The 115343-nt window shown below is 51.1% G+C and carries 107 protein-coding genes, 3 tRNA genes and 2 rRNA genes (1 of these 112 running past the window's edge); 64 read left to right on the forward strand and 48 right to left on the reverse strand.

Annotated features, from left to right (window positions below; translation table 11 throughout):
* The first annotated feature begins 85 nt into the window (after positions 1-85).
* The 3 genes from rrf (D9742_RS11465) (at position 86) to rrf (D9742_RS11475) (ending at position 584) form a co-directional block, all read left to right on the forward strand.
* Positions 86-201: ribosomal RNA gene (gene rrf / locus D9742_RS11465) — 5S ribosomal RNA — on the forward strand.
* Between the two features lie 152 nt (positions 202-353).
* Positions 354-429 (forward strand) — tRNA-Thr (locus D9742_RS11470).
* A 39-nt stretch (positions 430-468) separates the two neighbouring features.
* Positions 469-584, forward strand: a 5S ribosomal RNA gene (gene rrf, locus D9742_RS11475).
* A 233-nt stretch (positions 585-817) separates the two neighbouring features.
* Here rrf (D9742_RS11475) and D9742_RS11480 read toward each other — a convergent pair.
* From D9742_RS11480 to acrE, 7 genes are all read right to left on the reverse strand, one after another.
* Positions 818-1576: an amino acid ABC transporter ATP-binding protein gene (locus D9742_RS11480; protein ID WP_130219134.1), complete on the reverse strand. Its 759-nt coding sequence runs from the start codon at positions 1574-1576 to the stop codon at positions 818-820.
* A 7-nt stretch (positions 1577-1583) separates the two neighbouring features.
* Positions 1584-2687: an amino acid ABC transporter permease gene (locus D9742_RS11485; RefSeq protein ID WP_130237091.1), complete on the reverse strand. Its 1104-nt coding sequence runs from the start codon at positions 2685-2687 to the stop codon at positions 1584-1586.
* A 9-nt stretch (positions 2688-2696) separates the two neighbouring features.
* Positions 2697-3878, reverse strand: a complete 1182-nt coding sequence (locus D9742_RS11490; RefSeq protein WP_130236994.1) for an amino acid ABC transporter permease — start codon at positions 3876-3878, stop codon at positions 2697-2699.
* Positions 3879-3945: 67 nt separating this feature from the next.
* Positions 3946-4971, reverse strand: a complete 1026-nt coding sequence (locus tag D9742_RS11495) for an amino acid ABC transporter substrate-binding protein (protein ID WP_130236995.1) — start codon at positions 4969-4971, stop codon at positions 3946-3948.
* Between the two features lie 417 nt (positions 4972-5388).
* A complete protein-coding gene (locus tag D9742_RS11500; protein WP_000825639.1) occupies positions 5389-5610 on the reverse strand; it encodes a membrane protein in 222 nt (73 codons plus the stop codon).
* A gap of 251 nt (positions 5611-5861) precedes the next feature.
* On the reverse strand, positions 5862-8966 hold the full coding sequence (acrF, locus tag D9742_RS11505) for a multidrug efflux RND transporter permease subunit AcrF (protein ID WP_130236996.1): 3105 nt from the start codon (positions 8964-8966) through the stop codon (positions 5862-5864).
* Between the two features lie 11 nt (positions 8967-8977).
* The gene (acrE, locus tag D9742_RS11510) at positions 8978-10135 is read right to left on the reverse strand and encodes a multidrug efflux RND transporter periplasmic adaptor subunit AcrE (RefSeq protein WP_130236997.1); all 1158 of its coding nucleotides are present in this window, start codon (positions 10133-10135) and stop codon (positions 8978-8980) included.
* Between the two features lie 395 nt (positions 10136-10530).
* On the opposite strand from acrE, the gene envR reads away from it, so the two are divergent.
* A complete protein-coding gene (gene envR, locus D9742_RS11515) occupies positions 10531-11193 on the forward strand; it encodes an acrEF/envCD operon transcriptional regulator (RefSeq protein ID WP_130236998.1) in 663 nt (220 codons plus the stop codon).
* A 2-nt stretch (positions 11194-11195) separates the two neighbouring features.
* Here envR and D9742_RS11520 read toward each other — a convergent pair whose 3' ends face one another.
* From D9742_RS11520 to D9742_RS11575, 12 genes are all read right to left on the reverse strand, one after another.
* Complete coding sequence (locus tag D9742_RS11520) at positions 11196-11375, reverse strand: DUF2556 family protein (protein WP_130236999.1); 180 nt, start codon at positions 11373-11375, stop codon at positions 11196-11198.
* 83 nt (positions 11376-11458) lie between these two features.
* A complete protein-coding gene (yhdJ, locus tag D9742_RS11525; RefSeq protein WP_001258928.1) occupies positions 11459-12343 on the reverse strand; it encodes an adenine-specific DNA-methyltransferase in 885 nt (294 codons plus the stop codon).
* A gap of 85 nt (positions 12344-12428) precedes the next feature.
* Positions 12429-12725, reverse strand: a complete 297-nt coding sequence (gene fis / locus D9742_RS11530) for a DNA-binding transcriptional regulator Fis (RefSeq protein WP_000462905.1) — start codon at positions 12723-12725, stop codon at positions 12429-12431.
* Positions 12726-12750: 25 nt separating this feature from the next.
* Positions 12751-13716, reverse strand: a complete 966-nt coding sequence (gene dusB / locus D9742_RS11535) for a tRNA dihydrouridine synthase DusB (RefSeq protein WP_001219652.1) — start codon at positions 13714-13716, stop codon at positions 12751-12753.
* A 328-nt stretch (positions 13717-14044) separates the two neighbouring features.
* Positions 14045-14926 (reverse strand): 50S ribosomal protein L11 methyltransferase, encoded by an 882-nt coding sequence (prmA, locus tag D9742_RS11540; protein WP_001145827.1) that lies wholly within the window; start codon positions 14924-14926, stop codon positions 14045-14047.
* An 11-nt stretch (positions 14927-14937) separates the two neighbouring features.
* Entirely contained in the window at positions 14938-16389 is a 1452-nt protein-coding gene (gene panF, locus D9742_RS11545; RefSeq protein ID WP_001175714.1) for a sodium/pantothenate symporter, read from the reverse strand.
* Entirely contained in the window at positions 16379-16621 is a 243-nt protein-coding gene (locus D9742_RS11550) for a YhdT family protein (protein WP_000381170.1), read from the reverse strand. The genes panF and D9742_RS11550 overlap by 11 nt, the downstream gene beginning before the upstream one ends.
* Positions 16622-16729: 108 nt before the next feature.
* Positions 16730-18079 carry an acetyl-CoA carboxylase biotin carboxylase subunit gene (gene accC / locus D9742_RS11555; protein WP_000884639.1) on the reverse strand — a complete coding sequence of 450 codons (1350 nt, stop codon included), beginning with the start codon at positions 18077-18079 and terminating at the stop codon, positions 16730-16732.
* A 10-nt stretch (positions 18080-18089) separates the two neighbouring features.
* The gene (accB, locus tag D9742_RS11560; RefSeq protein ID WP_000354618.1) at positions 18090-18560 is read right to left on the reverse strand and encodes an acetyl-CoA carboxylase biotin carboxyl carrier protein; all 471 of its coding nucleotides are present in this window, start codon (positions 18558-18560) and stop codon (positions 18090-18092) included.
* A gap of 395 nt (positions 18561-18955) precedes the next feature.
* The gene (gene msrQ, locus D9742_RS11565) at positions 18956-19555 is read right to left on the reverse strand and encodes a protein-methionine-sulfoxide reductase heme-binding subunit MsrQ (RefSeq protein WP_130237000.1); all 600 of its coding nucleotides are present in this window, start codon (positions 19553-19555) and stop codon (positions 18956-18958) included.
* On the reverse strand, positions 19556-20560 hold the full coding sequence (gene msrP, locus D9742_RS11570; protein ID WP_130237001.1) for a protein-methionine-sulfoxide reductase catalytic subunit MsrP: 1005 nt from the start codon (positions 20558-20560) through the stop codon (positions 19556-19558).
* 97 nt (positions 20561-20657) lie between these two features.
* Positions 20658-21632, reverse strand: a complete 975-nt coding sequence (locus D9742_RS11575) for an MDR family oxidoreductase (protein WP_130237002.1) — start codon at positions 21630-21632, stop codon at positions 20658-20660.
* A 151-nt stretch (positions 21633-21783) separates the two neighbouring features.
* Here D9742_RS11575 and csrD point away from each other — a divergent pair, with 151 nt between their 5' ends.
* From csrD to tldD, 8 genes are all read left to right on the forward strand, one after another.
* A complete protein-coding gene (csrD, locus tag D9742_RS11580; RefSeq protein WP_130237003.1) occupies positions 21784-23724 on the forward strand; it encodes an RNase E specificity factor CsrD in 1941 nt (646 codons plus the stop codon).
* Positions 23725-24029: 305 nt separating this feature from the next.
* The gene (gene mreB, locus D9742_RS11585; protein ID WP_000913396.1) at positions 24030-25073 is read left to right on the forward strand and encodes a rod shape-determining protein MreB; all 1044 of its coding nucleotides are present in this window, start codon (positions 24030-24032) and stop codon (positions 25071-25073) included.
* A gap of 65 nt (positions 25074-25138) precedes the next feature.
* Positions 25139-26209: a rod shape-determining protein MreC gene (mreC, locus tag D9742_RS11590; protein ID WP_130204516.1), complete on the forward strand. Its 1071-nt coding sequence runs from the start codon at positions 25139-25141 to the stop codon at positions 26207-26209.
* The gene (gene mreD, locus D9742_RS11595) at positions 26209-26697 is read left to right on the forward strand and encodes a rod shape-determining protein MreD (protein WP_130237004.1); all 489 of its coding nucleotides are present in this window, start codon (positions 26209-26211) and stop codon (positions 26695-26697) included. Before mreC ends, mreD begins: the two co-directional genes overlap by 1 nt.
* Before the next feature lie 8 nt (positions 26698-26705).
* The gene (gene yhdE / locus D9742_RS11600; protein WP_130237005.1) at positions 26706-27299 is read left to right on the forward strand and encodes a nucleoside triphosphate pyrophosphatase YhdE; all 594 of its coding nucleotides are present in this window, start codon (positions 26706-26708) and stop codon (positions 27297-27299) included.
* Complete coding sequence (gene rng, locus D9742_RS11605) at positions 27289-28758, forward strand: ribonuclease G (RefSeq protein ID WP_064529486.1); 1470 nt, start codon at positions 27289-27291, stop codon at positions 28756-28758. Before yhdE ends, rng begins: the two co-directional genes overlap by 11 nt.
* 67 nt (positions 28759-28825) lie before the next feature.
* Complete coding sequence (gene yhdP, locus D9742_RS11610; protein ID WP_130237006.1) at positions 28826-32626, forward strand: AsmA2 domain-containing protein YhdP; 3801 nt, start codon at positions 28826-28828, stop codon at positions 32624-32626.
* A 148-nt stretch (positions 32627-32774) separates the two neighbouring features.
* The gene (gene tldD / locus D9742_RS11615; RefSeq protein ID WP_130237007.1) at positions 32775-34220 is read left to right on the forward strand and encodes a metalloprotease TldD; all 1446 of its coding nucleotides are present in this window, start codon (positions 32775-32777) and stop codon (positions 34218-34220) included.
* A 133-nt stretch (positions 34221-34353) separates the two neighbouring features.
* On the opposite strand, the gene aaeR is transcribed toward tldD, so the two are convergent.
* Positions 34354-35283: an HTH-type transcriptional activator AaeR gene (aaeR, locus tag D9742_RS11620; protein ID WP_130237008.1), complete on the reverse strand. Its 930-nt coding sequence runs from the start codon at positions 35281-35283 to the stop codon at positions 34354-34356.
* A 182-nt stretch (positions 35284-35465) separates the two neighbouring features.
* Between aaeR and aaeX the strand changes: the two genes are divergently transcribed.
* The 4 genes from aaeX (at position 35466) to D9742_RS11640 (ending at position 38946) form a co-directional block, all read left to right on the forward strand.
* Positions 35466-35669, forward strand: a complete 204-nt coding sequence (gene aaeX / locus D9742_RS11625; protein WP_000051841.1) for a p-hydroxybenzoic acid efflux pump operon protein AaeX — start codon at positions 35466-35468, stop codon at positions 35667-35669.
* A 7-nt stretch (positions 35670-35676) separates the two neighbouring features.
* Positions 35677-36609, forward strand: a complete 933-nt coding sequence (aaeA, locus tag D9742_RS11630; RefSeq protein ID WP_130237009.1) for a p-hydroxybenzoic acid efflux pump subunit AaeA — start codon at positions 35677-35679, stop codon at positions 36607-36609.
* Positions 36610-36614: 5 nt separating this feature from the next.
* A complete protein-coding gene (aaeB, locus tag D9742_RS11635; protein ID WP_130237010.1) occupies positions 36615-38582 on the forward strand; it encodes a p-hydroxybenzoic acid efflux pump subunit AaeB in 1968 nt (655 codons plus the stop codon).
* Between the two features lie 91 nt (positions 38583-38673).
* A complete protein-coding gene (locus D9742_RS11640) occupies positions 38674-38946 on the forward strand; it encodes a barstar family protein (protein ID WP_130237011.1) in 273 nt (90 codons plus the stop codon).
* A gap of 54 nt (positions 38947-39000) precedes the next feature.
* Here D9742_RS11640 and yhcN read toward each other — a convergent pair whose 3' ends face one another.
* Both yhcN and argR read right to left on the reverse strand, forming a co-directional pair.
* Entirely contained in the window at positions 39001-39264 is a 264-nt protein-coding gene (gene yhcN / locus D9742_RS11645) for a peroxide/acid stress response protein YhcN (protein WP_130237012.1), read from the reverse strand.
* A gap of 367 nt (positions 39265-39631) precedes the next feature.
* Positions 39632-40102, reverse strand: coding sequence for a transcriptional regulator ArgR (argR, locus tag D9742_RS11650; RefSeq protein ID WP_064529494.1), 471 nt, complete (start codon positions 40100-40102; stop codon positions 39632-39634).
* A 434-nt stretch (positions 40103-40536) separates the two neighbouring features.
* Here argR and mdh point away from each other — a divergent pair, with 434 nt between their 5' ends.
* Positions 40537-41475, forward strand: a complete 939-nt coding sequence (gene mdh / locus D9742_RS11655) for a malate dehydrogenase (protein WP_064529495.1) — start codon at positions 40537-40539, stop codon at positions 41473-41475.
* A 63-nt stretch (positions 41476-41538) separates the two neighbouring features.
* On the opposite strand, the gene degS is transcribed toward mdh, so the two are convergent.
* From degS to zapG, 3 genes are all read right to left on the reverse strand, one after another.
* Positions 41539-42606, reverse strand: coding sequence for an outer membrane-stress sensor serine endopeptidase DegS (gene degS, locus D9742_RS11660; RefSeq protein WP_130237013.1), 1068 nt, complete (start codon positions 42604-42606; stop codon positions 41539-41541).
* An 89-nt stretch (positions 42607-42695) separates the two neighbouring features.
* Positions 42696-44063, reverse strand: coding sequence for a serine endoprotease DegQ (gene degQ / locus D9742_RS11665; RefSeq protein ID WP_130237014.1), 1368 nt, complete (start codon positions 44061-44063; stop codon positions 42696-42698).
* A 154-nt stretch (positions 44064-44217) separates the two neighbouring features.
* On the reverse strand, positions 44218-44616 hold the full coding sequence (gene zapG / locus D9742_RS11670) for a Z-ring associated protein ZapG (RefSeq protein WP_010345273.1): 399 nt from the start codon (positions 44614-44616) through the stop codon (positions 44218-44220).
* Between the two features lie 193 nt (positions 44617-44809).
* Here zapG and zapE point away from each other — a divergent pair, with 193 nt between their 5' ends.
* The 6 genes from zapE (at position 44810) to sspB (ending at position 49344) form a co-directional block, all read left to right on the forward strand.
* A complete protein-coding gene (gene zapE / locus D9742_RS11675) occupies positions 44810-45937 on the forward strand; it encodes a cell division protein ZapE (protein ID WP_130237015.1) in 1128 nt (375 codons plus the stop codon).
* Between the two features lie 219 nt (positions 45938-46156).
* Entirely contained in the window at positions 46157-46585 is a 429-nt protein-coding gene (rplM, locus tag D9742_RS11680) for a 50S ribosomal protein L13 (RefSeq protein ID WP_000847559.1), read from the forward strand.
* A gap of 15 nt (positions 46586-46600) precedes the next feature.
* Positions 46601-46993 (forward strand): 30S ribosomal protein S9, encoded by a 393-nt coding sequence (gene rpsI, locus D9742_RS11685; protein ID WP_000829818.1) that lies wholly within the window; start codon positions 46601-46603, stop codon positions 46991-46993.
* A gap of 155 nt (positions 46994-47148) precedes the next feature.
* Positions 47149-47934 carry a DUF695 domain-containing protein gene (locus D9742_RS11690; protein ID WP_130237016.1) on the forward strand — a complete coding sequence of 262 codons (786 nt, stop codon included), beginning with the start codon at positions 47149-47151 and terminating at the stop codon, positions 47932-47934.
* Between the two features lie 268 nt (positions 47935-48202).
* A complete protein-coding gene (gene sspA, locus D9742_RS11695; RefSeq protein ID WP_000257293.1) occupies positions 48203-48841 on the forward strand; it encodes a stringent starvation protein SspA in 639 nt (212 codons plus the stop codon).
* Between the two features lie 5 nt (positions 48842-48846).
* Positions 48847-49344, forward strand: a complete 498-nt coding sequence (gene sspB, locus D9742_RS11700; RefSeq protein WP_130237017.1) for a ClpXP protease specificity-enhancing factor — start codon at positions 48847-48849, stop codon at positions 49342-49344.
* Between the two features lie 43 nt (positions 49345-49387).
* On the opposite strand, the gene dcuC is transcribed toward sspB, so the two are convergent.
* Positions 49388-50755, reverse strand: a complete 1368-nt coding sequence (dcuC, locus tag D9742_RS11705; RefSeq protein WP_130237018.1) for an anaerobic C4-dicarboxylate transporter DcuC — start codon at positions 50753-50755, stop codon at positions 49388-49390.
* A gap of 379 nt (positions 50756-51134) precedes the next feature.
* On the opposite strand from dcuC, the gene nanR reads away from it, so the two are divergent.
* The 6 genes from nanR to nanQ all read left to right on the forward strand — a co-directional run bounded on the left by nanR (position 51135) and on the right by nanQ (position 56610).
* A complete protein-coding gene (nanR, locus tag D9742_RS11710) occupies positions 51135-51926 on the forward strand; it encodes a transcriptional regulator NanR (protein ID WP_130237019.1) in 792 nt (263 codons plus the stop codon).
* Positions 51927-52048: 122 nt separating this feature from the next.
* The gene (nanA, locus tag D9742_RS11715) at positions 52049-52942 is read left to right on the forward strand and encodes an N-acetylneuraminate lyase (RefSeq protein ID WP_000224706.1); all 894 of its coding nucleotides are present in this window, start codon (positions 52049-52051) and stop codon (positions 52940-52942) included.
* A 108-nt stretch (positions 52943-53050) separates the two neighbouring features.
* Positions 53051-54541 (forward strand): sialic acid transporter NanT, encoded by a 1491-nt coding sequence (gene nanT, locus D9742_RS11720; RefSeq protein ID WP_130237020.1) that lies wholly within the window; start codon positions 53051-53053, stop codon positions 54539-54541.
* A gap of 46 nt (positions 54542-54587) precedes the next feature.
* Positions 54588-55277: an N-acetylmannosamine-6-phosphate 2-epimerase gene (locus D9742_RS11725; RefSeq protein ID WP_105272484.1), complete on the forward strand. Its 690-nt coding sequence runs from the start codon at positions 54588-54590 to the stop codon at positions 55275-55277.
* The gene (gene nanK, locus D9742_RS11730; protein WP_130237021.1) at positions 55274-56149 is read left to right on the forward strand and encodes an N-acetylmannosamine kinase; all 876 of its coding nucleotides are present in this window, start codon (positions 55274-55276) and stop codon (positions 56147-56149) included. Before D9742_RS11725 ends, nanK begins: the two co-directional genes overlap by 4 nt.
* On the forward strand, positions 56146-56610 hold the full coding sequence (nanQ, locus tag D9742_RS11735) for an N-acetylneuraminate anomerase (RefSeq protein WP_000979870.1): 465 nt from the start codon (positions 56146-56148) through the stop codon (positions 56608-56610). Before nanK ends, nanQ begins: the two co-directional genes overlap by 4 nt.
* A gap of 59 nt (positions 56611-56669) precedes the next feature.
* Here the strand turns inward: nanQ and D9742_RS11740 are convergent, their stop codons facing one another.
* The 3 genes from D9742_RS11740 to gltB all read right to left on the reverse strand — a co-directional run bounded on the left by D9742_RS11740 (position 56670) and on the right by gltB (position 63872).
* Positions 56670-57797 (reverse strand): PDDEXK nuclease domain-containing protein, encoded by a 1128-nt coding sequence (locus D9742_RS11740; protein WP_130237022.1) that lies wholly within the window; start codon positions 57795-57797, stop codon positions 56670-56672.
* Between the two features lie 183 nt (positions 57798-57980).
* Positions 57981-59399 (reverse strand): glutamate synthase subunit GltD, encoded by a 1419-nt coding sequence (gene gltD, locus D9742_RS11745; protein ID WP_038339228.1) that lies wholly within the window; start codon positions 59397-59399, stop codon positions 57981-57983.
* 12 nt (positions 59400-59411) lie between these two features.
* Positions 59412-63872, reverse strand: a complete 4461-nt coding sequence (gene gltB / locus D9742_RS11750) for a glutamate synthase large subunit (protein WP_130237023.1) — start codon at positions 63870-63872, stop codon at positions 59412-59414.
* 675 nt (positions 63873-64547) lie between these two features.
* Here gltB and D9742_RS11755 point away from each other — a divergent pair.
* The 4 genes from D9742_RS11755 to mtgA all read left to right on the forward strand — a co-directional run bounded on the left by D9742_RS11755 (position 64548) and on the right by mtgA (position 69517).
* The gene (locus tag D9742_RS11755; protein WP_130237024.1) at positions 64548-65477 is read left to right on the forward strand and encodes a TIGR01212 family radical SAM protein; all 930 of its coding nucleotides are present in this window, start codon (positions 64548-64550) and stop codon (positions 65475-65477) included.
* Positions 65478-65572: 95 nt separating this feature from the next.
* A complete protein-coding gene (gene arcB, locus D9742_RS11760) occupies positions 65573-67909 on the forward strand; it encodes an aerobic respiration two-component sensor histidine kinase ArcB (RefSeq protein ID WP_130237025.1) in 2337 nt (778 codons plus the stop codon).
* Positions 67910-68138: 229 nt separating this feature from the next.
* Entirely contained in the window at positions 68139-68792 is a 654-nt protein-coding gene (gene elbB, locus D9742_RS11765) for an isoprenoid biosynthesis glyoxalase ElbB (protein ID WP_130237026.1), read from the forward strand.
* Positions 68789-69517 (forward strand): monofunctional biosynthetic peptidoglycan transglycosylase, encoded by a 729-nt coding sequence (gene mtgA / locus D9742_RS11770; protein WP_130237027.1) that lies wholly within the window; start codon positions 68789-68791, stop codon positions 69515-69517. Before elbB ends, mtgA begins: the two co-directional genes overlap by 4 nt.
* Here the strand turns inward: mtgA and yrbL are convergent.
* The 12 genes from yrbL to D9742_RS11830 form a co-directional block, all read right to left on the reverse strand.
* Entirely contained in the window at positions 69514-70146 is a 633-nt protein-coding gene (gene yrbL, locus D9742_RS11775) for a PhoP regulatory network protein YrbL (protein WP_130237028.1), read from the reverse strand. The genes mtgA and yrbL overlap by 4 nt on opposite strands.
* Positions 70147-70369: 223 nt before the next feature.
* A complete protein-coding gene (gene npr, locus D9742_RS11780) occupies positions 70370-70642 on the reverse strand; it encodes a PTS phosphocarrier protein NPr (RefSeq protein WP_000216792.1) in 273 nt (90 codons plus the stop codon).
* On the reverse strand, positions 70639-71493 hold the full coding sequence (gene rapZ / locus D9742_RS11785) for an RNase adapter RapZ (protein ID WP_000243741.1): 855 nt from the start codon (positions 71491-71493) through the stop codon (positions 70639-70641). The genes npr and rapZ overlap by 4 nt, the downstream gene beginning before the upstream one ends.
* Positions 71494-71538: 45 nt before the next feature.
* Complete coding sequence (gene ptsN / locus D9742_RS11790) at positions 71539-72030, reverse strand: PTS IIA-like nitrogen regulatory protein PtsN (RefSeq protein ID WP_000183677.1); 492 nt, start codon at positions 72028-72030, stop codon at positions 71539-71541.
* Between the two features lie 117 nt (positions 72031-72147).
* The gene (gene hpf, locus D9742_RS11795; protein WP_001176602.1) at positions 72148-72435 is read right to left on the reverse strand and encodes a ribosome hibernation promoting factor; all 288 of its coding nucleotides are present in this window, start codon (positions 72433-72435) and stop codon (positions 72148-72150) included.
* A 22-nt stretch (positions 72436-72457) separates the two neighbouring features.
* Positions 72458-73891 carry an RNA polymerase factor sigma-54 gene (gene rpoN, locus D9742_RS11800; protein ID WP_130237029.1) on the reverse strand — a complete coding sequence of 478 codons (1434 nt, stop codon included), beginning with the start codon at positions 73889-73891 and terminating at the stop codon, positions 72458-72460.
* 47 nt (positions 73892-73938) lie between these two features.
* The gene (gene lptB, locus D9742_RS11805; RefSeq protein WP_000224099.1) at positions 73939-74664 is read right to left on the reverse strand and encodes an LPS export ABC transporter ATP-binding protein; all 726 of its coding nucleotides are present in this window, start codon (positions 74662-74664) and stop codon (positions 73939-73941) included.
* A gap of 6 nt (positions 74665-74670) precedes the next feature.
* Positions 74671-75228 carry a lipopolysaccharide ABC transporter substrate-binding protein LptA gene (gene lptA / locus D9742_RS11810; protein ID WP_064529517.1) on the reverse strand — a complete coding sequence of 186 codons (558 nt, stop codon included), beginning with the start codon at positions 75226-75228 and terminating at the stop codon, positions 74671-74673.
* Positions 75197-75772, reverse strand: coding sequence for an LPS export ABC transporter periplasmic protein LptC (gene lptC, locus D9742_RS11815; protein WP_064529518.1), 576 nt, complete (start codon positions 75770-75772; stop codon positions 75197-75199). Before lptC ends, lptA begins: the two co-directional genes overlap by 32 nt.
* Positions 75769-76335 carry a 3-deoxy-manno-octulosonate-8-phosphatase KdsC gene (kdsC, locus tag D9742_RS11820; RefSeq protein WP_130237030.1) on the reverse strand — a complete coding sequence of 189 codons (567 nt, stop codon included), beginning with the start codon at positions 76333-76335 and terminating at the stop codon, positions 75769-75771. The genes lptC and kdsC overlap by 4 nt, the downstream gene beginning before the upstream one ends.
* A 20-nt stretch (positions 76336-76355) precedes the next feature.
* A complete protein-coding gene (gene kdsD / locus D9742_RS11825; protein WP_130237031.1) occupies positions 76356-77342 on the reverse strand; it encodes an arabinose-5-phosphate isomerase KdsD in 987 nt (328 codons plus the stop codon).
* 13 nt (positions 77343-77355) lie between these two features.
* Positions 77356-78333 carry a calcium/sodium antiporter gene (locus D9742_RS11830; RefSeq protein ID WP_130237032.1) on the reverse strand — a complete coding sequence of 326 codons (978 nt, stop codon included), beginning with the start codon at positions 78331-78333 and terminating at the stop codon, positions 77356-77358.
* A gap of 208 nt (positions 78334-78541) precedes the next feature.
* On the opposite strand from D9742_RS11830, the gene mlaF reads away from it, so the two are divergent.
* The 7 genes from mlaF (at position 78542) to murA (ending at position 83372) form a co-directional block, all read left to right on the forward strand.
* Entirely contained in the window at positions 78542-79351 is an 810-nt protein-coding gene (mlaF, locus tag D9742_RS11835) for a phospholipid ABC transporter ATP-binding protein MlaF (protein ID WP_064529522.1), read from the forward strand.
* Between the two features lie 7 nt (positions 79352-79358).
* The gene (mlaE, locus tag D9742_RS11840) at positions 79359-80141 is read left to right on the forward strand and encodes a lipid asymmetry maintenance ABC transporter permease subunit MlaE (RefSeq protein WP_000925792.1); all 783 of its coding nucleotides are present in this window, start codon (positions 79359-79361) and stop codon (positions 80139-80141) included.
* Between the two features lie 4 nt (positions 80142-80145).
* Positions 80146-80697, forward strand: coding sequence for an outer membrane lipid asymmetry maintenance protein MlaD (gene mlaD / locus D9742_RS11845; protein WP_130223776.1), 552 nt, complete (start codon positions 80146-80148; stop codon positions 80695-80697).
* An 18-nt stretch (positions 80698-80715) separates the two neighbouring features.
* A complete protein-coding gene (mlaC, locus tag D9742_RS11850; protein WP_130237033.1) occupies positions 80716-81351 on the forward strand; it encodes a phospholipid-binding protein MlaC in 636 nt (211 codons plus the stop codon).
* Positions 81351-81644: a lipid asymmetry maintenance protein MlaB gene (gene mlaB / locus D9742_RS11855; RefSeq protein ID WP_130237034.1), complete on the forward strand. Its 294-nt coding sequence runs from the start codon at positions 81351-81353 to the stop codon at positions 81642-81644. The genes mlaC and mlaB overlap by 1 nt, the downstream gene beginning before the upstream one ends.
* Before the next feature lie 159 nt (positions 81645-81803).
* Complete coding sequence (ibaG, locus tag D9742_RS11860) at positions 81804-82058, forward strand: BolA family iron metabolism protein IbaG (RefSeq protein WP_010379217.1); 255 nt, start codon at positions 81804-81806, stop codon at positions 82056-82058.
* A 54-nt stretch (positions 82059-82112) separates the two neighbouring features.
* Positions 82113-83372 (forward strand): UDP-N-acetylglucosamine 1-carboxyvinyltransferase, encoded by a 1260-nt coding sequence (gene murA / locus D9742_RS11865; RefSeq protein WP_130204584.1) that lies wholly within the window; start codon positions 82113-82115, stop codon positions 83370-83372.
* 47 nt (positions 83373-83419) lie between these two features.
* On the opposite strand, the gene sfsB is transcribed toward murA, so the two are convergent.
* Together sfsB and ispB are read right to left on the reverse strand one after the other, a co-directional pair.
* A complete protein-coding gene (gene sfsB / locus D9742_RS11870) occupies positions 83420-83698 on the reverse strand; it encodes a DNA-binding transcriptional regulator SfsB (RefSeq protein ID WP_130237035.1) in 279 nt (92 codons plus the stop codon).
* Between the two features lie 226 nt (positions 83699-83924).
* Complete coding sequence (ispB, locus tag D9742_RS11875) at positions 83925-84896, reverse strand: octaprenyl diphosphate synthase (protein WP_001047336.1); 972 nt, start codon at positions 84894-84896, stop codon at positions 83925-83927.
* A 258-nt stretch (positions 84897-85154) separates the two neighbouring features.
* Here ispB and rplU point away from each other — a divergent pair, with 258 nt between their 5' ends.
* The 4 genes from rplU to cgtA all read left to right on the forward strand — a co-directional run bounded on the left by rplU (position 85155) and on the right by cgtA (position 88024).
* Positions 85155-85466, forward strand: a complete 312-nt coding sequence (rplU, locus tag D9742_RS11880; RefSeq protein WP_000271401.1) for a 50S ribosomal protein L21 — start codon at positions 85155-85157, stop codon at positions 85464-85466.
* Between the two features lie 20 nt (positions 85467-85486).
* Positions 85487-85744: a 50S ribosomal protein L27 gene (rpmA, locus tag D9742_RS11885; RefSeq protein WP_000940595.1), complete on the forward strand. Its 258-nt coding sequence runs from the start codon at positions 85487-85489 to the stop codon at positions 85742-85744.
* A 126-nt stretch (positions 85745-85870) separates the two neighbouring features.
* Positions 85871-86836 (forward strand): DMT family transporter, encoded by a 966-nt coding sequence (locus tag D9742_RS11890; RefSeq protein ID WP_130237036.1) that lies wholly within the window; start codon positions 85871-85873, stop codon positions 86834-86836.
* 15 nt (positions 86837-86851) lie between these two features.
* A complete protein-coding gene (gene cgtA / locus D9742_RS11895) occupies positions 86852-88024 on the forward strand; it encodes an Obg family GTPase CgtA (protein WP_130237037.1) in 1173 nt (390 codons plus the stop codon).
* A 40-nt stretch (positions 88025-88064) separates the two neighbouring features.
* Here cgtA and dacB read toward each other — a convergent pair whose 3' ends face one another.
* The gene (gene dacB / locus D9742_RS11900) at positions 88065-89498 is read right to left on the reverse strand and encodes a serine-type D-Ala-D-Ala carboxypeptidase (RefSeq protein WP_130237038.1); all 1434 of its coding nucleotides are present in this window, start codon (positions 89496-89498) and stop codon (positions 88065-88067) included.
* Positions 89499-89745: 247 nt separating this feature from the next.
* Between dacB and greA the strand changes: the two genes are divergently transcribed.
* Positions 89746-90222, forward strand: a complete 477-nt coding sequence (gene greA / locus D9742_RS11905; protein WP_064529530.1) for a transcription elongation factor GreA — start codon at positions 89746-89748, stop codon at positions 90220-90222.
* 155 nt (positions 90223-90377) lie between these two features.
* Here greA and yhbY read toward each other — a convergent pair whose 3' ends face one another.
* A complete protein-coding gene (gene yhbY, locus D9742_RS11910; protein ID WP_115204341.1) occupies positions 90378-90671 on the reverse strand; it encodes a ribosome assembly RNA-binding protein YhbY in 294 nt (97 codons plus the stop codon).
* 126 nt (positions 90672-90797) lie between these two features.
* On the opposite strand from yhbY, the gene rlmE reads away from it, so the two are divergent.
* The 7 genes from rlmE to D9742_RS11945 all read left to right on the forward strand — a co-directional run bounded on the left by rlmE (position 90798) and on the right by D9742_RS11945 (position 98266).
* Positions 90798-91427 (forward strand): 23S rRNA (uridine(2552)-2'-O)-methyltransferase RlmE, encoded by a 630-nt coding sequence (gene rlmE / locus D9742_RS11915; RefSeq protein ID WP_000145975.1) that lies wholly within the window; start codon positions 90798-90800, stop codon positions 91425-91427.
* Between the two features lie 99 nt (positions 91428-91526).
* Complete coding sequence (ftsH, locus tag D9742_RS11920; protein ID WP_001107467.1) at positions 91527-93461, forward strand: ATP-dependent zinc metalloprotease FtsH; 1935 nt, start codon at positions 91527-91529, stop codon at positions 93459-93461.
* An 89-nt stretch (positions 93462-93550) separates the two neighbouring features.
* Positions 93551-94399: a dihydropteroate synthase gene (gene folP / locus D9742_RS11925; RefSeq protein WP_130237039.1), complete on the forward strand. Its 849-nt coding sequence runs from the start codon at positions 93551-93553 to the stop codon at positions 94397-94399.
* The gene (glmM, locus tag D9742_RS11930; protein ID WP_000071134.1) at positions 94392-95729 is read left to right on the forward strand and encodes a phosphoglucosamine mutase; all 1338 of its coding nucleotides are present in this window, start codon (positions 94392-94394) and stop codon (positions 95727-95729) included. The genes folP and glmM overlap by 8 nt, the downstream gene beginning before the upstream one ends.
* A gap of 227 nt (positions 95730-95956) precedes the next feature.
* Complete coding sequence (secG, locus tag D9742_RS11935) at positions 95957-96289, forward strand: preprotein translocase subunit SecG (RefSeq protein WP_001295556.1); 333 nt, start codon at positions 95957-95959, stop codon at positions 96287-96289.
* Positions 96290-96303: 14 nt separating this feature from the next.
* Positions 96304-96390 (forward strand) — tRNA-Leu (locus D9742_RS11940).
* Between the two features lie 280 nt (positions 96391-96670).
* Positions 96671-98266 carry a sulfatase-like hydrolase/transferase gene (locus D9742_RS11945; protein ID WP_130237040.1) on the forward strand — a complete coding sequence of 532 codons (1596 nt, stop codon included), beginning with the start codon at positions 96671-96673 and terminating at the stop codon, positions 98264-98266.
* A 42-nt stretch (positions 98267-98308) separates the two neighbouring features.
* Here D9742_RS11945 and argG read toward each other — a convergent pair whose 3' ends face one another.
* Positions 98309-99652: an argininosuccinate synthase gene (gene argG, locus D9742_RS11950; protein WP_130237041.1), complete on the reverse strand. Its 1344-nt coding sequence runs from the start codon at positions 99650-99652 to the stop codon at positions 98309-98311.
* A gap of 347 nt (positions 99653-99999) precedes the next feature.
* On the opposite strand from argG, the gene D9742_RS11955 reads away from it, so the two are divergent.
* The 12 genes from D9742_RS11955 to mtr all read left to right on the forward strand — a co-directional run bounded on the left by D9742_RS11955 (position 100000) and on the right by mtr (position 113714).
* Positions 100000-100076: transfer RNA gene (locus tag D9742_RS11955), tRNA-Met, on the forward strand.
* Positions 100077-100282: 206 nt separating this feature from the next.
* Positions 100283-100735 carry a ribosome maturation factor RimP gene (gene rimP / locus D9742_RS11960; RefSeq protein WP_001300397.1) on the forward strand — a complete coding sequence of 151 codons (453 nt, stop codon included), beginning with the start codon at positions 100283-100285 and terminating at the stop codon, positions 100733-100735.
* A 27-nt stretch (positions 100736-100762) separates the two neighbouring features.
* Positions 100763-102250 carry a transcription termination factor NusA gene (gene nusA / locus D9742_RS11965; RefSeq protein ID WP_025238254.1) on the forward strand — a complete coding sequence of 496 codons (1488 nt, stop codon included), beginning with the start codon at positions 100763-100765 and terminating at the stop codon, positions 102248-102250.
* 24 nt (positions 102251-102274) lie between these two features.
* Positions 102275-104947, forward strand: coding sequence for a translation initiation factor IF-2 (infB, locus tag D9742_RS11970; protein WP_130237042.1), 2673 nt, complete (start codon positions 102275-102277; stop codon positions 104945-104947).
* Between the two features lie 163 nt (positions 104948-105110).
* Positions 105111-105512 (forward strand): 30S ribosome-binding factor RbfA, encoded by a 402-nt coding sequence (rbfA, locus tag D9742_RS11975; RefSeq protein WP_001040205.1) that lies wholly within the window; start codon positions 105111-105113, stop codon positions 105510-105512.
* On the forward strand, positions 105512-106456 hold the full coding sequence (truB, locus tag D9742_RS11980; protein WP_130237043.1) for a tRNA pseudouridine(55) synthase TruB: 945 nt from the start codon (positions 105512-105514) through the stop codon (positions 106454-106456). The genes rbfA and truB overlap by 1 nt, the downstream gene beginning before the upstream one ends.
* 148 nt (positions 106457-106604) lie before the next feature.
* Positions 106605-106874 (forward strand): 30S ribosomal protein S15, encoded by a 270-nt coding sequence (rpsO, locus tag D9742_RS11985; protein ID WP_000059469.1) that lies wholly within the window; start codon positions 106605-106607, stop codon positions 106872-106874.
* Between the two features lie 244 nt (positions 106875-107118).
* The gene (pnp, locus tag D9742_RS11995) at positions 107119-109254 is read left to right on the forward strand and encodes a polyribonucleotide nucleotidyltransferase (RefSeq protein ID WP_001298330.1); all 2136 of its coding nucleotides are present in this window, start codon (positions 107119-107121) and stop codon (positions 109252-109254) included.
* A gap of 108 nt (positions 109255-109362) precedes the next feature.
* A complete protein-coding gene (nlpI, locus tag D9742_RS12000; protein WP_000802080.1) occupies positions 109363-110247 on the forward strand; it encodes a lipoprotein NlpI in 885 nt (294 codons plus the stop codon).
* Positions 110248-110353: 106 nt separating this feature from the next.
* The gene (yrbN, locus tag D9742_RS12005; protein WP_010723222.1) at positions 110354-110434 is read left to right on the forward strand and encodes a protein YrbN; all 81 of its coding nucleotides are present in this window, start codon (positions 110354-110356) and stop codon (positions 110432-110434) included.
* Positions 110427-112316, forward strand: a complete 1890-nt coding sequence (deaD, locus tag D9742_RS12010; protein ID WP_001301504.1) for an ATP-dependent RNA helicase DeaD — start codon at positions 110427-110429, stop codon at positions 112314-112316. The genes yrbN and deaD overlap by 8 nt, the downstream gene beginning before the upstream one ends.
* Positions 112317-112469: 153 nt before the next feature.
* On the forward strand, positions 112470-113714 hold the full coding sequence (gene mtr / locus D9742_RS12015) for a tryptophan permease (protein WP_064529541.1): 1245 nt from the start codon (positions 112470-112472) through the stop codon (positions 113712-113714).
* 117 nt (positions 113715-113831) lie between these two features.
* On the opposite strand, the gene D9742_RS12020 is transcribed toward mtr, so the two are convergent.
* Together D9742_RS12020 and D9742_RS12025 are read right to left on the reverse strand one after the other, a co-directional pair.
* On the reverse strand, positions 113832-114839 hold the full coding sequence (locus tag D9742_RS12020) for a luciferase-like monooxygenase (protein ID WP_097313943.1): 1008 nt from the start codon (positions 114837-114839) through the stop codon (positions 113832-113834).
* A gap of 80 nt (positions 114840-114919) precedes the next feature.
* On the reverse strand, positions 114920-115343 hold the 3' end of the coding sequence (locus D9742_RS12025; RefSeq protein WP_130237044.1) for a U32 family peptidase. Its footprint extends 455 nt past the window's final position; only the last 424 of its 879 coding nucleotides appear in the window; its start codon lies off the right edge, out of view; its stop codon occupies positions 114920-114922.

Genomic DNA, 115343 nt, shown 5'->3' on the forward strand with positions numbered 1-115343 from the left:
AAGATGTTTTGGCGGATGAGAGAAGATTTTCAGCCTGATACAGATTAAATCAGAACGCAGAAGCGGTCTGATAAAACAGAATTTGCCTGGCGGCCTTAGCGCGGTGGTCCCACCTGACCCCATGCCGAACTCAGAAGTGAAACGCCGTAGCGCCGATGGTAGTGTGGGGTCTCCCCATGCGAGAGTAGGGAACTGCCAGGCATCAAATTACGAAGTATGGCACTGACCTTTGAGGCAGTTCACTACTCGATAAGAGAGTAGGACAAAGCGAAAGCTTTTGAACGTTGCGAAGCAACGGCCCGAAGGGTGAATCACAACGTGATTCATAAACTGCCAGGCATCAAATTAAGCGTGCTGATATGGCTCAGTTGGTAGAGCGCACCCTTGGTAAGGGTGAGGTCCCCAGTTCGACTCTGGGTATCAGCACCACTTTTTAGGTTAAAGTTCGGCAGATTAGAAAAGAATTTGTCTGGCGGCAGTAGCGCGGTGGTCCCACCTGACCCCATGCCGAACTCAGAAGTGAAACGCCGTAGCGCCGATGGTAGTGTGGGGTCTCCCCATGCGAGAGTAGGGAACTGCCAGACATCAAATAAAACAAAAGGCTCAGTCGAAAGACTGGGCCTTTTGTTTTATCTGTTGTTTGTCGGTGAGTTCTCTCGGGAGAGTAGGACAAATCCGCCGGGAGCGGATTTGAACGTTGCGAAGCAACGGCCCGAAGGGGGGCGGGCAGGACGCCCGCCATAAACTGCCAGACATCAAATCAAGCAAAAAGGCCATCCGAAAGGATGGCCTTTTTGCTTTTCGAACTAACATTCAATTAATGGATTACCTGCGATAAAAATGCCCTCGTACGCTCTGATTTAGGATGTGCAAAAAATTCATCAGGTGCAGCTTGCTCCACTATTTCCCCACGATCCATAAAAATCACCCGGTCAGCGACGGTTCGTGCAAACCCCATCTCATGTGTTACACACAACATTGTCATACCCGACTGCGCCAGCCCAATCATCGTATCCAGCACTTCTTTCACCATCTCCGGATCGAGCGCCGACGTAGGTTCATCAAACAGCATAATCTTTGGTTTCATACAAAGTGAACGTGCTATGGCAACGCGTTGCTGCTGACCACCAGAAATCTGTCCGGGAAACTTCTGCGCATGTTCGGCAATTCTCACCCGCTCAAGGTAATGCATCGCCAGAGCTTCAGCCTCTTTCTTTGGCATCTTGCGTACCCAAATCGGTGCCAGGGTACAGTTCTGTAAAACGGTCAGATGAGGGAAGAGATTGAAATGCTGAAAGACCATTCCCACTTCCTGCCTGACGCGCTCAATATTGCGGATATCTTCATTAAGTTCGATGCCATCTACCACGATCCGTCCCTGTTGATGTTCTTCCAGATGATTAATACAGCGAATGGTTGTCGATTTCCCTGAACCGGAAGGACCGCACAGAACGATGCGTTCACCGGTTTGCACTGTCAGATTAATATCTTTTAAGACATGGAATTGCCCATACCATTTATTGACGTTTTCCAGCGTAATCATCGCGTTAGCAGGTTGCAGTAAAATTTGGCTCATAGTGTCCTCAATGCGGTGTACGCCCGGTGTTAAAACGTTTTTCCAGATGCTGGCTATAGCGCGACATGCTGAAACAGAAGATCCAGTAGATCAGTGCGGCGAAAACATACCCTTCCGTCGACATACCCAACCAGGCGGGATCAACGGTTGCCTGCTGAACGCTACTGAAAAGATCGAACAACCCGATAATGATCACCAGGCTGGTATCTTTGAAGAGTGCGATGATGGTATTTACCAGCCCAGGAATCACCAGCTTCAACGCCTGTGGCAGAATAACCAGTCCCTGAGTTTTCCAGTACCCCAACGCCAGCGACTCTGCCGCTTCGTATTGCCCTTTAGGCAGCGCCTGTAATCCGCCTCGCACGACTTCTGCAACATATGCTGACTGAAACAGAATCACTCCGACCAGCGCGCGGATCAGTTTGTCGATACTGGTGCCTTCTGCCATAAACAACGGCAGCATGACCGAAGACATAAACAGAACGGTAATCAGCGGTACGCCGCGCCAGAATTCGATAAAAATGACTGACAAGATACGCACAATCGGCATATGAGAGCGGCGGCCTAACGCCAGTAAGATCCCCCACGGCAGCGCCCCCGCAATCCCAACTGATGCAATAATTAAAGTTAGCGTCAGCCCGCCCCATTGCCGGGTTTCAACCCGCTCAAGACCAAAAAAACCGCCATACATCAGCCACCAGACAATCAGTGGGTAAATCACCGCCCAGGCCGCAATATAGCGACCGCGATGCGGGAGTATTTTCCAGAACATTGGTGCGATCGACACAAGCCCAATCAGTAATGCGAGGTTAATTCGCCAGCGTTGGTCGTGTGGGTAAAGCCCATACATAAACTGACCAAATCGTTCGTGGATGAAGACCCAACAGGCACCGGCTTTTGTGCAGTCGGCACGCGTTGAGCCAACCCAGTTAGCCTGCAAAAATGCCCAGTTCAGCAGCGGTGGAATCAGTTCCCACATCAGCCACAGGCAGCCAATAGTCAACAGACTATTGCTCCAGCTAGAGAACAGATTTTTGCGCACCCACACCATAGCGCGGCTAGAGTTATGGCTCGCCGGGCGCGGGGGATGAGACAGCAATACTTTTGTCATCATGACTCCTTAGCGTTCAACGATCGCGATGCGGCGGTTATAGATATTCATCAGCAGCGAGATAGTCAGGCTGATAATCAGATAGACCGACATAGTCATAGCTATCGTCTCGATGGCTTGCCCGGTCTGGTTCAGCACGGTGCCAGCAAACAGCGAAACCATATCGGGATAGCCAATAGCGGCGGCAAGAGAGGAGTTTTTGACGATGTTGAGATACTGGCTGGTTAACGGCGGAATAATCACCCGCAATGCCTGGGGAATAATGACCTGGCGTAGCGTCACCGGGTTGGGTAATCCCAGCGAACGCGCCGCTTCGTGCTGACCATAAGGCACTGCCTGGATCCCTGCGCGGATAATCTCGGCGATAAATGCAGAGGTATAAACCGAAAGCGCCAGCGTTAAGGCTGCCAGTTCAGGAATTAAAACCATCCCGCCGCGGAAGTTAAAGCCTTGTAACGCTGGAACATCCCAGTGTAGTGCCGCGCCAAAAAACCATTGCGCCAGTAAAGGCAAACCAATGATCAACACTGCGGCAATTGGCCAGGTGCGGCGCAGTTGTCCGGTCTTTATCTGGTGTGTTTTATTAAAGCGGAATAGCCCAACAGAAAGGACTATAGCCATAACAACAGCCAGGATAAACGCAATAAATCCGTCTCCCAGCTGCGGCGACGGAATATAAAGCCCGCGGTTGCTCAGAAAGACCAGATCTAACGCGCTCACCGCCTGGCGTGGTCCGGGCAAATTGCGCAACACGGCAAAGTACCAGAAGAAGATTTGCAGCAGCGGCGGAATATTACGGAAGATCTCAATATAAATTGTGGAAAGCTTTCGTAGCAGCCAGTTATCCGAAAGTCTCGCCAGACCGATAAAGAAGCCCAGAACAGAAGCGAACACAATACACAATGCAGAAACCAGTAGCGTATTGAGTAAGCCAACAATGAAAACGCGTCCGTAGGTATCACCCTGCTGGTAATCGATCAAATGCTGGACAATACCGAAGCCAGCACCGCGATCCAGAAAGGCAAAACCTGAAGTAATGCCACGATTAGTGAGATTCGTTACTGTGTTGTGAAATAACCAACCAATAATGCCGACAACAGCAACAACGGCAAGGATCTGGAATAACCAGGCGCGAACCGTAGGGTTGGCAAAGGAGAGTGAGCCTTTAACGGTTGAGCGGCGATGAGACATAGAAACCTCGGAAACCATAACGCTGAAGAGAGCGCCGCCGTAGCGACGCTCGTTACCTCACACCGACTTAACGCACGGGCGGCGCGTACTGAATACCGCCGTTATTCCAGAGATTATTTTGCCCACGTTTAATTTTCAGCGGGCTTTCTGAACCTACGTTACGCTCAAAAATTTCCGAGTAGTTACCCACCTGTTTGATGATGTTGTAAGCCCATTTATTATCCAGCTTCAGATCCTTGCCGTAATCACCCTCTTTACCCAGCAGGTGCGCCATATCAGGCGTTGCTGGATTAGCCGCTTTTTCATCAACGTTTTGCGAGTTAACGCCCATCTCTTCAGCATTTAGCATGGCGAAAAGCGTCCAGCGTACAATAGAGAACCATTCATCATCGCCACGACGAACCACCGGACCAAGCGGTTCTTTAGAGATAACTTCCGGTAAGACAATCCATTCAGCTGGGTTGCTTAATTTGATGCGCAGGGCATACAGTTGTGATTGATCCGAGGCCAGCGTATCGCAGCGACCAGATTCCAGTGCCTTCGCTGATTCGTCAGAGCGATCGAAAGTCACTGGCGTGTACTTCATATTGTTTGCCTTGAAGTAATCGGCGACGTTAAGTTCGGTATCAGTACCCGCCTGAATACAGACTGTTGCACCATCCAGTTCTTTCGCGCTTTTTAATCCCGCTTTATCGTGCGTCAGGAAACCAATGCCGTCGTAATAAGTGACGCCAGTAAATGCCATTCCCATTCCTGCGTCGCGGGATGAAGTCCAGGTCGTATTACGGGAGAGCAAATCCACTTCCCCTGACTGTAAAGCGGTGAAGCGTTCTTTTGCTGTGAGTGGGGTATATTTCACTTTCGTGTCGTCGCCAAATACAGCAGCGGCAACACCACGACAAACATCTACATCAATACCTGAAAATTTACCGTCTGCATCGGCATAAGAGAACCCAGGTAATCCGTCACTGATCCCACATTGAACAAAACCTTTATTCTTTACGGCATCAAGTGTCGCGCCAGCATGCGCCTGATTTGCAACGGCAAGCAGCACGCTGGCGGCAGCCAGTGTGGCTATCATCATCTTTTTCATAATGCTTCCTGTGAGGCGAAAATTATCGTTATAGGACGTTTGGGAAACGTCTTTTACCTGTCTGTGGCCATCCTTTTATAAGCAAAAGTAGTGCCAGCTTTTGCGCACGATTCCGCGTCGCAATAAGCTGAGTGTAGACAGGAAATAATAAAAGCATCGCCCTGCAATGGTGCGAAAATGAAACATACGCCACATTTTAGCGCAAAATATTTATTCGCATTTTAGTAAGCAGGATAATGATTGTTAGCGTGAGTATGTGTTTTAAATGAGGTTGGAATTTAATGGATGTGTTATTTCGATGGTTCGAAATTTAATGCTAAATTAAAAGGCAATAAGTTAGAAGAATATAGTTGTATTTCATCTTACGGAGAGATTCTGTACCGTTAAACAGGACGCGGAAGCCCGCGCCCTGTTCAGTTATTTCGACAGTGCGATGATCCCCATCGTCAGGCCAGCGACAGCCGCCGCCCCGCCAGCAATAGCCCCGGCGGTTTCCCAGTTATCCTGAGTCGTACCTTTCATACAGGTATTGGTGTGAACCAGACGGCCCTGATCGTCATAAACCGGAACGCAGGGTGAATCGTGAGCGCAGCCCGCCAGCAATGCGGTGAGCAATGCGACAGGAATTAATCTTTTCATGGTGTTACCTCAGTAATAACGCTACCGCTTAATAAGCTAACTTTCTTATTAACGTGCTGAATGCCATTTTATCACTGAGAGTTATAATTCTTGCGAGATGAATAATGACAAATTATGTGAATTGTAAAAATAATGAAGGGAGAAAGAATAAATGCACTCAATTCAAAAGTTAATGAACCATTAACTCATTAATTTTTATAGTTTTAACTGCAAATTAAAAAGGCGTCCGAAGACGCCTTTGTGTTTTAAATTTACCCTTTAAAGCAACGACGGATCACCACAAAGAACACAGGGACGAAGAAGATTGCCAGTAATGTTGCGGAAATCATGCCGCCCATGACTCCAATCCCTACCGCGTTCTGCGCGCCGCTCCCCGCACCATTACTGATAGCCAGCGGCAATACGCCGAGAATAAAGGCGAGTGATGTCATCAGAATAGGACGAAGACGCATACGTACGGCCATCAGCGTCGCTTCAATAACACCTTTCCCCTCTTTCTCCATCAGGTCTTTGGCGAACTCAACAATCAAGATAGCGTTTTTAGCTGATAAGCCAATTGTCGTTAACAGGCCCACCATAAAATAAACGTCATTTTTTTGATTAAAGAGTGTCGCCGCCAGCAGCACGCCGACAATCCCTAACGGCACGACCAACATAACCGAGACAGGAATTGACCAGCTTTCATAGAGCGCCGCAAGGCACAGGAAAACGACCACGAATGAAATGGCTACCAGAGCTGGGGCCTGGTTGCCTGACAAGCGTTCCTGATACGACATACCCGTCCAGTCATAACCGATTCCGTTAGGTAGTTGTGAGGCGAGGCTTTCCATTAGCGACATCGCATCGCCGGAACTGGTGCCTGGCGCGGCCTCCCCCTGAATCTCCATGGACGGTAGACCGTTGTAGCGTTCCAGACGTGGAGAACCATATACCCAATGTGAAGTGGTAAAGGTGGAGAATGGCACCATTTCTCCGTTAGCGCTGCGAACATAAAGTTTATCGACATCTTCTGGCAGCATACGGAATTTGGCATCTGCCTGAACATATACTTTTTTCACGCGGCCACGGTCGATGAAGTCGTTGACATACGTCCCGCCTAACGCTGTAGAAATGGTCTGATTAATGTCAGAAAGCGAAACGCCTAATGCCTGTGCTTTTTCCTGGTCAACTTCAAGTTTGAATTGCGCAGTATCTTCCAGGCCATTGGGGCGCACACTGACTAAGCTTTCCGGATGTTGCGCTGCCATGCCAAGCAACTGGTTGCGGGCATGGGTTAAGGCATCGTGACCAAGACCTGCCTGATCGATTAACTCAAAGTCGAAACCTGTTGCTGTACCCAGTTCAACAATGGCTGGCATATTGAATGGAATGACAAAACCGTCGCGGATTTTACTCAGTTCCATTTTTGCACGTTGGATTACCGCTTCTGCGCTATTTTCTTCGCCAGTGCGCTCTTCCCACGGTTTAAGGCTGACAAAGGCCATCCCGGCGTTCTGCGCCTGGCCACTGAAGCTAAAACCATTGACCGTAAAGACACTTTCAACGTTCGCCTTCTCGTTCTTCAGATAATAATCCGTCACCTCATCCAGTACTTTTTGTGTCCGCTCTTGCGTCGCGCCAGCGGGCAGTTGGATCATGGTCAGGAAGACACCCTGATCTTCTTCCGGCAAGAAAGAAGAAGGGAGGCGTAAAAACAGCACTACCATTCCGGCGACAATCAGCGCATAAATCAGTAAATATCGCCCTGTAGAACCGAGGATTTTGCCAACGCTACTGGTGTAGTGATTAACGCTATGATCGAAAGTGGTGTTAAACCAGCCGAAGAACCCACCCTTATTTTCGTGATGCTCTGCAGAGACTGGTTTCAGCAATGTTGCACATAACGCGGGGGTGAGAATTAGCGCAACCAGTACTGAAAGCGCCATTGCTGAAACAATAGTGATAGAGAACTGGCGATAAATTGCCCCTGTTGAGCCACCGAAGAATGCCATCGGAATAAATACCGCCGACAGTACCATCGCGATACCGACCAGCGCGCCCTGGATTTGCGACATCGATTTTTCCGTCGCTTCTCTGGGGGGGAGTTTATCCTCCATCATTACGCGCTCGACGTTCTCCACAACGACTATCGCATCATCAACAAGAAGCCCGATGGCAAGCACCATCCCGAACATCGTTAGCGTGTTGATGGAGTAACCAAAAGCGGCGAGTATGGCAAACGTCCCTAACAATACGACAGGTACAGCAATGGTGGGTATCAATGTTGCCCGCATGTTCTGCAAGAACAGATACATCACCAGAAATACCAGGATAATGGCTTCGAACAGCGTTTTCACCACCTCCTGGATAGAAAGCTGGACGAAAGGCGTGGTGTCATAAGGGTAGAGAACCTTCATTCCCTGTGGGAAGAACGGCTGCAATTCTGCCAGTTTGGCCTTGATGGCTTTTGCGGTATCAAGTGCGTTAGCTCCCGTTGCCAGTTTAATGCCGAGGCCAGCTGCGGGTTTGCCGTTGATACGGGCGATAACGTTATAGTTTTCACCACCGAGTTCAATCCGTGCGACATCTTTCAGCCGCACTACCGAACCGTCGCTGTTCACGCGCAGAGTGACCTTGCCGAACTCTCCCGGATCTTTTAATCGTGTCTGGGCAATAATCGACGCGTTTAGCTGCTGTCCCGGTAATGCCGGCGTGCCGCCTAACTGACCGGCAGCAATCTGGTCGTTCTGTACTTTCAACTGGTTAATGACATCAACCGACGTGAGTTTATATTTGTTCAGCAGATCGGCATCGAGCCAGATACGCATAGCGTACTGAGCACCGAACAGTTGCACGTCGCCGACGCCGTTCAAACGGCTAATGGTATCTTTGACGTTAGAGGCGATGTAGTCAGAAATATCGTCTTGCGTGGTACTTGGGTTATCAGAAACAAAACCAGCCACCATCAAAAAGCTGCTACTCGATTTCTCGACACTAATCCCCTGTTGCTGGACTTCTTGCGGCAGCAACGGTGTGGCGAGTTGCAGTTTGTTTTGCACCTGCACTTGCGCGATGTCTGGATCGGTCCCGGACTGGAAGGTGAGGGTAATTGTCACGCTACCGGCTGAATCGCTGGTGGAGGACATATACATCAGATTATCGATGCCGTTCATATTCTGTTCGATAACCTGTGTCACCGTATCCTGTACGGTTTGCGCATCAGCGCCTGGATAGTTTGCCGATACAGAAACCGCAGGTGGGGCAATGGTTGGATACTGGGCGACGGGCAATTGTAGGATCGCCAGTACGCCCGCCATCATCAGAATAATGGCCAGCACCCATGCAAATATTGGTCGTCGAATAAAAAAGTTTGCCATGTCAGATTACCTTACTTCGATGCAGTATCTGCGGGGGTATCGGTAGTGGCTTTAACCTGCTCTCCCGGACGCGCTTTTTGCAGGCCGCTGACAATGACTTGATCGCCAGATTTCAGTCCTTCACTAATCAACCATTTATCGCCAATCGCCTGACTGGCAACGACAGGGCGCGCTTCAACCTGACTTTTATCGTTAACAATCAGCACGGTTGCATCACCACGCGGTGTGCGGCTAACGCCTTGTTGCGGGATAAGAATGGCGTCAGGTTGGACGCCTTCATCAATCCGTGCACGCACAAACATACCCGGCAAAAGCGTATGTTGCGGGTTAGGGAAGACAGCACGTAGGGTTATGGAGCCGGTGCTTTCATCAACGGTCACATCGGAGAATTGCAGCGTACCTTTCAGAGGATAGGTTTGACCGTTTTCCATGACCAACTCTACGTTGCTGGTGGCGTTTTCCTTATGCAAATTTCCTTGCTCTACGGATTGCTTCAGTCTCATGAAGTCGTTGCTGGATTGAGTCACATCGACATAGATAGGATCGAGTTGCTGGACAGTCGCCAGTTCGGTCGTTTGCCCGTTAGTGACGAGAGCACCTTCGGTCACTGAAGATTTGCCGATACGCCCGCTAATTGGCGCAGTCACTTTGGTATAAGCGAGATTGATGCGGGCACTTTCGACCGTAGCTTTTGCGGCTATAACGGTAGCGTCGGCCTGACGAGCATCGGCAATCGCTTGATCGTACTCCTGCTGGCTGATGTATTTCGTACCCACAAGCGGAACATAACGTTTTACCGTCAAATGCGCGATGGAAGCGGCAGCTTCGCTTTTCGCCAGTTCGCCTTTCGCGCTGTCATAACTTGCCTGATAAGTGGCCGGATCGATCTGGTACAGGGACTGGCCTGCTTGCACATCGCTACCTTCAGTGAAATTACGATTCAGCACTATCCCGCTAACCTGAGGGCGAACTTCGGCAATACGGAAAGCATTGGTACGGCCTGGTAATTCAGTTTTAACTTCTAACGGGGCCGTATTCACAACATGAACGGTAACCTGCGGTTCACCGACGTGAGCTTTCTCTTCTCCCTTATCGTTACAGCCCGCAATTAACGCTGCGGAGATCATGATAAAGGAGGGCAGGAGGAAAAACCTGGCATGTTTCGTCATTACTATTCCTCAAAAAACCAAAAGCGCGTTATTAGCCAGAAAAAGGCAACGCGTTAACTCGCAGAAATAAAAATACAGTTCGCTATCCTACAAATTATCGTCCGGCGATGTAAGGAATAGTTATGAATAGTCGCTATTCAAGGCACGCAAACACAAAAAGAGATTAATATTCTAATGTTCTCATTTGATGTGAGTTGAAAAGAGTGGAATCATTTTAACGCAAAGTGAAATATACATTTATTAAATAAATACATTATCGCCAAACAATAGATTTGAATTATTTGACGATTGATAGCAGATGGGATTTGGCTTCTCGTATAAATAAACATTCGGTGATACATTACTTCTCGTTGTTTCCCTTATGTCGAATATATTTATTTCCTGAATGATTAATCATGGCAAAAAGAACCAAAGCCGAAGCCCTGAAGACCCGGCAAGAATTGATTGAAACCGCCATCGCCCAGTTTGCGCAGTTTGGCGTAAGCAAGACGACGCTCAATGACATCGCCGACGCTGCCAACGTCACGCGTGGCGCAATCTACTGGCACTTCGAAAACAAGACACAACTGTTTAATGAGATGTGGCTGCAACAGCCTTCATTGCGGGAGTTAATCCAGGAACGTCTGACGGCAGGGTTAGAGCATGATCCTTTCCTGCAATTGCGTGAAAAACTGATTGTTGGCTTGCAATATATTGCCGAAATTCCCCGCCAGCAGGCATTACTGCAAATCTTATATCACAAATGTGAATTTAATGATGAAATGCTGGCCGAGGCAGTAATACGTGAAAAGATGGGCTTTAATCCACAGATTCTGCGTGGAGTATTGCAAGAATGTCAACAACTGGGGTATGTCGCTAAAAGCCTCGACTTAGACGTTGTAATGATTATTATTGATGGAGCCTTCAGCGGTATTGTTCAAAACTGGCTAATGAATATAGCGGGTTACGATCTTTATAAACAAGCACCCGCATTAGTCGATAATGTATTAAGAATGTTTATGCCAGATGAAAATATAACGAAATTAATTCATGAGGCAAATGAATTAGGTATCGTATAAAGTTACATTCTATTGTGAAAATCCAGTTCGTCACAGTTAACCAGTTTTAGTGGATTAACTGAGTTCATATTGCGGCATTTGTCTGTTTCTGTTGCCAGCAGTTCAATCCACTGCATCAGTAAAGTATCAAACAGAAAAACGAAGACAGCGAAAACGACGAGCCACCAATACTTGCGAATCATTACCTGAGCCTGTGCATGTTTAACCAAGTCTGGCAGGAAATATACACGAAATGAATAATCTGAAAACCAGGCTTACACTTCCTTTACTTTGCAATGAGATCGGGGTCAACTTCGCTTAACCGACTTCGTTTTGACAGGTTGCCGGTCTTTCTTTTTTTCACTTTCGCCAGTTCTTCCGCAGAGTAATGCGACGCGACATCCAGCCGTCGAAGCCCCATTTTGATGTACTCGCTGTTGATCTCAATACCAATGAATTTTCGCCCGCTGGAGACGGCTACGGCACCGGTAGTAAAGCTACCGGCAAACGGGTCGAGAACGATATCGCCTGGGTTGGAAGAGGCGAGAATAATGCGTTTCAGTAAGGCTTCCGGTTTTTGCGTCGGGTGGTTCTCATATTCATCCATCAAATAACGCACGCGCGGAAAATCCCAGACGTTACCCGGTACTTTTTGATGATTGTAAGGCTGTGGAGGATTTTTGCGATAATCGATCAACGCGCGCTGCGATCCGGTTTTGGCTTCTACCAGAATAGCATCACCGTTGAATGTGTAGTTCTTTGCGTCTTTCACCATCATCAGGATGGGTTCGTACATGGAGCCGTAGTGTTTTTTCGCCTGCACTCCAGAACTGTCATATGACCAGACGATGCGACTTTTGATGGTAAAAAGCTTGCGGCACTGGAGATCGATAAAGGGCATGTTTTCCGTACTGTTCATGATGTACATGCTGCCCTGCTTTTTCAGAACGCGGTGGCACTCTGCAATCACTTCTAACAGCCAGTCGATAAACAGATCTTCTTTCCAGGCTTCGATCAGACCATCAAAATTTTTACCGATGTTATACGGTGGGTCGGCAAAGATCAGATCGACGCTTTCAGTAGGTAGCTTTTTAAGTTCGGCAAGGGCATCACCGTGAATAATGGTCTTAGCTTCATTACCAAACCGGGTCGGTTCACATCCTGTTCTCATGGTCACTCCCTTTGTGACACCTATAAAAAAGGCGCTTCCCCATGCCGAGTAGCGCCTTTTTAATCAAGCATTTAGCTAACCTGAATTAGTTCATGCCGTATTTTTTCAATTTTTTACGCAGCGTACCACGGTTGATGCCCATCATCAGCGCAGCACGGGTCTGGTTACCACGGGTGTATTGCATCACCATGTCCAACAGGGGCTGTTCTACTTCAGCCAGTACCAGCTCATAGAGGTCATTCACATCCTGACCATTCAGTTGAGCAAAATAGTTCTTCAGTGCCTGTTTAACCGAGTCACGCAGGGGTTTTTGGGTTACCTGATCCTGAGAGTTAACGGTAGAAACGGTCAGTACGTCAGAATTTACGCGTTGTTCGAACATAGTTCTGTCAGCTCTTTATTTCTGTTTACGCAAAATTTTCGAAGTATGCCTCCAACGCCTCCAGCTGTTCGCTGGCATCCTCAATGGCGTTGAATGTGCGCCGAAACTGGTCATTTGGAGCGTGTTCCTGGAGATACCAGGAAACGTGTTTACGTGCAATTCGGTACCCTTTTGCCGGACCATAAAAGTCATGCAGTTCCCGAACGTGCGCGCAAAGCAAGCGCTTAACCTCTGCCAAAGGCAGCGGGGGCAGCAACTCCCCAGTGTCCAGATAATGCTGGATTTCCCGAAAGATCCAGGGTCTTCCCTGAGCTGCGCGGCCTATCATCAGGGCATCCGCCCCTGTATAGTCGAGCACAGCTCTGGCTTTAAGCGGGTCAGTAATGTCGCCATTCGCGATAACCGGAATGGAAACTTTCTGCTTAACTGCCCGAATACTGTCGTACTCAGCTTCTCCATTGAACAAACAGGCGCGTGTACGGCCATGAATGGTCAGAGCCTGAATGCCACAGTCTTCAGCCAGTTGGGCAATCTCTTCGCAGTTACGGTGTTCCGGTGCCCAGCCGGTGCGAATCTTCAGGGTAACAGGAACGTCCACTGCATTGACGACCTCGGTAAGGATCGATTTAACGACATCCGGGTACTGCAAGAGGGCTGAACCTGCGAGCTTGCGATTCACTTTTTTAGCCGGGCAACCCATATTGATATCAATAATCTGGGCACCGCTTTCCACGTTAATACGTGCTGCATCTGCCATTTCTTTCGGATCGCTACCAGCAATTTGCACGGTGCGAATACCGGGTTCATCAATGTGCACCATCCGTAAACGAGATTTGTCGCTTTCCCAAACCTGTGGGTTAGAAGACATCATCTCGGATACTGTCAATCCGGCTCCCATCTCGTAGCACAACGTCCGAAAAGGTCTGTCTGTAATGCCAGCCATGGGCGCTGCGATCAGGCGATTTCTGAGCTGATATTGTCCGATGCGCATGAGTTAAGAAATGACCATACTGTGACTGCAAGGCGGCGTATATTACGCATTTTTTGCACGAGATGAAAGGCCAAACTTTGACCAATCCTCTGAGATGGATCAAAGAATTGCATTTAAAATGAGCGTGGTGCGATAATTACTCATAAAAATCATCATATTAGAAAATAGTGATTAAAATTTACACTCAAAGAAATTTGAGTAAGTTCTCAATTTTTCTTTATGAATGAAAATTTTGGCACGCAAATTTGCGTAAATAATCGGCAAATTCACGTGCCTTTTGTGAGCTTGCTCGCACTTCGCCCCGCGTCACCCTACGGCGATGCGAAGGTTAATTCTTACGACCGGTAATACGGCACCACTCTTCTTTTTCCACGACCGGGTCCAGTGCGAAGCTGTCGGCATAAGCTTCACAAACGCTCTCTGCCTGGCTTGCCAGAATACCGGAAAGGCCCAGCAAACCGCCTGAAACCGGCAGGACGCTGATTAACGGTGCCAGTTCACGTAATGGGCCTGCAAGGATGTTAGCGACCACCACGTCGGCTTTCATTTCTTCTGGCTGATCTTTCGGTAAGTAGAGTTCCAGACGGTCAGAAACGCCATTACGTTCGGCGTTATCGCGGCTGGCCTGAATCGCCTGCGGATCGATATCAATACCAATGGCTTTTGCTGCACCCAGTTTCAGCGCCGCGATCGCCAGAATGCCGGAACCACAGCCAAAGTCGATGACTGTTTTACCGGTTAAATCGAGGCTGTCGAGCCATTGCAGGCACAGAGAGGTGGTTGGATGGGTACCCGTACCAAACGCCAGCCCTGGATCTAACATCACGTTGACGGCGTTTTCGTCCGGCACATCACGCCAGCTAGGGCAGATCCACAGTCGTTCACCAAAGCGCATCGGGTGGAAATTATCCATCCATTCGCGCTCCCAGTCTTTATCTTCTAGTTGTTCGATTTTATGCGCGAAGCCTGCGCCGAGCAGCGGATGGTTTTCCAGAATCGCCACCACGTCGTTCATATCGGTTTCAGCGTCGAACAGACCAATCACATCGGTGTCGCCCCACAGGCGCGTTTCGCCCGGCAGCGGCTCAAATACTGGCGTATCGTGGGTATCCTGAAAAGTGATAGAAACGGCACCCGCTTCCATCAGCGCATCGCTAAGATCTTCCGCGTTCGCGCCGGTGGTGTTCAGTTTCAGTTGGATCCAAGGCATGGCAAAACTCTTTATTTATCAGTAGTCAAAACGGTAGCTTGCGGGACGGATGTACCGAAACGGTTTCCGACCAGGAAAGCCAGCAAACTTAGTAGTAACGAGGGCACGATAGGGTGGAAGCCCAGGTACTGAATATTCAGCGTCGCGAGTACGGCATACAGCACGCCGCCAACGATCATCGCACTTAGCGCGCCTTTGGCGTTGGCGCGTTCCCAGTAAAGACCCAGCACCAGCGGCCACAGGAAAACGGCTTCCAGCCCACCGAAGGCCAGCAAGTTCAGCCAGATGATCATTTCTGGCGGCTTCCAGGCGGCAAGCAGCAGCAACGCGCCGAGAACTAACGTAATTACCGCCGACATCCGCTTCAGACGCGTCTCGTTTTGCATTTGATCCGGACGGATATTCAGATAGAGATCTTTAATGATCGTAGCGGAACTTTGCAGCAGTTGGGCGTTAATTGTCGACATGATCGCAGCCATCGGTGCAGCAAGGAAGATCCCGGCCGCAAACGGTGGCAGTACTTTTACCATTAACGTCGGGATCACCAGATCCGGTACGGTAAGATCAGGGATCACCGCACGACCTAACGCTCCGGCCAGATGCATACCGAACATCAGGATTGCGACCACAATCGTACCGATGATGATCCCCCGATGAACTGCTTTGCTATCTTTATAAGAGATACAGCGCACCGCAGTATGCGGCAGGCCAATAACGCCAAAGCACACCAGCACCCAGAACGACGTCATAAACGCAGGCGACAGAATATCGTCAGCGCCTTGTGGCGTAACCAGTTGCGGATCGATGGTTTGCAGCGTCTCTACCGCATTACTTAAACCGCCTGCGGCATGCACCACGCCAATAAGCAGCACAATGGTGCCAATCAGCATCACCAGCCCTTGCATGGTGTCGTTGAGCACACTGGCGCGAAAGCCGCCAAAGGCGGTATACAACGCAATACTAATACCGAAAATCAGTAGCCCGGTTTCATAAGGAATACCCGCCGCGGTTTCCAGCAGACGCGCACCGCCGATAAACTGCACGGTCATCGCACCAACGAACGCAACCAGCAAACTCAAACTCGCCAGCCACACCAGCAGGCGACTCTGGTAGCGGGCAAACAGCATATCGTTCAGCGTCACCGCATTGTAGCGGCGCGCGAGAATCGCGAACTTTTTGCCGAGAATACCGAGCGAAAGCCAGACCGCAGGTAGCTGGATCATCGCCAGTAACACCCAGCCCAGCCCGTATTTATAAGCAGCTCCTGGCCCGCCGATAAACGAACTGGCGCTGATATAGGTCGCGGTGAGCGTCATCGCCAGCACAATACCGCCCATAGAACGGCTGCCGAGGAAATACTCATTAAGGAAGGTGCCGGTGCTCCGTTTACGCATCGCATAAACCGAGATACCGAACACCACTACCAGATAGGCGACCAGCGGTAGAATTACTTCAAGCTGCATCGTCATCCTCCAGTGGGATATCGCGATAGATAAATTTCACCATCGCCCAGCACAGTCCAATAAACAGCAGCGGCGTCAGGATGCAGGCCATCTCAAACCAGCGCGGAAAGCCGGTAAAACCGGGGGCAACGCCTGGTAAGTAAGCGGCTACTAACCATACCGCAAGATACAAAAGGGTCAGCCCCAGCGCCCAGCGCGCCTCTTTATGGGCCTGAACAAAACGAGTGTCCATTTTTTGTCCCTGATGGGTGAAGAAAGCGGGGATTGTACCTTATGGGGGTTGTCGATCCCCAGTAATAAAAAAGGCCGGAAAATCCGGCCTTTTGACGCTTCAGCAGTCTTATTTTTCCTGAAGACCGAGTTTTTTCTCCAGATAGTGGATGTTAGTCCCACCATGCTGGAAGTTCTCGTCGTTCATGATGCGGATCTGCAGATCAACGTTGGTTTTGATACCGTCAATGATAAGCTCCTGCAACGCATTCTTCATGCGCGCAATAGCCACGTCACGGTTTTCACCGTAGCAAATCAGCTTACCGATCATTGAGTCATAGTACGGTGGCACGGTGTAGCCCGCGTAGATATGAGACTCCCAACGCACACCAAAACCGCCTGGTGCGTGGAAACGGGTGATTTTGCCCGGGCTTGGCAAGAAGGTATTCGGATCTTCGGCGTTGATACGGCATTCCACCGCATGGCCGCGAACGTGAACTTCTTCTTGCTTGATAGACAGCGGCTGACCTGCGGCGATACGCAGCTGTTCTTTGATCAGGTCAACGCCGGTGATCATTTCAGTAACCGGGTGTTCTACCTGAATACGGGTGTTCATTTCGATGAAATAGAACTCGCCATTTTCGAACAGGAACTCAAACGTACCAGCACCGCGATAGCCGATATCAACACACGCTTTAGCACAACGTTCGCCGATGTAGCGACGCAGTTCCGGTGTAATGCCCGGTGCTGGTGCTTCTTCGACCACTTTCTGGTGACGACGCTGCATTGAGCAGTCACGTTCCGCCAGATAGATAGCGTTGCCCTGACCGTCAGCCAGTACCTGGATCTCGACGTGGCGAGGATTTTCCAGGTATTTCTCCATGTAAACCATATCGTTGCTGAAAGCCGCTTTCGCTTCCGCACGAGTCATGGAGATAGATTGTGCCAGTTCAGCGTCGCCACGCACTACGCGCATACCACGACCGCCGCCGCCGCCGGAAGCTTTGATAATTACCGGATAACCAATGCGTTTAGCAATGGCACGGTTTTTATCCATATCGTCGCCCAGCGGGCCGTCAGAACCTGGTACGCAAGGAACGCCTGCTTTTTTCATCGCGGCGATAGCGGATACTTTGTCGCCCATGAGGCGAATGGTTTCTGCTTTCGGGCCGATGAAAATAAAGCCGGAGCGTTCAACCTGCTCGGCAAAGTTGGCGTTCTCGGAGAGGAAGCCGTAACCCGGATGGATTGCTACTGCGCCGGTGATTTCAGCGGCGCTGATGATTGCCGGGATGTTCAGATAACTTTTTACTGACGGAGCAGGGCCGATACAGACCGTTTCATCTGCCAGTAATACGTGTTTTAGATCGCGATCCGCGCTGGAGTGCACAGCGACAGTCTTGATGCCCAGTTCTTTACAGGCACGAAGAATACGCAATGCAATCTCGCCGCGGTTGGCAATAACAATTTTATCCAGCATGTTCGCCTCGTTACTCGATGACGACCAGCGGCTCGTCAAATTCTACCGGTTGTCCACTTTCGACCAGAATTGCTTTCACAGTACCGGATTTGTCTGCTTCGATCTGGTTCATCATTTTCATGGCTTCAACGATGCACAGGGTATCGCCCACGTTCACTTTCTGCCCCACTTCGATGAACGCTTTCGCGTCCGGGCTTGGGGTGCGGTAGAAAGTACCAACCATTGGGGAACGTACGATGTGACCACTGATTTCCGCTGCTGCTGGCGCTTCCATGGAAGGAACGGTCGCCGGAGCGGCTGCGTTAGATTGAGCTGGCTGCTGCATCATTGGTGCAGCGTAAGCTTGTTGCATCATCGGGAAACTTGCGGCAGGTGCTGCACGGCTGATGCGTACTGACTCTTCGCCTTCAGAAATTTCCAGTTCAGAGATGCCTGATTCTTCAACCAGCTCGATCAGTTTTTTAATCTTACGAATATCCATGAGTGGGTTCCGTACTCTTTGTTTAGTGTGATTGTGACAGGCGTTTCACCGCCGTCTGTAAAGCGTATGCCCCGACAGCTGTATGCATAGCGGTAAATTCCAGCAGGCCGGGACGCCGGTCTATTTTGCCCCAGAGTGTCAATGTGAGACTTGACGGACATTGTGCAGCGATCTGCTGCTATCCTCCGGCAAAAAACAAAATATACCTTCGTTGCGCCATTGTCACCTTTTCAGCAGCTTAAAAACTGCTTCAGGGAGAACGAGGTCGCACATTATAACGATTTCGTAGCAAATGGCAGCTAAATACTGGTCTTATCAGGGAAGATAATCAACAGCTAACATGTAAATAACTTTCAACGTCGCGTAATTTGCAATAAGCCGCACAGTTCATGAAATTAGCGCCACCATTGACGGAACTTCTTATAACGTAAGGCTAAAAGCAGTAATGCCAGCCCGGCGTAGATGATCGGCTGCGGTGAGATAACCTTCACTGACCACAGATAATGTATGGGGGCCAGGATCGCGACAAGATAGACGAAGTTATGCAACTGTTGCCAATGTTTGCCTAGTTTTCGCTGCATCGCTTGTGTAGACGTGAATGCTAAAGCAAGCAAAATCAACCAACTGATAATACCCAGGGTTAAATAAGGTCGGGTGATTAATTCCTGACCGAACAATGCCAGGTTGTTCACGCCAAGTTCCAACAATGCATAACTGGTTAAGTGCAGCGTCGCCCAGGCGAAACACCATAAACCTAACAGGCGGCGGGTGCGTATCAATAATGGCTGCTTAGCGTAGCGCGCCAGCGGAGTAATTAACAACGTTGCCAATAAAAATTTCAGCGCAGTCCGACCGGTAAAATGCTGAATATCTTTCACCGGGTCGGCACTTAGCCCGCCATGATTGATTGCCCAAACCAGCCAGACAAATGGCAAAAATCCGGCAAGATGCAGGCAAATTTTCAGCCAGGTAACCTGTTTTGCAGTCAAACGCACTTAGAAGTTCTCCCGTAGATCCAGTCCGCGATAAAGTGACGCGACTTCATCGGCGTAGCCGTTAAATAACAGAGTCGGCTGGCGTTGCACATCCAGGATGCCGCCTGAACCGATAAATCGCTCAGTAGCCTGCGACCAGCGAGGGTGATCAACATGCGGATTAACGTTGGCGTAAAAGCCGTATTCGTTGGGGGCCGAAAGATTCCAGGTGGTTGGTGGGCGTTCTCGGGTCAGCTTAATGCTCACTATCGACTTGATGCCTTTAAAGCCGTATTTCCATGGCACAATCAGGCGTACTGGCGCGCCATTTTGCGGTGGCAACGCCTTGCCGTAGACGCCAACAGTCAGCAGCGTGAGCGGATGCATTGCTTCGTCGAGACGTAATCCTTCAATATAGGGATATTTCAGACCGCCGCCGATAAACCTGTCCTGCTGGCCGGGCATTTGTTCCGGTGCATAAATTGTTTCGAAAGCGACGTACTTCGCGTTGCTGGTCGGCTCTGCCAGCGACAGCAGTTTATGTAGCGGAAAACCAATCCACGGCACCACCATCGACCATGCTTCTACGCAGCGCATCCGGTAAATCCGCTCTTCTAAAGGGAATCGACGGGTTAGCGCATCGTGGTCGAGGGTTAACGGTTTACTGACTTCACCACTGATTTTCAACGTCCACGGATCGGTTTTCAGGCTGCCAGCATTCGCGGCGGGATCCGCTTTATCCAGCCCAAACTCATAGAAATTGTTGTAGCCGGAAACTTTATCTTCCGGTGTCAGTGGCAGGTTATTTTGCCAGGCAGCAGGCTTGCTGAACTCCAGGGGTTTTCCTGCAGGCGCGGGAGGGCGATCGTTACCCTTAAACCAGCCAAGCAAATCCGCGTGGGTGGCGTTTGGTAAAGAGAGGGCGGCAGCGCTGATGCCTAAGGCTTTCAGAACTTGCCGACGTTGCATAAAAAAAGCCGATTCAGCAGTGACATCGGCTTCTGTAAGTTGACGAATTTTTTTCATAACAGACTCCCGGTATGCTCATGATTACTATGGCAGGGAGAATGTCAAAGTGCTGCTAAAATTCGTTAACGATATGTAAATTATTTTATACTAACGCTTAGTTAATTTTTACCAGCGTACGGCCCTGGATCTGATTGTTAATAATGGCCTCGGCAAATTTTGGTGCGTCAGCCAGTGAAATCTCTTTTGCAGCCTGTGAGTAGAATGATTCCGGTAAATCGGCAACCAGACGTTGCCAGGCTTGCGTACGGCGCTCTGCTGGCGTCATCACCGAATCCACGCCCTGCAGGCGAACGTTACGCAGGATAAACGGCATGACGGTGGTTGGCAGGGTAAAACCGCCAGCCAGACCACACGCTGCCACACAGCCGCCGTAGTTCATTTGCGCCAGCACTTTTGCCAGTACTTTGTCGCCGACGGTGTCAATTGCCCCAGCCCAAAGCTGTTTTTCCAGTGGGCGGGATTCAGCAAATTCATCACGCGGCAGAATTCGGCTAGCACCTAAACTTTTCAGATATTCATGGGTACTTTCGCGACCGGAAACAGCAACCACCTGATAACCTAACTTATGCAACAGCGCCACGGCAGTGCTGCCAACGCCGCCACTGGCGCCCGTCACCACAATCTCGCCATCTTGTGGACGAATACCGGCATCTTCCAGTGCCAGCACGCACAGCATGGCGGTAAACCCAGCAGTACCAATAATCATCGCTTTACGCGCGTCCAGACCTTGCGGCATGGCAACCAACCAGTCACCTTTCACGCGCGCTTGTTCTGCCAGTCCGCCCCAATGATTTTCACCAACTCCCCAGCCCGTGAGTAACACTTCTTGACCGGCATGAAAACGAGGATCTTCACTGGCGCGTACGGTTCCGGCGAAGTCGATGCCAGGAATCATCGGAAAATTGCGGATTATTTTTCCTTTACCGGTTATTGCCAGCGCATCTTTATAATTCAGGCTCGACCAGTGGACATCGACCGTCACATCGCCTTCCGGCAGGCGACTTGCGTCCAGAGTCTGTACAGATGCGAGGGTTTTGCCGTCCTGCTGTTCTAAAAGTAACGCCTGCATAAGAAGTCCTCATGTGCATGATGGATTGGAAAATAATTTCTGGAGACTATACTCGCTAATTGAAAAGCAAAGTCGATGAAGCGCAATAAATTGCGAGATAAATCTGATTTGCTAGTATGCCCGCTTCCTCACTATCGGAGTTAACACAAGGATGAGATTAACGACGAAATTTTCGGCCTTTGTCACGCTGCTCACCGGGTTAACAATCTTTGTGACTCTGATGGGCTGCTCGTTAAGTTTCTATAACGCGATTCAATATAAGTTTAGCCATCGCGTTCAGGCGGTGGCTACAGCGATCGATACGCACCTGGTGTCGTCTGATTTCAGCTCGCTGAAGCCAAAAATCAGTGAACTGATGATGTCGGCAGATATCGTTCGCGTGGACCTGTTGCACGATAACAAGCAGGTTTATACCCTTTCCCGTCAGGGGAGTTACCGCCCTGTTGGTACCAGCGATCTGTTTCGCGAACTGACCGTTCCGTTAGTTAAACATCCGGGGATGTCGCTACGTCTGGTTTATCAGGACCCAATGGGAAACTATTTTCACTCGCTGATGACCACCGCGCCGCTCACTGGGGCAATTGGTTTTATCATTATTATGCTCTTCCTTGCAGTACGCTGGCTGCAGCGGCAACTTGCCGGGCAAGAACTACTGGAAACCCGCTCGACGCGCATCTTAAACGGGGAGCGTGGACCGAATGTGCTTGGCTCCATTTATGAATGGCCGCCAGGGACCAGCAGTGCGCTGGATATGTTGCTTTCAGAAATTCAGAATGCGCGTGAACAGCACAGTCGTCTTGATACGCTGATTCGCTCTTACGCCGCGCAGGACATCAAAACCGGCCTCAATAACCGTCTCTTTTTCGACAACCAGTTGGCTACATTACTGGAAGATCAGGAGAAGGTAGGAACTCACGGGATAGTGATGATGATCCGTCTACCTGATTTCAATATGTTGAGCGACACGTGGGGACACAGCCAGGCCGAAGAACAGCTCTTCACTCTGACGAATCTGCTGTCGACATTTATGATGCGCTATCCAGGCGCACTGCTGGCGCGCTATCACCGTAGCGATTTTGCTGCGCTGTTGCCGCATCGGACTTTAAAAGAGGCGGAGAGCATTGCCGGGCAGTTGATCAAAGCGGTTGATACCTTACCGAGCAATAAAATGCTCGATCGTGAAGATATGATTCATATCGGCATCTGTGCCTGGCGTAGTGGCCAGGAAACAGAACAGGTGATGGAACATGCCGAATCCGCCACGCGTAATGCAGGATTGCAGGGCGGTAATAGCTGGGCGATTTACGATGACTCATTACCAGAAAAAGGGCGCGGCAACGTTCGCTGGCGTACGCTAATTGAACAAATGTTGAGTCGTGGCGGTCCGCGACTTTATCAAAAACCAGCGGTCACCAGGGAGGGGCAGGTTCATCATCGCGAAATTATGTGTCGCATCTTTGATGGTAATGAAGAGGTTAGCTCGGCGGAATATATGCCGATGGTGTTGCAGTTTGGTTTATCGGAAGAGTATGACCGCCTGCAAATCAGTCGTCTCATCCCGCTGTTACGCTATTGGCCGCAAGAAAATCTGGCGATTCAGGTGACTGTTGAGTCGTTGATCCGCCCGCGTTTCCAGCGTTGGCTGCGCGATACGTTGATGCAGTGTGAAAAATCACAACGAAAACGCATAATTATTGAACTTGCAGAGGCTGATGTTGGTCAACATATCGGTCGCTTGCAACCTGTCATTCGTTTGGTGAATGCTTTAGGGGTTCGAGTCGCCGTTAACCAGGCTGGATTGACGCTGGTAAGTACCAGTTGGATCAAAGAACTGAATGTCGAATTACTCAAGCTTCATCCGGGGCTGGTAAGAAATATTGAGAAGCGAACGGAAAACCAATTGTTGGTTCAGAGCATGGTAGAAGCCTGTTCCGGGACCAATACCCAGGTTTACGCCACTGGCGTACGTTCGCGAAGCGAGTGGCAGACCCTGATTCAGCGCGGGGTTTTGGGTGGCCAGGGGGATTTTTTCGCGTCCTCACAGCCACTTGATACTAACGTGAAAAAATATTCACAAAGATACTCGGTTTAACCTGCCGTTTGATCCGTTTTCACGTAGAATAACGCGCGCTGCGTTTCGTGGGAGTGTGCTTATCTGCTCGCCAGATTGTTGCAGCACATATGCAGATGAATGACCTTACGCAGTTGCAAACAGGCGAGGAATGCTGTTGACGCATTTAGCCTTATCTGGACTCAGGCAGAGATTTGTAACAAAGGAAACGAACTGCACTAATTTTCACCGTAGCAGATGATTTTTGCGCCTTGTCGCTGCTGCGTGTGGTTGGTAAAGTAAGCGGATTTTCTTTTCCGCCCCAGCTTTCAGGATTATCCCTTAGTATGTTGAAAAAATTTCGTGGCATGTTTTCCAATGACTTGTCCATTGACTTGGGTACTGCGAATACCCTCATTTATGTAAAAGGACAAGGCATCGTATTGAATGAGCCTTCCGTTGTGGCCATTCGTCAGGATCGTGCCGGTTCACCAAAAAGCGTGGCTGCAGTAGGTCATGACGCGAAGCAGATGCTGGGCCGTACGCCGGGCAATATTGCTGCTATTCGCCCAATGAAAGATGGCGTAATCGCTGACTTCTTCGTGACTGAAAAAATGCTCCAGCACTTCATTAAGCAAGTGCACAGCAACAGCTTTATGCGTCCAAGCCCGCGCGTTCTGGTTTGTGTGCCGGTTGGCGCAACCCAGGTTGAACGCCGCGCAATCCGTGAATCCGCGCAGGGCGCTGGCGCCCGTGAAGTGTTCCTGATTGAAGAGCCGATGGCCGCGGCAATTGGTGCCGGTCTGCCGGTTTCTGAAGCGACCGGTTCTATGGTGGTTGATATCGGCGGTGGTACTACTGAAGTTGCCGTAATCTCGCTGAATGGCGTGGTTTACTCCTCTTCTGTACGCATCGGCGGCGACCGCTTCGACGAAGCAATTATCAACTATGTTCGTCGTAACTACGGTTCCTTGATCGGTGAAGCGACAGCAGAGCGTATTAAACACGAAATCGGTTCGGCTTATCCGGGCGATGAAGTGCGTGAAATTGAAGTTCGTGGTCGTAACCTGGCTGAAGGCGTTCCACGCGGCTTTACTCTGAATTCCAACGAAATCCTCGAAGCGCTGCAAGAGCCACTGACCGGCATCGTTAGCGCAGTGATGGTTGCACTGGAACAGTGTCCGCCGGAACTGGCTTCCGACATCTCTGAGCGCGGAATGGTGCTCACTGGCGGTGGCGCATTGCTGCGTAACCTTGACCGTTTATTAATGGAAGAAACCGGCATTCCAGTCGTTGTTGCTGAAGATCCGCTGACCTGTGTGGCGCGCGGTGGCGGCAAGGCGCTGGAAATGATCGACATGCACGGCGGCGACCTGTTCAGCGAAGAGTAATCGGATGCAGGCAGGGGAAACGTCTGTTCATCCTGCCTGGTCTGATACGAGAATACGCATAACTTATGAAGCCAATTTTTAGCCGTGGCCCGTCGCTACAGATTCGCCTTATTCTGGCGGTGCTGGTGGCGCTCGGCATTATTATTGCCGACAGCCGCCTGGGGACTTTCAGTCAAATCCGTACCTATATGGATACCGCTGTCAGTCCTTTCTACTTTATTTCCAATGCTCCTCGTGAATTGCTGGATGGCGTATCGCAGACGCTGGCCTCGCGTGACCAATTAGAACTTGAAAACCGGGCGTTACGTCAGGAGTTGCTGCTGAAAAACAGCGATCTGCTGATGTTGGGACAATATAAACAGGAGAACGCGCGCTTGCGTGAGCTTCTGGGTTCTCCGCTGCGTCAGGACGAGCAGAAGATGGTGACCCAGGTTATCTCTACTGTTAACGATCCGTACAGCGATCAGGTTGTTATTGACAAAGGCAGTGTCAACGGTGTTTACGAAGGCCAGCCAGTCATTAGCGATAAAGGTGTGGTCGGCCAGGTGGTGGCGGTCGCAAAACTGACCAGCCGCGTACTATTGATCTGCGACGCGACCCATGCGTTGCCGATTCAGGTGCTGCGTAACGATATCCGCGTTATCGCGGCGGGTAATGGGTGTACTGATGATTTACAGCTTGAGCACCTGCCAGCAAATACTGATATTCGTGTTGGTGATGTATTGGTGACTTCAGGTCTGGGCGGTCGTTTCCCGGAAGGTTATCCGGTGGCGGTTGTCTCTTCCGTGAAACTCGATACCCAGCGCGCATATACCGTGATTCAGGCGCGTCCGACTGCGGGACTGCAACGTTTACGTTATCTGCTTCTGTTGTGGGGGGCGGATCGTAACGGGGCCAACCCGATGACGCCGGAAGAGGTGCATCGCGTTGCTAATGAACGCCTGATGCAAATGATGCCGCAGGTGTTGCCTTCGCCAGATGCAATGGGGCCAAAACTGCCTGAACCGGCAACGGGAATTACCCAGCCAAGCCCGCAGCAACCTGCAACGGGTACTGCCGCTGACCGCTCTCCACAAAGGGCTACGCCGCCGCAAAGTGGTACTCAACCACCTGCGCGTACGCCAGGAGGGCAATAGTGGCGAGCTATCGTAGCCAGGGGCGCTGGGTTATCTGGCTCTCTTTCCTCATTGCGTTATTACTGCAAATTATGCCCTGGCCGGATAATCTTATCGTTTTCCGGCCTAACTGGGTTTTGCTCATCTTATTGTATTGGAGCCTCGCCTTACCCCACCGCGTAAATGTGGGCACAGGTTTTGTGATGGGTGCCATACTGGATCTGATCAGTGGTTCCACGCTCGGTGTACGGGCGTTGTCGATGAGTATCATTGCTTATCTGGTCGCGCTGAAATTCCAGCTGTTCCGTAATCTGGCATTGTGGCAGCAGGCGCTGGTCGTCATGTTGCTTTCGTTGGTTGTGGATATTATTGTTTTCTGGGCAGAGTTTTTAGTGATCAACGTCTCTTTCAGACCGGAAGTGTTCTGGAGTAGTGTAGTCAATGGCATGCTCTGGCCGTGGATTTTCATGCTGATGCGCAAAATTCGTCAGCAGTTTGCAGTGCAATAAAGGTTTCTATGACTTCTCTGTATTTAGCTTCCGGTTCTCCGCGTCGGCAGGAGTTACTTGCGCAACTTGGCGTTTCCTTTGAACGTATTGTTACGGGCATTGAGGAGCAACGCTTTCCGCAGGAGAGCGCGCAGCAGTACGTTGTGCGCCTGGCGCGCGAGAAAGCGCAGGCGGGCGTCGAGCAAGCCGCGCAGGACCTCCCGGTGCTGGGTGCGGATACCATTGTGATTCTGAACGGTGAAGTACTGGAGAAACCGCGTGATGCAGATCATGCGGTGCAGATGTTGCGCAAATTATCGGGGCAGACCCATCAGGTTATGACAGCAGTGGCGCTGGCCGACAGCCAGTACATTCTCGATTGCCTGGTGGTGACCGATGTGACTTTCAGAACGTTAACAGACGAAGATATCGCTGGCTACGTCGCCAGCGGTGAACCGTTAGATAAAGCAGGTGCATACGGTATTCAGGGCCTTGGTGGTTGTTTTGTCAGGAAGATAAATGGCAGCTATCACGCCGTAGTCGGCTTACCGCTGGTTGAAACGTGTGAATTATTGAGTAATTTTAACGCACTGCGTGAGAAAAGGGATAAACATGACGGCTGAATTGTTGGTAAACGTAACGCCTTCGGAAACACGAGTGGCGTATATTGATGGCGGTATTCTGCAGGAAATTCATATTGAACGTGAGGCGCGACGCGGAATAGTAGGCAATATCTACAAGGGTCGTGTAAGTCGCGTACTTCCGGGTATGCAGGCGGCTTTTGTAGATATTGGGCTGGATAAAGCTGCGTTTCTACACGCTTCTGACATCATGCCGCATACCGAATGTGTAGCGGGTGAAGAACAAAAGCAATTCACGGTGCGCGACATTTCGGAACTGGTCCGGCAGGGGCAAGACCTGATGGTGCAGGTAGTGAAAGATCCTCTGGGTACTAAAGGCGCGCGCCTGACCACGGACATCACGCTGCCTTCCCGTTACCTGGTATTTATGCCAGGAGCGTCCCACGTAGGGGTTTCCCAACGCATCGAAAGTGAATCCGAACGTGATCGCCTGAAAAAAGTGGTTGCCGAGTATTGCGACGAGCAGGGCGGATTTATCATCCGTACCGCGGCAGAAGGCGTAGGTGAAGCTGAACTAGCCTCCGATGCCGCTTATCTGAAGCGTGTCTGGACCAAAGTCATGGAGCGTAAAAAGCGCCCACAGACGCGTTATCAACTGTACGGTGAGCTGGCGCTGGCGCAGCGTGTGCTGCGTGATTTTGCCGATGCCGAGCTGGACCGCATTCGCGTTGACTCACGCCTGACTTACGAAGCATTACTTGAGTTCACCTCGGAATACATCCCCGAGATGACCAGCAAGCTGGAGCATTACACGGGGCGCCAGCCGATTTTCGATCTCTTTGATGTCGAAAACGAGATTCAGCGGGCGCTGGAACGCAAAGTTGAGTTGAAGTCTGGCGGTTATCTGATTATTGACCAGACCGAAGCGATGACCACCGTGGACATCAATACAGGGGCGTTTGTCGGTCATCGCAATCTGGACGACACTATCTTCAATACTAATATTGAGGCAACGCAGGCCATTGCTCGCCAGCTACGGTTGCGTAACCTTGGCGGGATTATCATTATTGATTTCATCGATATGAATAATGAAGATCACCGCCGTCGGGTGCTGCATTCGCTGGAACAGGCGTTGAGCAAAGACCGGGTGAAAACCAGCGTTAACGGCTTCTCTGCGCTGGGGCTGGTGGAAATGACACGTAAACGCACCCGCGAAAGTATTGAACATGTACTGTGTAACGAATGCCCAACTTGCCACGGTCGCGGAACGGTGAAAACGGTGGAAACGGTATGCTATGAAATCATGCGTGAGATTGTTCGCGTACACCATGCTTACGACTCCGACCGTTTCCTGGTCTATGCTTCTCCAGCGGTTGCTGAAGCGTTGAAAGGCGAAGAGTCGCACTCGCTGGCGGAAGTGGAAATTTTCGTGGGTAAGCAGGTTAAAGTACAAATCGAACCGCTCTACAACCAGGAGCAGTTTGACGTCGTCATGATGTAAACAAATGCTGGGCCGCCATCCGGCAAAGGGTTTTTGAGTCACATTTTTAGCAGACAAGGAGTGACGGGTGAGGCGATTGCCGGGGATTTTACTGCTTACTGGAGCCGCGCTCGTTGTGATCGCCGCGCTGCTGGTCAGCGGCCTGCGTATTGCTTTGCCGCACCTTGATGCCTGGCGTCCAGAAATCCTCAATAAAATTGAATCCGCTACCGGCATGCCGGTGGAAGCCAGCCAGCTTTCCGCCAGCTGGCAGAATTTTGGCCCCACGCTTGAAGCTCACGACATTCGCGCAGAGCTGAAAGATGGCGGCGAGTTTTCCGTTAAGCGCGTCACTCTCGCGCTGGATGTCTGGCAGAGCCTGTTGCATATGCGCTGGCAGTTTCGCGATCTTACTTTCTGGCAATTGCGTTTTCGCACCAATACGCCTATCACCAGTAGCGGCGGTAATGACAGCCTTGAAGCAAGCCACATCAGCGATCTTTTTCTCCATCAATTCGATCACTTCGATCTCCGCGATAGTGAAGTCAGCTTTCTGACGCCATCCGGTCAACGCGCGGAACTGGCGATCCCACAGCTCACCTGGCTTAACGATCCACGTCGTCACCGCGCGGAAGGCCAGGTAAGTCTCTCCAGCCTGACCGGGCAGCACGGTGTGATGCAAGTGCGCATGGATTTGCGTGATGATGAAGGGCTGTTAAGTAATGGTCGCGTCTGGCTACAGGCTGATGATATTGACCTGAAGCCGTGGCTGGGCAAATGGATGCAGGACAACATTGCGCTGGAAACGGCGCAATTCTCCCTTGAAGGCTGGATGACGATCGACAAAGGCGATGTGACCGGCGGCGACGTCTGGCTGAAACAGGGCGGTGCCAGCTGGTTGGGCGAGAAGCAAATGCATTCGCTGTCGGTAGATAATCTCACCGCACACATTACGCGTGAACATCCTGGCTGGCAGTTTTCTATTCCCGATACCCGTATCACCATGGATGGCAAACGCTGGCCGAGTGGGGCATTGACGCTGGCCTGGATACCGGAACAGGATGTTGGCGGAAAGAATAATACACGCAGTGATGAACTGCGGATTCGCGCCAGCAATCTGGAACTGGCGGGACTGGAAGGCGTACGTCCGCTGGCAGCGAAGCTTTCTCATGCGCTGGGAGACATTTGGCGGTCAACGCAACCGCGCGGCAAAATTAACACGCTGGCGCTGGATATCCCGCTTCAGGCGGCTGGAAAGACCCGTTTTCAGGCATCGTGGAGCGATCTGGCCTGGAAACAATGGAAATTATTGCCAGGTGCGGAACACTTCTCCGGGACGCTTTCCGGTAGCGTAGAGAATGGTTTGCTTACCGTGTCGATGAAAAAGGCAAAGATGCCTTACGAAACAGTTTTCCGCGCACCGCTGGAAATTGCTGACGGTAAGGCGACCCTAAGCTGGCTGAATAACGACAAAGGTTTCCAGCTTGATGGCCGCAACATTGATGTTAAAGCCAAAGCCGTCCATGCACGCGGCGGTTTCCGTTACCTGCAACCGGCTAATGATGAACCCTGGCTGGGCATTCTGGCGGGTATCAGTACCGATGATGGTTCACAAGCGTGGCGCTATTTCCCAGAAAATCTGATGGGGAAAGAGTTAGTCGATTACTTAAGTGGCGCAATTCAGGGCGGTGAAGCGGATAACGCGACGCTGGTTTATGGCGGCAATCCACATCTTTTCCCCTACAAACACAATGAAGGTCAGTTTGAGGTGCTGGTACCGCTGCGTAACGCGAAGTTTGCCTTCCAGCCAGACTGGCCTGCGTTAACTAATCTTGATATTGAACTGGACTTCATAAACGACGGTTTATGGATGAAAACCGATGGCGTCAATCTGGGTGGCGTGCGCGCGAGTAATCTCACCGCAGTGATCCCTGACTACTCGAAAGAAAAATTGCTGATTGATGCTGACATTAAAGGTCCGGGCAAAGCTGTTGGTCCTTACTTTGATGAAACGCCGCTGAAAGATTCCCTGGGGGCAACCCTGCAAGAGCTTCAGCTCGACGGCGATGTGAATGCTCGCTTACATCTTGATATCCCATTGAACGGCGAACTGGTTACAGCGAAAGGCGAAGTGACGCTGCGTAATAACAGTCTGTTTATCAAACCGCTTGATAGCACGCTGAAAAATTTGAGCGGTAAATTCAGCTTTATCAATGGCGATCTGCAAAGCGAACCACTGACAGCAAGCTGGTTTAATCAGCCACTGAACGTGGATTTTTCCACCAAAGAAGGGGCGAAAGCCTACCAGGTCGCGGTAAATCTCAACGGTAACTGGCAACCAGCGAAAACCGGCGTTCTGCCTGAAGCGGTGAATGAAGCGTTAAGCGGCAGCGTGGCCTGGGATGGTAAAGTGGGCATTGAGCTGCCTTATCATGCTGGCGCAACGTATAACGTAGAACTGAACGGTGATCTGAAGAATGTGAGTAGTCACTTACCTTCACCGTTAGCCAAACCCGCTGGCGAACCGCTGCCGGTTAACATTAAGGTCGATGGCAACCTCAATAGCTTTGAATTAACCGGACAGGCTGGCGCGGATAACCATTTCAATAGCCGCTGGTTGCTCGGTCAAAAGCTGACGCTCGATCGCGCTATCTGGGCGGCAGACAGTAAAACGCTTCCACCGTTACCGGAACAAAGTGGTGTTGAGTTAAATATGCCACCGATGGATGGTGCCGAGTGGCTGGCACTTTTCCAGAAAGGCGCGACGGATAAAGTAGGTAGTGCGGTGAGTTTTCCCCAGCACATTACGTTGCGTACGCCAGCGTTGTCGTTGGGGAATCAGCAATGGAATAACCTGAGTATAGTTTCGCAACCAATGGCAAATGGCACTCAGGTCGAGGCGCAAGGACGTGAAATCAACGCTACGCTGGCAATGCGCAATAACGCGCCGTGGCTGGCGACGATTAAATATCTCTATTACAACCCCAGCGTGGCGAAAACCAGTGGTGACTCCACGCCGTCATCACCTTTCCCAACAACGGAACGCATTAGCTTCCGTGGCTGGCCGGATGCGCAAATACGTTGCGCAGAATGTTGGTTCTGGGGGCAAAAACTCGGTCGCATCGACAGCGATATCACCATTTCTGGCGATACATTAACGCTGACTAACGGACTTATTGATACTGGCTTTTCACGGCTTTCTGCCGATGGCGAGTGGGTCAACAATCCGGGTAACGAACGCACCTCGCTGAAAGGAAAACTACGCGGGCAGAAAATTGATGCCGCTGCTGAATTTTTTGGTGTCACGACGCCAATACGCCAGTCGTCATTTAATGTGGATTACGATTTACACTGGCGGAAAGCGCCGTGGCAGCCGGATGAGGCAACGTTGAATGGCATCATCCATACTCAACTGGGCAAAGGTGAAATTACCGACATCAGCACCGGACACGCAGGGCAATTGCTGCGCTTATTGAGCGTCGATGCTCTGATGCGTAAGCTGCGCTTTGATTTCAGGGATACCTTTGGCGAAGGTTTCTATTTTGACTCCATTCGCAGCACGGCGTGGATTAAAGACGGTGTTATGCACACTGATGACACGCTGGTGGATGGCCTGGAAGCGGATATCGCCATGAAAGGGTCGGTGAATCTGGTACGCCGAGATCTGAATATGGAAGCGGTTGTCGCACCAGAAATTTCCGCGACGGTGGGTGTGGCTGCGGCCTTTGCGGTTAACCCCATTGTCGGCGCGGCGGTGTTTGCCGCCAGTAAAGTGTTGGGGCCGCTCTGGAGCAAAGTCTCCATTTTGCGCTATCACATTTCTGGTCCGCTGGACGATCCGCAAATCAACGAAGTATTGCGCCAACCGCGTAAAGAAAAAGCGCAATGATTTGACGATGGCGCGTAATTGCCCCAATCTCAGTAAAGAGCCATTGCCAATGAGCCGGAACATAACCGTAGGCAGGATAAGGCGTTCACGCTGCATCCGGCAGCCGTAAAAAATCCTCTACCGAAGTAACTAATGAGTAACAAAAACGATGAGTCTGAACCTGGTAAGTGAACAATTGCTAGCGGCGAACGGCCTGAAACATCAGGATTTGTTCGCGATCCTCGGTCAACTGGCCGAACGTCGCCTCGATTACGGCGATCTCTATTTTCAGTCGAGCTATCACGAATCCTGGGTTTTAGAAGACCGCATTATCAAAGATGGTTCTTACAACATCGATCAGGGCGTTGGCGTGCGTGCAATCAGCGGCGAAAAAACCGGTTTTGCTTACGCTGACCAAATCAGCCTGCTGGCCCTGGAACAGAGCGCGCAAGCGGCGCGTACCATTGTCCGTGACAGTGGCGATGGCAAAGTACAGACGCTGGGCGCGGTAGAGCATAGCCCGCTGTATACCTCGCTTGATCCGCTGCAAAGCATGAGTCGCGAGGAGAAACTGGATATTTTACGTCGCGTCGATAAAGTTGCTCGCGAAGCCGACAAGCGCGTACAGGAAGTGACTGCCAGCCTCAGTGGCGTCTATGAATTAATTTTGGTTGCCGCGACTGACGGCACCCTGGCGGCAGATGTGCGTCCACTGGTGCGCCTCTCAGTAAGCGTTCTGGTCGAAGAAGACGGTAAACGCGAACGCGGTGCCAGCGGCGGCGGTGGTCGTTTTGGTTATGAATTTTTCCTTGCCGATCTCGATGGTGAAGTCCGTGCGGATGCATGGGCGAAAGAAGCAGTGCGTATGGCGCTGGTTAATCTTTCTGCCGTTGCCGCGCCTGCGGGCACCATGCCGGTCGTTCTCGGCGCAGGCTGGCCAGGTGTGCTGTTGCATGAAGCGGTAGGTCACGGTCTGGAAGGCGACTTTAACCGCCGTGGCACTTCGGTCTTTAGTGGCCAGGTCGGCGAACTGGTAGCATCTGAACTGTGTACGGTAGTGGATGATGGCACGATGGTTGATCGCCGTGGTTCGGTGGCGATTGATGACGAAGGTACGCCGGGTCAGTACAACGTGCTGATTGAAAATGGGATCCTGAAAGGTTACATGCAGGATAAACTCAACGCTCGCTTAATGGGTATGGCACCGACCGGTAATGGTCGTCGTGAATCCTATGCTCACCTGCCCATGCCGCGTATGACCAACACCTACATGCTGCCAGGTAAATCGACGCCGCAGGAAATCATTGAATCCGTCGAGTATGGCATCTATGCGCCGAACTTCGGCGGCGGTCAGGTGGATATCACCTCCGGTAAATTTGTCTTCTCCACCTCAGAAGCGTATCTGATTGAAAACGGCAAAGTGACGAAACCGGTGAAAGGCGCAACGCTGATTGGTTCCGGTATCGAAACCATGCAGCAAATTTCGATGGTGGGCAACGACCTGAAACTGGATAACGGTGTAGGTGTCTGTGGTAAAGAAGGGCAGAGTGTGCCAGTTGGCGTGGGCCAGCCAACGCTCAAAGTCGATAACCTGACTGTTGGCGGTACCGCGTAATAATTTCAGTATTTTCAGAAGGATAATTAATCCTTCCTCGTGCACGAACGGTCCCCTCGCCCCTTTGGGGAGAGGGTTAGGGTGAGGGGAACCCGTTGGTGCAGGGTTGAACAACGTGACAGTTCAATATGAATTACTGCTCTTTCCCGCGCCCGTGCATCTCCTGAAACAATTTACCGACCTCGACAAAATAATCCGTCAGTGAGTTGATCACGACTTGCACCTTCAGTGGCAGCTTATCTTTTTCGGTATATAGGGCATAAACCGGGCGTGGATCCGACTGGTAACGCGGCAGCAGGATCTCCAGCTCCCCACGATTGATCTCATTGATCACCCACATCAGCGGTACATACGCGATCCCCGCTCCTGCCGTTAACCAGCGCACCAGCGTCATAGGATCGTTAGTGACAAAGCGTCCTTGTGGGATGAGGCGAGTCGAGATCCCTTCTGGCGCGATCAGTTCAAATTCATTGTCCGGACGCACGCTGTATTCAAGCCATGAATGACTACTTAAATCGGCAGGTTTTTCCGGTACGCCATACTGTGTGAGATAGCTTTTAGCGGCGCACACCACCATCGGCATCGCCCCCAGACGGCGGGAAAACAGGCTGGAATCCTGCAACGCGCCGACGCGGATCACCACATCCAGACCGTCGGCAATCAGGTCGGGTGCAGGAATTCCGGTAACCAGATTGACGCTTAACCCAGGGTACTCTCTCAACATTTTTGCCGTCAGCCCAGCGAGAACATTTTGAGCCATAGTTGAAGAACAGCCAATGCGCAGTGTCCCGATAGGTGTGTTATTAAATGCATACAACTGCTCATGAACATCCTGCACTTCATGGAGCATCCGACGACAGCCCTGGTAATAAATTTTTCCTGCCTCTGTCAGACCAATGCTGCGCGTGCTGCGGTTTAGCAGCTTCACTTGCAACTCATCTTCCAGTTTAGACACCGTCTGACTGATGGATGAAACGCTCATTTGAAGCTGTCTGGCGGCGGCGGTAAACGAACCAAATTCAACCACTTTGGCGAAAACCGACATGCGTTTTAGTCGTTCCATTATTCACTCTGACTTAAAAGTGATTTAGATCACATAATATAGATAACAGCATAACAGTTACGCTAATATATTAAATATCAATCTACAGCAATGTTGCTCTCGCCCGGCTTTCCATGCCCTTCTCTGCGGCGACAGATGCTGAAAATAATAACACCTGCTCTCTCTATACAACCAAGGTCAACATGAGTCTGTTTCCCGTTATCGTGGTGTTTGGGCTGTCCTTCCCACCGATATTTTTCGAATTGCTTTTATCACTAGCGATTTTCTGGCTGGTGCGCCGGGTCCTTGTGCCAACAGGTATCTACGACTTTGTCTGGCATCCGGCGCTGTTCAACACCGCGCTCTATTGCTGTTTGTTTTATTTGATATCGCGACTGTTCGTTTGAGGTTGAAGTGAAAACACTAATAAGAAAATTCTCCCGTACGGCCATCACGGTCGTATTAGTCATTCTGGCTTTCATCGCAATTTTTCGTGCCTGGGTCTATTACACCGAATCCCCGTGGACGCGTGACGCGCGCTTTAGCGCCGATGTGGTTGCGATCGCGCCGGACGTTTCTGGACTCATTACCCAGGTGAATGTTCATGATAACCAGCTGGTGAAAAAAGGACAGGTACTGTTCACCATCGACCAGCCACGCTACCAAAAGGCCCTCGAAGAAGCGGAAGCTGATGTTGCCTATTATCAGGTACTGGCGCAGGAAAAACGCCAGGAGGCTGGACGTCGCAACCGTCTCGGCATACAGGCGATGTCTCGCGAAGAGATCGACCAGGCCAATAACGTGCTGCAAACGGTTCTGCATCAGTTAGCGAAAGCGCAGGCAACCCGCGATCTGGCAAAACTGGATCTTGAACGTACAGTGATCCGCGCACCAGCGGATGGCTGGGTGACCAATCTCAATGTCTATACCGGTGAATTTATTACGCGTGGTTCAACGGCTGTAGCGCTGGTGAAACAGAACTCCTTCTATGTGCTGGCCTATATGGAAGAAACCAAGCTGGAAGGGGTACGTTCTGGATATCGCGCAGAAATTACGCCGCTTGGCAGCAACAAAGTTCTGAAAGGAACTGTCGATAGCGTCGCCGCAGGGGTAACAAACGCCAGCAGCACGCGTGATGATAAAGGTATGGCGACCATCGACTCCAACCTTGAATGGGTACGTCTGGCGCAACGTGTGCCGGTACGAATTCGCCTCGACAACCAGCAAGACAATATCTGGCCAGCGGGCACTACCGCCACCGTGGTCGTCACTGGCAAACAGGATCGCGACGAAAGTCAGGATTCATTCTTCCGTAAAATGGCCCATCGCCTGCGTGAGTTTGGTTAATTACGATGGGTATTTTCTCCATTGCTAACCAACATATTCGCTTCGCGGTAAAACTGGCGACCGCCATTGTGCTGGCGCTGTTTGTTGGCTTTCATTTTCAGCTTGAAACACCACGCTGGGCTGTACTGACTGCGGCGATTGTTGCCGCCGGTCCGGCCTTTGCGGCCGGTGGCGAACCGTACTCTGGCGCCATCCGCTATCGCGGCTTTTTGCGCATCATCGGTACATTTATAGGTTGTATTGCCGGGCTGGTGATCATTATTGCGATGATCCGTGCGCCATTGTTGATGATTCTGGTGTGCTGTATCTGGGCCGGTTTTTGTACCTGGATCTCCTCGCTGGTCCGAGTAGAGAACTCCTATGCGTGGGGGCTTGCCGGTTATACTGCGCTGATCATTGTGATCACTATTCAGCCAGAACCGCTGCTGACGCCGCAGTTTGCCGTTGAACGTTGCAGTGAAATCGTCATTGGTATTGTGTGTGCTATTGTGGCGGATCTGCTCTTTTCTCCACGATCGATCAAACAAGAAGTGGATCGAGAGCTGGAAAGTTTGCTGGTGGCGCAATATCAACTAATGCAATTATGCATCAAACATGGTGATGGCGAGATTGTTGATAAGGCCTGGGGCGACCTGGTTCGCCGCACCACGGCGTTGCAAGGGATGCGTAGCAACCTGAACATGGAATCTTCCCGTTGGGCGCGCGCCAATCGGCGTTTAAAAGCGATCAACACGTTGTCGCTGACGCTGATCACCCAGTCCTGCGAAACTTATCTCATTCAGAACACGCGTCCGGAGTTGATCACCGATACCTTCCGCGAATTTTTTGACACGCCGGTAGAAACTGCACAGGACGTCCATAAGCAGCTAAAACGCCTGCGACGAGTGATTGCCTGGACCGGGGAACGTGAAACACCCATCACTATTTATAGCTGGGTAGCGGCGGCAACGCGTTATCAGTTGCTCAAGCGAGGCGTCATCAGTAACACCAAAATTAACGCCACTGAAGAAGAGATCCTGCAAGGCGAGCCGGAAGTAAAAGTAGAATCCGCCGAGCGTCATCATGCAATGGTTAACTTCTGGCGTACCACACTGTCCTGCATGCTGGGTACTTTGTTCTGGCTGTGGACCGGATGGACCTCCGGCAGTGGCGCAATGGTGATGATTGCCGTCGTAACGTCGCTGGCAATGCGTCTGCCTAATCCTCGCATGGTGGCGATCGACTTTATCTACGGCACGGTAGCGGCGCTACCGTTAGGACTGCTCTATTTCCTGGTGATTATCCCCAATACCCAACAGAGTATGTTGCTGCTGTGCATTAGCCTGGCGGTGCTGGGATTCTTCCTTGGTATTGAAGTGCAGAAACGGCGGTTGGGATCGATGGGCGCGCTGGCCAGTACCATTAATATTATCGTGTTGGATAACCCGATGACCTTTCAGTTCAGTCAGTTTCTCGATAGCGCACTGGGGCAAATCGTGGGCTGTGTGCTGGCGTTCACCGTCATTCTACTGGTGCGGGATAAATCGCGCGACAGAACAGGACGCGTGCTGCTTAATCAGTTTGTTTCTGCCGCTGTTTCCGCGATGACTACCAATGTCGCCCGGCGTAAAGAGAACCATCTGCCTGCGCTTTATCAGCAGTTGTTTTTGCTGATGAATAAATTTCCCGGCGATTTGCCGAAGTTTCGCCTGGCGTTAACGATGATTATCGCTCACCAGCGATTGCGTGATGCGCCGATACCCGTGAATGATGATTTATCGGCATTTCACCGACAAATGCGCCGCACAGCGGACCACGTGATTTCTGCCCGCAGCGATGACAAACGCCGTCGTTACTTCGGTCAGTTGCTGGAAGAACTGGAAATCTACCAGGAAAAGCTACGCATCTGGCAAGCGCCGCCGCAGGTCACGGAACCGGTGCATCGGCTTATCGGTATGCTCCATAAGTATCAGCATGCGTTGACCGATAATTAAGTCAAAGCCGACGCCAAAAGCGTCGGTTTTTTCATGGCTATACTTAGCGATGATCGGCAGAACTTTTCGCGAAACGTGACGGTGGCAAGAGATGAATATCTATAGCTTTGATTTTGATGAGATTGAGAGTCAGGAGGACTTTTATCGCGACTTTAGCCACACCTTTGGTCTGGATAAAGATATGGTGCGCGATCTCGACTCTCTATGGGACGTATTAATGAATGATGTTCTGCCGCTACCACTGGAGATTGAATTTGTTCATTTGGGGGAGAAAACGCGTCGGCGTTTTGGCGCGTTAATATTACTGTTTGATGAGGCGGAGGAAGAGCTGGAAGGGCATTTGCGTTTTAATGTTCGTCACTAGCGCAAAAAAAGCCCCCGAACCGGGGGCAATATCGTCGGACAAGACGATGAGGGTTTATTTGTACAGTTCAGCTGTGGCGTGCCAGGTATCGCCGCTACGCGCTTCGGTAATCTGGTAAGCAGTCGCGCCTTTCTCTTCCGCTTTTTTGTTCAGCATTTCACGCATATCCATTGGAGAAGATGCTACACCGCTGACGGACACGGTGCCGATAGCTTCACGATTTTGTGCTTGAGAAGCATCAATGGAGTCGGCAGCGAAAGCTCCGAAAGAGAGAACAGAGAGCATACTTAACGCAGCAACAGTGGTTTTGATTTTCATGATTTTTACCTCGACATAATCTTTTAGCTGGGCCTTTGTTTCGTGACCCATATCACAGAATTAAGTATACACTAATTATCGAGCTAATTAATACCTGGCTAACTGTTTGGGGTGAATACTAAGTGTTAAAAAGTTTTATTTTTATAACTAAAAAGAATCAAAAACGTACCATTCCTTATGAAAAGGTCTTCTATATCAATCAAATATGATGATTTTGCGAAATGTGCGTTTTTCGTTCTATATATTCATTCTGTGAATGAAATGTCATAGTAAAAGGCACTATTTGTTAAGTGTCAGGCAGAAAGAAACTGGGGATCGAGAGGAAATAGCAATATTTTCCCCGCCGCAACGCGCGACGGGGCAGAGATTAAAGCTCCTGGTCGAACAGCTCTAAAATCGCTTCGTACAGGTCTTTGACGGTGAAACCTTTAGCAGGGGTAGTAAAGATGGTGTCATCACCTGCGATGGTGCCAAGAATACCTTCTGCTTTGCCCAGAGAGTCGAGCAGACGCGCAATCAACTGTGCCGCGCCAGGGCTGGTATGTATTACAACAACAGCATCGTTGTAGTCGATATCCAGCACCAGGTTCTTCAATGGGCTGGAAGTGGTAGGTACACCCAGTTCAGCTGGCAGGCAGTAAACCATTTCCATTTTTGCATTGCGGGTACGTACAGCACCAAATTTGGTCAACATCCGCGAGACTTTAGACTGATTAATATTGTCAAAGCCCTGCTCCTGCAATGCGGCGACGATTTCGCCCTGGGAGCTAAATTTCTCTTCTTTAAGTAACGCTTTAAACGCTTTAACTAATTCTTCTTGCTTAGACGAGCTTCGCATAAGTCACCCGTTATGGTGGTTGATACAACATTATTGTGCATACAGATGAATTTTTATGCAAACAGTCTGCCCTGGAGAAGGCTGAAATAATGTTATGAAAGAGCGGGATTTTATCAAATTTCGTGATTGAGAAACATGCCTGCGTCACGGCGTGTAAATTCTGCTTAAAAGTAAATTAATTGTTATCAAATTGATGTTGTTTTGGCTGAACGGTAGGGTATATTGTCACCACCTGTTGGAATGTTGCTCTAATGCATAAGCGGCTGTTAATTACGTAAGTTAGGTTCCTGATTACGTCAATTAAATGCATAAACGCCAAATTTGCGTGACTACACATTCTTGAGAAGTGGTCATTGTAAACTGTTAATTTGTGGATTAAGGTCGCGGCAGCGGAGCAACATATCTTAGTTTATCAATATAATAAGGAGTTTAGGATGAAAGTCGCAGTCCTCGGCGCTGCTGGCGGTATTGGCCAGGCGCTTGCATTACTGTTAAAAACCCAACTGCCTTCAGGTTCAGAACTCTCCCTGTATGATATCGCTCCAGTCACTCCCGGTGTGGCCGTCGACCTGAGCCATATCCCTACTGCTGTGAAAATCAAAGGTTTTTCTGGTGAAGATGCGACCCCTGCGCTGGAAGGCGCTGATGTGGTTCTAATCTCCGCAGGTGTAGCGCGTAAACCTGGGATGGATCGTTCCGACCTGTTTAACGTTAACGCCGGTATCGTGAAGAATCTGGTACAGCAAATTGCGACAACCTGCCCGAAAGCGTGCATCGGTATCATTACAAACCCGGTAAACACCACGGTAGCTATCGCTGCGGAAGTGCTGAAGAAAGCGGGTGTGTATGACAAGAACAAACTGTTCGGCGTCACCACGCTGGATATCATTCGTTCCAATACGTTTGTCGCCGAACTGAAAGGCAAACAGCCGGGCGAAGTTGAAGTTCCGGTTATTGGCGGTCACTCTGGCGTTACCATTCTGCCGCTGCTGTCTCAAGTTCCTGGCGTAAGCTTTACCGAGCAGGAAGTTGCTGATCTGACCAAACGTATCCAGAACGCGGGTACGGAAGTGGTTGAAGCGAAGGCCGGCGGCGGGTCTGCAACCCTGTCCATGGGCCAGGCAGCTGCACGCTTCGGCCTGTCTCTGGTTCGTGCGCTGCAAGGCGAAAAAGGTGTAGTTGAATGTGCCTACGTTGAAGGTGACGGCCAGTATGCTCGTTTCTTCTCTCAACCGCTTCTGCTGGGTAAAAATGGCGTGGAAGAGCGTAAATCTATCGGTACTCTGAGCGCATTTGAACAGAACGCGCTGGAAGGAATGCTGGATACGCTGAAGAAAGATATCGCCCTGGGCGAAGAGTTCGTTAATAAGTAATTGATTAGCGGATAACAAAAAACCGGAGCACAGTCTCCGGTTTTTTGTTTTTTAACGTCGGCCTTAATTGGTCGCCGGATATTCCTGGATAGTGACCTGCAATGTTAGTTTTTTATCGTCACGCATCACCACCACCGGAATCACCGAACCGGGTCGAATTTCTGCTACTTGATCCATTGTCTCCAGAGCGGAGATAGCAGGTTTGTTGTCCACTGAGATAATCAGATCGTTGACCAGGATACCGGCATTAGCCGCCGGGCCATCAGGTGACACTTCATTAACCACAATCCCTTGCAGTTGATCGATACCGCCACCTTGCGCGTGTAATGGTGCGATTTCGCGGCCGCCAATACCGATATAGCCACGGATAACACGTCCATCGCGGATTAGTTTATCCATAATTTTGGTTGCCAACTGGAAGGGAATCGCAAAACCGATGCCTTCTGGGGTTTCGCCATCGTTACTCTTATCAAACGACAATGTGTTGATGCCCATCAGTTCGCCCAATGAGTTAACCAGCGCACCGCCGGAGTTGCCGTGGTTAATGGAAGCATCGGTCTGCAGGAAGTTTTGTCGTCCGGTCGGGTTCAGGCCGATGCGACCCGTGGCGCTGATAATCCCCTGGGTAATGGTTTGCCCGAGGTTGTACGGGTTACCGATTGCCAGCACTACATCGCCAATGTGCGGTATGCGACGAGAATTGATTGGAATGGTGGGTAAACCGCCAGTGGCATTAATTTTGAGCACCGCCAGATCGGTCAGTGAATCAGAGCCAACCAGCAACGCTTCAAAAACACGGCCATCCTGTAAGGCGACGATGATCTGGTCGGCGTCGTTGATTACGTGTTTATTGGTAATGATATAACCGCGCTGATCCATGATCACACCTGACCCTAGTGTACGGATCTCAAGCTGGTTGTGAGAATTGGTGTTCAAACCACGGTTGTAAACGTTAACCACCGCTGGCGCGGCGCGGCGGACCGCCAGATTATAACTGGCAGGCGTCTCGTCGGTACTGTCGAATTGCGGTGTGGAAAGCGGGTTAATGCTGCGCAGCGAAGGCATGGCAACCAGCAAAATAGCACCGACAATTAATCCAATCGCAACGGAACGTAAGAGCTTCACAAACATGATGGAGGCGTCATTAAAAAAGGGAACGGCAGCAGCATATCACGAGTTAACCGGACATCACACGTCAGCCTGATGCCCGGTTTATGACATTAACGCATTAGCAGGTAAATGCTCTCATTACCGCGCATGATTTGCAGGGCAATAATAGCCGGTTTGGTTGCCAGTACTTTACGCATCTCAGCAATCGAGTTCACCCGATTGCGGTTCACGCCAATAATCACATCATCTTTCTGTAAACCTGCCTTAGCGGCGGGGCTGTCTTTGACAACATCGTCGATCTTAATGCCTTTTCCGCCATCTTTTAGCTGACTGTCGCTCAACGTTGCGCCTTCCAGCGCCGGTGTAATCATCTCTGCACTGGCTGAAGAAGATGTGCTGGTATCAAGCGTCACTTCCACTTCCAGCGGCTTGCCGTTACGTAACAGACCAAGCTTCACTTTAGTACCAGGTTCAGTGGTGGCGATGCGGGAACGCAATTCGGCGAAGCTATTGAGCGGTTTACCGTTGAGGCTGGTAATAATATCGCCTGCTTTCACGCCTGCTTTCGCCGAGCCAGAACCAGGCAGTACTTCGCTGACAAACGCGCCACGTTGCACATCTAAATTAAATGCTTTGGCGATATCGGCACTCATCTCTGTGCCTTTAATGCCTAACAAACCGCGTTTAATTTCACCAAAGTCGATAAGTTGCTGCGCCAGGGTGCGCGCCATATTGCTGGGGATAGCAAAGCCAATCCCGACGCTACCGCCGCCAGGGGCAAGAATCGCGGTGTTAATACCAATCAACTCGCCGTTAAGGTTTAACAGCGCACCGCCGGAGTTACCCCGGTTAATGGAAGCATCGGTCTGGATAAAGTTTTCCAGACCTTCGAGATTTAACCCGCTGCGACCTAATGCGGAAACAATGCCTGAAGTTGCGGTTTGCCCAAGGCCAAACGGGTTACCGACTGCGACGGCAAAATCACCGACGCGCAGTTTGTCGGAGTCGGCAATGGCGATTTGCGTTAATTTGCTCGGATTCTGAATTTGTAGCAGGGCGATGTCGCTCTGGTCGTCGCTGCCAATCAGCTTCGCATCAAACTCGCGTCCGTCATTGAGCTGAATACTGATTTTCTGCGCCTGATTGATGACGTGATTGTTGGTCAGCACATAACCTTTATTGGCATTGATGATGACACCGGAACCTAAACCTTCAAAAGGTTGCGCAGGTTGATCCGGTAAATCATCGCCAAAAAATTTTTTGAATTCTTCCGGGATTTTCTGTTCCTGGCTGGCAGTCCCTTCAACTCGCACGCTTACCACTGCGGGAAGCACTTTTTCCAGCATCGGGGCCAGGCTGGGCAATGGTGCCTGACCGGCAACCTGGCCGGGAATCGACGCGATAGCCTGAAACGGCGCCGAGAGAGTTAACCCGACACTTAACGCTAATGCACTCAACAGCTGGGTTTGTTTTTTCATTATTCCTGCTCTCGTACCTGAATGATAAGAAAAAGAGATTCAAAACAGTTTGATGTTATTGAATTTTCAGACGGCTAACAATGAGACACCAGATTAAATGATAGTCGGGGAGGGAGAGAAGAGGAGGGCGCAATGGCTGCGCCCGCAAAATAAATTAGTCGCGCTTTGCGCCAGTGCGCAGCAGACCAGATGCGCCTTCAGAATAGTCACGCGGCATCTGCACCGGTGCTTGATCGTTGCTGGCTTCGGACTCCGCCAGACGATTGCGGAATGGGTTGGCTTCCGCGGACAGTTCCGGTAGCAAGCTGCTGGAGCTTTTCGCCATGTGTTGATACAACTGGCGATAGTCATGCGCCATGGTATCCAGTAATTCCGCGCTGCGGGCAAAGTGGTTAACCAACTCTTCGCGATACTCGTCCAGTTCAGCTTTATTCTTTTCCAGTTCGTACTGCAACGCCTGTTGCTGGCGTAGTTTACGATTACCAAAACGCATGGCCACAGCACCAATAATGATGCCGACGACTAACCCAATTAGCGCATATTCCCAGGTCATGAACATCTCCCGTTGTCTTTTGTTTCCGTAGGGTGTTGGCTTCAGGCTCCATGCCTGCGGCTGATTATGCCACTATAACCGTTAATGCCACAGAAGTGGAATCCCGACTGCATATCGCGTAGTGTAGAACGGCCTTTTTTTCGTCAACCGTGAACAACGGCACACCGATTATTCAAGGAATAACAAGAACATCATGCAAAGCGTTACCCCGACATCGCAATACCTGAAGGCGCTCAATGAGGGCAGCCATCAACCTGACGACGTACAAAAAGAGGCCGTCAGTCGGCTGGAGATTATCTACCAGGAGTTAATCAACAGCACACCGCCCACCGCGAGGGCGAGTGGGTTTATGGCGCGAGTCGGTAAACTGTGGGGTAAGCGCGAAGAGGCAAGCGGTGCGCCGGTGCGTGGCTTATATATGTGGGGAGGTGTCGGACGAGGAAAAACCTGGCTGATGGACCTTTTCTATCAAAGCCTGCCGGGTGAGCGGAAACAGCGTCTGCACTTTCACCGTTTTATGCTGCGGGTGCATGAAGAGCTAACTGCCTTACAGGGGCAGACCGACCCGCTGGAAATTATTGCCGATCGCTTCAAAGCCGAAACTGACGTGCTCTGTTTTGACGAATTTTTTGTTTCGGATATTACCGACGCCATGCTACTGGGGGGCCTGATGAAAGCCCTGTTCGCTCGCGGAATAACTCTGGTCGCAACGTCAAATATTCCGCCTGATGAACTTTATCGTAATGGCCTGCAACGTGCGCGTTTTCTACCGGCTATCGACGCTATTAAACAGTATTGCGATGTAATGAATGTCGATGCAGGCCTTGATTATCGACTACGAACGCTTACCCAGGCGCATTTGTGGCTGTCGCCGCTCAACGATGAAACCCGTGCGCAAATGGATAAACTATGGTTGGCGCTGGCGGGGGCGAAACGAGAAAATTCACCGACGTTAGAAATCAACCATCGACCGCTGGCGACAATGGGCGTCGAGAACCAGACGCTGGCCGTCTCTTTTACCACCTTGTGTGTCGATGCCCGCAGCCAGCATGACTATATAGCGCTCTCACGCCTCTTTCACACAGTGATGTTGTTTGATGTGCCAGTCATGACGCGGTTGATGGAGAGCGAAGCGCGACGTTTTATTGCGCTGGTGGATGAGTTTTACGAGCGCCATGTCAAATTAGTGGTGAGCGCAGAAGTGCCTTTGTATGAAATTTATCAGGGCGACCGACTGAAGTTTGAGTTTCAGCGTTGCCTGTCACGTCTACAAGAGATGCAGAGCGAAGAGTATCTGAAGCGCGAGCATTTGGCGGGTTAAAACCTGCCATAAATCACAAAAAGGGGTCGATCTTTGACCCCGACTTCTCTATAATCCTGCGACCCCACGTTACAAGAAAGTTTTTTTTCCCGAAACTTTTTGTGTGCTGGCATAGGCTATTCGAAGGGGTAGGTTTGCCGGACTTTGTCGTGTGAACCTCAACAATTGAAGACGTTTGGGTGTTCACCAACGTGTAACTATTTATTGGGTAAGCTTTTAATGAAAACTTTTACAGCTAAACCAGAAACCGTAAAACGCGACTGGTATGTTGTTGACGCGACCGGTAAAACTCTGGGCCGTCTGGCTACTGAACTGGCTCGTCGCCTGCGCGGTAAGCACAAAGCGGAATACACTCCGCACGTAGATACTGGTGATTACATCATCGTTCTGAACGCTGACAAAGTTGCTGTAACCGGCAACAAGCGTACTGACAAAGTGTACTATCACCACACCGGTCACATCGGTGGTATCAAACAAGCGACCTTTGAAGAGATGATTGCTCGCCGTCCTGAGCGTGTGATTGAAATCGCGGTTAAAGGCATGTTGCCAAAAGGCCCGCTGGGTCGTGCTATGTTCCGTAAACTGAAAGTTTACGCGGGTAACGAGCACAACCACGCGGCACAGCAACCGCAAGTTCTTGACATCTAATCGGGATTATAGGCAATGGCTGAAAATCAATACTACGGCACTGGTCGCCGCAAAAGTTCCGCAGCTCGCGTTTTCATCAAACCGGGCAACGGTAAAATCGTTATCAACCAACGTTCTCTGGAACAGTACTTCGGTCGTGAAACTGCCCGCATGGTAGTTCGTCAGCCGCTGGAACTGGTCGACATGGTTGAGAAACTGGATCTGTACATCACTGTTAAAGGTGGTGGTATCTCTGGTCAGGCTGGTGCGATCCGTCACGGTATCACCCGCGCTCTGATGGAGTACGACGAATCCCTGCGTTCTGAACTGCGTAAAGCTGGCTTCGTTACTCGTGACGCTCGTCAGGTTGAACGTAAGAAAGTCGGTCTGCGTAAAGCACGTCGTCGTCCGCAGTTCTCCAAACGTTAATTGCTTTCTGCTTCGGCAGAATACAATTTGCGAAAAAACCCGCTTCGGCGGGTTTTTTTATGGCTAAAGTCCGATTCCAGCCTCTTTTCCCTCTCTCTTCCGCATTATTCTCTTTTTAATAGTATTTTCCACGTACTGTAGAAAAGGATATCGCGATGGGATTATTTAATGCATTGTTTAATAATAAAGAATCTTTAACGTTGTCGAATAAATGGGAGTTCTTTATTACAACAGTGGATGACCGTGTCACGGGCATACGCGTTGATATCGGCGCCATTCAGGACGAAAGATTTGATCGACTTAACCACACCTGGTTCTTTCGTGTGCGTTATACCCATTGTTATGAAAACGGTTTACCGCAGCCCGATGAAACTCAACGTTTAAATCGTATAGAGGACTGGCTTGAGGAGAGGGGCAAGACATTACCGATTTGGCTGGTGGGGGTGGTAACACAAGAGGGATGGCGCGATTTTGTTTTCCAGTCGGAAAAAGAACTGGACTGGGAAAGAATGCTGGATAAATTGCTTGCGGGTGGTCCGGAAGTCTCTTGCAGCTATAGTATGAGTAAAAACGATAACGGAAATTACTATCACCAGTTCCTGTACCCGTCGAAGTATGACTGGAACTGGATACACGATTCCCGCGTATGCCGTGGGTTGCTGGAACATGGTGACGATTTGACTCTCCCTCGCACCATTGATTACTACGCGACATTGCCGACAGAAGATGCTGCCCGTGCCTTTGCTGAGGACGTGGCGATATTGCCATATGGCATTACGCTGGTGAATATTAGGATGGACGAAGGGTATATGGCGTCATTTACTAACACCGATGCTCCGGAACAATTGCATATGACCGATATTACATGCCAGCTTACCGATTTGGCTGAAAAGCATGGCGGTAGTTTTGATGGCTGGGGCGCTCCGATAGCAACGGCGTAAAAGAGGCAGACAACATTTCTGGTGGGGATGAAGTCAAGCATTTCAGACTAAGGAACATCTCTTTTTCCCCATTTCCGGCATCGACTCACCACAAAGGTCGCAAAATCTGGTAAACTATCATCCAATTTTCTGCCCAAATGTCGGGTATTGCTCATTTTTTGTTTGTTTTTCGAACAAAGAGAGTCGTTCCTTACTGGGTAACACAACTTCTGACTGGCCACCTGGTGGCTGGTAGCAGTAAAAATTCTGACTATACCTGGAGGTTTTCATGGCTGTCGCTGCCAACAAACGTTCGGTAATGACGCTGTTTTCCGGTCCTACTGACATCTATAGCCATCAGGTCCGCATCGTGCTGGCTGAAAAAGGTGTAAGTTTCGAGATCGAACACGTGGAAAAGGACAATCCGCCTCAGGATCTGATTGACCTCAACCCGAATCAGAGCGTTCCGACCCTGGTGGATCGTGAGCTGACCCTGTGGGAATCTCGCATCATTATGGAATACCTGGATGAGCGTTTCCCGCATCCGCCACTGATGCCTGTTTACCCGGTAGCTCGCGGTGAAAGCCGTCTGTACATGCATCGCATCGAAAAAGACTGGTACACGCTGATGAATACCATCATCAACGGTTCAGCTTCTGAAGCAGATGCCGCTCGTAAGCAACTGCGCGAAGAACTGCTGGCCATTGCGCCAGTCTTCGGTCAGAAGCCGTACTTCCTGAGCGATGAGTTCAGCCTGGTCGATTGCTACCTTGCCCCGCTGCTGTGGCGTCTGCCGCAACTGGGCATCGAGTTCAGCGGCCCGGGTGCGAAAGAGCTGAAAGGCTATATGACCCGCGTCTTTGAGCGTGACTCTTTCCTTGCTTCCTTAACCGAAGCTGAACGTGAAATGCGTCTGGGCCGGAGTTAATCTGTATGGATTTGTCACAGTTAACACCACGTCGTCCCTATCTGCTGCGTGCATTCTATGAGTGGCTGCTGGATAACCAGCTCACGCCGCACCTGGTGGTGGATGTGACGCTCCCTGGCGTGCAGGTTCCTATGGAATATGCACGTGACGGGCAAATCGTACTCAACATTGCTCCGCGTGCGGTTGGCAACCTGGAACTGGCGAATGATGAAGTGCGCTTTAACGCGCGCTTTGGTGGTATCCCGCGTCAAGTTTCGGTACCGCTGGCTGCCGTGCTGGCTATCTACGCCCGTGAAAATGGCGCAGGCACAATGTTCGAGCCTGAAGCTGCCTACGACGAAGATGCCAGCATCATGAATGATGAAGATGTATCGGCAGATAATGAAACCGTTATGTCGGTCATTGATGGTGATAAGCCAGATCACGATGATGATAATCATCCTGATGATGAACCGCCGCAACCGCCACGCGGTGGTCGCCCGGCATTACGCGTTGTGAAGTAAAACAAAAACAGGCCCAGGTGGCCTGTTTTGTCGTTTTAAGGGCTTAATAAAATAGCGTAATTGTGGCGATCATATTCACCACGAATCCGACTGCCATTGGGATCGCAGTCCGCTTCACCACTTTAAAGGGCGAAACGCCTGCTATTCCTGAAGTTACCACCACTACCGCAGTAATCGGTGAAACCGCACGCGCCAGCGTTGTGGCAAAGTGCATCGGCATAATCATCACTACCGCAGGTACGTGCAGTCCAGCAGCGATATTCGGAATAAGGCTGGCAAATGACATAAATGGCGCATTGCCGGAGCCCATCACAATGGCACAAATGGCAATTACCAGCGCCATAATAATCATTACGCCAATACCGCCCAGACCAGAATGCTCCGCGCCTTTGATAACCGCATCAACGGTGCCAATCGTCGTTAATCCCTTCGCAAATATTTCGCCGGCGACCACCAGCGTTACCACGTTGGCAAACTGCGTACCCATGCCGTCAAAAAACGCCTGCACATCATCCATTGTTTCGCGCAAGTTATGCTTGCGGAAGAACTTGACAAACATCGTCATCGTCAGGCTTAGCAACATCACAACCACCAGATGCAGTTCTGATTTCATCAATCCCAGGTGAGCAAGAAACAGTGAACCGAGCATCAGGATTAACGGCATCACCGGTAAAATGGCGTAATAGAGCGGCGGGACATTGTCGAGAGATTTTTGCTCCGCCTGTTCGTGATTGATATTTTTATCTTTTTTGTCAAAAGCGCGTTGCACAAAAAAGTGGGAGATTGCCACTGAGATAATGACACAAGAGGCGACCGGTAGCTGATAGTGGAAGAAGTAAGTAGCAATTTTCATTCCCGCTACCTGGGCGGCAAAAATGGAGTTCGTTTCCAGAATTCCCCATTCAATAGACATGGTGGTCGCAATAACCGCCACCGCAGAGAGGCGACTTACTCCCAGACTCACCAGCGTCGGAAATAACGTGACCATCAGCAACATACCCAGACCGGAGGCGCTGGTAATAAACTGTGCCATGATTTGGCCGATGACATAAGTTGCCGACAGAATGAGATACGGCGAGCGAATGAGTTTTAACGGGCGGCTTAACAAGCTCACCATCGCCCGGCTGGCTCCTATGCGCTCCATGTAGCGGGCATAACCGCCCACCGCCATAATAGACAGCCCTAACCCAGCAATGCGGTTGGACAGCATGCGCAGGATTTCATTATAAATATCAACAATCAGATAGCCGCTGCTTTTGGCGGGGTCGAGTACACCGCCAAACCCTAACCAGACACCACAAATCATCAGGAAGATACCAGCTGCGGCCAGCACCACCTGTGGTTTGTAATTTTTAAGGATCAAATAGCCCATCGTTATTAACACGATGACAGAAATAATTATGCCGAACATTGTTGAACTCCGTGTCAAAAGAAAACGGTCAATCTCATTAACGGCAGATTGAAAACAATGATGTTATATTTTTTACAAGACTATTTATGGTGTTTGTGTCGAATTTTTTGATCGTAAAAAAGAGGATTTTTATTATAAAATATGCATTTATGATTATTCATCAAGAACATATTCATAATATTCATAATGTCCGTGAATATTCTTGTGAATAATTTTTCTGGGATGTTTTTATCTGCGTTATATTTATTTTTCGCAAAAGTTAATTATTAAATTAATTACGATAACGATGGTGTACAAAGAGTAAACCCCTTCATTTCACCCTACTTTCAATCCTGTGATAGGATGTCATTGATGATGTTAATCACACTGACCTTAAAGAATGGGCCTTATGAACGCATTTGATTCGCAAAACGAAGATTCTTCACCTGCAATTGGTCGCAACTTGCGTAGCCGTCCGCTGGCGCGCAAAAAACTCTCCGAAATGGTGGAAGAAGAGCTGGAGCAGATGATCCGCCGCCGCGAGTTTGGCGAAGGTGAGCAGTTGCCGTCTGAGCGCGAACTCATGGCGTTCTTTAACGTTGGGCGTCCTTCAGTGCGTGAAGCGCTGGCAGCGTTAAAGCGTAAAGGTCTGGTGCAAATAAACAACGGCGAGCGCGCACGCGTCTCGCGTCCTTCTGCGGACACCATCATCGGCGAGCTGTCAGGTATGGCGAAAGATTTCCTTTCTCATCCTGGAGGGATAGCCCATTTCGAACAGTTACGTCTGTTCTTTGAGTCCAGCCTGGTGCGCTATGCGGCTGAACATGCCACCGATGAACAAATCGATTTGCTGGCAAAAGCCCTGGAAATCAACAGTCAGTCGCTGGATAACAATGCTGCCTTCATTCGTTCAGACGTTGATTTCCACCGCGTACTGGCGGAGATCCCGGGTAATCCGATCTTTAAGGCGATCCACGTTGCCTTGCTCGACTGGTTGATTGCCGCGCGCCCAACGGTCACCGATCAGGCATTGCACGAGCATAACAACGTCAGCTATCAACAACATATTGCGATCGTTGACGCGATCCGCCGTCACGATCCCGATGAAGCCGATCGCGCGTTGCAATCGCATCTCAACAGCGTTTCTGCCACCTGGCACGCCTTCGGCCAAACCACCCACAAAAAGAAATAATGCCACTTTAGTGAAGCAGATCGCATTATAAGCGTTCTGTATGATGTGTTGCTTATTTGATCTGGTATAACAGGTATAAAGGTATATCGTTTAAACAGACAAGCATCACTTCAGAGGTATTTATGGCAACGAATTTACGTGGCGTGATGGCCGCACTCCTGACCCCTTTTGACCAACAACAAGCACTGGATAAAGCGAGTCTGCGGCGCCTGGTTCAGTTCAATATTCAGCAGGGCATCGACGGTTTATATGTGGGTGGTTCCACCGGCGAAGCCTTTGTACAAAGCCTTTCCGAGCGTGAACAGGTACTGGAAATCGTCGCCGAAGAGGCGAAAGGCAAGATTAAACTCATCGCTCACGTAGGTTGCGTCAGCACTGCTGAAAGCCAACAACTTGCGGCATCGGCTAAACGTTATGGCTTCGATGCCGTCTCCGCCGTTACGCCGTTCTACTATCCTTTCAGCTTTGAAGAACACTGCGATCACTATCGGGCAATCATTGATTCGGCGGATGGTTTGCCGATGGTGGTGTACAACATTCCGGCACTGAGCGGGGTAAAACTGAGCCTGGATCAGATCAATACACTGGTTACGTTGCCTGGCGTAGGTGCGCTGAAACAGACCTCTGGCGATCTCTATCAGATGGAGCAGATCCGTCGCGAACATCCGGATCTGGTGCTCTATAACGGTTACGACGAAATCTTCGCTTCCGGCCTGCTGGCGGGCGCAGACGGCGGCATCGGCAGTACTTACAACATCATGGGCTGGCGCTATCAGGGGATCGTTAAGGCGCTGAAAGAAGGGGATATCCAGACCGCGCAGAAACTGCAAACTGAGTGCAACAAAGTTATTGATTTGCTGATTAAAACCGGCGTATTCCGTGGCCTGAAAACCGTCCTGCACTATATGGATGTGGTGTCTGTTCCGCTGTGCCGTAAACCGTTTGGTCCGGTAGATGAAAAATATCTGCCAGAGCTGAAGGCGCTTGCCCAGCAGTTGATGCAAGAGCGCGGGTGAGTTCTTTCCCCTCGCTCGCCCCTACCGGGTGAGGGGAAATAAGCGCATCTGTACCCTACAATTTTCATACCAAAGCGTGTGGGCATCGCCCACCGCGGGAGACTCACAATGAGTACTACAACCCAGAATATCCCGTGGTATCGCCATCTCAATCGTGCACAATGGCGGGCATTTTCCGCTGCCTGGTTGGGATATCTGCTTGACGGTTTTGATTTCGTTTTAATCGCCCTGGTACTCACCGAAGTACAGGGTGAATTTGGGCTGACAACGGTGCAGGCGGCAAGTCTGATTTCCGCAGCCTTTATCTCTCGCTGGTTCGGTGGCCTGATGCTCGGCGCTATGGGTGACCGCTACGGGCGTCGGCTGGCAATGGTCACCAGTATCGTTCTCTTCTCGGCCGGGACGCTGGCCTGTGGCTTCGCACCTGGCTATATCACTATGTTTATCGCTCGTCTGGTCATCGGCATGGGGATGGCGGGTGAATACGGTTCCAGCGCCACCTATGTCATTGAAAGCTGGCCAAAACATCTGCGTAACAAAGCCAGTGGCTTTCTGATTTCAGGCTTCTCTGTAGGGGCCGTCGTTGCCGCTCAGGTCTACAGCCTGGTGGTTCCGGTCTGGGGCTGGCGTGCGCTGTTCTTTATCGGCATTTTGCCAATCATCTTTGCTCTCTGGCTGCGTAAAAACATCCCGGAAGCGGAAGACTGGAAAGAGAAACACGCAGGTAAAGCACCAGTACGCACAATGGTGGATATTCTCTACCGTGGTGAACATCGCATTGCCAATATCGTAATGACACTGGCGGCGGCTACTGCGCTGTGGTTCTGCTTCGCCGGTAACCTGCAAAATGCCGCGATCGTCGCTGTTCTTGGGCTGTTATGCGCCGCAATCTTTATCAGCTTTATGGTGCAGAGTACGGGCAAACGCTGGCCAACTGGCGTAATGCTGATGGTGGTCGTGTTGTTTGCTTTCCTCTACTCATGGCCGATTCAGGCGCTGCTGCCAACGTATCTGAAAACCGATCTGGCTTATAACCCGCATACTGTCGCCAATGTGCTGTTCTTTAGTGGCTTTGGCGCGGCGGTGGGGTGCTGCGTCGGTGGCTTCCTCGGTGACTGGCTGGGAACGCGCAAAGCCTACGTTTGTAGCCTGTTAGCTTCGCAGCTGCTGATTATTCCGGTATTTGCTATTGGCGGTGCAAACGTCTGGGTGCTCGGTCTGTTACTGTTCTTCCAGCAAATGCTTGGACAAGGGATCGCCGGGATCTTACCGAAACTGATTGGCGGTTATTTCGATACCGACCAGCGTGCAGCGGGCCTGGGCTTTACCTACAACGTTGGCGCATTGGGTGGCGCACTGGCCCCAATCATCGGCGCGTTGATCGCTCAACGTCTGGATCTGGGTACTGCGCTGGCATCGCTCTCGTTCAGTCTGACATTTGTGGTGATCCTGCTGATTGGTCTGGATATGCCTTCTCGTGTTCAGCGTTGGCTGCGCCCGGAAGCATTGCGTACTCATGACGCTATCGACGGCAAACCATTCAGCGGTGCCGTGCCGTTTGGCGGTGCCAAAAACGATTTAGTCAAAACCAAAAGTTAATCCTGTTGCCCGGCCATGTGCCGGGCCTTTTGCTAAGGGAATAAGTATGTCGTTACTAGCACAACTGGATCAAAAAATCGCCGCCAACGGTGGCCTGATTGTCTCCTGCCAGCCGGTTCCGGACAGTCCGCTCGATAAACCTGAAATCGTCGCTGCCATGGCATTAGCGGCAGAGCAGGCTGGCGCGGTTGCCATTCGTATTGAAGGTGTGGCAAATCTGCAAGCCACGCGTGCGGTGGTGAGCGTGCCAATTATCGGGATTGTGAAACGCGATCTGGAGGATTCTCCGGTACGCATTACAGCTTATATTGAAGATGTCGATGCGCTGGCACAGGCGGGCGCGGACATTATCGCGATTGATGGCACCGACCGACCGCGTCCGGTGCCTGTTGAAACGCTGCTGGCGCGTATTCACCATCACGGTTTACTGGCGATGACCGACTGTTCAACGCCGGAAGACGGCCTGGCTTGCCAAAAGCTGGGCGCCGAAATTATTGGCACCACGCTTTCTGGCTATACCACGCCTGAAACGCCAGAAGAGCCGGATCTGGCGCTGGTGAAAACGTTGAGCGACGCCGGATGTCGGGTGATTGCCGAAGGGCGTTACAACACGCCTGCTCAGGCGGCGGATGCGATGCGCTACGGCGCGTGGGCGGTGACGGTCGGTTCTGCCATTACGCGTCTTGAGCACATTTGCCAGTGGTACAACACCGCGATGAAAAAGGCGGTGCTATGACCACACTGGCGATTGATATCGGCGGTACTAAACTTGCCGCCGCGCTGATTGGCGCTGACGGGCAGATCCGCGATCGCCGAGAACTTCCTACGCCTGCCAGCCAGACTCCGCAGGCACTGCGTGATGCTTTAGCCGCATTAATCGCACCGTTACAAGCTCATGCACAGCAGGTTACCATCGCTTCAACCGGAATAATTCGCAACGGCAGCTTACTGGCGCTGAATCCGCATAATCTCGGTGGATTGCTGCACTTTCCGTTAGTCAAAACGCTGGAACAACTTACCAATTTGCCGACCATTGCCATTAACGACGCGCAGGCCGCAGCATGGGCAGAGTATCAGGCGCTGGAAGGCGATATAACCGATATGGTGTTTATCACCGTTTCCACTGGCGTTGGCGGCGGCGTGGTGAGCGGCGGCAAACTGCTTACCGGCCCTGGCGGTCTGGCGGGGCACATCGGGCATACGCTTGCCGATCCGCATGGTCCAGTCTGCGGCTGTGGACGTACTGGTTGCGTGGAAGCGATTGCTTCTGGTCGCGGTATTGCAGCGGCAGCGCAAGGTGAACTCATGGGCGCGGATGCGAAAACTATTTTCACGCGCGCCGGGCAGGGCGACGAGCAGGCGCAGCAGCTGATTCACCGCTCCGCACATGTGCTGGCAAGGCTGATCGCTGATATTAAAGCCACAACTGATTGCCAGTGCGTGGTGGTCGGTGGCAGCGTTGGTCTGGCAGAAGGGTATCTGGCGCTGGTGGAAACGTATCTGGCGCAGGAGCCTGCGGCATTTCATGTTGATTTACTGGCGGCGCACTACCGCCATGATGCAGGTTTACTTGGGGCTGCGCTGTTGGCCCAGGGAGAAATATTATGATGATGGGTGAAGTACAGTCATTACCGTCTGCCGGGTTACATCCTGCGTTACAGGACGCGTTAACGCTGGCATTAGCTGCCAGACCGCAAGAAAAAGCGCCGGGTCGTTACGAATTACAGGGCGACAATATTTTTATGAATGTCATGACGTTTAACACTCAATCGCCCGTCGAGAAAAAAGCGGAATTGCACGAGCAATACATTGATATCCAGCTGTTATTAAAAGGTGAGGAACGGATTCTGTTTGGCACGGCAGGCACTGCGCGCCAGTGTGAAGAGTTCCACCATGAAGATGATTACCAGCTTTGCAGCGCCATTGAAAACGAGCAAACCATCAACTTAAAACCGGGAATGTTCGCCGTGTTTATGCCGGGAGAACCGCATAAACCAGGATGCGTTGTCGGCGAACCTGGTGAGATTAAAAAGGTTGTGGTGAAGGTTAAGGCTGATTTAATGGCTTAAAACTTAGTTCGTTTTAAAGATTCTGCAGACACTGTCTGCAGAATTCGAAACCGCTGAAATTAACGGAGTCTATAGCCTTCCTCCAGCACCGCCTGTGTTCGAACGAGTTCATCCGCGAGTCGTTTCTCATCAGGTAGCTGCATCTTATATTCACTTGCCAGAACGGTGTTAGGCAAACCTGCCAGAGCATAATGTGCTTCTCCGACTCCTTTCTCTGCACAGAGAACCAGACCGATGGGTGGATTTTCATCCGGTAGCGTCCAGTGCTCTTTGGCGTAGTTAAGATACATATTCATTTGTCCGGCATCGCTATAGCTAAATTTGCCCACTTTTAGATCCACGATTAGCAGGCAGCGTAAACGGCGGTGGAAAAACAGCAGATCGACACGAAACCAGTTGTCATCAATGCGTAACCTTCGCTGTCGACCAACAAAGGCAAAATCATCCCCAAGTTCCAGCATGAAATCCATCAGGTGGTTGATCAGCGCCTCCTCAAAATCGGATTCTGAGTATTCATCTTTCAATTCCAGAAATTCGAGCACAAAGGGATCGCGTATCGCCTGCTGCGGAAGAATATGCGTCTCGGCAGGAGCGTGTTGTTGCAGCATGGCTGATTTGTCATGTGACAGCAGTGTTCGCTCATAAAATTGGGTCGCAATTTGCCGTTCTAGCTGGCGAACAGACCAGCCACAGCGGAGCGTCTCTTTTTCATAAAAGCTGCGGGCGTCAGCGTTTTTAACGGAAAGTAAACGGACGTAGGTGGACCAGGGCAGGGGGAAAGATTTGGCAGACAGCGTCTGCCAAATCTTTGCCGATGGGAATTCTGCAGATGGTGTCTGCGGAATTCCCAATGGTGTTAATTCGCCAGACACTGTCTGGCGAATTTCAACATGTTGAAAAAAGAGGTAAAAAAGCCTCATTTGGCGTAAGTTTTTTGCAGAGAACCCACGCTTATACCTTAGACTTAAATCCTTTGATAGTCGCTTGATTAGCTGCGCACCATACGCAGCCCTGGTCTCGCCACCTTGTTCAAATTCGACAATTCGTCGGCCAATTTCCCAGTACGTCGCGGTCATTAACGCGTTAACGCTACGTACCGTTTCCGTTCGGGCGCTATCGACCAGATGAATAATGCCGTTGTGGATTTGCTGGTAGCCTGCTGTGGTTCCTTCTGAGAGCGATTCCATTATCTGTCCCTTAATATGGCGCAGTGTTGAATAATGGAATCAGCTATACGCCGGGCATCTGCCGGTAACAATCCAGATGTGCGTATTACATTGGTTTTCTTCAGATTATGCGAGGCGCTTTCCAGAACGAAAGGAGAATTTCAGCGCCGACTCTTTTCTGAGGAGGCGGCGCTGGAACAGAGCTTAAACTTCCAGCCAGTTCATAATGCCGTCTGCCGCCTTACGACCTTCGGCAATAGCGGTAACGACCAGATCGGAACCACGGACGATATCGCCGCCAGCAAAGATTTTCGGGTTGCTGGTCTGGAAAGCGTTATCGCTGCCTTCCGGGGCGATGATGCGGCCTTGTGAGTCCAGCTCGACGCTGTGTTTCGCCAGCCATTCCATGCTGTGTGGGCGGAAACCAAACGCCATGATCACCGCATCTGCCGGAACGATATGTTCTGACCCTGCCACGATCTCCGCGCGGCGACGGCCTTTGGCATCCGGTTCGCCCATTTCGGTACGCACCATTTTTACGCCGCTGACTTTGCCGTTACCGTTCACTTCAATACCCAGCGGCTGGACGTTGAATTTGAACTCAACGCCTTCTTCCCGCGCGTTTTTCACTTCGCGGCGGGAACCCGGCATATTCTCTTCATCACGACGATAGGCACAGGTAACGTGCTTTGCCCCCTGGCGCACAGACGTACGCACGCAGTCCATCGCGGTATCGCCACCGCCAAGGACCACCACGCGTTTGCCTTCCATGCTGACGAACGGTTCGTCGCTAGTTTCACCAAAGCCCATTAACTGTTTGGTGTTGGCGATAAGGAACGGCAGCGCTGCGTACACGCCATCGGCGTCTTCGTTTTCCAGCCCACCGCGCATTGACTGATAAGTCCCGACGCCAAGGAACACGGCATCGTAATCACTCAGCAGATCGTCCAGCTGCACGTCGCGGCCCACTTCGGTATTGAGTTTGAATTCAATACCCATGCCGGTGAAGATTTCACGGCGGCGCGTCATTACCTCTTTTTCCAGCTTGAAAGCCGGAATACCGAAGGTTAGCAAGCCGCCAATTTCTGGATGGCGGTCGAAGACGACTGCCTTTACGCCGTTGCGCGTCAGGACATCCGCACACGCCAGACCCGCCGGGCCTGCGCCGATAATCGCCACTTTTTTACCGGTCTGTTTCACGCCGGACATATCCGGACGCCAGCCCATCTCGAACGCTTTATCGTTGATATAGCGCTCAATGTTGCCGATGGTCACAGCGCCAAACTCATCGTTCAGAGTGCAGGAACCTTCGCACAGACGGTCTTGCGGGCAAACGCGTCCACACACTTCCGGCAGGGTGTTGGTCTGGTGCGACAGCTCCGCCGCTTCAAAAATACGCCCCTCGTTGGCGAGTTTCAGCCAGTTCGGGATGTAGTTGTGTACCGGGCACTTCCACTCGCAGTATGGGTTGCCGCACGACAGGCAGCGGTCAGCCTGCGCTTTGGCCTGGCCTTCGGAAAACGGCTCGTAAATTTCAACAAACTCAATTTTGCGGATCTTCAGCGGTTTCTTTGGCGGATCGACGCGCTGCAGGTCGATAAATTGATAAACATTCTGACTCATTGTTGCTACCCCTTACTGCGCCTGCACGCGCAACTCTGCTGCGCTACGACTACGGTGACCCAGCAGTGCTTTTACATCACTGGACTTCGGTTTAACCAGCGCAAATTTAGTGGCGAAGGTTGACCAGTTCGCCAGAATCTCTTCACCACGCTGAGAACCGGTATGCTGCACATGCTCGGTGATAAGGCCACGCAGATGCTCTTCATGGATCGCCAAATCGTCAACACTTAATACTTCCACCAGTTCCGGGTTAACGCGTTTACGGAAATCACCGCTTTCATCGAGAACGTAAGCGAAGCCGCCGGTCATGCCTGCGCCGAAGTTAACGCCGGTTTTACCCAGAATACAGACGATACCGCCCGTCATATATTCACAGCCGTTGTCGCCAATACCTTCTACCACGGTGATAGCACCGGAGTTACGCACGCCGAAACGTTCACCCGCGCGCCCTGCGGCATACAGACGACCGCCAGTGGCGCCGTACAGGCAGGTGTTGCCGATAATGCTTGCTTCATGGCTGCGGAAGGCTGAGCCAACCGGAGGACGAATGGCGATTAAGCCGCCCGCCATGCCTTTACCGACATAGTCGTTGGCATCACCAGTCAGGTACAGTTCCACGCCGCCCGCGTTCCACACACCGAAGCTCTGGCCTGCGGTGCCGTTGAAGTACGCTTTGATAGGATCGGCTGCCAGCCCCTGGTCGCCGTGCGTCTGGGCGATATAGCCTGAAAGCAATGCGCCGACAGAACGGTCGGTGTTGCGAATATCGAACCAGAAGGTTTTGCTCTGGCGTTCATCGACAAACGGTTTTGCTTGTTGCAGCAACTGTGCGTTCAGCAGGCCGTTATCAAACGGCGGGTTGTTTTCGGTGCAGTAGAGTGCCTTACCAGGATGCGGCTCGGCAGTCTCCAGCAGCTTCGACAGCGCCAGTTTCTGCTGTTTGGCGGTGAAACCGTCCAGCTCTTTCAGCAGGTCGGTGCGACCAATTAGATCCACCAGACGCGTTACGCCCAGCTGTGCCATCAGCTCGCGGGTTTCACGGGCAATAAACTCAAAGTAATTCGTCACCTTGAACGGCAGGCCGTGATAGTGATTCTTACGCAGCTTGTCATCCTGAGTTGCTACGCCCGTGGCGCAGTTGTTCAGATGGCAAATACGCAGATATTTACAACCGAGCGCGACCATTGGGCCAGTGCCGAAGCCGAAGCTTTCCGCGCCAAGAATTGCCGCTTTGATGATATCAACGCCGGTTTTCAGGCCGCCATCAACCTGCAAACGGATCTTATGACGCAAGCCGTTGGCAACCAGCGCCTGTTGTGTTTCAACAAGCCCCAGCTCCCACGGACAGCCTGCGTATTTCACCGATGAAAGCGGACTTGCGCCGGTGCCGCCGTCATAGCCTGCGATGGTGATTAAATCGGCATAAGCTTTTGCCACGCCAGTCGCGATGGTGCCAACTCCCGGTTCGGAAACCAGCTTCACGGAGATCATCGCTTTCGGGTTAACCTGCTTGAGGTCGAAAATGAGCTGCGCTAAATCCTCGATGGAGTAGATATCGTGGTGCGGCGGCGGGGAGATCAGCGTCACGCCCGGCACCGAATAGCGCAGCTTGGCGATGTACGGAGTGACTTTATCGCCCGGCAACTGACCACCTTCACCCGGCTTCGCGCCCTGGGCGACTTTAATCTGAATGACGTCGGCATTGACCAGGTACGCCGGAGTAACACCGAAGCGACCGGACGCCACCTGCTTGATGCGCGAGACTTTGTTGGTGCCATAGCGCGCCGGGTCTTCGCCGCCTTCACCGGAGTTCGAGTTACCGCCGATGCTGTTCATTGCCTCTGCCAGCGCCTCGTGGGCTTCCGGGCTTAACGCGCCGATAGACATCGCGGCGGTATCGAAGCGTTTAAACAGTTCGCTTGCCGGTTCAACATCAGCAATGTTGACCGCGTTTTCACCCGGCGTAATTGCCAGCAGATCGCGCAGCGTGGTTGCCGGACGCTCATTAACCAGCTTCGCGTATTCCTGATAGTCGCTGTACTCGCCGCTCTGTACCGCCTGTTGCAACGTGCGCACCACGTCCGGGTTGTAGGCGTGGTATTCGCCGCCGTGGACGTATTTCAGCAGGCCGCCCTGGCTGATAGGCTTACGCGCCAGCCAGGCACGTTTTGAGAGATTCAGCAGATCCTGCTGGAAGTCTTCAAAGCTCGCCCCGCCAATGCGGCTGACCGCCCCCTGGAAGCACAGGCCCACTACATCATCGTGGAGACCGACCGCTTCAAACAGTTTCGAGCAGCGGTAAGAGGCGATGGTGGAGATGCCCATTTTGGACATAATTTTGTACAAGCCTTTGTTGATGCCATTACGGTAGTTCAGCATCACGGTACGATAATTTTTGGCAATAGCCTGAGTGTCGATCAAGCGGCCCAGCGTTTCATAGGCAAGGTACGGATAAATAGCCGTCGCGCCGAAGCCCAGCAGTACGGCGAAGTGGTGTGGATCGCGTGCGCTGGCGGTTTCGACGATGATGTTGGCATCGCAACGCAGGCTTTGATCGACCAGACGAGTCTGGATCGCGCCAACCGCCATCGGGGCCGGAACCGGCAGGCGGTCTTTAGCGATATTCCGGTCGGAGAGCACCAGCAGCACGGTGCCGCTACGTACCATTTTTTCGGCTTTGTCGCACAGCTCTTTGACCGTCGCTTCGAGCGTGGTTTTGGTGACGTCAAAGGTGATATCCAGCGTATCTGCGCGGTAGTGCTCCTCTTTCATGGTTGTGAGCTGTTTGAAATCGGAGTAGAGCAGAATCGGCGATTTAAAGCTTAACCGGTGCGCCTGGCCTTCTGCTTCACAGAAGACGTTCATTTCACGACCGATGCTGGTGGCGAGCGACATAACATGCGCTTCACGCAGTGGGTCGATTGGCGGGTTGGTTACCTGGGCAAACTGCTGGCGGAAGTAGTCGTAAATAATGCGCGGCTGGCTGGAGAGCACGGCGAATGGCGTGTCGTCGCCCATCGAACCGACGGCTTCCTGGCCGTTTTCGCCCAGCACGCGGATCACAGAGTCCAGTTCTTCCGCGCTGTAGTTAAACTGTTTCTGGTAGCTGGCAAGCGTGTCGTCGTCCAGTTCGCGGCTACCTACTTCTTCATCGGGCAGATCTTCAAACGGTACCAGACGGCGGACGTTTTTCTCCATCCACTCTTTATATGGATGGCGGCTTTTCAGATCGTCATCGGTTTCTGCCGAGTGCAGAATACGCCCACTGCGGGTGTCGATAACCATCAGTTCGCCTGGGCCCACGCGGCCTTTTTCGACCACTTCGTCAGGCTGATAATCCCAGATGCCGACTTCCGAGGCACAGGTGATCAGTTTGTCTTTGGTGATAACGTAGCGCGCCGGGCGCAGACCGTTACGGTCGAGGTTACAGGCAGCGAAACGACCGTCGGACATCACGATGCCCGCCGGACCATCCCACGGCTCCATATGCATAGAGTTAAAGTCGAAGAAGGCGCGCAGTTCCGGGTCCATATCCGGGTTGTTCTGCCAGGCGGGCGGCACTAACAGACGCATAGCGCGGATGATATCCATCCCGCCAGCCAGCAACAGTTCCAGCATGTTATCCATCGAGCTGGAGTCAGAACCGGTTTCGTTGACGAACGGTGCGGCGTCGTGCAGATCAGGGATAAGCGGCGTCTGGAATTTATAGGTACGGGCGCGCGCCCATTGGCGGTTACCGGTGATGGTGTTGATTTCACCGTTATGCGCCAGATAGCGGAACGGCTGCGCCAGCGGCCAGCGCGGTACGGTGTTAGTGGAGAAGCGCTGGTGGAACAGGCAAATGGCCGATTCCAGACGCAGGTCCGCGAGATCCAGGTAAAAGCGCGGCAGATCCGCCGGCATACACAGACCTTTATAGATATTGACCAGATTAGACAGGCTACAGACGTAAAAATCTTTATCGGCTTCGAGGCGCTTTTCAATGCGGCGGCGGGCGATAAACAGACGGCGTTCCATATCACGCGGACGCCAGCCAGCCGGAGCGTTCACGAAAATTTGCTCAATACGCGGCAGAGAGGAGAGGGCTATTTCACCCAGCACGCCTTCGTTGGTGGGGACATCACGCCAGCCCACAATTGACAAGGTTTCGCGTTGCAGTTCTTCTTCAACGGCGCGACGTGCGGCAGCGGCGAGTTCAGGATCTTTATTCAGGAAGATCATCCCGACAGCGTAGTTTTTGGCTAAACGCCAGCCGCGTTCCTGCGCAACGATGCGAAAAAAGCGATCTGGTTTTTGTAATAGCAGGCCACAACCGTCACCGGTTTTACCATCGGCGAGGATCGCGCCACGGTGCTGCATGCGGGCCAGTGCGTGTATTGCAGTACGCACTACCTTGTGGCTAGGTTCGCCTTCTATGTGGGCGATCAGGCCGAAACCACAGTTATCCCTCTCAAGGGATTTATCGTACAACATATCGTGAACCTCCCCCAGGCTCTGCGGGAACCCCACTTCCGAACCGCTACGCACGGGCACAGAAAGAGCATGGCGACGGGGTTTGCGTATCATACGCTTACCTCGCATTCGCCCCCTTTTTTGTCCTTTTCGCATCGGTTAATACGGTGAAGAGGGGATCTCAATTACTGCATAAATATGATAAGCAGGCTGCTTATCCAGAAAGCTTCCAGCGGATTTCCAACTTATCGGGAAAGCTGATACAGGTCAAATGGCAAGCTTATTGGTACAGAAATGTGCTTTAGCGCAAAATTCTTTACTAATTAATTGAAATTAAAAAATATTTGTTCTTTAAGCTTAATGTGTTGCTCATAAGGGAAACATTCAGTTCCTGACTGCCTTAGAGTCGTGATAGCCCTTATCCTGCCTTGAACAGGCAGAGAATCCAGTATTTTATGCTGCTTTAATCATCAATGACGTTTCATGCTACTGTTTTTGCCTAAAATCTATAAGGAGATAAAAAAATCCGATGCCAGATAAGCAAAAGTAATTCATGTTATTCTGCATGGAATTTCATTAATTGTGATTGATTATGCAGTTGATAAAGGCGGGGCGGGGCGATTGATCCAGGTCATCGCCAAATTGGGCTAAAAATGGCAGGCTTTGGCCTCTTTTCAAGGCGCGGTCTATCAGATTATGCAGTTACAGAAATTAGTCAATATGTTTGGTGGTGATCTTACCCGTCGTTACGGGCAAAAGGTGCATAAACTGACGCTGCACGGCGGTTTTAGCTGCCCGAATCGCGACGGCACTATCGGGCGCGGCGGCTGTACGTTCTGTAATGTTGCCTCGTTTGCCGATGAGACGCAGCAGCATCGTTCCATTGCCGAACAACTGGCGCACCAGGCGAATTTAGTTAACCGCGCGAAACGTTATCTGGCTTACTTTCAGGCCTACACCAGCACTTTTGCGGAAGTTCAGGTGCTGCGCTCTATGTATCAGCAGGCGGTAAGTCAGGCGAATATCGTTGGCTTGTGTGTGGGGACGCGCCCGGACTGCGTGCCGGATGCGGTGCTTGATCTGCTTTGTGAATATAAAGACCAGGGCTACGAAGTGTGGCTGGAACTGGGGCTGCAAACCGCGCACGACAAAACGCTGCATCGCATCAATCGCGGACATGATTTCGCCTGCTATCAGCGCACGACGCAGCGGGCTCGCCAGCGCGGGTTGAAGGTGTGCGCGCATTTAATTGTCGGCCTGCCAGGAGAAGGGCACGCGGAATGTCTGCAAACGCTGGAACGGGTAGTGGAAACCGGCGTAGACGGTATAAAGCTGCATCCGCTGCATATTGTGAAAGGCAGCATTATGGCCAAAGCCTGGGAAGCGGGGCGTTTGAACGGTATTGAACTGGAGGATTACACGCTCACTGCCGGAGAAATGATTCGCCATACGCCACCGGAAGTTATCTACCACCGCATTTCCGCCAGTGCCCGTCGCCCGACGCTGCTTGCCCCGCTGTGGTGTGAAAATCGCTGGACGGGTATGGTCGAGTTGGATCGCTATCTTACTGAACATGGCGTACAGGGATCGGCGCTGGGGCGGCCGTGGTTACCTCCAACGGCGTAGGTCTATGAGGGGATTTCTGTATTTCTCACACAATTTATAACGTAACTGTCAGAATTGGGTATTATTGTGGCAGATTGATGTGAAGGAATCCCCTAATGAAGCAAATTCGTCTGCTGGCGCAGTACTATGTTGACCTGATGATGAAGTTAGGTCTGGTGCGCTTCTCAATGCTGCTGGCATTGGCCCTCGTCGTACTTGCCATCGTGGTACAAATGGCGGTGACCATGGTGCTGCATGGTCAGGTCGAAAGTATTGATGTTATCCGCTCTATTTTCTTTGGTTTGTTGATCACGCCATGGGCGGTCTACTTTCTTTCGGTTGTCGTTGAACAACTCGAGGAGTCGCGGCAACGCCTGTCACGCCTGGTGCAAAAGCTGGAGGAGATGCGCGAGCGGGATCTAAGCCTCAACGTACAGCTGAAAGATAATATTACCCAGCTTAATCAGGAAATTGCTGTTCGTGAAAAAGCAGAAGCCGAATTGCAGGAAACCTTCGGTCAGCTGAAAATTGAAATCAAAGAGCGCGAAGAGACGCAAATTCAGCTCGAGCAACAATCCTCATTCTTACGTTCCTTCCTTGATGCTTCACCCGATCTGGTTTTTTACCGTAACGAAGATAAAGAGTTTTCTGGCTGTAACCGTGCGATGGAACTGTTGACCGGAAAAAGCGAAAAACAGTTGGTGCATTTGAAACCTGCGGATGTTTACTCGCCGGAAGCCGCAGCAAAAGTCATTGAAACCGACGAGAAAGTGTTCCGCCATAATGTGTCACTGACCTATGAACAGTGGCTGGATTATCCGGACGGACGCAAAGCCTGTTTTGAAATCCGTAAAGTGCCGTACTACGACCGTGTGGGTAAACGCCACGGCTTGATGGGGTTCGGCCGCGACATTACCGAGCGTAAGCGTTATCAGGATGCGCTCGAACGCGCCAGCCGCGATAAAACAACCTTTATCTCCACCATCAGTCATGAGTTGCGTACGCCGCTGAACGGTATCGTCGGCCTGAGCCGAATTCTGCTGGATACAGAACTCACCGCCGAGCAGGAAAAATATCTCAAAACTATCCATGTTTCCGCCATCACTCTGGGCAATATCTTCAACGATATTATTGATATGGATAAGATGGAGCGACGTAAAGTTCAGCTCGATAACCAGCCGGTTGATTTCACCAGCTTCCTGGCCGATCTGGAAAATCTCTCTGCACTGCAGGCGCAACAAAAAGGTTTACGCTTTGTTCTTGAACCAACACTGCCGTTGCCGCATCAGGTCATTACCGATGGGACTCGCTTACGCCAGATCCTGTGGAACTTAATCAGTAACGCTGTGAAATTCACCCAGAAGGGCCAGGTGACTGTTCGCGTACGTTATGACGACGGCGACATGCTGCATTTTGAAGTGGAAGACTCCGGCATCGGTATTCCACAGAATGAACTGGATAAAATTTTCGCCATGTATTACCAGGTGAAAGACAGCCACGGTGGCAAACCTGCAACCGGTACTGGTATTGGTCTGGCGGTTTCTCGTCGGCTGGCGAAAAATATGGGCGGTGATATCACTGTCACCAGCGAACAAGGTAAAGGCTCGACCTTTACTCTGACGATCCACGCGCCGTCGGTGGCGGAAGAAGTGGATGACGCGTTTGACGAAGATGATATGCCTTTACCTGCGCTGAATGTGCTGTTGGTAGAAGACATTGAGCTGAACGTCATCGTTGCCCGTTCGGTGCTGGAAAAACTGGGCAACAGCGTTGATGTGGCGATGTCTGGTAAGGCTGCTCTGGAGATGTTTAAGCCGGGCGAATACGACCTTGTATTGCTGGATATTCAGTTACCAGATATGACCGGGCTGGATATATCACGCGAACTGACGAAGCGTTATCCGCGTGAAGATTTACCACCGCTGGTGGCCTTAACCGCCAACGTGCTGAAAGATAAACAAGAGTACCTTAATGCCGGAATGGATGATGTGCTGAGTAAGCCACTTTCAGTACCGGCGCTAACCGCGATGATCAAGAAATTCTGGGATACCCAGGATGATGAGGAGAGCACGGTGACGACAGATGAGAGTGGTAAATCAGAAGCATTGCTCGATATTCCCATGCTGGAACAGTATCTCGAACTTGTAGGACCGAAGCTGATCACTGACGGGTTGGCTGTGTTTGAGAAAATGATGCCGGGATATGTCAGCGTACTAGAGTCGAACCTGACGGCACAGGACAAAAAAGGCATCGTTGAGGAAGGACATAAAATCAAAGGCGCAGCGGGTTCAGTGGGGTTACGTCATCTACAACAGCTTGGCCAGCAAATTCAGTCACCAGACCTTCCTGCGTGGGACGATAATGTTGGTGAATGGATTGAAGAGATGAAAGAAGAGTGGCGTCACGACGTAGAAGTGCTGAAAGCGTGGGTGGCAAAAGCCGCTAAAAAATGACCCCGGCTAAACCGGGGTGCGCGAATACTGCGCCAACACCAGGGAAATCTTGGCTGCGCCATAATTTTTTATGATAAGTAACAAAGGCACAGCACTGTTTTTCAGGCCGCATGCAGTTAAGATAGCAAATCTTAAATGATTTGTTACATGAATCAGTTAAATGTGTGATGCGTAGCGTTTTTATTAAAAAAATTAATGTGTTTCAGTCAATTGCGAAAGGATGATCACAATGAAAAAAATTGGTGTAGTTCTGAGCGGATGCGGCGTCTATGACGGTTCTGAAATTCATGAAGCGGTCTTGACGTTATTAGCGATATCTCGCAGCGGCGCGCAGGCAGTATGTTTTGCTCCAGATAAGCAGCAGGTTGATGTCATCAACCATTTAACCGGTGAAGCAATGGCGGAAACGCGCAATGTGTTGATTGAAGCGGCGCGTATTACGCGTGGTGAGATCCGTCCTCTGGCACAGGCTGATGCCGCCGAACTGGATGCGTTAATTGTGCCGGGCGGATTTGGCGCGGCTAAGAATTTAAGCAATTTTGCTAGTCTTGGCAGTGAATGCAGCGTAGACCTTGAGTTAAAGGCGCTGGCACAGGCAATGCATCAGGCCGGAAAACCGCTTGGCTTTATGTGCATTGCCCCGGCAATGTTGCCGAAAATCTTCAATTTCCCGCTGCGTTTGACCATCGGCACAGATATCGATACCGCTGAAGTACTGGAAGAGATGGGCGCAGAACATGTGCCGTGTCCTGTAGATGATATTGTCGTTGATGAAGACAATAAGATTGTCACCACGCCTGCGTATATGTTGGCACAGAGCATTGCGGAAGCAGCAAGCGGCATTGATAAGCTGGTTTCCCGCGTACTGGTTCTGGCGGAATGAACAAGCGCCGCGTAACGGCGTTCGGTTTCGTTCGCCGTTTCATTCTACGGTTATTGATTGTACTCGTTGTGTTTTGGGGCGGGGGGATAGCGCTGTTTAGCATAGCGCCAGTCCCGTTCTCTGCGGTGATGGCCGAGCGTCAGCTAAGTGCCTGGCTGCACGGTAACTTTCATTACGTGGCGCATTCTGATTGGGTCAGTATGGATCAAATATCGCCGTGGATGGGACTGGCGGTGATTGCCGCAGAAGATCAGAAATTCCCCGAGCACTGGGGCTTTGATGTTGCTTCCATTGAGAAAGCCCTGGCGCACAACGAGCGCAATGAAAACCGCATCCGCGGCGCATCAACAATTTCGCAGCAGACAGCCAAAAATCTCTTTTTGTGGGATGGGCGTAGCTGGGTAAGAAAAGGGCTGGAAGCTGGATTAACACTGGGGATAGAAACGGTCTGGAGCAAAAAGCGCATCCTGACGGTTTACCTGAATATCGCTGAATTTGGCGACGGTGTGTTTGGCGTTGAAGCTGCGGCACAACATTATTTTCATAAACCAGCCAGTAAACTCACTCAGTCGGAAGCGGCGTTACTGGCGGCAGTGTTACCGAGTCCACTACGCTTTAAAGCTTCCGCACCGTCAGGCTACGTGCGTAGCCGTCAGGCGTGGATATTACGGCAGATGCATCAGTTGGGCGGTGAGTCGTTTATGCGGCAACACCAGTTGTATTAAGCTTCGCGCGAGAAGAGGGCGAGCTTTTTACTTTCACGAGGTTGCGTTTCTTTTTGCAGAGCAACAGATAACGCAGGTTGAGCGATAAAACGTCGCCACAGTCGCTGTTGTTTACGCAAACAACACCACTTCGACCAGGTCGCCAGTGGAATCAACGTGCTTTCACCGATGTTGTCACAGACGACGGGGATAATTTCTGACTCACTGATGCGTTGGCAGAGGATATTCTGCGGCTTCAGCGACATCGTCACGATGTGGTTATCTTGCAAATAGCGCTTTAACTGTTTCAGTAACTGGCGCAGTTGTGCAACGTCTTCTTCGTAATGGCATTGTTTAGCAAATTCGCTCAGTGTTATAGACGGTTTGCCATCGAAATCGACAATGACATCGTAGACATAACCGGTTCCGCAATCCGTCTCAACCGTACCGTGAAAGCGCGGAATACCGCTCCAGTCTTTCAAACGACGACCAAGATGCGCATAGTACTTTAACTCACGGCGGATCTCTTTATCACCACCGTCGCCACGGTGGTAGACAATTTTAATACAGCGCTGGGCATCTTCCGGATGCGCATAACATTTTCGATGTCTTCCGGTGCCCAGGGGACTTTGTTCAGATAAGCGAATCATGCCATCTCCTGGAGGTATTTTCTGACTGTCTCTAGTATGAGGGCTTAACTTAAACAAAACCTAAACAGCTCTTCTTAAGGTTTTCTTAAGGTTTTATACTTACAGGAAAGCGCACGAAATGTACAATTTGCAAGAAATGGGGGACATTTGGGGGTTGTGTTTTTTTCGCCCGTTAGGGCGGAAGGGGCGTGTCTGGGGGAACTAAGCGTCAGAATGACGAAGATTAATCTTCGTCAAAACCTGAGTTAAAGAGGGCGATGACGGCGGCCAGCGCCTCGACTTCCTGCGGGCCGGTCGCTTCGACTTCAATCTGTCGTCCTTTGGCAGAATCCAGCATCAACAACGCAATAACGCTGTTGGCTTCAGCCTCGGTGCCTTCATCATTACGTAAAAGCACTTCGGCGTCAAAACCCTGCATTAATTCAAACAGTTTCATAGCAGGCCGGGCATGCATGCCCAGCTTGTTAGTGATTTCAACAGTTTGTTTAACGGTCATGGTTTACGTTTTTCCAGCGTGCGATGGCGTGACTGGACGTTTTTACCGCGTGAGCGGAAGTAGTCTGCCAACTGTTCTGCAATATACACCGAACGGTGTTTCCCGCCAGTACAACCAATGGCGACCGTCAGGTAGCTACGGTTGTTGGTTTCCAGCATAGGTAACCATAGCTCAAGATAGCTACGCGTCTGGTAGATAAAATTGTGTACTTCTGTGTGTCTGTCGAGGAATGCGGCGACAGGTTTATCAAGGCCCGTCATCGGACGCAGTTTCGGATCCCAGTGCGGGTTCGGCAGGAAACGTACGTCAAAGACGTAATCCGCGTCGATAGGAATACCGTGTTTGAAGCCGAAGGACTCAAAGACCATTGTCAGTTCACGCTCGCGTTTACCCAGCAGACGGGTACGCAGCATTTCTGCCAGTTCATGAACGGACATTTCAGATGTATCGACAATCAGATCAGCGCGCGAACGCAGTGGCTCCAGAAGATCGCTTTCTTTGTCGATAGCACTTTCCAGCGACAGGTTTTTGCTGGAAAGCGGATGCAGTCGGCGTGTGTCACTGTAACGACGAATTAAGGTATTACGGTCGGCATCCAGGAACAGTAGTTGCGGTGAGAAAGCGTCAGGCAGGTTACTCATCGCCTGTTCGAATATTTCTGGCGACTCTGGCATATTGCGAACATCAATGCTGACGGCGGCAGAAATCTCGCGATCGGCCAGAGTCCGAGCCAGATCGGGTAACAGCACCACGGGAAGGTTATCCACGCAGTAAAAACCCATATCTTCCAGCGCTCGCAGGGCGACAGATTTGCCTGACCCTGAACGTCCGCTGACGATCATCAGTACCATGTACTGTTTCTCCTCACAACGTCTAAAAGAGACATTACAGAATAACTACGTTTCATCCGGAGTACCTTCGGTATCCGTAATGATTTGATACAGCTCTTCATCGCTCTGGGCTGCACGTAAACGGCGGCAGATAGTTTTGTCCGCCAGACGTTTCGCGACCAGAGAAAGAGTATGCAGGTGCGTTTTGGTTTGGTCTGCAGGTACCAACAGGGCAAAAAGTAAGTCTACCGGCTGGTTGTCGATGGCATCGAAAGCAATGGGTGTTTCTAGCTGAACGAAAACACCAACAGCGCGTAGGGTATCTTCTTCCAGTTTGCCGTGCGGAATGGCAATGCCATTACCAATACCGGTACTGCCCATTTTTTCCCGCGTCAGAATAGCTTCAAAAACCACCTGTGGCGGCAGGCTAAGTTGTTTTGCCGCCAGTTCGCTGATGATTTCCAGGGCGCGTTTTTTGCTCTGACAGTGGACGCGGCTTCGCGTACATTCCCTGTTAAGAACACTGCTAAGCTGTAGAGTTGTATCATTATTTGTCATAATTTCACCTAAGAATCTGCCCACTCAAACAGTGGGGCAGATTCGGAGCATTAACCGTACAAATGGCCTGTTGTGCTATACAACAGGCCGCCATGCACTTGCTAATTGCCCGGACAATTAGTGTTGTTTCAATTTATCTTTATGCTTGGTTAGCTGACGTGCCAACTTATCAATTAAGCCATCAATGGCGGCGTACATGTCCTGACCTTCCGCGCTGGCATGAATTTCGCCACCGTTAACATGCAGTGTTGCATCTGAGGTGTGGGTGACTTTCTCCACTTTCAGAACAACATAAACCTGGTTGATTCGGTCAAAATATTGCTCAAGTTTGGCAAACTTTGAGGTGACAAATTCGCGCAGGGCCTCGGTGATCTCGACGTTATTTCCGGTAATGTTGAGCTGCATAGTGTCTTCCTTATCGGTTGGGTCAAACGAGCTGTTTACGCTGGTTTGACGGCGGAATGGATAAAGACTCTCGGTACTTCGCAACAGTGCGGCGTGCCACCATGATACCTTGTTCCGACAGCAAAGAGGTTAACTTGCTGTCGCTCAACGGTTTCGCTGGGTTTTCCGCCGCGATTAATTTCTTCACCAGCGCACGAATCGCCGTGGAGGAAGCTTCTCCGCCGCCCTCGGTATTGACGTGACTGGAAAAGAAATACTTCAGTTCAAAAATGCCTCGTGGACTATGCAGGTACTTTTGCGTGGTCACGCGAGATATCGTCGATTCATGCATCTCGACGGCCTGGGCGATATCAGCCAGCACCATCGGTTTCATATATTCTTCGCCTTGCTCAAAGAAGGCTTGCTGTTGTTCAACAATACAGCGACTGACGCGCAGTAGTGTATCGTTACGGCTTTCCAGACTTTTTATCAACCATTTGGCATCCTGCAAATTGCTGCGGATAAATTGGTTGTCACCATCGTTGCGTGTGCTGTTACACATCGAGGCATAATGCTGGTTGATTTGCAGACGTGGAATACTGTCGCTGTTGAGTTCAACCGTCCAGTGGCCGTTATGCTTACGTACCAGAACATCGGGTATGACATATTCTGGTTCACCTGTCTGGATCGACTGGCCGGGACGTGGATCGAGTGACTGGATCAGATTGACGGCTTCTTTCAGCACATCTTCTTTCAGACGCGTGACGCGCATTAATGAGCGAAAGTCGTGATTGGCCAGCAGATCGAGATGATCGCTAATGATCAGTCGGGCCTCTTCCAGCCACGGCGTGTTTTTGTCGAATTGGGAGAGTTGGATCAACAAGCAGTCGCGCAGATCTTTCGCCGCCACACCGACCGGGTCAAAACGCTGAATGCGTTTAAGAACGGCTTCAACTTCATCGATGTCGATCTCTTCATCGCCCATACTTTCGAGAATATCTTCCAGTGGGACGGTCAGATAACCGGTATCATCAACGGCATCGACGATGGAGGTGGCGATAGCGCGATCGGTGTCAGAAAACGGTGTCAGCTCGACCTGCCACATCAGGTAATCTTGCAGGGTCTGCGTTGTTTCGCCCTGATAGACCGGCAATTCGTCGTCGATGTAGTCACCGCTGGTGCCAGATGGCGTACCGGCGGTGTAAATGGTGTCCCAACTGGCATCGAGCGGCAGTTCTTCCGGCATCTCTTTTTGTTCGAGCGCGTCGGCGGTGTCCAGCGTTTCGCTGTCCGGCGTTTCACGAGTATCGATTTCATCATGAGTGTCGATTTGCTCAAGCAGTGGATTACTTTCCAGCGCCTGCTGTAGCTCCTGCTGAAGTTCCAGCGTGGACAACTGCAACAGACGAATCGCCTGTTGTAGCTGAGGCGTCATCGCCAGTTGTTGGCTAAGCCTGAGTTGCAAACCTTGCTTCATGTTCAGAATCGTACTCTCCTGCTAAAACGTCGCAAACTTCTACCCTATCAGAGTCTGAAGTCTTCCCCAAGGTATACACGCTTAACATGTTCATCTTGTAAGATTTCTGTCGGCGTGCCATGAGCGATTAAATGCCCCTGACTGACGATATAAGCGCGTTCACAAACAGCCAGCGTTTCACGCACGTTATGGTCGGTGATAAGCACGCCCAGGCCGCTGTCGCGCAGGTGTTCAATGATACGTTTGATGTCGATAACCGAGATCGGGTCAACCCCGGCAAATGGTTCATCGAGGAGGATAAATTTCGGATTCGCAGCCAGTGCGCGCGCAATTTCTACACGACGGCGTTCACCACCGGAGAGCGATTGCCCCATGCTGTCGCGTAAATGCTCAATGTGGAACTCTTCCATCAACTCGTTCGCGCGATCTTCACGCTGTTCAGCGGATAAGTCATCACGAATTTGCAGTACTGCCATCAGGTTATCGTAAACGCTGAGGCGACGGAAAATAGAGGCTTCCTGCGGCAAATAGCCGATACCGCGACGCGCACGTGCATGCAGCGGCAGAAGGCTGATATCGTCGTCATCAATAATAATGTTGCCCGCATCGCGCGGCACAATGCCAACGACCATGTAGAAAGTGGTCGTCTTACCGGCACCGTTTGGCCCCAGCAGACCGACAATCTCCCCGGAGTTGACGGTCAGGCTGACGTCTTCCACCACGCGGCGGCCTTTATAGGCTTTTGCAAGGTTCTTTGCAGTTAAAGTTGCCATAACGAATTAATTACCCTTCTTCTGCGCCGGGGTCTGGCCTTTGTTGTTTTTGTCCTGCAACTGTGACGGCACCAGAACGGTGGTCACACGCTTACCTTTGTCGCTGAAAGCCTGCATTTTCTGCTCTTTCACCAGGTAAGTGATCTTATCACCCTTAATATTGCTATCGACCTGTTGCAGATAAGCATTACCGGTGAGCACGACGAAATCTTTCGCCAGCTCGTAATGCATCTGGGATGCATGGCCTTCGACTGGCTTGCCGTTATCCTGCATTTGATAGAAGGTGGCCGGGTTGCCGTAACCGTCGATCACTTCCTTGCCTTGTTCACCGCCCGGACGGGTGACGACCACTTTATCGGCATTGATTTTAATGGTGCCTTGAGTCACGACGACATTACCGGTGAAAGTGACCACGTTGCCTTGCATATCAAGAGATTGCTGGTCCGACTCAATGTGGATCGGTTGGTCAGTATCTCCGGTAACGGCAAATGCCGGAATGCTGGCGGCCAGAAGTGAGCTGGCAAGCACAAGATTAAGGCTGAGTTTGTTTGTTTTGAATTTCATAGGATGTTCTAACCTTTTCAATCAGCTCGGCATTCTTGCTGCGTAAGTTGCCGCGCATTTTCAGACCGCTGGAGTTAAATGTTGTTCCGTATAACGTGACGAGGTCTTCAGAGGTAACATCCTGCGTCACCAGATTGATCTGCGCGTTATCCGTCGTGATTCTGCGAAGTTGAGAGTCCGGCACGAGTGCGTTGACTTCAACGTGTCCATATAAATAGAGCATCCGGTCATTGGTTAGCTTGGCTTTATCTGCTTTAACCGACCATGTCGGGATTTTATCCTTATCAAACGTGGTAAGTACGGGTTGCGTAAACCACGAAACGGCCTGATCGGAATAATATTCAACGTGTTGAGCAATCAATCGATAGCTTAGGGCTCCTTCTGGGTTATAGACGAGCGTGTCCGTATGCTCGCTTTTATAGGTGGGATCATTGTTGTTGACGACCACCTGGGCGGTATCGTCTTTCTCGGTCATGTTAACGCCGATCATCACCAGAACCGCCAGTGATAGCACAATGATAACCCAACGTCTGGCTTTACTCATATCGATTGCCCTTTGGCTTCATCCAGTTTGCCCTGCGCCAGAAGTAATAAGTCGCAAACTTCACGCACCGCGCCGCGACCGCCAGCAATGCGCGTCACGTAATCAGCGCGCGGAATCAATAGCGGATGCGCATCGGCTACGGCCACGCTTAAGCCCACTTTTTCCATCACTGGCCAGTCGATAAGATCATCACCAACATAAGCCACGTTTTCTGGTGCAATCGCCAGTTTTTCCAGCAGATCGCCAAAGGCGATAAGCTTGTTTGATTGCCCCTGATACAGATGGGAGATCCCTAACGTTGCACACCGATCTTCTACCAGTTTAGCCTTTCGTCCAGTAATGATGGCGACTTCAATATCAGAGGTGAGCGCACAGCGGATACCATAACCGTCACGAACGTTGAACGCTTTCAGCTCTTCGCCATTGTTACCCATATAAATCAGGCCATCTGACAATACGCCATCAACGTCGAGGATCAGCAGACGAATGTTCTCTGCTTTTGCCATCACATCGGCGCTAACAGGGCCGTAACAGGTCGCAAGCGACGCACCTGCTTTACTCATTGTTGTTTATCCTTGAATCTTTACACTACGCCAGCACGCAATAAATCGTGCATATGTAACACACCGAGTAAATGGTCGCCATCGGCAACCATTACGGAAGTGATATGGCGGGACTGCATTAAGTTCAGCGCCTCAACGGCCAGAATGCCAGGGCGTACACGAATTCCCCCCGGCGTCATCACATCGGCAATACCTAACTGACGGACATCCACGCCCATATCGAAGACACGGCGTAAATCACCGTCGGTAAAGATGCCTTCAATCATCATATTGTCATCGCAAATGACGGTCATACCAAGATTTTTGCGGGTGACTTCCAGCAGCGCATCGCGCAGGCTGGCCGTTTTCTTGACACGCGGGATCTCGTCGCCCGTATGCATAATATCGCTGACGCGCAGCAGAAGTTTACGACCTAGTGCGCCACCTGGATGCGAAAGTGCAAAATCTTCGGCGGTAAAGCCGCGCGCTTTCAACAAGGCGACGGCGAGCGCATCTCCCATAACCAGCGTCGCGGTAGTGCTGCTGGTTGGCGCCAGCCCTAACGGACAGGCTTCCTTCGCTACTTTAACACACAGATGGACGTCTGCTGCGCGTGCCATGCTGCTCTCCGGACGCCCGGTGATGCAAATTAATGGCACATGCAGGCGTTTGAGTACCGGGATTAAGGCCGTGATTTCGCTGGATTCACCTGAGTTAGAAATTGCAATGACCACGTCCTGCGGGGTGACCATGCCTAAATCGCCATGTGCGGCCTCACCGGGATGGACAAAAAATGACGGAGTACCGGTGCTGGCAAACGTTGCTGCCATTTTGCGCCCAATGTGTCCCGATTTACCCATTCCCATGACCACCACTTTACCTTTACACCAGAACATCTTTTCACAGGCGAGCGTGAAATTCTGATTGATGTATTGATCAAGCTCTGCCAGGCATTCACGTTCAATCGCCAGGACTTCTTTACCTGCTTGCTGAAAGTCAAAACCCGGTTGCAACTCTACGTGCGACATAATGCGTTTCCAGTTATTCAACGAGTATTGGCGATAACCAGTACAACATCGCCAGCCATACGACAAATCCGCCTGTTAATAATACCCCAATGCCACGGCCAGATTGCGGGGAGCGTCGCCAGCATAGCAACGCAAAAATAATGCTGACCAACAGCATGACGCTGCAGTCACGGCTGTATGCTAGTGGGTTAACCTCCCCGGGCGTTATCAGCGCGGGTAAACCCAGCACGATGACAATATTAAAAATGTTTGCGCCAATGATATTACCGACAGCGATGTCGTTTTCACCTTTGCGAAAACCTGCTATCGCGGTCGCCAGTTCCGGCAGACTAGTGCCGATAGCGATTGCCGTCAGACCAATAGTCAACTCGCTAATGGCAAAGTAATTCGCCAGTACAGTGGCGTTATCAATCACCATCCGCGTTGCTACCGGCATGATAATCAATGCAATGCCGAGCCATAAAAACGCGACAGGCAAACCACCTTCGCGCGGTAGCTCTGCAAGCTGTTCTCTGGTCAGGCTGTCAGTCCCCTGACGTTCTGCCTGGCGTGCAAGTTTAACAATGAACAGCAGCCATAGCACAGCCAGAAAGAGGAGAAAGATACCATCGCTGCGACCAAGTTGTCCGTCATAGAGTACGGAACCGGCCACCACACTGACTAACAACATTAATGGTAATTCACGGCGCAGAACATCGGAATGGACGGTAAAAGGGCGCACCAGCGCAGCCAGACCGAGGATCAGTAATATATTGATTATGTTTGAGCCGAGTGCTGTGCCGACGGCTAAATCTCGTTGTTCATGCAGCGACGCGGCAAGCGAAACGATTATTTCTGGAAGTGACGTGCCAATACTGACTACGGTCATGCCAATGATCAGTGGCGGGATGCCAAAAGTGCGGCAAAGAATAGAGGCGGCAAATACCAGACGGTCGGCACTGTAAACGACCAAAAGTAAACCAACAATTAACAGTGCCGTAGCTAAAAGCATCTAACGTCCTTTCTTCAGGTATACTCGCCGGTCGCTGAAGATTTTCAGAAAGCCGAGACGGATTCTTAATTTTGACTTTATGCGGCTAAAAAGTAAAACAAATGCCAGCTTTCGCTAACCGCGGCGGGTAATATTCTGTAAATATGTGGGGTTCAAGGTTAAATTGAGCGCCATGCTTAGAAAATCAACGCAAGACGAAGGGTGAATTATGGAGCAGTCTGTGGCGAATTTAGTCGATATGCGCGATGTCAGTTTTACGCGTGGCAATCGCTGCATCTTCGATAATATTTCCCTGACCGTGCCGCGAGGAAAGATCACGGCAATCATGGGGCCATCGGGCATCGGTAAAACGACGCTACTCCGTCTGATTGGGGGGCAAATCGCGCCAGATCACGGCGAGATCCTTTTTGATGGTGAGAATATTCCGGCGATGTCTCGTTCGCGCCTGTATACCGTGCGTAAACGGATGAGCATGTTGTTTCAGTCCGGAGCGCTGTTCACCGATATGAACGTTTTTGACAACGTCGCTTATCCACTGCGCGAGCATACCCATCTTCCCGCGCCGTTGCTGCATAGCACGGTGATGATGAAGCTTGAAGCTGTGGGGCTGCGCGGAGCGGCTAAACTTATGCCATCTGAGCTTTCAGGCGGGATGGCGCGGCGTGCGGCGCTGGCGCGTGCAATTGCGCTGGAGCCGGATCTCATCATGTTTGATGAACCGTTTGTTGGGCAAGATCCCATCACTATGGGCGTACTGGTAAAGCTGATTTCCGAGCTCAACAGCGCGCTGGGCGTAACCTGCGTGGTGGTTTCTCACGATGTGCCGGAAGTCTTAAGTATTGCGGATCACGCCTGGATCCTGGCAGACAAAAAGATTGTCGCTCACGGTAGCGCCCAGGCGTTGCAGGCGAATCCTGATCCTCGCGTACGTCAGTTTCTGGACGGGATAGCTGACGGACCAGTTCCGTTCCGCTATCCTGCCGGCGATTATCACGCTGATCTTTTACCAGGGAGTTAAGCCACTCATGCTGTTAAATGCGCTGGCGTCGCTCGGACATAAAGGGATTAAAACCCTGAGAACGTTCGGGCGGGCCGGGTTAATGTTATTCAATGCGCTGGTCGGCAAACCGGAATTTCGCAAACATGCGCCGCTGCTGGTGCGCCAGCTCTATAATGTCGGCGTCCTGTCGATGCTGATTATTGTAGTTTCTGGCGTGTTCATCGGAATGGTGCTGGGGCTGCAAGGTTATCTGGTTCTGACCACTTATAGTGCGGAAACCAGTCTGGGGATGCTGGTGGCCTTGTCGCTGCTGCGCGAACTGGGGCCGGTGGTCGCAGCACTGCTGTTTGCCGGACGTGCCGGTTCGGCGTTAACTGCGGAAATCGGTTTAATGCGCGCCACAGAGCAGCTCTCCAGCATGGAGATGATGGCCGTGGATCCACTGCGCCGCGTCATTTCTCCACGTTTCTGGGCTGGGGTAATTTCACTACCTCTGCTGACGATAATTTTCGTCGCCGTGGGGATCTGGGGCGGATCGCTGGTTGGCGTCAGTTGGAAAGGCATTGATAGTGGGTTCTTCTGGTCGGCAATGCAAAACGCCGTCGACTGGCGTATGGATCTGGTCAACTGTCTGATTAAGAGCGTGGTGTTCGCTATTACGGTGACGTGGATTTCGCTGTTTAACGGTTATGACGCCATCCCGACCTCTGCCGGGATTAGCCGGGCAACCACTCGTACCGTTGTCCACTCGTCTCTGGCCGTACTGGGGCTGGATTTTGTGCTGACCGCATTGATGTTTGGGAATTGAGTTCATGCAAACGAAAAAAAATGAAATTTGGGTGGGTATCTTTTTATTAGCAGCACTGTTGGCGGCGCTGTTTGTTTGCCTGAAGGCGGCAAACGTGACGTCAATGCGAACTGAACCGACCTACACGCTTTACGCGACGTTCGATAATATCGGCGGCCTGAAAGCGCGCTCTCCGGTCAGTATTGGTGGCGTTGTCGTAGGCCGGGTCGCAGATATTACGCTGGACCCCAAAACCTATCTACCGCGCGTGACGCTGGAAATTGAACAACGTTATAACCACATTCCTGATACCAGTTCGTTGAGCATTCGTACTTCCGGTTTGCTTGGGGAACAATACCTGGCATTAAACGTCGGTTTTGAAGACCCGGAACTGGGGACTGCTATTCTGAAAGAGGGGGATACGATTCAGGACACCAAATCTGCGATGGTTCTGGAAGATCTCATTGGTCAGTTCCTTTACGGCAGTAAAGGTGATGACAATAAGAATAGTGGCGATGCGCCAGCCGCTGCGCCAGGTAATAATGAAACCACTGAACCTGTGGGTACAACGAAATAATTTCAGGAGAACCGACGCATGTTTAAACGTTTAATGATGGTCGCTTTGCTAATGATTGCACCGCTGAGTGCGGCAAACGCGGCAGATCAGACCAATCCGTATAAGCTGATGGACGAGGCGGCACAAAAAACGTTCGATCGCCTGAAGAATGAACAATCGCAAATTCGGGCTAACCCGGATTACCTGCGTACCATCGTCGATCAGGAACTGCTACCGTACGTACAGATAAAATACGCCGGTGCACTGGTACTGGGTCAGTACTATAAAAGCGCGACTCCAGCCCAGCGTGAAGCCTACTTCGCCGCTTTCCATGAGTATCTGAAGCAGGCTTACGGTCAGGCGCTGGCGATGTATCACGGTCAGACCTATCAGATTGCTCCGGAACAGCCGCTGGGTGATAAAACCATTGTGCCTATCCGCGTCACCATTATTGACCCGAATGGTCGTCCGCCAGTACGCCTGGATTTCCAGTGGCGTAAAAACTCTCAGACTGGCAAGTGGCAGGCTTACGACATGATTGCCGAAGGCGTCAGCATGATCACCACAAAACAAAATGAGTGGGGTACTTTACTGCGCACGAAAGGCATTGATGGTCTGACCGCACAACTGAAATCGATTTCTCAACAGAAAATTACCCTGGAAGAGAAAAAATAATGAGTGAGTCACTGAGCTGGATGCAGACGGGTGACACCCTGGTATTGACCGGAGAGCTGGATCAGGACGTTCTGCTGCCGCTTTGGGAAATGCGTGACGAAGCGGTGAAGGGGATTACCCGCATCGATCTTAGTCGAGTGTCCCGCGTTGATACGGGTGGACTGGCGTTGCTGCTCCATCTGATCGATCTGGCGAAAAAGCAAGGCAACAGCGTGACGCTTCAGGGGGTAAACGACAAGGTGTATACCCTGGCAAAATTGTATAATTTGCCGTCTGATGTTCTGCCTCGTTAATTTTTTTCAGGCTGGATAAGGCGTTACCCGCCTGTCCGGCAAACCTACCAGTAAGTCGAGCCTTGTCTGATTAATCAGCAAGGCTTTTTGCTTATTTATGACAGCGCAACTTTGCTCTAAGATGTTTCGCTGGTTTATTAACTGATGAATGAAGATCCCATGGAAAATAATGAAATTCAGAGCGTGCTGATGAACGCTCTTTCCCTCCAGGAAGTCCACGTTTCCGGCGATGGCAGCCACTTTCAGGTTATTGCCGTGGGTGAGATGTTTGATGGCATGAGCCGGGTTAAAAAACAGCAGACGGTTTACGGTCCGCTGATGGAATATATTGCGGATAACCGCATTCATGCTGTGTCGATCAAAGCATATACCCCTGCGGAATGGGCGCGCGATCGCAAACTGAACGGCTTTTGAGCTATGGGCGATACGCCGGTAGCGGATATGAATTGTTAACTGAGAACATACTAAATGGATAAATTTCGTGTTCAGGGGCCAACGAAGCTCCAGGGCGAAGTCACAATTTCCGGCGCTAAAAATGCTGCTCTGCCTATCCTTTTCGCTGCACTGCTGGCGGAAGAACCGGTGGAGATCCAGAACGTCCCGAAACTGAAAGACGTCGATACATCAATGAAGCTGCTTAGTCAGCTTGGCGCCAAAGTAGAACGTAATGGTTCTGTGCGTATTGATGCCCGTGACGTTAATGTCTTCTGCGCGCCTTACGATCTGGTTAAAACCATGCGTGCCTCTATCTGGGCGCTGGGGCCGCTGGTGGCTCGTTTTGGTCAGGGGCAGGTTTCTCTGCCTGGCGGTTGTACGATTGGTGCTCGTCCGGTTGATTTACACATTTCCGGCCTTGAGCAATTAGGCGCAACCATCAAACTGGAAGAAGGTTACGTTAAAGCTTCCGTCGATGGCCGTCTGAAAGGCGCGCACATCGTGATGGATAAAGTCAGTGTTGGTGCAACCGTGACCATCATGTGTGCTGCAACCCTGGCGGAAGGCACCACGATTATTGAAAACGCAGCGCGTGAACCGGAAATCGTCGATACCGCGAACTTCCTGGTTACGCTGGGCGCGAAAATTAGCGGCCAGGGTACCGATCGTATTGTCATCGAAGGGGTGGAACGTTTAGGTGGCGGCGTCTACCGTGTCCTGCCGGATCGAATTGAAACCGGTACTTTCCTGGTTGCTGCGGCGATCTCTCGCGGCAAAATCATCTGCCGTAACGCCCAGCCAGACACCCTTGACGCTGTTCTGGCGAAACTGCGTGACGCCGGGGCGGACATCGAAGTAGGTGAAGACTGGATTAGCCTGGATATGCACGGTAAACGTCCGAAGGCCGTTAACGTACGTACCGCACCGCATCCGGCGTTCCCGACCGATATGCAGGCCCAGTTCACGCTGCTGAACCTGGTAGCAGAAGGAACCGGATTCATCACCGAAACGGTCTTTGAAAACCGCTTTATGCACGTACCTGAGCTGAGCCGTATGGGCGCGCATGCCGAAATTGAAAGCAATACCGTTATTTGTCACGGTGTTGAAAAACTTTCCGGCGCACAGGTAATGGCAACCGATCTGCGTGCTTCAGCAAGTCTGGTGCTGGCTGGCTGCATTGCAGAAGGTACTACGGTTGTTGATCGTATTTATCACATCGATCGTGGCTACGAACGTATTGAAGACAAACTTCGTGCGCTTGGTGCTAACATTGAGCGTGTGAAAGGCGAGTAATCGTCTGATAGCTGGCAGCCCCGTTCGCGGGGCTACCGCCAGGCTACTCATTTTTGCGGTTTGGTGTAGCTGCGCATCAACTGCGATCTGTCGATAAATTCATGGGTCAGCGGGTCATGATAGCGTGATGGCCAGATAATCCAGGGATCAGTTCCTAATGCTTTCGCAATAATCATCTCTCCTTTCGGCCAGGGACGCGATAATGCATTCGCCAGTGTCGAGGAACTCAAACCATTTCTGCGAGATTCCGCCGCCATTGACGTTCCTTTTTTCCGCAAACCCGCAATGATATCGGCGGGATGCCAGTCAATGAAATTATTCTCCATCTTTCCTCACTCCTTAAGTTAGTCGCTTTCATTCAGAACATGCGTTCTGTCAGGAATCACTATACTCCTGATGACGGATTGCTCTAAAAAGTTCCTGTAAAGAGTGTGAATATTCAGAATATATCAAGATAAGTCGCCTGTATTTCAGACGGTTTTGCGCTTTATTAAGGTTTTTTGGGATTTTACTGGAATTATCCCGCGCGGTGCGCGGGATAACAGGAAGGGATTAACGATCGCGTTGAACAGCGATGTGTGCGAGGCCGATTAACGCCTCTCTCCATGGGGTATCCGGCAACACTTGCAATGCCGCAATGGCTTTGTCTGCTTCTTCTTCTGCACGCTGACGCGTCCATTCCAGAGAGCCGCAAGCGTTCATTGCTTCCAGAACCGGTTCCAGAAGATGTCGACCGTTCCCTTGCTCGATGGCGGTACGGATCATCTGCGCCTGTTCTGGTGTGCCATGATGCATCGCATGCAGCAGCGGCAGCGTTGGTTTTCCTTCGTTCAGATCGTCGCCGACGTTTTTACCTAACTGTTCGCCATCGGCATTGTAATCAAGTAGATCGTCGATCAGCTGGAAAGCCGTGCCGAGGTAACGACCATAATCCTGCAGACCTTTTTCCTCTTCCGGCGTACAGCCTGCAAGAATACCGGAACACTGAGCAGCAGCCTCGAACAGACGTGCGGTTTTGCTGTAAATAACACGCATGTAGTTCTCTTCGGTAATGTCCGGATCATTAACGTTCATCAGTTGCAGAACTTCACCTTCCGCGATGACGTTTACGGCTTCTGACATTACTTCCAGCACTTTGAGCGAGCCGAGGCTGGTCATCATCTGGAATGCACGGGTATAAATAAAATCGCCTACCAGCACGCTGGCAGCGTTACCAAAAGCGGCGTTAGCGGTAGCTTTACCTCGGCGCATATCTGATTCATCCACAACGTCGTCGTGTAGCAGTGTCGCCGTGTGGATAAACTCAATTAGGGCAGCAATGGTGACATGTGCATTCCCCTCATAGCCAACAGCTCGTGCAGCCAGTACAGCAATCATCGGACGAATACGTTTACCGCCGCCGCTGACGATGTAATAGCCTAACTGATTGATCAGTTGGACGTCGGAATTAAGCTGCTCGAGAATTGCTGCATTAACACCCGCCATATCTTGCGCGGTTAACTCATTGATTTTTTCTAAATTCATCGCAAAAGCCGGGCTTTTCGCCCCGATTACCTTACTGTGAACAGTGGCAACTTAGGGTTTATGGTTAGGAATATAGAGTGATTGTACTGAAAAAATGGCACAGATAAACGTTACCGTACAAGTTGTGTTTTTTTTCTTCGTGTATTGACTGTAGCACTTGTCAAAGGCGTGCGTTTTGCGTAATATTCGCGCCCTATTGTGAATATTTATAGCGCACTCTGAATCATTGAAAAGGTGTGCGCGGAAGCGGAGTTTTATATGTACGCGGTTTTCCAAAGTGGTGGTAAACAACACCGAGTAAGCGAAGGTCAGACCGTTCGCCTGGAAAAGCTGGACATCGCAACTGGCGAAACTGTTGAGTTCGCTGAAGTTCTGATGATCGCAAACGGTGAAGAAGTCAAAATCGGCGTTCCTTTCGTTGATGGCGGCGTAATCAAAGCTGAAGTTGTTGCTCACGGTCGTGGCGAGAAAGTTAAAATCGTTAAGTTTCGCCGTCGTAAACACTATCGTAAGCAGCAGGGCCATCGTCAGTGGTTCACTGATGTGAAAATTACTGGCATCAGCGCCTAAGACCTGAGGAGAGATTTCAAATGGCACATAAAAAGGCTGGCGGCTCCACACGTAACGGTCGCGATTCAGAAGCTAAACGCCTGGGCGTTAAGCGTTTCGGTGGCGAATCCGTTCTGGCGGGTAGCATCATCGTTCGTCAACGTGGTACCAAATTCCACGCTGGCGCTAACGTAGGTTGCGGTCGTGACCACACTCTGTTTGCTAAAGCAGACGGTAAAGTGAAATTCGAAGTTAAAGGCCCGAAAAACCGTAAATTTATCAGCATCGAAGCTGAATAAGTTTTTCGCGTCCCGGTAACGGATGAAAGCCCCGCAACACGTTGCGGGGCTTTTTACATTCGATAACCGGTAAAAATGCGCATGGTGCGGCGTTAATCCGCAAATGTGCTTTGTAGGGAATACGGTATGAAGCAGCAGGCAGGCATTGGTATTCTTTTGGCGCTCACGACCGCAATTTGCTGGGGTGCGTTGCCAATTGCAATGAAGCAGGTGCTGGAGGTGATGGAGCCTCCGACGATCGTGTTTTACCGTTTCTTAATGGCGAGTATAGGTCTTGGCGCAATTCTTGCGGTGAAGAAGAGGCTGCCGCCATTACGCGTGTTTCGTAAGCCGCGCTGGCTGATTTTGCTGGCTGTAGCGACCGCCGGGCTGTTTGGGAACTTCATCCTGTTCAGCTCATCCTTACAATACTTGAGTCCGACCGCCTCGCAGGTAATTGGGCAACTCTCGCCAGTAGGCATGATGGTTGCCAGCGTATTTATCCTGAAAGAGAAAATGCGCAGCACGCAGGTGGTGGGAGCATTGATGCTCCTGAGCGGGCTGGTGATGTTTTTTAATAACAGTCTGGTCGAGATTTTCACGAAGCTCACTGATTACACCTGGGGAGTTATCTTTGGTGTCGGAGCGGCGACGGTCTGGGTAAGTTATGGCGTGGCGCAAAAGGTTTTATTGCGTCGACTGGCTTCACCGCAGATCCTGTTTTTACTGTACACTTTATGTACAATGGCGCTCTTCCCGCTGGCGAAGCCTGGGGTAATAGCGCAGCTTAGCCATTGGCAGCTCGCATGTTTAATTTTTTGCGGACTGAATACCTTGGTAGGATATGGCGCCCTGGCGGAAGCGATGGCACGCTGGCAGGCAGCGCAGGTGAGCGCGATCATCACGCTTACTCCACTGTTTACGCTGTTTTTTTCAGATCTTTTATCACTGGCCTGGCCCGATTTCTTCGCCAGACCGAAGTTAAACCTTTTAGGTTATCTCGGTGCGTTTGTCGTGGTTGCGGGCGCGATGTATTCCGCCATTGGTCATCGTATTTGGGGCGGATTACGTAAGCATACAACGGTGGTATCGCAACCCCGCGCAGGCGAATGATTTACGGAGAATAAAATGAAGTTTGTTGATGAAGCATCGATTCTGGTCGTTGCAGGTGATGGCGGTAATGGTTGCGTGAGCTTCCGCCGTGAAAAATATATTCCGAAAGGCGGCCCGGATGGCGGCGACGGCGGTGACGGTGGCGATGTATGGATGGAAGCCGACGAAAACCTGAACACGCTTATTGATTATCGTTTCGAAAAATCTTTCCGTGCAGAGCGCGGTCAGAACGGCGCAAGCCGCGATTGTACCGGTAAGCGCGGTAAAGACGTAACGATTAAAGTGCCGGTAGGTACGCGCGTTATCGATCAGGGTACTGGCGAAACTATGGGCGATATGACCAAACATGGTCAGCGCCTGCTGGTTGCCAAGGGCGGCTGGCACGGTCTGGGCAATACCCGTTTCAAATCGTCCGTTAACCGTACACCACGGCAGAAAACCAACGGTACGCCGGGCGATAAGCGCGAGTTGCTGCTGGAGCTGATGCTGCTGGCTGACGTCGGTATGTTGGGGATGCCAAACGCGGGTAAATCGACCTTTATTCGCGCGGTATCGGCGGCTAAACCGAAAGTAGCGGACTATCCGTTTACCACTCTGGTACCAAGCCTGGGTGTGGTACGTATGGACAACGAGAAGAGCTTCGTTGTTGCTGATATTCCGGGGTTGATTGAAGGCGCTGCGGAAGGCGCAGGTCTGGGTATTCGCTTCCTGAAGCACCTGGAACGTTGCCGCGTACTGTTGCACCTCATCGATATCGATCCGATTGACGGCACCGATCCGGTTGAAAACGCGCGTATTATTATCAGCGAGCTGGAAAAATACAGCCAGGATCTGGCGGCGAAACCACGCTGGTTAGTCTTCAACAAGATCGACCTGCTGGATAAAACAGAAGCCGAAGAGAAGGCGAAAGCGATCGCTGAGGCGCTGGGCTGGGAAGATAAATATTATCTGATCTCTGCGGCGAGCGGACTGGGCGTGAAAGATCTGTGCTGGGATGTGATGACCTTTATCATTGAAAACCCAGTGGTGCAGGCCGAAGAAGCGAAACAGCCAGAGAAAGTCGAATTCATGTGGGATGATTATCATCGTCAGCAGCTTGAAGAGATTGCTGAAGAGGATGATGAAGACTGGGATGACGACTGGGACGAAGACGACGAAGAAGGCGTTGAGTTCATTTACAAGCGTTAATCAGCAAAACCCCGGCCATGCGCCGGGGTTTCTCTTTAGACTAATTGTTCTGGTAAATATCTTTATACAAACGGCTTTCAAATCGCACTAACGGAATACGGCGATTACGCTGATCCGCCGGTTCTACTGCATAACCAGAAAGATATTGTACGAACGCCATTCGTTGCCCACTTGCTGTGGTGATGAATCCTGCCAGGTTATACACGCCCTGCAACGAACCTGTTTTCGCTGAAACTTTACCATCTACGCCCGCTTGATGTAGACCTGCACGGTACTGCAACGAACCATCGTAGCCAGCCAAAGGTAGCATTGAGATAAAGTTAAGCTCATTGTCGTGTTGGGCAATGTATTGCAGCACCTGCATCATGGTGGCTGGCGCAATCAGGTTATGCCGTGAAAGCCCTGAACCATCCGCAATAATCGTGTTGCCAATATCCACACCCGCCTGCTTACGCAGGATCTGGCGTACGGCATCGGATCCGGCCCGCCATGTCCCCGGGACATTAAAGCGCGCATGACCAATCATGCGAAAGACGGTATCGGCGATCATGTTGTCGGACTTTTTCAGCATAATCTTAAGCAGATCATGCAAAGGGGCCGACTGTTTACTGGCAACTACCGTTCCAGGGGCGTTAACCTGCGTTTGTCGCAGTAGCGTGCCGGAATAGGTAATGCCTGCCTGTTTTAACTCATCTTTCAGAATTGCTCCGGCGTAGCTGGCGCCATCCTGTACGGCAAAAGCCAACGGTAGCGGCTCTGAACGTTGTGGTAGGCATCCGGTTAACGTAAAGCGGTTAAGGTCGCCTGGTACCACATCCAGCTCGCAATATTGCGCTTCGGCTGAACCACGGGGGAGAGTGCGTACCTGGCTGAACATAGTAACCGGATAATAAGAGGCCACGCGAACATAGGCCATATCACCGGGTTTTTGGGCACTGTAGAGCGAGACGGAAAAGCAATTGCGGTCAACAATGGCGGCAGCAGGTGGGGCGCTAAAGCATTGTGTCATATCATTCCAGGGCCAGCCGGGGGCTTTATCGTGACTGGCAAAAATGGACGTGTCTATAAACACATTGCCATCGATTTGGGTGACACCTGATTTTTTCAGGGTCGCCACCATATTACGAATATCCTGACGTTTTAGCGTCGGATCGGCACCAAATCGCGCCACTAAATCGCCTTTAAGCACCCCGTTCTCCACATTGCCTTTGGTTTCAAGCGTCGTGGTAAAACGAAAATCGGGGCCAAGTTGAATCAACGCCGCCAGCGCAGTGATCACCTTCTGCGTACTGGCGGGCAGCGCCATTTGCTGACTATGGTAATCAATAGCGGGGGCAGACGCGCCGACTTTTTGCACCATCAGGGCAAGGTTGGCGCCAGCGGGGAGTTGAGTAATATACTCATCTACATTCGCGGCCTGAACACTGAACGCTATACAGCTGGTCAATCCGATGATAAATCTGGAAAATCGCATAATCTCGCGCTAACAACCTGGAATCGAGCCGTCATACTACGGCGCAACGCCCTATAAAGTAAACGATGACCCTTCGGGAACTTCAGGGTAAAATGACTATCAAAATGTGAATTATTGCTGACCTGGGACCTGTTCCCGGGTCGGTATTTTTTTGCTTCTGGTCCCGACGAGGAGTTGTGCCGGGCATGCCGAACAGCCGGGGCGAGTGGAGACTCGCCCTATCAGGAATATTCAAGAGGTATAACAAATGCAAGCTATTCCGATGACCTTACGCGGCGCTGAAAAATTACGCGAAGAGCTGGATTTTCTGAAATCTGTGCGCCGTCCTGAAATCATTGCTGCTATCGCGGAAGCGCGTGAGCATGGCGACCTGAAAGAGAACGCCGAATACCACGCTGCGCGTGAGCAGCAGGGTTTTTGCGAAGGCCGTATCAAAGATATCGAAGCCAAGCTGTCGAACGCGCAGGTAATTGATGTCACCAAAATGCCCAACAATGGTCGCGTGATTTTTGGCGCTACCGTGACGGTTTTGAATCTGGATTCTGATGAAGAACAGACTTATCGCATCGTGGGCGATGATGAAGCTGACTTTAAACAGAACCTGATTTCTGTTAACTCGCCTATCGCTCGTGGACTGATTGGCAAAGAAGAAGATGATGTCGTGGTCATCAAAACGCCGGGCGGCGATGTAGAATTTGAAGTAATTAAGGTGGAATACCTGTAAGAATTACCCAATACTCAAAATGTTGATGTATTGTAAAGAAAGGAAAAAGGCCGCTATGCGGCCTTTTATCAACGAACAGAGCGTGGCATTTTGCTCTCCTGCTTGCGGAAAATCCCTCGTTTTACACAGCAAATGTGTGTAACTTTAGGATAATCTTAGCGTGGCAGCGAGATTTTACGTTCTTTAGTTGGACGATAAAGCACCAGCGTTTTACCGATGACCTGTACATTACAGGCGCCGGTTTCGCGCACGATAGCTTCCACGATCAAGGTTTTAGTGTCGCGATCTTCAGTGGCGATTTTCACCTTGATGAGTTCATGGTGCTCTAACGCTTGTTCAATCTCGGCCAGCACCCCTTCGGTCAAACCATTACTGCCAAGCAGAACAACTGGCTTGAGCGGATGTGCCAGACCTTTCAGGTGCTGTTTTTGTTTAGTACTCAGATTCATCGTATTTTTTTGCTTACGTTGGGATTGAAAACGGGTCATTCTACCGCCATCTCCCATATATCGCCAAATAGGCGCGTAAAAATTTACGCAATTGGTTACGATGAGTTATCCCAATGGGAAAGTTAAATGACAGGTAAGAAGCGTTCTGCCAGCTCCAGTCGCTGGCTTCAGGAACACTTTAGCGATAAATATGTTCAACAGGCACAGAAAAAGGGGTTACGTTCCCGTGCCTGGTTTAAACTTGATGAAATACAGCAAAGTGACAAACTCTTTAAACCGGGAATGACGGTTGTCGACCTTGGTGCTGCGCCAGGTGGTTGGTCACAATATGTGGTCACCCAAATTGGCGGCAAAGGCCGCATCATCGCTTGCGATCTTTTACCTATGGATCCTATCGTTGGTGTGGACTTTCTTCAGGGCGATTTTCGTGATGAACTGGTCATGAAAGCACTGCTGGAACGCGTAGGCGACAGTAAAGTCCAGGTTGTCATGTCCGATATGGCACCAAACATGAGCGGAACACCGGCGGTGGATATCCCCCGTGCCATGTATCTGGTGGAACTGGCGTTAGAAATGTGTCGTGATGTATTAGCGCCAGGTGGCAGTTTTGTAGTGAAGGTGTTCCAGGGCGAAGGTTTCGATGAGTATCTAAGGGAAATTCGCTCCCTGTTTACGAAGGTCAAAGTTCGTAAGCCGGACTCTTCTCGCGCACGTTCGCGGGAAGTGTATATTGTAGCGACCGGGCGTAAACCCTAACCGGGAGATTTCAGACGAAAGTTTGAAAGCTGCTGGATATAGAGTATCCTGACGCTGTTTTTAACACAGTTGTAATAAGAGGTTAATCCCTTGAGTGACATGGCGAAAAACCTAATACTCTGGCTGGTCATTGCCGTTGTGCTGATGTCAGTATTCCAGAGCTTTGGGCCCAGCGAGTCTAATGGACGTAAGGTGGATTACTCTACCTTCCTACAAGAGGTCAATAACGACCAGGTTCGTGAAGCGCGTATCAACGGACGTGAAATCAACGTTACCAAGAAAGATAGTAACCGTTATACCACTTACATTCCGGTTCAGGATCCGAAGTTACTGGATAACCTGCTGACCAAGAACGTCAAGGTTGTCGGTGAACCGCCTGAAGAGCCAAGCCTGCTGGCTTCTATCTTCATCTCCTGGTTCCCGATGCTGTTGCTGATTGGTGTCTGGATCTTCTTCATGCGTCAAATGCAGGGCGGCGGTGGCAAAGGTGCCATGTCGTTCGGTAAGAGCAAAGCGCGCATGCTGACGGAAGATCAGATCAAAACGACCTTTGCTGACGTTGCGGGTTGCGACGAAGCAAAAGAAGAAGTTGCCGAACTGGTTGAGTATCTGCGTGAGCCGAGCCGCTTCCAGAAACTCGGCGGTAAGATCCCGAAAGGCGTCCTGATGGTCGGTCCTCCGGGTACTGGTAAAACGCTGCTGGCGAAAGCGATTGCAGGCGAAGCGAAAGTTCCGTTCTTTACTATCTCCGGTTCTGACTTCGTAGAAATGTTCGTCGGTGTGGGTGCATCCCGTGTGCGTGACATGTTCGAACAGGCGAAGAAAGCGGCACCGTGTATCATCTTTATCGATGAAATTGACGCCGTAGGCCGCCAGCGTGGCGCTGGTCTGGGCGGTGGTCACGATGAACGTGAACAGACTCTGAACCAGATGCTGGTTGAGATGGATGGCTTCGAAGGTAACGAAGGTATCATCGTTATCGCCGCGACTAACCGTCCGGACGTTCTCGACCCGGCCCTGCTGCGTCCTGGCCGTTTCGACCGTCAGGTTGTGGTCGGCTTGCCAGATGTTCGCGGTCGTGAGCAGATCCTGAAAGTTCACATGCGTCGCGTACCATTGGCACCCGATATCGACGCGGCAATCATTGCCCGTGGTACTCCTGGTTTCTCCGGTGCTGACCTGGCGAACCTGGTGAACGAAGCGGCACTGTTCGCTGCGCGTGGCAACAAACGCGTTGTGTCGATGGTTGAGTTCGAGAAAGCGAAAGACAAAATCATGATGGGTGCGGAACGTCGCTCCATGGTGATGACGGAAGCGCAGAAAGAATCGACGGCTTACCACGAGGCGGGTCATGCGATTATCGGTCGCCTGGTGCCGGAACACGATCCGGTGCACAAAGTGACGATTATCCCACGCGGTCGTGCGCTGGGTGTGACTTTCTTCTTGCCTGAGGGCGACGCAATCAGCGCCAGCCGTCAGAAACTGGAAAGCCAGATTTCTACGCTGTACGGTGGTCGTCTGGCAGAAGAGATCATCTACGGGCCGGAACATGTTTCTACCGGTGCGTCCAACGATATTAAAGTTGCGACCAACCTGGCACGTAACATGGTGACTCAGTGGGGCTTCTCTGAGAAATTGGGTCCACTGCTGTACGCGGAAGAAGAAGGTGAAGTGTTCCTCGGCCGTAGCGTAGCGAAAGCGAAGCATATGTCCGATGAAACTGCACGTATCATCGACCAGGAAGTGAAAGCACTGATTGAGCGTAACTATAATCGTGCGCGTCAGCTTCTGACCGACAATATGGATATTCTGCATGCGATGAAAGATGCTCTCATGAAATATGAGACTATCGACGCACCGCAGATTGATGACCTGATGGCACGTCGCGATGTACGTCCGCCAGCGGGCTGGGAAGAACCAGGCGCTTCTAACAATTCTGGCGACAATGGTAGTCCAAAGGCTCCTCGTCCGGTTGATGAACCGCGTACGCCGAACCCGGGTAACACCATGTCAGAGCAGTTAGGCGACAAGTAAGTTCCCGCATCAGATGACTGTATTTGTACCGAAAACCCCGGGGCGTGCTCCGGGGTTTTTTCTTATCAATTCATACCAGGGATAACATCATGAAACTCTTTGCCCAGGGTACTTCACTGGACCTTAGCCATCCTCACGTAATGGGGATCCTCAACGTTACGCCTGATTCCTTTTCGGATGGTGGCACGCATAACTCGCTGATAGATGCGGTGAAACATGCGAATCTGATGATCAACGCTGGCGCGACGATCATTGACGTTGGTGGCGAGTCCACGCGGCCAGGGGCGGCGGAAGTTAGCGTTGAAGAAGAGTTGCAACGTGTTATTCCTGTGGTTGAGGCAATTGCTCAACGCTTCGAAGTCTGGATCTCGGTCGATACATCCAAACCAGAAGTCATCCGTGAGTCAGCAAAAGTTGGCGCTCACATTATTAACGATATCCGCTCCCTTTCCGAACCTGGCGCTCTGGAGGCGGCTGCAGAAACCGGTTTACCGGTTTGTCTGATGCATATGCAGGGAAATCCAAAGACCATGCAGGAAGCGCCAAAGTATGACGATGTCTTTGCCGAGGTAAATCGCTACTTTGTTGAGCAAATAGCACGCTGCGAACAGGCTGGTATCGCAAAAGAGAAATTGTTGCTCGACCCCGGATTCGGTTTCGGTAAAAATCTCCATCACAACTATGCATTACTGGCGCGTCTGGCTGAATTTCATCATTTCAACCTGCCGCTGTTGGTGGGTATGTCACGAAAATCGATGATTGGACAGCTCTTGAACGTGGGGCCGTCAGAGCGTCTGAGCGGTAGTCTGGCCTGTGCGGTAATTGCCGCAATGCAAGGCGCGCACATTATTCGTGTTCATGACGTCAAAGAAACCGTAGAAGCGATGCGAGTGGTGGAAGCTACTCTGTCTGCAAAGGAAAACAAACGCTATGAGTAATCGTAAATATTTCGGTACCGATGGGATTCGTGGTCGTGTTGGGGATGCGCCGATCACACCTGATTTTGTACTTAAGCTGGGTTGGGCCGCGGGTAAAGTGCTGGCGCGCCACGGCTCCCGTAAGATTATTATTGGTAAAGACACGCGTATTTCTGGCTATATGCTGGAGTCGGCGCTGGAAGCGGGTCTGGCGGCTGCCGGTCTTTCCGCGCTCTTCACTGGCCCGATGCCAACACCGGCCGTGGCTTATCTGACGCGTACCTTCCGCGCAGAAGCCGGCATTGTAATTTCTGCATCGCATAACCCATTCTACGATAACGGGATCAAATTCTTTTCTATTGATGGCACCAAGCTGCCGGATGCAGTAGAAGAGGCCATCGAAGCGGAAATGGAAAAAGAGATCAGCTGTGTTGATTCGGCAGAACTGGGTAAAGCCAGCCGTATCGTTGATGCTGCGGGTCGCTATATCGAATTTTGTAAAGCCACGTTCCCGAATGAACTTAGCCTGAGCGAATTGAAAATTGTGGTGGATTGCGCCAACGGCGCGACTTATCACATTGCGCCGAACGTGCTACGCGAGCTGGGAGCGAATGTTATCGCTATCGGTTGTGAGCCGAACGGTGTAAACATCAACGCCGAAGTAGGAGCAACTGATGTTCGTGCATTACAGGCGCGCGTACTGGCTGAAAAAGCAGATCTCGGTATCGCCTTTGACGGTGACGGCGATCGCGTGATTATGGTGGACCATGAAGGCAATAAAGTCGATGGCGACCAGATTATGTATATCATCGCACGCGAAGGTCTGCGTCAGGGCCAGCTGCGTGGTGGCGCGGTGGGTACATTGATGAGCAACATGGGGCTGGAACTGGCGCTGAAACAGTTAGGCATTCCATTTGCGCGCGCGAAAGTGGGCGATCGCTACGTACTGGAAAAAATGCAGGAGAAAGGCTGGCGCATCGGTGCCGAGAACTCTGGCCACGTGATCCTGCTGGATAAAACCACCACCGGTGATGGCATTGTTGCAGGTTTGCAGGTCCTGGCGGCGATGGCGCGTAACCATATGAGTCTGCACGACCTTTGCAGTGGCATGAAAATGTTCCCGCAGATTCTGGTTAACGTGCGTTACACCGCAGGTAGTGGCGATCCGCTTGAGCATGAGTCAGTTAAAGCTGTGACCGCAGAGGTTGAAGCGGCGCTGGGCAACCGTGGACGCGTATTACTGCGTAAATCTGGCACCGAGCCGTTAATTCGCGTGATGGTAGAAGGTGAAGACGAAGCGCAGGTAACCGAATTTGCGCACCGCATTGCTGACGCGGTAAAAGCGGTTTGATTTGATAGCTAACTGGCTAAAAAGGCGGCGATTGTCGCCTTTGTTCTTCTTAAGCACATCGGTTTTGCTGTTTTTTTCCGCAGTTGATACAATGCGATAAAATTGCCCTTGCGAAGGTCATTCGCTTTGGTTAGTATTCACACCCGCTTCAGTGGGAAAGATTAAAAACTCCCGCTTTATTGGTTGAAGCATTGGTACGCGGCAACTCCGCAAGGAACAGGTTGATTATGTACGAAGCTCTTTTAGTAGTTTTCCTTATTGTAGCAATTGGCCTTGTTGGTCTTATCATGCTGCAGCAAGGTAAAGGCGCTGATATGGGAGCCTCCTTCGGAGCAGGCGCTTCCGCTACGCTGTTTGGTTCAAGTGGTTCTGGTAACTTCATGACCCGCATGACGGCGCTGCTGGCAACGTTATTCTTCATCATCAGTCTGGTGCTGGGTAACATCAACAGCAATAAAACCAATAAAGGTAGCGAATGGGAAAACCTGAGTGCTCCGGCGAAAACCGAACAAACTCAGCCAGCTGCTCCGGCTAAGCCGACCAGCGATATCCCGAACTAAAAAGTAATATCCGTGCCGAGGTGGTGGAATTGGTAGACACGCTACCTTGAGGTGGTAGTGCCCAATAGGGCTTACGGGTTCAAGTCCCGTCCTCGGTACCAAATTCCAGAAAAGAGACGCTGAAAAGCGTCTTTTTTTGTTTTATATATCCGCATTTTATCTGCTGGACAATGTGCCTCCTCAACTCCTCAACTCCTCGCTCTTTGCCTCCTGACTCCGCATAAACTCCTCTGAATAAGATTTGAATCACTTTTGTTTTTTAGAGCATATAAGCTAAGTGTAAACATTTTTTCAAAATGATATAGATCAGGACTTCAGTTTTTCTAATGTATAAAATCGCACGCCGTCGATATTTACTCTTTTTTTATCTACGGGTTTGGGATGGCTGCACATAACATATTTCGAAAAATTGAAAATAACTGGCTTATAATTTTTTGTGTAATTATTTTTGCTCTGATTAATATCGTTGCTTCTTCAGGAGCACATCTGGTTCATCGGACGCTTTTCTTTGTGCTTTTTATCCTTGTTATAAAACGCATAGCTTCTTTCCCTATGCGCTTATTATCTAGTGTCCCATTTATGCTGCTGGCTGCGGCGGATCTCTGTATCAGCCTCTACGCATGGTGTACCTTTGGCACAAGTTTCAATGATGGCTTTGCAATAAGCGTATTGCAAAGTGATCCTGATGAGATAACAAAGATGCTGAGGCTATATGTTGTTTATTGCATTATTTTCATTGCCCTGTTCACACTCTTTTTATCCTCGATAATAAAATATGATGTTTCGCTACCGGGTAAAAAAATTACACTAACGTTGTTGCTGATTCTGATTGCGATAAGTTTATTTTCTTCTGTCAAATTTGCCCTTAAAGATAAAAAAGCAAAGAAAACGGCAGATCCTTATATTGTGGCATCCCGATTTGCAACATATACACCCTTTTTCAACTTAAATTATTTCGCTTTAGCCGCAAAGGAATACCACAGGCTGATGGCCATTGCTGACAAAGTGCCTGGCTATCAATTAGAACTAAACGATAATGGCATCGATGACTATGTATTAATTGTGGGGGAGTCAGTAAGGGCCGCGAATATGTCCATCTATGGGCATAACAGATCGACAACGCCACAGCTCGAAAAACAGAAGGCTCGTATTAAGCTTTTTACTCAGGCGATAAGTGGAGCGCCTTATACTGCGTTAGCCGTTCCCCTTACTTTAACTGCGGATACTGTATCTGATCACGATATCCAGCATTACCCTGACAACATCATTAATATGGCGAATCAGGCAGGGGTTGACACATACTGGCTTAGTGCGCAATCTGCATTCAGACAGAACGGGACTGCTGTTGCCAGCATTGCAATGCGAGCGAAAGAAAGAGTCTATGTCAAAGGATATGACGAATTGTTGCTTCCGCATCTGGCTGAGGTATTAAATAAAAAATCGCCAAATAAGAAACTGATTGTTCTCCATCTGGTTGGCAGTCATGAACCTGTTTGCGCCACATATCCAAAAGCAAAAGCTGTGTATTATCCATTGGATAACCAGGATGCCTGTTATGACAACTCAATTCATTATACCGATAGTATTATAGGGCAGGTCTTTGCGCTGCTTAAAGATAAGCGAGCCTCGGTTATGTATTTTGCTGACCATGGGCTTGAACGTGATCCCATGGCAAAACATAGTTATTTCCACGGAGGGAAGAAACCTAGTCAGGAGGCTTATCATGTACCGATGTTTATCTGGTACAGCCCAATGCTCGGTGAGAATGTTGATCGTTCGACAGTAACGGATATTTTTTCCACTGCTTATAACGACTATCTTATCAATGCGTGGATGGGCGTTACCCGACCAGAGCAACCTAAAACACTTAAAGACGTGATCTCTCACTATCAGGGGGATTCGCGGGTTGTTGACGGAAGCCATGAAATGTTTGATTACCGGGAACTAAGACGAAATTTTAATGCGGACAAGCAGTAACTGAATGACCCTGCCCATAAAGGGCAGGGAAAAATTGAGGTTTTATTTCGCTTTGTTTTCCAGATTCTCAACTTGCGGCACACCTGAGGTGGCAGAAGAGGAGAGCAGACCTGTTTTGGCATAACCGAAAAGTTTCTCGCGGGTATCGGTAATATCCAGGTTACGCATGGTCAGTTGACCAATACGATCTTCAGCCGTAAACATAGAGTCGCCTTTCTCCATGGTCAAACGCTCTGCTTTATAGGTCAGGTTGTCAGAGACAGTGTTGAGGATCGAGTAGTCGTTACCGCGACGCAGTTCCAGCGTCACTTCGCCTGTTATCTGGCTGGCAACCCAGCGTTGCAGAGAGTCACGCAGCATCAGCGCCTGGGAATCAAACCAGCGCCCCTGGTACAGCAGACGGCCCAACTGACGACCATGTGCATGATACTGCTCAATGGTGTCTTCGTTGTGAATACCGGTAAGCAGACGTTCATACGCAATGTGCAGCAGCGCCATCCCCGGAGCTTCGTAAATACCACGGCTTTTCGCTTCGATGATACGGTTTTCAATCTGGTCGCTCATGCCCAAGCCGTGACGACCGCCGATGCGGTTAGCTTCCAGCATCATTTCTACGTCGTCGCTAAAGGTTTTACCGTTCAGCGCCACTGGATGACCTTGCTCAAAGCGTACTGTGACTTCTTCTGCCGGGACCTTCACGCTCTCATCCCAGAACTTCACGCCCATAATCGGATTGACGATTTTGACGCTGGAGTTGAGGTATTCCAGATCCTTCGCTTCGTGCGTTGCACCAAGCATGTTGGAGTCAGTGGAGTAGGCTTTTTCGACAGACATTTTGTAGTCGAAACCGCAGGCAATCATAAATTCAGACATTTCATGACGGCCGCCCAATTCATCGATAAAGTCGCTGTCGAGCCACGGTTTGTAAATCTGTAGTTCAGCGTTGGTCAGCAGGCCGTAGCGATAGAAACGCTCGATATCGTTGCCTTTATAGGTGCTGCCGTCACCCCAGATATTTACGCCATCTTCTTTCATGGCAGCAACCAGCATGGTGCCTGTCACGGCGCGACCCAGCGGGGTGGTGTTGAAATAGGTCAGGCCGCCAGTGGTGTTATGGAAAGCGCCACACTGAATAGCGGCAATACCTTCGGCGACCAACTGCTTGCGGCAGTCGATCAGACGTGCGTTCTCCGCGGCGTATTCCATGGCACGACGAGGGATCGCATCATAATCCTCTTCGTCTGGCTGGCCCAGGTTTGCAGTATATGCATAAGGAACCGCTCCCTTTTTTCGCATCCACAGCAGTGCGGCACTGGTGTCCAGACCGCCAGAAAAAGCGATACCAATACGTTGACCTACCGGGAGATGCTTGAGAATCGTCGTCATAAAATAACACCCTGCTTGATTAACTGATTATGAGCCTGGATTTCCGCTCTAATTGAATTTTTATGCAAAATAAATGAGTTTTCATTTAATCATCTTTTATCCGAGACAGGAAGAGTTTAGTGTGTTTTTTGTAAAATAATGCGCTTAAGAAAGGTAAGTGGAGGGCGAATGTATTCAACAGATGGACATTAACTGGATATCCATTCACGTGGATTGCAATAAATGTTGACAAAATGTGGCGTAGATCACTATAATGCACGCAGATTTTACGTCCCGTCTCGGTACACCAAATCCCAGCAGTATTTGCATTTTTTACCCAAAACGAGTAGAATTTGCCACGTTTCAGGCGCGGGGTGGAGCAGCCTGGTAGCTCGTCGGGCTCATAACCCGAAGGTCGTCGGTTCAAATCCGGCCCCCGCAACCACTTTCCCTTAGAGTCCTTTTTCAAATATACTGTGAAGACTTCGGCCTTCGTAGTGGGATTTGAAAAAATCCTTCTGGAAAGTGTTCCAGACCGCAGTTGCGGTTATAGGGTTCAGTTATATAAAGCCCCGATTTATCGGGGTTTTTTGTTATCTGACTACAGAATAACTGGGCTTTAGGCCCTTTTTTTATGTCTTGGGGGTGGGCTTGTCCACATTAGAGCAAAAATTAACAGAGATGATTACTGCGCCAGTTGAGGCCCTGGGTTTTGAACTGGTTGGCATCGAGTTTATTCGCGGTCGCACATCCACACTGCGCATCTATATTGATAGTGAAGATGGCATCAATGTTGATGATTGTGCTGATGTGAGCCACCAGGTAAGCGCTGTGCTGGATGTTGAAGATCCCATCACCGTTGCTTATAACCTGGAAGTCTCCTCACCGGGGCTCGATCGCCCACTGTTCACGGCTGAACACTACGCCCGTTTCGTCGGAGAAGAGGTGACTCTGGTTCTCCGTATGGCGGTACAAAACCGTCGTAAATGGCAGGGCGTTATCAAAGCGGTAGACGGTGAAATGATCACAGTTACCGTCGAAGGTAAAGATGAAGTGTTCGCGCTGAGTAATATCCAGAAGGCGAACCTGGTTCCCCACTTTTAATAGTCTGGATGAGGTGAAAAGCCCGCGATGAACAAAGAAATTTTGGCTGTAGTTGAAGCCGTATCCAATGAAAAGGCGCTACCTCGCGAGAAGATTTTCGAAGCATTGGAAAGCGCGCTGGCGACAGCAACAAAGAAAAAATATGAACAAGAGATCGACGTCCGCGTACAGATCGATCGCAAAAGCGGTGATTTTGACACCTTCCGTCGCTGGCTGGTAGTTGATGAAGTCACCCAGCCGACGAAAGAAATCACCCTTGAAGCTGCGCGCTTTGAAGATGAAAGCCTGAACCTGGGCGATTACGTTGAAGATCAGATTGAGTCTGTCACCTTTGACCGTATCACCACCCAGACGGCAAAACAGGTTATCGTACAGAAAGTGCGTGAAGCCGAACGTGCGATGGTGGTTGATCAGTTCCGTGAACACGAAGGTGAAATCATCACCGGCGTGGTGAAAAAAGTAAACCGCGACAATATCTCTCTGGATCTGGGCAACAACGCTGAAGCCGTGATCCTGCGCGAAGATATGCTACCGCGTGAAAACTTCCGCCCTGGCGACCGCGTTCGTGGCGTGCTCTATTCTGTTCGCCCGGAAGCGCGTGGCGCGCAACTGTTCGTCACCCGTTCCAAACCGGAAATGCTGATCGAACTGTTCCGCATTGAAGTGCCGGAAATCGGCGAAGAAGTGATTGAAATTAAAGCAGCGGCTCGCGATCCGGGGTCTCGTGCGAAAATCGCGGTGAAAACCAACGATAAACGTATCGATCCGGTAGGTGCTTGCGTAGGTATGCGCGGCGCGCGTGTTCAGGCGGTTTCTACTGAACTGGGCGGCGAGCGTATCGATATCGTTCTGTGGGATGATAACCCAGCGCAGTTCGTGATTAACGCGATGGCACCGGCAGACGTTGCTTCTATCGTGGTGGATGAAGATAAACACACCATGGATATCGCCGTTGAAGCCGGTAACCTGGCGCAGGCGATTGGCCGTAACGGTCAGAACGTGCGTCTGGCTTCGCAGCTGAGCGGTTGGGAACTCAATGTGATGACCGTTGACGACCTGCAGGCTAAGCATCAGGCGGAAGCACACGCAGCGATTGACACCTTCACCAAATATCTCGACATCGACGAAGACTTCGCGACTGTTCTGGTAGAAGAAGGCTTCTCGACGCTGGAAGAACTGGCCTATGTGCCGATGAAAGAGCTGTTGGAAATCGAAGGCCTTGATGAGCCGACCGTTGAAGCACTGCGCGAGCGTGCTAAAAATGCACTGGCCACCATTGCACAGGCCCAGGAAGAAAGCCTCGGTGATAACAAGCCGGCTGACGATCTGCTGAACCTTGAAGGGATGGATCGTGATTTGGCATTCAAACTGGCCGCCCGTGGCGTTTGTACGCTGGAAGATCTCGCCGAACAGGGCATTGATGATCTGGCTGATATCGAAGGGTTGACCGACGAAAAAGCCGGAGCACTGATTATGGCTGCCCGTAATATTTGCTGGTTCGGTGACGAAGCGTAATAAACTGTAGCAGGAAGGAACAGCATGACAGATGTAACGATTAAAACGCTGGCCGCAGAGCGACAGACCTCCGTGGAACGCCTGGTACAGCAATTTGCTGATGCAGGTATCCGGAAGTCTGCTGACGACTCTGTGTCCGCACAAGAGAAACAGACTTTGATTGACCACCTGAATCAGAAAAATTCAGGCCCGGACAAATTGACGCTGCAGCGTAAAACACGCAGCACCCTTAACATTCCTGGTACCGGTGGAAAAAGCAAATCGGTACAAATCGAAGTCCGCAAGAAACGCACCTTTGTGAAACGTGACCCGCAAGAGGCCGAGCGCCTTGCGGCGGAAGAGCAAGCGCAGCGTGAAGCGGAAGAGCAAGCCCGTCGTGAGGCAGAAGAATCGGCCAAACGCGAGGCGCAACAAAAAGCTGAACGTGAGGCCGCAGAACAAGCTAAACGTGAAGCCGCTGAACAAGCGAAACGTGAAGCTGCGGAAAAAGACAAAGTGAGCAATCAACAAGACGATATGACTAAAACCGCCCAGGCTGAAAAAGCCCGCCGTGAGCAGGAAGCTGCAGAGCTCAAGCGTAAAGCTGAAGAAGAAGCGCGTCGTAAACTCGAAGAAGAAGCACGTCGCGTTGCTGAAGAAGCACGTCGTATGGCGGAAGAAAACAAATGGACTGATAACGCGGAACCGACTGAAGATTCCAGCGATTATCATGTCACTACTTCTCAACATGCTCGCCAGGCAGAAGACGAAAGCGATCGTGAAGTCGAAGGCGGCCGTGGCCGTGGTCGTAACGCGAAAGCAGCGCGTCCGAAGAAAGGCAACAAACACGCTGAATCAAAAGCTGATCGTGAAGAAGCACGCGCAGCAGTACGTGGCGGTAAAGGCGGAAAACGTAAAGGTTCTTCGCTGCAGCAAGGCTTCCAGAAGCCAGCTCAGGCCGTTAACCGTGACGTTGTGATTGGCGAAACCATTACTGTAGGCGAACTGGCTAACAAGATGGCGGTTAAAGGCTCTCAGGTCATCAAAGCGATGATGAAACTGGGCGCAATGGCAACCATCAACCAGGTTATCGACCAGGAAACCGCACAGCTGGTTGCTGAAGAGATGGGCCACAAAGTTATCCTGCGTCGTGAAAACGAGCTGGAAGAAGCGGTAATGAGCGACCGTGACACGGGTGCTGCGGCTGAACCGCGCGCTCCGGTTGTAACCATCATGGGTCACGTTGACCACGGTAAAACCTCTCTGCTGGACTACATTCGTTCAACGAAAGTGGCCTCTGGCGAAGCGGGCGGCATTACCCAGCACATTGGTGCATACCACGTTGAAACTGACAACGGCATGATCACTTTCCTGGACACCCCGGGGCACGCCGCGTTTACTTCAATGCGTGCACGTGGTGCGCAGGCAACTGACATCGTAGTCCTGGTTGTTGCTGCCGACGACGGCGTAATGCCGCAGACCATCGAAGCAATCCAGCACGCGAAAGCGGCGCAGGTACCGGTGGTTGTTGCAGTGAACAAGATCGATAAACCAGAAGCCGATCCGGATCGCGTTAAGAACGAACTCTCCCAGTACGGCATCCTGCCGGAAGAGTGGGGCGGTGAAAGCCAGTTCGTACACGTGTCTGCGAAAGCGGGTACCGGTATCGATGAACTGCTGGACGCTATCCTGCTGCAGGCGGAAGTTCTGGAGCTGAAAGCGGTACGTAAAGGTATGGCGAGCGGTGCGGTTATCGAATCCTTCCTCGATAAAGGTCGTGGTCCGGTTGCTACCGTTCTGGTACGTGAAGGTACTCTGCACAAGGGCGACATCGTTCTGTGTGGCTTCGAATACGGTCGTGTTCGTGCAATGCGTAACGAACTGGGTCAGGAAGTGCTGGAAGCGGGTCCGTCCATTCCGGTGGAAATCCTCGGCCTGTCCGGCGTACCGGCTGCGGGTGATGAAGTGACCGTTGTACGTGACGAGAAGAAAGCGCGTGAAGTTGCACTCTATCGTCAGGGTAAATTCCGCGAAGTTAAACTGGCGCGTCAGCAGAAATCTAAACTCGAGAACATGTTCGCCAACATGACCGAAGGCGAAGTTCACGAAGTGAATATCGTGCTGAAGGCTGACGTTCAGGGTTCTGTAGAAGCGATCTCCGACTCCTTGCTGAAACTGTCTACTGACGAAGTTAAAGTGAAGATCATCGGTTCTGGCGTAGGTGGTATCACCGAAACCGACGCCACCCTGGCGGCAGCATCCAACGCTATTCTGGTTGGCTTTAACGTTCGTGCCGATGCATCTGCGCGTAAAGTGATTGAGGCTGAAAGCCTGGATCTGCGTTACTACTCCGTCATCTATAACCTGATCGACGAAGTGAAAGCGGCGATGAGCGGTATGCTGTCTCCGGAACTGAAACAGCAGATTATCGGTCTGGCGGAAGTTCGTGACGTGTTCAAATCGCCGAAATTTGGTGCCATCGCAGGCTGTATGGTTACCGAAGGTGTGGTTAAACGTCACAACCCGATCCGCGTTCTGCGTGACAACGTGGTTATCTATGAAGGCGAGCTGGAGTCCCTGCGCCGCTTCAAAGATGACGTTAACGAAGTCCGTAACGGTATGGAATGTGGTATCGGCGTTAAGAACTACAACGACGTCCGTACTGGCGATGTGATCGAAGTATTCGAAATCATCGAGATCCAACGTACCATCGCTTAAGGTTTTTAGGGTTCCATGCGGGATAAGGCGTTTACGCCGCATCCGGCATGGATTGCCTGATGCGACGCTGGCGCGTCTTATCAGGCCAACGTGAACAGCCCTTCCACCTGAAATTAATTTTAAAAAGGGGCTAACAGCCCCTTTTTTGTCAGGAGAATTTATTATGGCGAAAGAATTTGGTCGCCCGCAGCGCGTAGCGCAGGAAATGCAAAAAGAGATCGCTCTCATCCTGCAACGCGAAATTAAAGACCCTCGTCTGGGCATGATGACCACCGTTTCCGGTGTCGAGATGTCTCGTGATCTGGCGTATGCCAAAGTGTATGTGACTTTCCTCAACGACAAAGATGAAGACGCGGTTAAAGCGGGCATCAAAGCGTTGCAGGAAGCTTCTGGTTTCATCCGCAGCCTGCTGGGTAAAGCGATGCGCCTGCGTATCGTGCCGGAACTGACCTTCTTCTACGACAACTCTCTGGTTGAAGGGATGCGCATGTCAAACCTGGTGACCAGCGTGGTCAAACATGACGAAGAACGTCGTGTTAACCCGGACGACAGCAAGGAGGACTAATGAGTCGTCCTCGTCGTCGCGGTCGCGACATTAACGGCGTTTTGTTGCTGGATAAACCTCAGGGTATGTCCAGCAACGATGCGCTGCAAAAAGTGAAACGGATTTATAACGCCAACCGTGCCGGTCATACCGGTGCGCTGGACCCGCTGGCGACCGGCATGTTGCCGATTTGCCTCGGGGAAGCGACGAAGTTTTCCCAGTATCTGCTGGACTCCGACAAACGCTATCGGGTCATTGCGCGTCTTGGACAGCGTACCGATACTTCTGACGCCGACGGACAAATCGTTGAAGAGCGTCCGGTAACCTTTAGTGCAGAACAACTGGCGGCGGCACTGGATACTTTCCGTGGCGATATCGAACAGATCCCATCGATGTATTCAGCACTGAAATACCAGGGCAAAAAACTGTACGAATATGCGCGTCAGGGCATTGAAGTTCCGCGTGAAGCGCGTCCGATTACCGTTTATGAATTGCTGTTTATTCGCCATGAAGGCAATGAGCTGGAGCTGGAAATTCACTGCTCAAAAGGCACTTATATCCGCACTATCATTGACGACCTGGGTGAGAAACTCGGCTGTGGCGCGCATGTTATTTACCTGCGCCGTCTGGCGGTAAGTAAATATCCGGTTGAACGGATGGTGACCCTGGAGCACCTGCGTGAACTTGTTGAGCAAGCCGAACAGCAGGATATTCCGGCTGCGGAGTTACTCGATCCATTACTGATGCCAATGGACAGTCCAGCTTCGGACTATCCTGTGGTAAATCTTCCGTTAACGTCTTCTGTTTACTTCAAAAATGGTAACCCGGTTCGTACATCCGGTGCGCCGCTGGAAGGACTGGTTCGTGTTACAGAAGGTGAGAGCGGCAAGTTTATCGGTATGGGCGAAATTGACGATGAAGGCCGCGTCGCGCCTCGTCGCCTGGTGGTTGAATACCCGGCGTAATGTTAACCGTCTTGCGATAACAGGTCGCTACGAGTAGAATACTGCCGCTTAACGTCGCGTAAATTGTTTAACACTTTGCGTAACGTACACTGGGATCGCTGAATTAGAGATCGGCGTCCTTTCATTCTATATACTTTGGAGTTTTAAAATGTCTCTAAGTACTGAAGCAACAGCTAAAATCGTTTCTGAGTTTGGTCGTGGTGCAAACGACACTGGTTCTACTGAAGTTCAGGTAGCACTGCTGACTGCACAGATCAACCACCTGCAGGGCCACTTTGCAGAGCACAAAAAAGATCACCACAGCCGTCGTGGTCTGCTGCGCATGGTTTCTCAGCGTCGTAAACTGCTCGACTACCTGAAACGTAAAGACGTAGCACGTTACACCCAGCTCATCGAGCGCCTGGGTCTGCGTCGCTAATTCTTGCGAGTTTCAGAAAAGGGGCCTGAGTGGCCCCTTTTTTCAAACTGACGGCAGCAATTCACTGGAAACTAATGTATTGTTGCTATGAATGATCTTCCGTTGCAGAGGTTCGCGCGGCTAATGAGAGGCTTTACCCACATTTGGCTGGGTTAGGGTTGTCATTAGTCGCGAGGATGCGCAGAAGATCGGGTATTAACACCAGTACCGTAAGGTGCTGTCTAAGAAAGAAAAGGGTATTACATTGCTTAATCCGATCGTTCGTAAATTCCAGTACGGCCAACATACCGTGACTCTGGAAACCGGCATGATGGCGCGTCAAGCCACTGCCGCTGTTATGGTTAGCATGGATGACACCGCGGTATTTGTTACCGTTGTCGGCCAGAAAAAAGCCAAACCAGGTCAGGACTTCTTCCCGCTGACCGTTAACTATCAGGAGCGTACCTACGCTGCTGGTCGTATCCCGGGTAGCTTCTTCCGTCGTGAAGGCCGCCCAAGCGAAGGCGAAACCCTGATCGCGCGTCTGATTGACCGCCCGATTCGCCCGCTGTTCCCGGAAGGTTTCGTCAACGAAGTTCAGGTTATCGCCACCGTGGTTTCTGTAAATCCGCAGGTTAACCCGGATATCGTTGCGATGATTGGTGCTTCCGCAGCACTGTCTCTGTCTGGTATTCCGTTCAATGGTCCGATTGGTGCTGCTCGCGTAGGTTACATCAATGACCAGTACGTACTGAATCCGACTCAGGACGAGCTGAAAGAGAGCAAACTGGACTTGGTTGTTGCGGGTACTGAAGCCGCTGTACTGATGGTTGAATCTGAAGCTGAACTGCTGAGCGAAGACCAGATGCTGGGCGCAGTAGTGTTCGGTCATGAACAACAGCAGGTTGTTATTCAGAACATCAATGAATTGGTGAAAGAAGCCGGTAAACCGCGTTGGGACTGGCAGCCGGAGCCGGTAAACGAAGCGCTGAACGCGCGCGTTGCTGCACTGGCTGAAGCTCGTCTGAGCGATGCTTACCGCATCACCGACAAACAAGAGCGTTATGCGCAGGTTGATGTCATCAAATCTGAAACCATCGCGACGCTGCTTGCTGAAGACGAAACCCTGGACGAAAACGAACTGGGTGAAATTCTGCACGCTATCGAGAAAAACGTTGTTCGTAGCCGCGTACTGGCAGGCGAACCGCGTATCGACGGCCGTGAAAAAGATATGATCCGTGGTCTGGATGTACGTACTGGTGTGCTGCCGCGCACTCACGGTTCTGCTCTGTTCACCCGTGGTGAAACTCAGGCGCTGGTTACCGCAACGCTGGGTACTGCACGTGACGCGCAGGTTCTTGATGAACTGATGGGCGAACGTACTGACACCTTCCTGTTCCACTACAACTTCCCTCCGTACTCCGTAGGCGAAACCGGCATGGTCGGTTCTCCGAAGCGTCGTGAAATTGGTCACGGTCGTCTGGCGAAGCGCGGTGTGCTGGCAGTAATGCCGGATATGGACAAATTCCCGTACACCGTACGTGTTGTGTCTGAAATTACCGAATCTAACGGTTCTTCTTCTATGGCTTCCGTGTGCGGCGCGTCTCTGGCGCTGATGGACGCCGGTGTGCCGATCAAAGCCGCTGTTGCGGGTATCGCAATGGGTCTGGTGAAAGAAGGCGACAACTACGTTGTACTGTCTGACATCCTGGGCGACGAAGATCACCTGGGCGATATGGACTTCAAAGTTGCGGGTTCTCGCGACGGTATCTCTGCACTGCAGATGGATATCAAAATTGAAGGTATCACCAAAGAGATCATGCAGGTTGCGCTGAATCAGGCTAAAGGTGCGCGTCTGCACATCCTGGGCGTAATGGAACAGGCGATCAACGCGCCGCGCGGCGATATCTCTGAGTTCGCTCCGCGTATCCATACCATCAAGATCAACCCGGACAAGATCAAAGACGTTATCGGTAAAGGCGGTTCTGTTATCCGTGCCCTGACCGAAGAAACTGGCACCACCATCGAAATCGAAGATGACGGTACTGTGAAGATCGCAGCGACCGATGGCGAAAAAGCGAAACATGCTATTCGTCGTATCGAAGAGATCACTGCAGAAATTGAAGTGGGCCGCGTCTACAATGGTAAAGTGACCCGTATCGTTGACTTTGGCGCATTTGTTGCCATCGGCGGCGGTAAAGAAGGTCTGGTACACATCTCTCAGATCGCTGACAAACGCGTTGAGAAAGTGACCGATTACCTGCAGATGGGTCAGGAAGTTCCGGTGAAAGTTCTGGAAGTTGATCGCCAGGGCCGTATCCGTCTGAGCATTAAAGAAGCGACTGAGCAGTCTCAACCTGCTGCAGCACCGGAAGCTCCGGCTGCTGAACAGGGCGAGTAAGGTTGCCATTTGCCCTCCGCTGCGGCGGGGGGCTTTTAACCGGGCAGGACGCCTTGTTAGCAACCGGGAACAGGACGTTCATTCAACCGTGGTCTTCGGGAGTGGGAAATGAAGCCTTTTTTGCGCTGGTGTTTCGTTGCGACAGCACTTACGCTTGCAGGATGCAGTAATACTTCCTGGCGTAAAAGTGAAGTCCTCGCGGTACCATTGCAACCGACTTTACAGCAGGAAGTGATTCTGGCACGTATGGAACAAATCCTTGCCAGTCGGGCTTTAACCGATGACGAACGCGCACAGCTTTTATATGAGCGCGGAGTGTTGTATGATAGTCTCGGTCTGAGGGCATTAGCGCGTAACGATTTTTCGCAAGCGCTGGCAATCCGACCGGATATGCCTGAAGTATTCAATTACTTAGGCATATATTTAACGCAGGCAGGCAATTTTGATGCTGCCTATGAAGCGTTTGATTCTGTACTTGAGCTTGATCCAACTTACAACTACGCGCACTTGAATCGCGGGATCGCATTATATTACGGCGGTCGTGACAAGTTAGCGCAAGATGATCTGCTGGCGTTTTATCAAGACGATCCCAATGATCCTTTCCGTAGTTTGTGGCTTTATCTCGCCGAGCAGAAGCTCGATGAGAAGCAGGCTAAAGAAGTGTTGAAACAGCACTTCGAAAAATCGGACAAGGAGCAGTGGGGATGGAACATTGTCGAGTTCTACCTGGGCAACATTAGCGAACAAACGTTAATGGAAAGGCTCAAGGCGGACGCAACGGATAACACCTCGCTCGCTGAGCATCTCAGTGAAACCAACTTCTATTTAGGTAAGTACTACCTAAGTCTGGGGGATTTGGACAGCGCCACGGCACTGTTCAAACTGGCGGTTGCCAACAACGTTCATAACTTTGTTGAGCACCGATACGCATTGTTGGAATTATCGCTCCTGGGCCAGGACCAAGATGACCTGGCAGAATCGGACCAGCAATAGCTGACGTACACATCAGCCCGTAATCTTTTTTGATTGCCATCACCTTAACGGGTGAGGGCGTTGTTGTTCGTTAATACACCTACTTTGAGCCGGTTCACACTTTTCAATGAAAATTGCTGATCAATTTCATGATGAGTTATGTAGACTGGCCGCCATTAATTTTGAGGCACACGTACTACATGGCTGAATTCGAAACCACTTTTGCAGATCTGGGCCTGAAGGCTCCTATCCTTGAAGCCCTTAACGATCTGGGTTACGAAAAACCATCTCCAATTCAGGCAGAGTGTATTCCACATCTGCTGAATGGCCGCGACGTTCTGGGTATGGCCCAGACGGGGAGCGGAAAAACTGCAGCATTCTCTTTACCTCTGCTGCAGAATCTTGATCCTGAGCTGAAAGCACCACAGATTCTGGTGCTGGCACCGACCCGCGAACTGGCGGTACAGGTTGCTGAAGCAATGACGGATTTCTCTAAACACATGCGCGGCGTAAACGTGGTTGCCCTGTACGGCGGCCAGCGTTATGACGTGCAATTACGCGCCCTGCGTCAGGGGCCGCAGATCGTTGTCGGTACTCCGGGCCGTCTGCTGGACCACCTGAAACGTGGCACTCTGGACCTCTCTAAACTGAGCGGTCTGGTTCTGGATGAAGCTGACGAAATGCTGCGCATGGGCTTCATCGAAGATGTTGAAACCATTATGGCGCAGATCCCGGAAGGTCATCAGACCGCTCTGTTCTCTGCAACCATGCCGGAAGCGATTCGTCGCATTACCCGCCGCTTTATGAAAGAGCCGCAGGAAGTGCGCATTCAGTCCAGCGTAACGACCCGTCCTGACATCAGCCAGAGCTACTGGACTGTCTGGGGGATGCGTAAAAACGAAGCACTGGTACGTTTCCTGGAAGCGGAAGATTTTGATGCGGCGATTATCTTCGTTCGTACCAAAAACGCGACTCTGGAAGTGGCAGAAGCCCTTGAGCGTAATGGTTACAACAGCGCCGCGCTGAACGGTGACATGAACCAGGCGCTGCGTGAGCAGACGCTGGAACGTCTGAAAGACGGTCGACTGGACATCCTGATTGCGACCGACGTTGCGGCCCGTGGCCTGGACGTTGAGCGTATCAGCCTGGTCGTAAACTACGATATCCCGATGGATTCTGAGTCTTACGTTCACCGTATCGGTCGTACCGGTCGTGCGGGTCGTGCTGGCCGCGCGCTGCTGTTCGTTGAGAACCGCGAGCGTCGTCTGCTGCGCAACATTGAACGCACCATGAAGCTGACCATTCCGGAAGTAGAACTGCCGAACGCAGAACTGCTGGGCAAACGCCGTCTGGAAAAATTCGCTGCTAAAGTACAGCAGCAACTGGAAAGTAGCGATCTGGATCAATACCGCGCACTGTTGAGCAAAATTCAGCCGACTGCAGAAGGTGAAGAGCTGGATCTCGAAACTCTGGCAGCCGCACTGCTGAAAATGGCCCAGGGTGAACGTACTCTGATCGTGCCGCCAGATGCGCCGATGCGTCCGAAGCGTGAGTTCCGTGACCGTGATGATCGTGGTCCGCGCGATCGTAACGACCGTGGCCCGCGTGGCGACCGTGAAGATCGTCCGCGTCGTGAACGTCGTGATGTTGGCGACATGCAGCTGTACCGCATTGAAGTGGGCCGCGATGATGGTGTTGAAGTTCGTCATATCGTTGGCGCGATTGCTAACGAAGGCGACATCAGCAGCCGTTACATCGGTAACATCAAGCTGTTTGCATCTCACTCCACCATCGAACTGCCGAAAGGTATGCCGGGTGAAGTGCTGCAGCACTTTACGCGTACTCGCATCCTCAACAAGCCGATGAACATGCAGTTGCTGGGCGATGCACAGCCGCATACTGGCGGTGAGCGTCGTGGCGGTGGTCGTGGTTTCAGTGGCGAACGTCGTGAAGGCGGTCGTAACTTCAGCGGTGAACGCCGTGAAGGTGGTCGTGGTGATGGTCGTCGTTTCAGCGGCGAACGTCGTGAAGGCCGCGCACCGCGTCGTGATGATTCTACCGGTCGTCGCCGTTTCGGTGGTGATGCGTAATCATCGCTGATTAGCGAACACAAACTGTAAAATAATATATACAGCCCCGATTTTAACAATCGGGGCTTTTTTTCTGTCTTTTGTACTCATGTACTGGTACAGTGCAATGCATAACAACGCAGTCGCACTATTTTTCACTGGAGAGAAGCCCTCATGGCAACACTAACCACCACCCAAACGTCACCGTCGCTGCTTGGCGGCGTGGTGATTATCGGCGGCACCATTATTGGCGCAGGGATGTTTTCTCTGCCAGTGGTCATGTCCGGTGCGTGGTTCTTCTGGTCAATGGCGGCGCTGATCTTCACCTGGTTCTGTATGCTGCATTCCGGCTTGATGATCCTGGAAGCTAACCTGAATTACCGAATCGGTTCGAGCTTTGACACCATCACTAAAGATTTGCTGGGCAAAGGTTGGAATGTGGTCAACGGCATTTCCATTGCCTTTGTGCTCTATATCCTGACCTATGCCTATATTTCTGCCAGTGGTTCGATTCTGCATCACACCTTCGCGGAGATGTCGTTAAACGTCCCGGCACGGGCAGCGGGTTTTGGTTTTGCACTGTTGGTGGCTTTTGTGGTGTGGTTGAGCACCAAAGCGGTCAGCCGCATGACGGCGATTGTGCTGGGGGCGAAAGTCATTACCTTCTTCCTCACCTTCGGCAGTTTGCTGGGGCATGTGCAGCCGGCTACCTTGTTCAACGTCGCGGAAAGCAATGCGTCTTATGCACCGTATTTGCTGATGACGTTACCGTTCTGTCTGGCATCGTTTGGTTATCACGGTAACGTGCCGAGCCTGATGAAGTATTACGGCAAAGATCCGAAAACCATCGTGAAATGCCTGGTGTACGGTACGCTGATGGCACTGGCGCTGTATACCATCTGGTTGCTGGCGACGATGGGCAACATCCCTCGTCCGGAGTTTATCGGCATTGCCGAGAAGGGCGGTAATATTGATGTGCTGGTACAGGCGCTAAGCGGTGTATTAAACAGCCGTAGTCTGGACCTTCTGCTGGTCGTGTTCTCAAACTTTGCGGTAGCGAGTTCGTTCCTCGGTGTAACGCTGGGTCTGTTCGACTATCTGGCGGATCTGTTTGGTTTCGACGACTCGGCCCTAGGCCGTTTTAAAACGGCACTGCTGACCTTTGCCCCGCCTGTTGTGGGTGGCCTGCTGTTTCCTAACGGATTCCTGTACGCCATTGGTTATGCTGGCTTAGCGGCTACCATCTGGGCGGCAATTGTTCCGGCGCTGCTGGCCCGCGCATCACGTAAACGCTTTGGTAGCCCGAAATTCCGCGTCTGGGGCGGCAAGCCGATGATTGTGCTGATTCTGGTGTTTGGCGTTGGCAACGCATTGATCCATATTTTATCGAGCTTTAATTTGCTGCCGGTGTATCAGTAATCAGCGGTGCCTTATCCGACATTTCTGCTGCCTACACAATGCCTGATGAGCTTCGCTTATCAGGCCTACGTAGGACAGCGTTGCCAGCTCGGATAAGGCTTCCCGTGTTAAAACACACTATCCCAACAACTCTTCCTTCACATCCATCGCCAGCTCAAACGAATGCAACCGTGCTTGATGATCGAATATCTGCCCGTTAACCATAATCTCATCGGCATCGGTTTCGCGCAGGATCGACTGTAAGCCATGGCGCACTTTCGCTTTATCGCCCACCAGCGACATACTCAGCGCCTGCTGCACGCCATACTGCTCAGACGGCGACCAGAACTGAGCCATATTTTGAATTGGCGGCGGCAGTTGCCCGGTTTCGCCACGGCGCAGCTTCACAAAGGCTTGCTGCATTGAGGTAAACAGAAATTCAGCGTCGCGGTTGCTGTCGGCAGCGATAATATTGATGCACACCATCGCGTATGGTTTTTCCAGTCGTGCCGACGGCTTGAAGTTGCTGCGATAAAGATGCAGCGCCTGGAACAACATATCCGGCGCGAAGTGTGAGGCAAACGCGAACGGCAGACCAAGCTGCGCCGCCAGTTGCGCACTGTAAAGGCTGGAGCCTAACAACCACACGGGGATTTTCTCGCCATAGCCCGGTACCGGGCGCACATGCGGATTGGGATCGCGGGCGTCAAACCAGTCCACCAGTTCTGCGACATCGCGGGGGAAATTATCAATATCGCCGCTCATATGACGACGCAGCGCCATCATGGTTCGCTGATCGCTACCCGGTGCACGACCCAGCCCCAAATCGATTCGCCCCGGATAGAGTGTATTAAGCGTGCCGAACTGTTCGGCAATAACCAACGGTGAATGGTTGGGCAACATCACGCCGCCGGACCCCAGATGCAGCGTGGTGGTATTCGCCGCCAGATAGCCAATTAACACAGACGTTGCAGCACTGGCAATGCCGGTCATATTGTGGTGTTCCGCCAGCCAGTAGCGATGATAGCCGCGCTTTTCAGCCAGACGGGCGAGGTCGAGAGAGTGGGAGAATGCTTCTCGTGCTGAAGAACCTTCGGGGATGGGGGCCAGATCGAGTAGCGAAAACGCAATGGTTTTATCAGTCATAACAGCTCACTTTGTTACCGATTAATCTTTAATACTGCATTAAAGAGTAGTTAAAGTTGTTAACAAAGTGAGCTATTTACTTAGGCTTGCAGCTCCAGCCCGGCCAGCCGCCGCCAGTAGCCGTTACAATCGCTGTTTGCCGTCAACGGCAGTGGCGCAGCGCCATTTTCATTAGCGCGGAAGGCGTCGAGCATAGCGAAAGTGTCAGTACCCTGCGGTGACAGGCGGACCACATCAACCAGCCCCTGCATGGATGCCAGCTCGTTACCGAGGTTGTAAACGTAGCCGCTCATGGTCTGAATGCCATTGAGTACAAACACTTGCTGGTTCTCCTGCGACAGCACGTTGCGCCCGTTCGGATACTTAATGCAGCAGGTTTCGCACTCATCTTTCGGGCGATCTTCCGAACGCGCGGTAAAGCAGCGGGCGGAGTAGGCCAGCGGCAGATGACCGTAGCTCAGGACTTCCACTTCAAACTGGTTGCGAATGCCCAGTTCATCGCAC

Origin of the sequence: Escherichia sp. E1V33, from assembly GCF_004211955.1 — a bacterium.
Taxonomy (GTDB): Bacteria; Pseudomonadota; Gammaproteobacteria; order Enterobacterales; family Enterobacteriaceae; genus Escherichia.

Coding starts and splice junctions, on each gene's coding strand:
- D9742_RS11480 (WP_130219134.1), bottom strand. CDS start 1,576: ATGAGCCAAATTTTACTGCAACCTGCTAACGCGATGATTACGCTGGAA.
- D9742_RS11485 (WP_130237091.1), bottom strand. CDS start 2,687: ATGACAAAAGTATTGCTGTCTCATCCCCCGCGCCCGGCGAGCCATAAC.
- D9742_RS11490 (WP_130236994.1), bottom strand. CDS start 3,878: ATGTCTCATCGCCGCTCAACCGTTAAAGGCTCACTCTCCTTTGCCAAC.
- D9742_RS11495 (WP_130236995.1), bottom strand. CDS start 4,971: ATGAAAAAGATGATGATAGCCACACTGGCTGCCGCCAGCGTGCTGCTT.
- D9742_RS11500 (WP_000825639.1), bottom strand. CDS start 5,610: ATGAAAAGATTAATTCCTGTCGCATTGCTCACCGCATTGCTGGCGGGC.
- acrF (WP_130236996.1), bottom strand. CDS start 8,966: ATGGCAAACTTTTTTATTCGACGACCAATATTTGCATGGGTGCTGGCC.
- acrE (WP_130236997.1), bottom strand. CDS start 10,135: ATGACGAAACATGCCAGGTTTTTCCTCCTGCCCTCCTTTATCATGATC.
- envR (WP_130236998.1), top strand. CDS start 10,531: ATGGCAAAAAGAACCAAAGCCGAAGCCCTGAAGACCCGGCAAGAATTG.
- D9742_RS11520 (WP_130236999.1), bottom strand. CDS start 11,375: ATGATTCGCAAGTATTGGTGGCTCGTCGTTTTCGCTGTCTTCGTTTTT.
- yhdJ (WP_001258928.1), bottom strand. CDS start 12,343: ATGAGAACAGGATGTGAACCGACCCGGTTTGGTAATGAAGCTAAGACC.
- fis (WP_000462905.1), bottom strand. CDS start 12,725: ATGTTCGAACAACGCGTAAATTCTGACGTACTGACCGTTTCTACCGTT.
- dusB (WP_001219652.1), bottom strand. CDS start 13,716: ATGCGCATCGGACAATATCAGCTCAGAAATCGCCTGATCGCAGCGCCC.
- prmA (WP_001145827.1), bottom strand. CDS start 14,926: ATGCCTTGGATCCAACTGAAACTGAACACCACCGGCGCGAACGCGGAA.
- panF (WP_001175714.1), bottom strand. CDS start 16,389: ATGCAGCTTGAAGTAATTCTACCGCTGGTCGCCTATCTGGTAGTGGTG.
- D9742_RS11550 (WP_000381170.1), bottom strand. CDS start 16,621: ATGGACACTCGTTTTGTTCAGGCCCATAAAGAGGCGCGCTGGGCGCTG.
- accC (WP_000884639.1), bottom strand. CDS start 18,079: ATGCTGGATAAAATTGTTATTGCCAACCGCGGCGAGATTGCATTGCGT.
- accB (WP_000354618.1), bottom strand. CDS start 18,560: ATGGATATTCGTAAGATTAAAAAACTGATCGAGCTGGTTGAAGAATCA.
- msrP (WP_130237001.1), bottom strand. CDS start 20,560: ATGAAAAAAATTCGTCAACTTACAGAAGCCGATGTCACTGCTGAATCG.
- D9742_RS11575 (WP_130237002.1), bottom strand. CDS start 21,632: ATGCAGGCGTTACTTTTAGAACAGCAGGACGGCAAAACCCTCGCATCT.
- csrD (WP_130237003.1), top strand. CDS start 21,784: ATGAGATTAACGACGAAATTTTCGGCCTTTGTCACGCTGCTCACCGGG.
- mreB (WP_000913396.1), top strand. CDS start 24,030: ATGTTGAAAAAATTTCGTGGCATGTTTTCCAATGACTTGTCCATTGAC.
- mreC (WP_130204516.1), top strand. CDS start 25,139: ATGAAGCCAATTTTTAGCCGTGGCCCGTCGCTACAGATTCGCCTTATT.
- yhdE (WP_130237005.1), top strand. CDS start 26,706: ATGACTTCTCTGTATTTAGCTTCCGGTTCTCCGCGTCGGCAGGAGTTA.
- rng (WP_064529486.1), top strand. CDS start 27,289: ATGACGGCTGAATTGTTGGTAAACGTAACGCCTTCGGAAACACGAGTG.
- tldD (WP_130237007.1), top strand. CDS start 32,775: ATGAGTCTGAACCTGGTAAGTGAACAATTGCTAGCGGCGAACGGCCTG.
- aaeR (WP_130237008.1), bottom strand. CDS start 35,283: ATGGAACGACTAAAACGCATGTCGGTTTTCGCCAAAGTGGTTGAATTT.
- aaeX (WP_000051841.1), top strand. CDS start 35,466: ATGAGTCTGTTTCCCGTTATCGTGGTGTTTGGGCTGTCCTTCCCACCG.
- aaeB (WP_130237010.1), top strand. CDS start 36,615: ATGGGTATTTTCTCCATTGCTAACCAACATATTCGCTTCGCGGTAAAA.
- D9742_RS11640 (WP_130237011.1), top strand. CDS start 38,674: ATGAATATCTATAGCTTTGATTTTGATGAGATTGAGAGTCAGGAGGAC.
- yhcN (WP_130237012.1), bottom strand. CDS start 39,264: ATGAAAATCAAAACCACTGTTGCTGCGTTAAGTATGCTCTCTGTTCTC.
- argR (WP_064529494.1), bottom strand. CDS start 40,102: ATGCGAAGCTCGTCTAAGCAAGAAGAATTAGTTAAAGCGTTTAAAGCG.
- mdh (WP_064529495.1), top strand. CDS start 40,537: ATGAAAGTCGCAGTCCTCGGCGCTGCTGGCGGTATTGGCCAGGCGCTT.
- degS (WP_130237013.1), bottom strand. CDS start 42,606: ATGTTTGTGAAGCTCTTACGTTCCGTTGCGATTGGATTAATTGTCGGT.
- degQ (WP_130237014.1), bottom strand. CDS start 44,063: ATGAAAAAACAAACCCAGCTGTTGAGTGCATTAGCGTTAAGTGTCGGG.
- zapG (WP_010345273.1), bottom strand. CDS start 44,616: ATGACCTGGGAATATGCGCTAATTGGGTTAGTCGTCGGCATCATTATT.
- zapE (WP_130237015.1), top strand. CDS start 44,810: ATGCAAAGCGTTACCCCGACATCGCAATACCTGAAGGCGCTCAATGAG.
- rplM (WP_000847559.1), top strand. CDS start 46,157: ATGAAAACTTTTACAGCTAAACCAGAAACCGTAAAACGCGACTGGTAT.
- rpsI (WP_000829818.1), top strand. CDS start 46,601: ATGGCTGAAAATCAATACTACGGCACTGGTCGCCGCAAAAGTTCCGCA.
- D9742_RS11690 (WP_130237016.1), top strand. CDS start 47,149: ATGGGATTATTTAATGCATTGTTTAATAATAAAGAATCTTTAACGTTG.
- sspA (WP_000257293.1), top strand. CDS start 48,203: ATGGCTGTCGCTGCCAACAAACGTTCGGTAATGACGCTGTTTTCCGGT.
- sspB (WP_130237017.1), top strand. CDS start 48,847: ATGGATTTGTCACAGTTAACACCACGTCGTCCCTATCTGCTGCGTGCA.
- dcuC (WP_130237018.1), bottom strand. CDS start 50,755: ATGTTCGGCATAATTATTTCTGTCATCGTGTTAATAACGATGGGCTAT.
- nanR (WP_130237019.1), top strand. CDS start 51,135: ATGGGCCTTATGAACGCATTTGATTCGCAAAACGAAGATTCTTCACCT.
- nanA (WP_000224706.1), top strand. CDS start 52,049: ATGGCAACGAATTTACGTGGCGTGATGGCCGCACTCCTGACCCCTTTT.
- nanT (WP_130237020.1), top strand. CDS start 53,051: ATGAGTACTACAACCCAGAATATCCCGTGGTATCGCCATCTCAATCGT.
- D9742_RS11725 (WP_105272484.1), top strand. CDS start 54,588: ATGTCGTTACTAGCACAACTGGATCAAAAAATCGCCGCCAACGGTGGC.
- nanK (WP_130237021.1), top strand. CDS start 55,274: ATGACCACACTGGCGATTGATATCGGCGGTACTAAACTTGCCGCCGCG.
- nanQ (WP_000979870.1), top strand. CDS start 56,146: ATGATGATGGGTGAAGTACAGTCATTACCGTCTGCCGGGTTACATCCT.
- D9742_RS11740 (WP_130237022.1), bottom strand. CDS start 57,797: ATGGAATCGCTCTCAGAAGGAACCACAGCAGGCTACCAGCAAATCCAC.
- gltD (WP_038339228.1), bottom strand. CDS start 59,399: ATGAGTCAGAATGTTTATCAATTTATCGACCTGCAGCGCGTCGATCCG.
- gltB (WP_130237023.1), bottom strand. CDS start 63,872: ATGTTGTACGATAAATCCCTTGAGAGGGATAACTGTGGTTTCGGCCTG.
- D9742_RS11755 (WP_130237024.1), top strand. CDS start 64,548: ATGCAGTTACAGAAATTAGTCAATATGTTTGGTGGTGATCTTACCCGT.
- arcB (WP_130237025.1), top strand. CDS start 65,573: ATGAAGCAAATTCGTCTGCTGGCGCAGTACTATGTTGACCTGATGATG.
- elbB (WP_130237026.1), top strand. CDS start 68,139: ATGAAAAAAATTGGTGTAGTTCTGAGCGGATGCGGCGTCTATGACGGT.
- mtgA (WP_130237027.1), top strand. CDS start 68,789: ATGAACAAGCGCCGCGTAACGGCGTTCGGTTTCGTTCGCCGTTTCATT.
- yrbL (WP_130237028.1), bottom strand. CDS start 70,146: ATGATTCGCTTATCTGAACAAAGTCCCCTGGGCACCGGAAGACATCGA.
- npr (WP_000216792.1), bottom strand. CDS start 70,642: ATGACCGTTAAACAAACTGTTGAAATCACTAACAAGCTGGGCATGCAT.
- rapZ (WP_000243741.1), bottom strand. CDS start 71,493: ATGGTACTGATGATCGTCAGCGGACGTTCAGGGTCAGGCAAATCTGTC.
- ptsN (WP_000183677.1), bottom strand. CDS start 72,030: ATGACAAATAATGATACAACTCTACAGCTTAGCAGTGTTCTTAACAGG.
- hpf (WP_001176602.1), bottom strand. CDS start 72,435: ATGCAGCTCAACATTACCGGAAATAACGTCGAGATCACCGAGGCCCTG.
- rpoN (WP_130237029.1), bottom strand. CDS start 73,891: ATGAAGCAAGGTTTGCAACTCAGGCTTAGCCAACAACTGGCGATGACG.
- lptB (WP_000224099.1), bottom strand. CDS start 74,664: ATGGCAACTTTAACTGCAAAGAACCTTGCAAAAGCCTATAAAGGCCGC.
- lptA (WP_064529517.1), bottom strand. CDS start 75,228: ATGAAATTCAAAACAAACAAACTCAGCCTTAATCTTGTGCTTGCCAGC.
- lptC (WP_064529518.1), bottom strand. CDS start 75,772: ATGAGTAAAGCCAGACGTTGGGTTATCATTGTGCTATCACTGGCGGTT.
- kdsC (WP_130237030.1), bottom strand. CDS start 76,335: ATGAGTAAAGCAGGTGCGTCGCTTGCGACCTGTTACGGCCCTGTTAGC.
- kdsD (WP_130237031.1), bottom strand. CDS start 77,342: ATGTCGCACGTAGAGTTGCAACCGGGTTTTGACTTTCAGCAAGCAGGT.
- D9742_RS11830 (WP_130237032.1), bottom strand. CDS start 78,333: ATGCTTTTAGCTACGGCACTGTTAATTGTTGGTTTACTTTTGGTCGTT.
- mlaF (WP_064529522.1), top strand. CDS start 78,542: ATGGAGCAGTCTGTGGCGAATTTAGTCGATATGCGCGATGTCAGTTTT.
- mlaE (WP_000925792.1), top strand. CDS start 79,359: ATGCTGTTAAATGCGCTGGCGTCGCTCGGACATAAAGGGATTAAAACC.
- mlaD (WP_130223776.1), top strand. CDS start 80,146: ATGCAAACGAAAAAAAATGAAATTTGGGTGGGTATCTTTTTATTAGCA.
- mlaC (WP_130237033.1), top strand. CDS start 80,716: ATGTTTAAACGTTTAATGATGGTCGCTTTGCTAATGATTGCACCGCTG.
- mlaB (WP_130237034.1), top strand. CDS start 81,351: ATGAGTGAGTCACTGAGCTGGATGCAGACGGGTGACACCCTGGTATTG.
- ibaG (WP_010379217.1), top strand. CDS start 81,804: ATGGAAAATAATGAAATTCAGAGCGTGCTGATGAACGCTCTTTCCCTC.
- murA (WP_130204584.1), top strand. CDS start 82,113: ATGGATAAATTTCGTGTTCAGGGGCCAACGAAGCTCCAGGGCGAAGTC.
- sfsB (WP_130237035.1), bottom strand. CDS start 83,698: ATGGAGAATAATTTCATTGACTGGCATCCCGCCGATATCATTGCGGGT.
- ispB (WP_001047336.1), bottom strand. CDS start 84,896: ATGAATTTAGAAAAAATCAATGAGTTAACCGCGCAAGATATGGCGGGT.
- rplU (WP_000271401.1), top strand. CDS start 85,155: ATGTACGCGGTTTTCCAAAGTGGTGGTAAACAACACCGAGTAAGCGAA.
- rpmA (WP_000940595.1), top strand. CDS start 85,487: ATGGCACATAAAAAGGCTGGCGGCTCCACACGTAACGGTCGCGATTCA.
- D9742_RS11890 (WP_130237036.1), top strand. CDS start 85,871: ATGAAGCAGCAGGCAGGCATTGGTATTCTTTTGGCGCTCACGACCGCA.
- cgtA (WP_130237037.1), top strand. CDS start 86,852: ATGAAGTTTGTTGATGAAGCATCGATTCTGGTCGTTGCAGGTGATGGC.
- dacB (WP_130237038.1), bottom strand. CDS start 89,498: ATGCGATTTTCCAGATTTATCATCGGATTGACCAGCTGTATAGCGTTC.
- greA (WP_064529530.1), top strand. CDS start 89,746: ATGCAAGCTATTCCGATGACCTTACGCGGCGCTGAAAAATTACGCGAA.
- yhbY (WP_115204341.1), bottom strand. CDS start 90,671: ATGAATCTGAGTACTAAACAAAAACAGCACCTGAAAGGTCTGGCACAT.
- rlmE (WP_000145975.1), top strand. CDS start 90,798: ATGACAGGTAAGAAGCGTTCTGCCAGCTCCAGTCGCTGGCTTCAGGAA.
- ftsH (WP_001107467.1), top strand. CDS start 91,527: ATGGCGAAAAACCTAATACTCTGGCTGGTCATTGCCGTTGTGCTGATG.
- folP (WP_130237039.1), top strand. CDS start 93,551: ATGAAACTCTTTGCCCAGGGTACTTCACTGGACCTTAGCCATCCTCAC.
- glmM (WP_000071134.1), top strand. CDS start 94,392: ATGAGTAATCGTAAATATTTCGGTACCGATGGGATTCGTGGTCGTGTT.
- secG (WP_001295556.1), top strand. CDS start 95,957: ATGTACGAAGCTCTTTTAGTAGTTTTCCTTATTGTAGCAATTGGCCTT.
- D9742_RS11945 (WP_130237040.1), top strand. CDS start 96,671: ATGGCTGCACATAACATATTTCGAAAAATTGAAAATAACTGGCTTATA.
- argG (WP_130237041.1), bottom strand. CDS start 99,652: ATGACGACGATTCTCAAGCATCTCCCGGTAGGTCAACGTATTGGTATC.
- nusA (WP_025238254.1), top strand. CDS start 100,763: ATGAACAAAGAAATTTTGGCTGTAGTTGAAGCCGTATCCAATGAAAAG.
- infB (WP_130237042.1), top strand. CDS start 102,275: ATGACAGATGTAACGATTAAAACGCTGGCCGCAGAGCGACAGACCTCC.
- rbfA (WP_001040205.1), top strand. CDS start 105,111: ATGGCGAAAGAATTTGGTCGCCCGCAGCGCGTAGCGCAGGAAATGCAA.
- truB (WP_130237043.1), top strand. CDS start 105,512: ATGAGTCGTCCTCGTCGTCGCGGTCGCGACATTAACGGCGTTTTGTTG.
- rpsO (WP_000059469.1), top strand. CDS start 106,605: ATGTCTCTAAGTACTGAAGCAACAGCTAAAATCGTTTCTGAGTTTGGT.
- nlpI (WP_000802080.1), top strand. CDS start 109,363: ATGAAGCCTTTTTTGCGCTGGTGTTTCGTTGCGACAGCACTTACGCTT.
- yrbN (WP_010723222.1), top strand. CDS start 110,354: ATGAAAATTGCTGATCAATTTCATGATGAGTTATGTAGACTGGCCGCC.
- deaD (WP_001301504.1), top strand. CDS start 110,427: ATGGCTGAATTCGAAACCACTTTTGCAGATCTGGGCCTGAAGGCTCCT.
- mtr (WP_064529541.1), top strand. CDS start 112,470: ATGGCAACACTAACCACCACCCAAACGTCACCGTCGCTGCTTGGCGGC.
- D9742_RS12020 (WP_097313943.1), bottom strand. CDS start 114,839: ATGACTGATAAAACCATTGCGTTTTCGCTACTCGATCTGGCCCCCATC.